Raw genomic sequence first — 115,343 nt, forward strand, 5'->3', positions numbered from 1 at the left:
CGGCGGGAGACAATTGGATTGCCAACGGCGCTCGCACCTCAGATGCGGATTATCGCTACCATCCGGAGGAGTTGCTGGGTCTCACGTTCGCCCTTCAACAGCTCGCCAATGGCAGCTAACAATTCATTCAAGCCGAAGCCGCTTCGCGGCTCGGCTTGACCCAGGCGCTAGGGCTCATGTCAGAAACTTCCACCATTAGAGTTACTGCAGATCGAGATAGCGTCAGCGCCGGCGACGACCTGTCCTCACACGGGGCAGAATTCTTGGTGGCAGAGTCTTGTAGTGTCTTCGAACTGCTGAGTGCCGCCTGGCGCGCATGCCCTTTGGCAGGCATTTCCGGAGGCCACGCGACTTGGCTAATTGACGTTGCCGGCTCAGACGACTGCATTGGTGTAATGGCCCAGCAGTGGCCTCAGCCCAAGCTCATAATCTCTCCTGAGACAAATACAGCTCAGCTCTTAAGCGGCCGAGTTCCTTCTTTGTACTTTCGCTATTGGTGTCAGGTCAATCCGGACTCTGTGGTCGGCGCCCTCAAGTCCAAGGAGCCGCTGCCGGGTCGTTTTGCGCGATGAGCCCTAACAATTCATTCAAGCCGAACCCGCTTCGCGGGGCGGCTTAATTCAGGCGTTAGGCAGCAGATCAATGCACTCGAAGACCGAGCAAGAGCGTCGCAAACCCATAGTCCGCGAGATCGCCGAGCGACAGCGCGCCGAAACTATCGCTTCAATGCCGACCTCGCAGGATCAGCTTTCCCAGTTGTTCGACTATCTAGACAGCGCCCTGGCGGTTGCCTGCGATCACTCGCTCAAGCTCACGCGCCAATTTCTTCAGACATACGGTTTACCCGAGGCTACGGTCATTCCCTGGCTCGGCGAGCACGGTGGCTACTGTGACTGTGAGGTTCTTGCCAATGTAGAGCAGGGGTGGCAGCGGTGAGTCAGCTGCTGCCTAACAATTCATTCAAGCCGACGCCGCTTCGCGGCGCGGCTTAATTCCAGCGTTAGGCGTGTGGTGTCTTCTTTGGCTTGGCGCCCTCGCTTGCACCAGCCATCGCGCCGGCTGACACTTGGCGGGTCACCTCATCGGACGGCCAACGTGGCAAGCCCTGCATCGGACGCAGCACCAGACAATCAGCCTGTTGGCTCTCACGCCAAGCCGGCCACCTGTGTTGGGCTGTCCTGGCCTAACAAGTCAATCAAGCCGAAGCCGCTTCGCGGCTCGTCTTATTTCCAGTGTTAGAGTTGATGAGAACGTTTGTAGCAGTTGTAACGGCCATTCTGGCAGCAGCACTTGCGCCAGCCCTGGCTTTTGTTTCTGCTGCGATGGCTTTGAACGGAAAAGGACTAGGCAGCAGCGAAGACATCATTTCTTTCCTGGCCCTAGTCGGATTCTGCATGCTTTTCGCCATTGCTCATGCAGTTATTCTTGGTTTGCCGGTGTCACTCTGGCTGCTACGTACTAACAAATTCGTGCTTCGCTCAATGCTTTTGGCGGGATCCCTCATCGGATCCGTGCCCATTGCATTGTTAGCTAATAGCCTATTGAGATCCGACTGGATTGACTATCTTCAGCTTGTTTTCAATGCCGGCGCCCTCGGCATAATCGGCAGCACGGCCTTCTATTTCACCTTTCAGGGCATCAACTCTAACAATTCATTCAAGCCGAAACCGCTTCGCGGTTCGGCTTAATTCAGGCGTTAGGCGGCACGGATGGTTCCGGGCAATTCAAATCACAAGACGCGCTTCGGAAAGTGGCAGCAGCTCGCGCCTGCACAAACTCGCTTTCTGTCCTCAATCGTGGAGACCCGTTTGGTTCCATTGCTTGAAATGGAGGGCTTTCTTTGGATTGATCACACGCTCCGTCAACCTGATTGGCCTGTTTCGGGCCGTGAGATCGAGTTGGAGCGCTGGTCCAACTCCTTAGTCGAGTCCGTCTCGTTCAACTTTGACAAGTACGGAGCACCTCGGCTTCAGATTCACTTCTCCCGGCGCATGGCAGAGCCGCCACATGACTTTGTATGGTCAAGCAATCTTGTGGCTAGGCGATCCCAGTACTATCACTTCTGGGGCAAGCCCTGGTGGGTTCCCATTTCGCTATGGTCGCAGCAATCCTCATTGCGCACCCTCGATAGAATTGAGCAATGTTTCCCCCAAGCGTTCGAGTTCCTTGCCACTGGTACGCGTGGCAACAACATCAGCCGGGCGGTTACGTGAGCGCCGCCTAACAATTCATTCAAGCCGACGCCGCTTCGCGGCGCGGCTTAATTCAGGTGTTAGGTGCTGAGTGAAGAGGTATCGCCGTTGAAGAAAGAAAAAGCTACGGGCTACGTTGTTCAGCGTTCTGGCCTAGCCGATTACTTCCCAACTCACGTCCATTCGCCAGCGTTCTGGGAGGCGCTCGGCCGTGCGGTGGGAGCTTTCGGCTTTCTAGAAGAGACCTTGCTAAAAGCAATCTTTGCTGTCACAGCCACTACGCCTTACAAAGACAGCGAGATCGTGGCCGCATACGAGGCTTGGGTTCCAAAGCTTACGCGTTCGCTCTCAGACCCTCTGGGAGGCCTCATCGACACTTACGGAAAGGCGGTTCGGGATCACCCCGGATTAGACATAGAAAATTTCGACAGCCTCCTGGATGACCTTCGTGAGGCTTGTAGAACTCGAAATGCCATATGTCACGGATCGTGGGGCGCGCCAAACTTGGGTGGGCTCAGCGTTCCATTTTTCGTGAATAAGCAAGGCGAAGTATTTGACACGCCCATCGGCGTTGATTTTCTAGCGCAACTCAGAAAGGCCACGGCTGAACTTGCTTGCTCCGTGATTGATACAGTCACTCATATGGGCTGGCAGTTCCCAGGTTCCAATGGCCCTGGCCGCGTCGTTTGGCAAAGCGCAGCTGATACGGGTGCGGTCAGCACCTAACAATTCATTCAAGCCGAAGCCGCTTCGCGGCTCGGCTTAATTCAGGCGTTAGGCGCTATGGCTAGACCTCCACATCCGCCAGATATCGAAGCAGACATTAGCTTCGTCAGCACCGAGGCTGGCGGAAAGAAGAACGCCGTTCGCTCTGGCTACAGGCCGCAACACGATTTCGGCCTTGAGGGCATGTTCAACGACGCGCATCATGAGTACATTGGCGTTGAGTCTGTAGCGCCAGGGACAACTGCGAGGGCACAACTCTGGCTACTCGCTCCGGAGCTCCAGGCCGGGCGCCTTTTCGCTGGCTTTAAATTCTCGGTTCACGAGGGATCACACCTTGTCGCACATGGAGTTGTTGTCAGCGTAAACAATCCGGCGTTGCGGGCAAGCGCCTAACAATTCAATCAAGCCGATGCCGCTTCGCGACACGGCTTATTTCCAGCGTTGGGCCTAAAAGCATGGACTTCCAAACGTCACTGGTGCTGAGCTCAAGTAACGCGGATGGGCCAGCTTCGACCACGCTCTATTCAAATGCGCCTGGCGCGGGGGTCTACTCGGAAGGCTTATTGGTCGTGCTTGGTCAGCAGCTATCGAAACAACTCGCGCAAAGCTGGCAGTGGTTGCTAGGTCACGATGCGACGCCGCTAGCTCATACCGCGTTTGGAGATTTCTTTTTTTGGTCGCAAAAGCACGAGTCTGTCTTTTATTTTGAGACTCAACGTGGAAAATCGACGTTCGTCGACCGAAGTACGGAGTGGTTCTTTGAGCAGTTCATTCCTCAGAGCAGCGTACTTGAGCAAGTGTTGGAATTGACCAAAGTCCGCCAACTAGTAGAGCGCTTAGGTGCCATTGCCTATGGCAGCTGTTTCATCGCTGAGCCTTGGCAATGTATTGGTGGAAGCGGCACTTTGAATGACTATTCCATTGGAAACATTGCGGTCTACAACTCATTGGTGGCTCAGCACGTTCACGGTGTAATGTCTGGGCTGCGTAAGGCCTAACAAATCGTTCAAGGCGGACGGCTTCGCCGCCGCTTAACTCAAGCGTTAGACCGCTCATGCCAACAACACTGCCAGCTGCTGAAAGAACTTGGTTTTCCGTTGCGCCGGACGGCACGGAGCATGAGGTGGTGTTGCGCGTGGGTACACCGACACTAGCGCCTGGCGGCGAGTGGCGAGCCGCTGTTTCACTCGGCGTTTTGGAGTCTCGCGTCCACAGCATTGCTGGTGTTGACGCTTGGCAAGCCGTTATCCTGGCCATGCGCTTTGCGGCTACGCGGGTTTCTCATTTCGCGGAGGACGGCTGGCTGTTCTACTGGGATCGCGGCGGTGACCCAGCATCACCATCGGAGCTTGCGGATGCGCCATGAGCGGTCTAACAATTCATTCAAGCCGACGCCGCTTCGCGGCGCGACTTAATTCAAGCGTTAGGCGGCTTTCCAGCCGCCATCTCTGACTGAGGTTAAGTGTATGAGTATGTTTGAGTGGATAGTCATCGTGCTGCTCGTCCTGATCTGGCTTAAGCCTAGCGGTAAGCCTTTTCGCTTGGAGGGCAATGCCTTGACCTTCATGCAGCAATACGAGATGCGCCTAGCAAGCATGGAGACGCACCTTGCGGAGATTTCCGCATCCAGCCACTCAACTAGCCTTGACATTGGTGCAATGCGCATTTCTCAGCTCCCAGAGTACCCGCCTAGTGGACCGTGAGCCGCCTAACAATTCATTCAAGCCGACGCCGCTTGGCGGCTCGGCTTAACTCCGGCGTTAGCTGCTAGCAAACATGGCCGCGATCTTTGCATTTACCTGCTCATGCTGCGGAGAGCGGCATGAGGGCTCGCCCAGCTTCGGGTACAAGACCCCAATGCCCTTTGACCACTTGTCAGAGCATGACAAGCAATCAATCGCGCAGATCAACGACGACCTTTGCAAGATCGACCACCCGGAAGGCACTGACTACTTTGCTCGGGTTGTTTTGGAGCTTCCCATCAATGGAGCTGAGGAGCCGTTCCTATGGGGGTTTCTGGGTTTCCCTTAGCAAAGAGAGCTTTGACAAGTACACGTCAACCTGGGGCGAGCATGATGAATCAGACAGCTACTTTGGCTGGTTTAGCAATCGCCTTCCGTATTACCCTGACACAATCAACCTAAAGACAAATGTGCGGCCTAGAAATGCAAACGCGAGACCATATCTTGAGTTGCAACCAAGCGACCATCCACTAGCCGTCCACTATTATCATGGCCTGAGCGCCCAGGAAGCTCAGAAGATCGCAGAAGAGGCTATGCATGGACGCAGCTAACAATTCATTCAAGCCGACGCCACTTCGCGGCGCGGCTTAATGACGTTGATCGTGCGGTACTGCTCAAGGTCAAGCGTTGAGACCAGTTGAAGCAGCTTGCTGATTACATGCGCGGATGCTGCGCATGTGGCTTGTGGCTTACCTGACACGCATCGAAGGCCGCGCCATGATGATCGATCGCCCAGCCTGCGGGCGAGCTTGTTGGCCACGCCCGCCGTTGCCTTGTGGTGGGCTTGGCGCTGCTGTAGCTCCAGTGCCCAGGGCTGCAGCGGATCTACAGTGTCGGCAAGACCACGTGCTCGATCAGCGCTCTCACCTGCGCGGCGCGTCGTCGCGCTTGTCCGCGTGGCGGCCGCCGGCCACCGGGAGCTGCCAGCCGCGCCGGATGGCCATCATGCGCAGGGTGAAGCAGCAGGCGGCGCCGACAAACATCGTCGCGGCCGATGTCAGCCCGAGCATGGCGCCGATCACCACCACGCCCGCGCCGAGCAGGGCGGCCACCGCATACAGGTCCGCGCGCAGGACCATGGGCACGTCGGTGAGCAGGACATCGCGCGCCATGCCGCCACCGATGCCGGTGAGCATGCCCAGCAGCGCGGCCATGGGCGGATTGAGGCCGGCGGCGAGCGCCTTCTCCGCGCCGGCCACCGCGAACAGCGCCAGGCCGGCGGCGTCGAACATGCGCACGGGGGTCTGCAGCCGCTCGATCAGCGGTGCCCACCTGAAGGTGATCAGGCCGGCGCACAGCGAGGCCGCCAGGTAACGCCAGTCGCGGATCGCCGCGGGCGGGACCGCGCCAATCAGCAGGTCGCGGGCGATGCCGCCTGCGTTGGCCGCGGCAAAGGACAGCACCAGCACGCCGAACAGGTCCAGGCGGCGGCGCATGGCCGCGGTCGCGCCGCTGATGGCGAACACGAACGTGCCGGCCAGGTCGGCGATCAACAGCAGCAGGTGGGTACTGGGCATGGCGGTCTCTTGCAGGACGCACACTCTAGCGGCCGCGGCCCGCCCGTCCCAGCCACGCTGCCGGGATGTCGCGACTCGCGCGCCGGAGCTGCTCCCGTGGCAAGACAGTGCGCGTGTCTTTTGACGCGCTAACACTCGCAGCGGCGTTCGTCCTCTCCCCGACGGTCGGCGGCCTGACCTGGGTAAGCAGGCCGCTATGCACCCGCTTCCGGGCATGGCCCAGGCTTGGCAGTGCCGGACGCTGGAGGCCGCGCTTGCCGCATTGCGGTTTTTGCTGGCGAGGCACACGCCTGCGCGCAGCTGCAGCAGGCGGTCAGGACGCACGATGACCGTACGGTCATGCGCCTGGGGTTTGCCCGCGTCCCGTGCGGCCGCTACTGTCGCGCCCACGTTCGACTCGCCCTGGCCCATCGCATGACCCGCACCCTGCCCCTGGCCGCCTCGCTGGCGCTGCTGCTGTCCTCCACCGCCCGCGCCGACGAAGGCATGTGGATGCCTTCGCAGCTGCCGGCCCTGTCCGACCCGCTACGCGAGGCCGGCTTCCGCGGCAATCCGCAGGACCTGGCCGATGTCACCCAGGCACCGTTGAGCGCGGTGGTGAAGGTCGGCGGCGGCACCGGGGCGTTCGTCTCGGGCGATGGCCTGCTGCTGACCAACCACCACGTGGCCTACGGGGTGATCCAGTACAACACCAAGGCCGATACCAACCTGATCGACGATGGCTTCGCGGCCAGCGATCGCGCCGGCGAACTGCCGGCCAACCCGGACTTCCGGGTGCTGGTGACCACCGCGTTCGACAAGGTCACCGACCAGGTGCTGGCACAGGCCAAGGGCAAGACCGGCCGCGCCTACTTTGACGCGGTGGACCAGGCCAGCAAGCGCCTGGTCGCCGATTGCGAGGCCAAGGGCCATGTGCGCTGCAGCGTGGCCAGCATGAACTACGGCAGCGATTTCTATCGCATGACCCAGCTGGAATTGCGCGACATCCGCCTGGTGTACGCACCGCCGCGCGCCATCGGCAACTACGGCGATGAGATCGACAACTTCATGTGGCCGCGCCATGCCGGTGACTTCACCTTCCTGCGCGCCTACGTGGGCCGGGACGGCAAGCCGGCCGACTACAGTGCCGACAACGTGCCCTACCAGGCGCCTGCGTTCCTCAAGGTGGCCGTGGACGGACCGAAGGAAGGCGACTTCGCGATGCTGGCCGGATATCCAGGCACCACCTATCGCAACCGCACCGCGGCCGAGTTCAAGGCCCAGGTGGAACATGTGCTGCCGGCGCGGGTGGCGGTATTCGACGCGATGATCGACACCATCGAGCAAGCCGGCAAGGCCAACGCCAACGCGCGCACCCGCTATGCCTCGCTGCTGCAATCGCTCAAGAACAACCGCAAGCGCGCCGCCGGTGAGCTGGAGGGCCTGCTGCGCAGCGATGCGGTACGCCTGCGCGGCGAGGACGAAGCCGGCATGCTGGCCGCCACGCGCGGCGCGCGCGCCCAGCAGATCGCGCAGCTGCAGACGATCCTGGCCGAAGGCGGCGCCCAGGGCGATCGCGACCTGCTGCTGGGCCTGATCGCCACTCAGACCCAGCTGATGCGTTCGGCGCTGACGCTTGAGCGCCTGCGCATCGAATCGGCCAAGCCCGACGCCGAGCGCGACACCGGCTACCAGCAGCGCGACCAGGCGCTGATCGAAGGCATGCTCAAGCAGGTCCAGCGTCGCTACGACCCGGCCACCGAGCAGGCGCTGCTGACCGTCCTGCTCTCTCGTTACCAGCAACTGCCCGAGGCGCAGCGCGTGCCGGCGTTCGACCAGGCGTTTGGCCGCACCAGCCAAAGCCTGGCCCAGGCGCTGGATGCGCTCTACGCCGACACCGCGCTGGGGACCGAAGCCGAGCGCCTGTCGCGCTTTGCCGCCGCGCGCCAGGGCAAGCCGCTGGCCGAGGATCCCCTGATCGCGCTGGCGGCCAAGCTGGTGCCTGCGCAGCTGCAGCTGGACGATGCCCGGAAGGCCCGCGAGGGCGATCAGCTGCGCCTGCGCCCGGCGTACATGCAGGCGCTGACGGCCTGGCGCGCCAAACAGGGCCGCGCCAGCTATCCCGATGCCAATAGCACGCTGCGGGTGAGCTTCGGGCGGGTGACCCCGCTCAACCCGCGTGACGCGGTGACCTATGCCCCGGTGACCACGGTGGCCGGCATCGTGGAGAAGAACACCGGCGTGGCGCCCTTCGATGCGCCTGCGCCGCTGCTGCAGGCCATCGCCAAGGGCGATTTCGGCAGCACCGCCGACCCGGTGCTCAAGACCCAGACCGTGGATTTCCTGACCAACCTGGATACCACCGGCGGCAATTCCGGCTCGCCGGTGCTCAACGCCAAGGGCGAGTTGATGGGGCTGAACTTTGACAGCAACTGGGAAGCGGTCAGCGCCAGCTGGTGGTACGACCCGCGCTACAAGCGGGCCATCCATGTCGACGCGCGCTACATCCGCTGGCTGCTGGCCAAGGTCTATCCGGCGCCTGCCCTGCTGCAGGAAATGCAGCTGCCGGCCGAGTAAGCCACGCGCGCCTGCACGCGCTGCACAGGCGGGGCCGGCCACAATCGCCGGCCCCGATACGTTCGAGGCCACGCGATGGCGCCTGTGTTCCGTCCCCGCTGGCGCCTGTGCGGCGCCGCCCTGCTGCTCGTCCTGCCCTGGGCGGCGGCAGCCGATGACATTCAATTCGATCGCCCGGGGATTCCGTTCTCGCCCAGCACCCTGGGCCGCGGCGGATTCGCCTGGGAACAAGGTTTGCCCGATGTCAGCTGGGAACGCAGCGATGGCGGGATCCAGCGCGAATACGATGCCGGCACCGTGTTGCGCCTGGGACTGAGCGACCGGCTGGAACTGCAGCTCTCCAGCGACACGCAGGTGTGGCACCGCGATACCGGCCCGGACGCGTTGCGCGGCCATGGGGCCGGCAGCACTGCGCTGGCGGCCAAGGTGGTGTTGCCGAGTTCGCGCGAGAGCTTCGCCTGGGCGCTGCTGGCCCAGGCCGATCTGGACAGCGGCAGCCGGACCTACGGCAGCGACGACCACCTGCGCTCGATCGCGCTGACGGGCGAGTGGACGCTGCCGCAGGACCGCGCCCTGGCCCTCTATGCGCAGCTTGCCGACAGTCGTGCCGGACACAGCTGGACCTTCGCGCCCAACTACACGTTTGTCGGTGGCGAGCACTGGCAGGCCTACGTGGAGGCCGGGATCGGCCATGGCCCGGACAGCACACGCGCGGCGGGCGCAGGCATGGCCTGGATGCTGGGCCAGCACGCGCAGCTGGACGTGTCGCTGCTGCGCGGGACGGCCGCGGATGCGCCGGATTGGCAGGGCGGGCTGGGCCTGTCGATCGGCTTCCAGTAGCCGCAAGCGTCAAGCAGGTGGCGAGCGCGCCGGTGAAGACGCGCACGTCCTGGGTCAGGTGACCTTCTTGAAGACCGTCACGCCGAGCACGAGCAGGATCACGGCGATGATGATGAACGCCCAGAACAGGAACTTGGCGATGGCAAACGCGCCGCCGGCAACGCCGCCGAAGCCGAGCACGCCGGCAATGACGCCGATGATGGCGAAGATGAGAGCCCACTTGAGCATGATGTCTCCAGATGTCGAGTCGTTGCCCCGAGGCTAGGCGCGTGCGGGTGACGCGCCTGTCACGTTGATCGGCGACCGCTCACGGCATCGGCAGCTTGAACACCTGGTCGGCCGCGCGCATGGCGGCGATGAAGTGGCGCAGCTTGGCCGGCTGGTAGCGCGCATACGGATAGACCACATGCACCGGCAGCGGCGCCGGGCGCCAGTCCGGGACCAGGTGCAGCAGCCGGCCCTGGGCGATGTCCTCGGCCACCACCCAGGCCGAGACCATCGCCGCGCCCAGTCCAGCCAGCGCCGCCTCGCGCAGAGGATAGAGGCTGTCGGTGCTCAGGCGGGGGCGGATCGGGAAGCGCGCCACGCGCCCGTCCCCACCTTCCTGCAGGACCACCTCGTTGCGATAGAAGGTCTGCATCGCCAGCCATGGCAGGGTGGCGAGCGCCTCGGGCGTGGTCGGCCTGGGGCGGCCTTCCAGTAGGCTGGGCGCTGCCACCACCACGCGCGGGACCTGGCCGATGCGCGAGGCCACTACGCCATCGCCAGGCAGTTCGCCCACGCGGATGGCGCAATCGATGCCCTCGGCGATGAAGTCGGGGTTGCGGTCGTGCAGCAGCCATTCCACCGAGACCTGCGGCCAGCGGCGCAGGTAGTCGGTCAACGGCACCACCAGCTGCGACTGGCCGAAGGCGTGCGGGGCTACCACGCGCAGCAGGCCCTGCGGCTCGTCCTCGCGTCCGCGCAACCCGTCCTCCATCGCCTGCCAGCGCGGCAGCAGCTCGCTGGCCTGCTCGTAGCAGCGGCGGCCGTCCTCGGTCAGGGTCATGGCGTGGGTGGACCGGCGCAGCAGGCGCAGGCCGAGGAACTGCTCCAACATCTTGAGCCGCCGACTGACCGTGGGCTGGGTCGTGCCCAGCTGGGTGGCCGCGGCCGAGAGACTGCCGGCCTCGACGATGCGCACGAAGGTCTGCATCAGGGCCAGGCGATCGACGCTCAGGGCAGGCTCTTTCATACGTGCTGCGTATAAAACTTGTCCGGCCGGCGAGGCTACCACGCTCTCAGAACCAAGATCAGACTGCGCGCCATGCTTTCCACCGTGCTGGAAACCCCCATGTCCGCCATGCATATAACGAATACCCATCCGGACGGCCTGCCGCGCTCCCTGATCCTGCTGCTGGCCATCGGCGCCGGCGTGGCCGTCGCCTCGCTCTATTACAGCCAGCCGATGCTGGAAGTGATCGCGCGCGACCTGCGCGTGCCGGCTTCCGCCGCCGGGCTGCTGCCCATGCTCAACCAGCTCGGCTATGCGCTGGGCATCGCCCTGCTCGCCCCACTGGGCGACCGCTACGACCGGCGCCGGGTGATCCTGGCCAAATCCGCCCTGCTTGCCCTGGCCCTGCTGGCCAGCGCCTGGGCCGGCGGCCTGACCTGGCTGCTGGTCGCCGGGCTGGCCACCGGACTGGTGGCCACGCTGGCCCAGGACATCGTGCCGGCCGCCGCGGTGCTGGCTCCGCCGGCGCACCGCGGCCGCATCGTCGGCACGGTGATGACCGGCCTGTTGCTGGGCATCCTGCTCTCGCGCGTGGCCAGTGGACTGATCGCCGAACACTTGGGCTGGCGCGCGGTCTACCTGGTGGCCACCGCGCTGGTGCTGGGCGTGGGCGTGGCCGCCTGGCGCGCGCTGCCGGCCTTCGCACCGACCACCCACCTGGGCTACGGCGCGCTGTTGCGCTCGCTGGGCACGCTGTGGAAGCGGCACCCGGCGCTGCGCCGGGCGACGCTGGCCCAGGCGCTGCTGTCGGTCGGCTTCAGCGCGTTCTGGTCGACCCTGGCGGTGATGCTGGCCCAGCCGCCGCTGCAACTGGGCAGCACGGTCGCCGGTGCCTTCGGCCTGGCCGGGGCGGTGGGCGCGATCGCCGCGCCGCTGGCCGGTCGCCTGGCCGACCGTCGCGGTCCGGGCTTCGTCACCCGCGCCGGCGCGGGCCTGGCGGTGGCCTCCTTCGCCAGCCTGGCGCTGATGCCGACCCTGTCGGTGCACGGACAGCTGGCCCTGCTGGTCGTGGCGACGATTGGCTTCGACCTGGGCGTGCAGGCCACGTTGGTCTCGCACCAGACCATCTACTACGGGCTGGATCCCGATGCCCGCAGCCGCCTCAATGCGGTGTTCTTCACCGGGGTGTTCATCGGCATGGCCACCGGCGCGGCGCTGGGCGCCTGGGCGCTGGCCCAGGCCGGCTGGATGGGCGTGGTCGGCCTGGCCACCCTGACCTCGCTGGCGGCCCTGGGCGTGCGCCTGTGGCCGCCGATGCGCGGGACCGGCGCACTCAACGGAAGAACTGACTCGGCGTCTGTCCGAAACGGCGCTTGAACATGGTCGCGAACGCGCTGGGGCTGTCATAGCCCAGCGCCAGCGCGACATCTATCACCTTCTCGCCGACGGCCAGGCGTTCCAGCGCGCGCAACAGCCGCGCCTGCTGGCGCCACTGGCCGAAGGTCATGCCGAACTCGCGCGCACACAGGCGCTGGATAGTCTTGACGTCGACCTTCAGGCGCGCGGCCCAGTCCTGCAGGGTGGAGGCATCGTCGGGCCGTTGTTCCAGGCGCCTGCCGATGGTGCGCAGGCGCGCATCGCGCGGTTCGGGCAGGTGCAGCGGCAGCACCGGCAGGGTCTGCAGCTCGTCCAGGATCAGGCGCATCAGCCGGCCGTCACGTGAGTCCGTCGGGTACGGCTGCGGCACCTCCGCCGCGGCGTGGATCAAGGCGGCCAGCAGCGGCGTCACCGACACCGTCGACGGGCCCGCCGGCGGCTGCGAGATCGCGCCGGGCACGATGTACAGGCTGCGCATGCGCACCAGGCCGATGCAGTGCACGACATGACCCATGCCCGCCGGCATCCACAGCGCGCGCGTGCTTGGCACCACCCAGCGTCCGGTGCCCGCGCGCACCACCAACACGCCGCCCTCGGCATAGACCAGCTGGTGGCGGTCCGGGTGGTGGTGCAGGCCGATCACCGTGTCCGGCGCGTAGTCGCGCGCCTTGCAGTACACCGGCACGTCCGGGCCAGCGGGCAGGTGCTTGGCCGCCCCCGCCGAGATGCCAATGTCCTTTTTGCGGGATGTCATGACCAGATCGCGCGGGAAGGGCTTTGTGGGCGACTCTAGCATGCGCACCGACCTCGCCCGAACGCGCCACCCGCCATGTCGTCCACCGCCTCGCCCCTGCCCGCCGCGTCCACCCCGTCACGCCCTCCGGTGGCCGTGGGCGTGCTCGCCGCGATCACCAGCTCGCACCTGGTCAACGACATGATGCAGTCGCTGATCCTGGCGCTGTATCCCATCCTCAAGGGCCAGTTCCAGCTCAGCTTCGCCCAGGTCGGGCTGATCACGCTGACCTACCAGCTGACCGCTTCGCTGTTCCAGCCGCTGATCGGCCTGCGCACCGACCGCAAGCCGGCGCCGTACTCGCTGCCGATGGGCATGGGCTCGACCCTGTGCGGGCTGTTGCTGCTGGCCTACGCGCCCAACTTCGCGATGGTGTTGTGCGCGGCGATGCTGGTCGGCATCGGCTCGGCGGTGTTCCATCCCGAATCATCGCGCATCGCGCGGCTCGCCTCGGGCGGGCGCCACGGGCTGTCGCAGTCGGTGTTCCAGGTCGGCGGCAACACCGGCACCGCGATCGGCCCGCTGATCGCCGCGGCGGTGATCGTGCCCAACGGCCGCAGCAGCGTGGCGTGGTTCGCCGGCGCGGCGCTGATCGGCATCGGGCTGCTCAGCTATGTCAGCCGCTGGTATCGGCAGCATCTGGCCCTGCATGCCGGCTCCCGGAAGACCGTCGCGCACAGCGAGGCCCCCGCGCTGCCGACGCGCACCGTGGCCTGGGTGGTGGCCGTGCTGCTGGTGCTGATCTTCAGCAAGTACTTCTACATCGCGGGCCTGAGCAGTTACTACACCTTCTACCTGATCCAGAAATTCCACGTCTCGGTGCCCAGCGCGCAGCTGCATCTGTTCAGCTTCCTGCTGGCCTCGGCAGCGGGCACGCTGATCGGTGGGCCGGTCGGCGACCGCATCGGCCGCAAGCCGGTGATCTGGACCTCAATCCTGGGCGTGGCGCCGTTCGCGCTGGCGCTGCCCTACGCCAACCTGGGCTGGACCACGGTGCTGACGATGATCATCGGCTTCGTGCTGTCCTCGGCGTTCTCGGCCATCCTGGTCTACGCGCAGGAGCTGATGCCCCACCGCATCGGCACGGTGTCCGGCCTGTTCTTCGGATTCGCCTTCGGCATGGGCGGCCTGGGCGCGGCGGTGCTGGGCGTGCTGGCCGACCACACCAGCATCTTCCGGGTGTACCAAGTCATTTCGTTCCTGCCGCTGCTGGGGATCGTGGCGGCCTTTCTGCCCAATCGGCGCCATCCCTGAGCCGATCAAAACCTGGCGCGCGTGCAAACGCCTACCGCGAGCCCACGACGTTCATCAGCAACACCAGGATCAACGCAAGCGCGACCAGCAGCACGGACAACCACAGTCCGAGGCCCGATCGCCGGGTCCGCGGATCCGCGTGACCCAGCAGGCCTGGCGCTGCAGGCGGTCCAGGCCTGGTGGCGTCTCCCGGGTGAGCGGGCAACGACAAGGTCAGTTGCGCGAGCCGAGCCACGTAGCGGTCGGCGAAGGCGATCTGCTCGGCTTCGGGCAGATGCTGGACGGCGGCCTCCAGCGCGCGACCCGCCTGCCGCAGCATCCGGTCCTGCGGACCAGCGAATTGGCGCGCGTGCTGTTCTGCCAGCTGTTCCGTATCGGGTGTCATGGCGACGTCCTGTCGGTGGTGATGCCCGCGGCGGCCGACGCCCTTGGGCGCTCGATCTTCTAGCAGCGGCCAGGCATGGCGTCAAACCGCCGTCTGCCCTCGCGCAGTGAAAGTCAACGGCTTGGACTGGCGCACGCAGGACGCCACAATCGCCGGCCCTGTAGTCCCGATTGAACCCAACGCATGGCAGAACTCTCCGCGGCGCTTGCGCGCCAGATCGCCCAGACCATCGCCGATGAGATCGGCGCCCAGGCCGCGCAGGCGCTGGCCGCCATCGCCCTGCTGGATGAAGGCGCCACGGTGCCGTTCATCGCGCGCTACCGCAAGGAAGTCACCGGCGGCCTGGACGATACCCAGCTGCGCAACCTGGAAACGCGCCTGGTCTACCTGCGCGAACTGGAAGACCGTCGCGCCGCGATCCTGTCCAGCATCGAGGAGCAGGGCAAGCTCACCGACGAACTGCGCGGCGACATCCTGGCCGCCGACAGCAAGTCGCGCCTGGAAGATCTCTACCTGCCCTACAAGCCCAAGCGCCGCACCCGCGCGCAGATCGCGCGTGAAGCCGGGCTGGAACCGCTGGCCGATGGCCTGCTGGAAGATCCGACCCGCGTGCCGGAGGAATTCGCCACCGGCTTTGTCGATGCCGACAAGGGCGTGGCCGATGCCAAGGCGGCGCTGGAGGGCGCGCGCGCGATCCTGATGGAACGCTGGGGCGAGGACGCCGCGCTGCTGGGTGAGCTGCGCAGCTGGCTGGACGCCAACGGCGTGATCCGCGCCAAGGTGGTGGAAGGCAAGGAAGAAGCCGGCGCCAAGTACCGCGACTACTTCGACCACAGCGAGGCGCTGGCCAAGATTCCCTCGCATCGGCTGCTGGCGCTGTTCCGCGCGCGCCGCGAGGAATTTATCCAGCTCGAACTCGACCCGGGCAGCGACGTCGATGCCGGCAATGCCTACGCAGAAGGGCGCATCGCCCTGGCCGCCGGCATCCGCCCGCAGGGTCGCCCCTCCGACGCCTGGCTGTCGCAGGCCTGCCGCCTGACCTGGCGCGCCAAACTGCACCTGCACCTGATGCTGGACCTGTTCAACCAGGCGCGCGAGAAGGCCGAGGGCGAGGCCATCGAGGTGTTCGGCGACAACCTCAAGGACCTGCTGCTGGCCGCGCCGGCCGGCCCCAAGACCGTGCTCGGCCTGGACCCGGGCATCCGCACCGGCTGCAAGATCGCCGTGGTCGATGCCACCGGCAAGCTGGTGGCCACCGACACCATCTACCCGCACGAACCCAAGCGCCAGTGGGACCAGTCGCTGCACACGCTCAAGCGCCTGTGCGAGCAGCACAACGTGGCGCTGATCGCCATCGGCAACGGCACCGCCAGTCGCGAGACCGACAAGCTGGCCGGTGAGGTCATCAAGGCCTGCAACAATCCGGCCTTGCAGAAGATCGTGGTCAGCGAGGCCGGGGCGTCGGTGTACTCGGCCTCGGAAACGGCGGCCAAGGAATTCCCGAACCTGGACGTCTCCATCCGCGGCGCGGTCTCCATCGCGCGCCGCCTGCAGGATCCGCTGGCCGAACTGGTGAAGATCGAGCCGAAGGCGATCGGCGTGGGCCAGTACCAGCACGACGTGGACCAGTTCCGTCTCGCGCGGGCGCTGGATGCCAAGGTCGAGGACTGCGTGAATGCCGTGGGCGTGGATGTGAATACCGCCTCGGCCGCGCTGCTCACGCGCGTGTCCGGCCTGTCATCGACGGTCGCCGAAAACATCGTGGTCTATCGCGACCAACATGGCCCCTACCCCACGCGCAAGGCGCTGCTGAAGGTGCCGCGCCTGGGCGAGAAGACCTTCGAGCAATGCGCGGGCTTCCTGCGCATCAGCGATGGCGAGGAGCCGCTGGATGCGTCCTCGGTGCATCCGGAGGCCTATCCGGTGGTCGAGCGCATCCTCAAGGAAGCCAACGGCAAGGGCGTCAAGCAGATCATCGGCGATACCGCCTTCCTGCGCGGGCTCAAGGCCGAGCGCCTGACCGACGAAAAATTCGGCGTGCCCACCGTGCGCGACATCCTCAAGGAACTGGAAAAGCCCGGCCGCGACCCGCGTCCTGAGTTCAAGGCCGCCCGCTTCGCCGAGGGCGTGGAGGACATCAAGGACCTGCGCGAAGGGATGATCCTGGAAGGCGTGGTGAGCAACGTGGCCGCCTTCGGTGCGTTCGTCGACATCGGCGTGCACCAAGATGGCCTGGTCCACATCTCCGCGCTGTCGGACACCTACGTCAAGGATCCGCGCGAGGTGGTCAAGGCAGGCGACATCGTCAAGGTGAAGGTCCTGGAGGTCGACGTGGCGCGCAAGCGCATCGCCCTGACCCGCCGCCTGGATGACGTGCCCGGCGCGCCGTCCGCGCGCGACGAGCGCAATGCGGGCGGGCGCGGCAACGGTCCACGCGGCGATCGTGGCAGCCGTCCCGGTGGCGGTGGTGCCCGTCCGCCCAAGCCCAGCGCCCCGCCGGCCGACAACGCGCTCGCCGCCGCCTTCGCCCGCGCGCGCGGCAAGTAAGGACGCTCCCAGGCATTGCGGCGCCCCGCGTTGCGGGCGCGCCGCGACGGCCGCGCGGCGGCGCTACAGGTCCAGCACCAGGCGTGCGCTGCGGGCGCGCGAGCAGCACAGCGTTATCTGGTCGTTGCGCGCGTGCTCGTCCGCCGACAGGAACTGATCGCGGTGGTCCGGCGTTCCCTCCAGGACGGCCGTCACGCAGGTCCCGCAGATGCCCTGCTCGCAGGACACCGGGACGAACACACCCGCCTCGTCCAGCACCTGGGCGATGCTGCGCCCCGGCGGGATGGTATGGACCTCTCCAGAACTGGCGACCTGGACCTCAAAGGATTGCTCCCCGGCGTCCACCGGTGACGGCGCGGCGCTGAAGTATTCGCGGTGCAGACGCGCCGGGTCCCAGCCGGACGCCTCGGCCGCCTGGAACACGTGGTCGATGAAGCCGGCCGGGCCACAGACATACAGATGGGCTCCGTCCGGCGCGGCGGCCAGGGCCTGGGCCACGTCCAGGCGCAGATGCGCGGGACCATCGTCGAAATGCAGGTGGACCCGATCGCCCCAGGGCGCCGCGCGCAGACGTTCCAGGAAGGCGGCCCGGCCGGGCCCGCGCGCACTGTAGTGCAGCTCGAAGGAACGACCGTTGCGTGCAAGGTGCTCGGCCATGGCGATCAGTGGCGTGATGCCGATGCCGCCGGCGAACAACAGGCTGTAGGCAGGCGCTGGGTGCAGGGCAAACAGGTTGCGCGGCGCGCTGATGGTCAGCACGCCGCCCTCGGCCAGGGCATGCATGGCCTCCGAGCCGCCGCGCGATGCGGATTCGCGCAGCACGCAGATCAGGTAGCGATGGGTCTCGTGTGGCGCGTTGCAGAGCGAGTACTGGCGGGTCAGCTTGCCCGGCAGCTGCACGTCGATGTGCGCACCGGCCTCGAAAGTGGGCAATGCGCCACCGTCCGTGCGCCGCAACTCGAAGCTGCGCAGGTGTTCGCCCTCCTCGCGCACGGCGACCACCTGCACCTCGATCATGCCGCGGCCTCGGCGCCGACGGCGCGCTCGGCCGCCAGCAGGCGGTCGATGATGCGGCGCGACTGCACCCCCCCCGCATCGATATTGAGCTTGAGCAGCGCGCGTTCGGGGTGTTCCAGCAAATTCTGCTGCTGGCGTTCCAGCATCTCCAGGTCCTCGGCGAAGATCTTGCCCTGGCCCTCGCGGATGCTGGCGGTGAGTTCGGCGTCGTCGGGCCGGAAGTTGCGGGCCATGCCCCAGAAGTACCAGTGCGAGGTCTCGGTCTCCGGCGTGATGAAGTCCACCACGATGCTGCTGACCTTCTTTTCGGCCGGTGCGTCGTAGCCGCCGTGGCCCGCATGGGCGACGCCCACTTCGATCAGGACGTGGCTGGGCGGGGTGAAGCGGCAGATCTGCCAGCGATCCACCGGCACATCGTCCGCCAGTCCATTGCCACGTAACGCCATCCGCCAGAACGGCGGCGCGGCGATGTTGTCCATGAAGCGGCTGGTCACGACCTGCTCGCCCTCCATGCGCGTCTTGACCGGCGCCTCGTCGATCTCCTTCTGGCCGATGCTGCTGGCGTGGACATAGGTCTCGTGGGTCAGGTCCATGAGGTTGTCCACCATCAGGCGGTAGTCGGACCTGATGTGGTACATGCCGCCGCCATAGGCCCAGTCGGCACGCTCTGCCCATTCCAGGTGATGCAGCTTGGCCGGATCGGCCAGGGCCGCCTCCCCCGGCCACACCCACACGAACCCGTAGCGTTCGATCACCGGATAGGCCTTGTTGCAGGGGAACCCCTGGACGCGCTGGCCCGGCATGGAGACCGGCTTGCCATCCCCGCCCATCACCAGTCCGTGGTAGCCGCAGACCAGGTGGCCGTCCTGTATGAAACCCAGCGACAGCGGCGCGCCACGGTGCGGGCAGAAATCCTCGACCGCCTGCACCGCAGCATCGGCGCCCCGGAAAAAGACGATCTTTTCCCCGCAGATCCGGCGACCGAGTGGCTTGTCGGCCAGTTCGTCGGGCATGCAGGCCACGTACCACGCGTTCTTGGGAAACATCGACGGCGTCCTCTACTGGTTCGATCACTGCGCCGCACTTTATTGGATCCAATATCGCGGGTAATCATCCTTTGGTCTAAGGAATTTGGATATTTTGGATCCAAAACACCCCCAGCGAAGCGCTGTGCTTAAGATGCGACTCCCCTCCAGATCCGCACGAAGCATCCCCGTCACCATGGAATCCAAGCCCGGGCAGCGCGTCCTGATTTCCCTGCGCAACATGATCGCGTCCGGTGCGTTGCCCGCCGGGGTGCGCCTGGCCGAAATCCAGACTGCCCAGTCCCTGGGCGTCTCCCGCACGCCGGTGCGGCTTGCGTTCCGCACGCTCGAACAGGAAGGCCTGCTGGTGCGATGCGGTGCGCGCGGCTACATGGTGCCGAGCGTGGAAGCGCAGGACCTGGCCAATGCCGTGGAGGTGCGCGGCGTGCTGGAGGGGCTGGCCGCGCGCCAGGCGACCGAGCGCGGCTTGCCGGCCGCGTCACTGGCGGTCCTGGAGCAATGCCTGGAACGCGGCGATGCGCTCTTCGCCAAGGGCCACATCGTGGCCGACGACATGCAGGTCTACCACGAGCTCAACATGACCTTTCACCAGGTGATCGTCGAGGCCAGCGGCAACGCGGCCGTCGCCACCGCGCTGTCGCGCAACGACCACCTGCCTTTCGCCTCCAGTAGCGCATTGGCGTTCGACAACAACAACCTCGCCGGGGAGTGGACCCGCTTCAACTTCGCGCACCTGCAGCATCACGCCATCGTCGATGCCATGCGCACCGGCCAGTCGGCACGTGCCGAAGCCCTCATGCGCGAACACGCCAACGCGACCCTGCGCTACGCCGAAATCTTCACCAAGGCACGCGCGGGACAGCGCCCCCTGGAAGTGCTCCACGGCGACGCCGACGCCAGCAAGACCCGCACGGACTGATCGGACTGCTGGCGGGCGCCAGACGCCGGCCTGCCCAGTCTAGCCGCGGGCGGTCGCGCAGACGCGGCGCCACCCGACCAAGCGTGGATCGGCCAGACCTGCGTGAGGGGGAAGACGATCCAGTGCGGTTCGCATCCCCCTTCGCCAGTCACCATCGCGGCCGAACGCGCCATTGCCCCCGATGGCTAAGCGGCGATGCTAGACAAAAGTCTCATGCCAGATGTCCGAATATCGCCCTCCCATTCGATATTCGAACTTGAACCACGTAGGGCGATAAACCTAGCGTGTGAGCCCTGCTGCAGCAGGATCGGCAGGCACCGGTCAGACCGCAAGGACGACACGTACATCACGCCACAAGAAGCGCTCCTGTTTTGCAGGAGGGAGACGTCATGCCCAAGAACATCCAGGCGCTATGCCTGACCGGCCTTTGTGTCGCCGCGCTGTCCTGCCTGGGCCTGCCAGCCCTGGCTGGCGCGCAGCAGGCCGTCACCGACCCGCATCTGCCGGTGAAGCGTGACGGCTCCACCAGGCCGGAGCGGATGACTCGCGATTTCTGGGCGCTCATCGGAATCGAGCCGTCCACGCGCATGAGCGACGCCGGGAGTGTGGATCCGCTGCCGTGGGCGCTCGCCCTGTCCGGCCAGGGCGCGGTGGGCCTGCATCCGGTTCGCGTCGCCTCGGTCCGCGACCGCCAGCGCATTCCGGTCGGCTGACCGCCGCCTCAACCGTCGTAGCGCCCAACGAATCAGGATTCAGCAATGACCGCACCCACCGCCGCTTCCAGCAACCTCGCGCTTGATCGCATGAGCCCATTCCAGTGGGTGGCGATCGGGGTCTGCATCGTCCTCAACATGCTGGATGGCTTTGACGTGATGGTCATGGCCTTCACCGCCCCGCACGTGTCCAGCGATTGGTCGCTGTCCGGCAGCGAGCTGGGCCTGATGCTCAGCGCCGGGCTGGTGGGCATGGCGGCTGGCTCACTGCTGCTGGCACCGTTGGCCGACCGCTTCGGGCGGCGCACCATGATCCTGTGGTGCCTGGTCATCCTGACGCTGGGCATGGCCAGTTCGGCCCTGGCCCACAATGCATGGCAGCTGGGACTGCTGCGCGTGTTCACCGGGCTGGGCATCGGCGGCATGCTGGCCTGCTCGGGCGTGATCACCGCCGAATACGCCAGCGCCCGCTACCGCAGCACGGCCGTGGCGCTGCAGGCCACCGGCTATCCGGTCGGCGCGACCATCGGCGGCCTGATCGCCACGCTGATCCTGCAGCACTTCTCCTGGCATGCGGTGTTCCTGTTCGGCGCGCTGGCCTCGCTGCTGTGCATCCCCCTGGTGTTGTTGCTGCTGCCCGAGTCGTTGGACTTCCTGATGAGCCGTCGTCCGGCCGGCGCGCTGGAGCGACTCAATGGGCTGCTGCAGCGGATGCGCCAGCCGCGGCTGGAAGTTCTCCCGCCCCCGCCCGAAGTAGCGCCACGCACGGGCTACGGAGCGCTGTTCACGCCACAGCTGCGCAGGACCTCGCTGCTGATCGCGGCCAGTTTCTTCCTGCACATGTTCACGTTCTACTTCGTGCTGAGCTGGACGCCCAAGCTGCTGGTGCAGGGCGGCATGTCGGCCGAACAGGGCATCACCGGCGGGGTCCTGCTCAACCTGGGCGGCATGCTGGGCGGCAGCATCTTCGGCTGGCTGGCCTCGCGTTATCTGCTGACCCGATTGACCGCGGGCAGCTTCCTGCTGGCGGGGGTGTCGATGGCGGTCTTCGCCATGGCCGGGACCCACCTGCAGCTGGCCTTTCCGACCGCCTTCGTGATCGGCATGGCGCTGTTCGGCTCCATGGCGGGCCTGTATGGCATGGCGCCGGCGGTCTTCGACCCGACGGTGCGGACCACGGGCCTGGGCTGGGCGATCGGCATCGGCCGGATCGGCGCCATCCTCTCGCCGATGACTGTGGGCGTGATGGTCGATGCCGGCTGGCAGCCGGCCAATCTGTATTACCTGCTGGCCTTGCCGCTGGTGCTGGCGATGGTGGCGGTGCTGTCGATCCGCCTGGCCGCACCCCGCTAGCCCACGCCCTGGCGGCGGCCCCGGCTCCTGAACGCACTGGGTGCGCAGCCGGCGCTGCGGCTGAACCAGCGGCTGAAGTACGCAGCATCGGAAAATCCAAGCATTGCCGCGACCTGCTGCACGTCCAGGGTGGTATAGGTCAGGCTCCGCTGGGCCTCCAGCAGCAAGCGCCGCTGCTGCAGCTGCAGCGCGGTCGCGCTGGCCAGGCGCCGACACAGTGCGTTGAGGTGGCCGCTGCTCACCCCTACCTGCTGCGCATAGCGTTGCAGCGGCCAGTGCTCGCGGAAGTGCGCATCCACCAGTGACAGATAGGCCTGCAGATGCCGCGCGCCCCGTGCGTGCGGCGTCGTGTCCTGCATCGGGGCATCTAACCGGCTCTGGCAGGCGCGTGCCGTCCACACCAGCAGTTGGGCCACCAGGGCCTGCAGCATCTCCGCGCGCGCGGGCCGACGCCCCTGGTATTCGCCGGCCACTGTGTCGAACAGGTGGTCGAGCATGCCGGTGTCCGCGTCGGCGTCCAGGCATGCCGGCTGCGCGAGTCCACGTCCCAGCGCCGGCCACTGATTGCAGAACTCGGCGATCACCTGGGCCGACAGGGTCAGCACATGCCCCTGCACGCGCCGGTGGAAACGGAAGCCATGCACGCTCAATGGCGGCAGCAACACCAAGGTCGGCGCGTCCACCCGCTGCGTCGCATCGTCGATCTCCAGGTGGGCCGGACCGCGCTGCACATACATCAGCTGCAGCAGGTCGCTGTGTCGATGCGGGCGGATATGCCAACCGTGCAGGCGGCTGCGCGCCGGGATGGATTCCCAATGCATCCGATCCAGCACCTGGCTGGACCAGGTCTCGCCGTAGAGGCCGAAGGCAGGCACCGCATTGGCGTGGACTGAATCGGCGGCGTGGTTTGGCATCTGCGAAAAGTCCAAGGACTGGCCAGCATCGTCCCTTGGACACGGGCGTTTGGCAATCGACACTGGCCGCCATCACATCTGAAGTGTCGGGAGGGCGCATGAGGACCACAATCGCCATCGTCGGGGCGGGCCCGGCCGGCCTGCTGCTGGGCCAGTTGCTGCAGCGCGCGGGTATCGACAACGTCATCGTCGAGCGGCGCAGCGCGGACTATGTGCTCTCGCGCATCCGCGCCGGCGTGCTGGAACAAGGCACCGTGGATCTGTTGGACAGCGTCGGTGCCTCGCAACGGCTGCATGCCGAAGGCATCGTCCACCATGGCTTCGAACTCCTGCTGGACGGACGCCGCGAGCACATCGACCTGGATGCCGGCGGCGTGCCGGTGACCATCTATGGCCAGACCGAAGTGACGCGCGACCTGATGGACGCACGCGCCGCGCAGGGCGGGCAAACCCTGTACGAGGTCGATGATGTCGCCATCGGCGGTGTCGACGGAGACCGCCCTTGGCTGGACTTCACCGTGGACGGCGTGGTCACCCGGCTGGATTGCGACTACGTGGTGGGCTGCGACGGGTTCCACGGCGTCAGCCGGCGGACGATTCCCGAAGGCGTGCTGCGGACCTACGAGCGCGTCTATCCGTTCGGATGGCTCGGCATCCTGGTCGACACACCACCGGTCAATGACGAACTGGTCTATGCACGCCACGCGCGCGGCTTTGCCCTGTGCAGCATGCGCTCGGCGAGCCGGTCGCGGTACTACGTGCAGGTACCCACGGAAGAACGCGTGGACGACTGGTCCGACGCGCGCTTCTGGAACGAGCTGCGCGCGCGCCTGTCGCCGGACCTGGCCGAACGCCTGCAGACCGGCCCTTCCCTGGAGAAGAGCATCGCGCCGCTGCGCAGTTTCGTGGTCGAGCCGATGCAGCACGGTCGGCTGTTCCTGGCCGGCGACGCCGCCCATATCGTGCCGCCCACCGGCGCCAAGGGCCTGAACCTGGCGATGGCCGACGTGGGCCTGCTGGCCAGCCTGTTCGACAAGGCCTACGCCGGTGGCGAACCTCAAGCGCTGGCGCGCTATTCGGAGTTGGCCCTGCGCCGGGTCTGGCGCGCGCAGCGGTTCTCCTGGTGGATGACCTCCATGCTGCACACCTTGCCGGGACTGGATGCGTTCACCACCCGCGTGCACGGCGCCGAACTGGACACCCTGCTGGCCAGCCGCGCCGGCCGCGCCACCATCGCCGAAGCGTATGCGGGCTTCCCGGGTCAGACATTGGACTGAGACGCGCCTGCCATCGCGAATGCGGAACCGGCGTGGACAGCACGCGCACCAGGCTGGGCGAGGGTCCGTTCAACGCCTGAGGCGTGGATCGAAGCGCGAATGCGCACTGGTCCCGACTCCCCTCGGTCACCATGCGTGCTTGAAAAGCTGGCAAACCAAGGACAGGACCGTCGCTGGCCGCGCCCACGGTCTGGTTCGCCGTCTCTGGCAGCAAAACAACTCAGCGAGGCATGCTGAGCCGTGGTTGTCGCTTTCAGCCCAGTGCCTTGTGCATGAACACCGCGCTGTCCGGGCACAGGCCGTTGAACTGGCGCGTGGCGGCGATCTGCGGTGGCGCGTGTTCGCGTGCGATGCGCGTGTAGCCCAGCCTGACGAACAAGGCCTCGGCGCTGGTGGTGAGCAGGTAGAGATCGCGCACGCCGGCACGGGCCGCATCCTGCTCGGCATGGGCGACCAGCGCGCTGCCCACGCCGGCCAGGCGCTGCTCCGGGGCCACGGCCAACGAGCGCAGCAGGCCGCAAGCGGCGTGCAGTTCGACCGCGACCACGCCCAGCAACTGTTCGCCGTCCCACAGCGCGTGCATCGCGCGCGGCACGGGATCGTGCAGGTCATCGGTGGGCAGGCCGACGCGTTCCAGCAGCGCCAGGGCCTGCGGGCCGGGTTCGATCAGGGTGATCCGCTGCGCCATCGTGCCTCCAGGGCCGGTCGGCTGCGGGGAGTATTCCCAAACCACGCGCCGACCGCCACCGGCGCCTAAATGGCGTCCTGCGCCACGCGCGTGGACAGGCGCTCGGCCGCCTCGTGGCGCTCGCTGTAGCGATCCACCAGGTAGTCGGCGACGTCACGGGTGAGCAGGGTGAATTTCATCAGCTCCTCCATGACATCCACGATGCGCGCGTAGTAGGGCGAGGGCTTCATCCGCCCGGCCTCGTCGAACTCCTGCCAGGCCTTGGCCACCGAGGACTGGTTGGGGATGGTCAGCATCCGCATCCAGCGTCCCAGCACGCGCATCTGGTTGACCGCGTTGAACGACTGCGAGCCACCGGAGACCTGCATCACCGCCAGGGTCTTGCCCTGGGTCGGGCGCACCGCGCCCAACGACAGGGGAATCCAGTCGATCTGGGTCTTCATCACCCCGGTCATGGCACCGTGGCGCTCGGGCGAACTCCACACCATGCCCTCGGCCCAGGTGGCCAGCGCGCGCAGTTCCTGCACCTTGGGGTGGTCCTCGTTGGCTTCGTCGACCAGCGGCAGGCCGGTGGGGTCGAACAGGCGCGTCTCCCCGCCCAGCGCGCGCAGCAGGCGTGCCGATTCCTCTGCGGCGAAGCGGCTGAACGAGCGCGCGCGCAGCGAACCGTAGAGCAGCAGAAAGCGTGGCGGGTGGGCCGCGCGTTCGACCGAGAACAGGCGCGACGGATCGGGCCGGGCAAACGACGCCGCATCCAGGTTGGGCAACGCCTCCAGCGACTCAGACACGCTCGCCTCCCTCATCCACCACCGGCGCGCCGTCTTCCTTGTTGAACGCGCCGCGCTGCGGCTGTGGCAGCAGATCGAGGACTTGCTCGGAAGGCCGGCACAGGCGCGTGCCCAACGGGGTGACCACGATAGGCCGGTTGATCAGGATCGGGTGGGCCAGCATCGCGTCGATGAGTATGTCATCGCCGAGTGCCGGATCGTCCAGGCCAAGCGCGGCGTAGGGCGTGCCGTTCTCGCGCAGCAGCGCGCGCACGGGGACGTCCATGGCGGCGATCAGCGCGGTCAAGGTGGCACGGTCCGGCGGGGTCTTGAGGTACTCAATGATGGTCGGTTCCACGCCGCTGTTGCGGATCAGGCCGAGCACGTTGCGCGAGGTGCCGCAGTCGGGGTTGTGATAGATCGTGATGGGACTCATGGGCGCCTCAGCGGGGGAAACAGCGAAGGGAAAGGGGGCTTGGGTGTTCGGCGTGGCCGCACATCCGCGCGACCACGCGTGCGGCGATCGCCGGGCTTCGTGTCAGGGCGGAGGATGTCGACAAGCCGCGGTTCGCAAGCGGGTGCGGCATTGGGCTCATCCCTCGCACACCTGGTGAGCGGCTGCGGCGGATGCCTCGCAGGTTCCGCCCTGGCAGCAGTGCTCGGTCAGGTAGTCGAGCAGGCCGGTCATGCGGTCATAGCGGGCGCGGTAAATCAGGTTGCGGCCCTGCGGCTCGATGTCGACCAGCCCTGCATGGGCTAGTTCCTTGAGATGGAAGGACAGCGTGTTCCGAGCCACCTCCAGCCGCGAAGCCAGCACGCTGGGGACCAGTCCATCCGGTCCGGCCACCACCAGGGCCCGGAACACGCGCAGGCGCTGGGCATGGGCCAGGGCGGATAAGGCGGCGACAGCTCGATCTTCGTCCATGCTGCGACAATACACGAACTATCGAACTGTAGGGAACCACGCCGCGCGCTGGCGCGGCCCATATCGGCGGAAGACGCGTGATTCTTTGGCTTTGCGCCGACGGCAATCGGCGCCCGGCGGCCTGCGCGCGACCTTCGACGGCGCCAGGTATTGGACCAAGGTCGTAGCCATTACGTTCGAATATCGCCCATATAAGCGATATTCGAACTTGCTGACTGACAGCTTCGCCACCTAGCGTGTACGCCCATGTTCAGGCCGCCTCCGGACGGCCGTCATCGGCGCCGCACTGTGCGTGCGCCGCGGCGTGTCGGACCCAAGCGCGGGCCTGGCGCCTTTCCTGTCTGTTGGAGTGCTGTATGCGTCGATCCGTTTCATTCGCCGGTCTGTTGCCGGTGGCCCTGCTGGCCTGGCTGCCCGTGGCGGCCGCCCACCAGGCCGAGCCGACACCGGCGCCGCGCCAGGTGCTCACGGTGGACCGCTACGCGGACGACGACGCACCCGGCTCGCTGCGCTGGGCCATCACCACCGCCAACCAGGCCCCGGGCACCTACCGGATCGAGATCGCCGCGGTCGGCACCGCGCCATACGTGATCAAGCCGGCCAAACCGCTGCCGGCGATCAACGGCCCGGTCGCCATCGTCGGGCTGCCCTGGCAGCAGGCCGGGCAGTACGTGGCCATCGATGGCGCGGCCTACGTCACCGGCGAAGGCACCAAGGCCTGCCCGGGCGCGGTCGAAGGCCAGTACGGCACCAACGTGCGCACCACCACCCTGCCCGGCCTAATCCTGCGCGATACGCAAGGGGTGGAACTGGCCGGACTGGAGATTCGCAACTTCTGCATCGGCGTGCTGGTCAACCGCGCCTCGGGCAGCGAGATCCACGACAACCGCATCGTCGCCAACAAGGGCGGCGCGGGCGTGATGCTGACCGGCGACGACGGCAGCGGACAGTCGACCGCCACCACCACGATCCACAACCGCATCGTGCGCAACGAGTTCCTGGACAACGGCGACGGCCTGGAGCTGACCCGGGGCGCGGCCTGGAACCTGGTGGCCGACAACGTGTTCCGCTCCACCGATGCCAATCCCGAACCCTCGCAGGGCATCGAGATCCTATGGGGCAACGACAACACCGTCATCCGCAACCGCTTCGAGAACTACTCCGACGGCCTGCAGATCAACTGGGGCAACCGCAACACCATCGCGGCCAACACCTTCACCGGCAACTCCATCGGAGTGAGCCTGACCGGGCGCGACAACGTGGTCGATGACAACACCATCACCGGCAACGGCATCGGCGTGGCCGTGCGCCCGCAACCCACCTCGCTGCCCAACCGCATCAGCGCCAACAGCATCACCGGCAACGGGCTGAAGATCATGCGTTGCCAGGCCGGTGGCGCCTGTGTCCCGGGCCAGCGGCGTGGCGCGATCGTGTTCGGCGTGCCGGGCCTGGAGCATGCCAGTTTCGTCGGCTCGCGCGGCGGCGGCGTCCACAGCGATCCCGACAAGCTGGCCAGGATCTGCAGTGATCGCGTCAACGAGAACTGCCAGCCCGCGCCCAACGGGGGTATCGTCGCGCCCGTCATCGACAGCGCACGACGCGATGGACAGGACCTGAGCGTAACGGGTCATTTCCTGGGCGCGTCCAACACCGTGCATCGCATCGAGGTCTTCGGCAATGCCAAGGCCACCGACGACGAAGCCGCGCACTACCTGGGCAGCGCGTCGGTCGCCACCGACGCCCAGGGGCAAGGCCATTTCCGCCTCACCCTTTCCGACGCGGCCGGCTTGAACGGCGTGACGGCCACCGTGACCTCGCTGGAAGGGGCCACCTCGCCGTTGTCCGCGCCGCGCGCCGTGGGTCGCTGACATCGCAGGGCTGGCATCGGATCGAAGCCTGCCCGCGTCCCACCTCCCTCACATCAAGGTTCCTGTTTCCATGTCGTACCGCCCCACCGTGTCTGCACGTCCTTCCCTGGCCCTGGCGCCACTCGCCGTCGCGCTGCTGTGCGCGCTGCCCCACCCGGCCGCCGCCGCCGATGCCTACGACACCGACAACCTCTTCGGCGGCTGGAACGGCGAGCGCGCCGCGCTGGTGGACAAGGGCGTCACCCTGCGCGGGGACTACACCGGCGAAGCCATGGGCGTGGTCGACGGCGGCCTGGACACCGGCGCGCGCTATGCGCAGCAGGTGCGCGTGGGCGTGGACCTGGACATGGGCAAGCTGGCCGGCTGGAACGGCGGCACCCTGCGCTTCACCCTCAACGACCGCCGTGGCAACAGCACTTCTGCCGACCTGGTGGGCAACCGCTTCCCGATCCAGGAAGCCTACGGCGGCCAGTACACACGCCTGAGTGAATTCAGCTACGACCAGAAGTTCAACGACGGCCGGTCCTATTTCAAGCTGGGCTTCTACGCGATGGGCAACCAGTTCGGCGGCCTCAGCGCGGGCACCAGCTTCGTCAACGCCGCGTTCTGCGCGCACCCGCTGTCCATGAGCGGCAACAGCGGCTGGTACAACTACCCCACCGCACGCTGGGGCGGCGAGTTCGCCGAGCAGCTCACCCGTTCGGTCAACGTGCGCGCGGGCTGGTTCCAGGTCAATCCCAACCTGTCCGGCGACAATGTGCACAACGCCTTCCGCCCTGGCGTGTCCGGGACCACCGGCTCGCTGTTCCCCGTGGAAGTGACCTGGAAGCCCTTCGCCGGCACGCGCCTGCCGGGCGTCTACAAGTTCGGCGGCTACTACGACTCCTCGCGCGTTTCCAGGAAGGGCCTGGACACCGGCGCGGTCACCGGCCGTGATGGCGCCTACGTGCTGGCCGAACAGAAGGCCTATACCCCGGGCGCCAATCCCGAGATCGGCCTGACCGCCTTCGCCGAGTACATGGCCTCGGACAAGGACACCGCGCAGATCAGCCGGTGGTACGCGATCGGTGGCGTGTGGCAGGGCATCGGGCACCGCGAGAAGGACCGCATCGCGCTGGGCTATGTCGGAGCGGACATCAACCACCGCCTGATCGATGCCCGGCGCGCCACGCTGGCCAACGCCGGCGTGCCTGCCGACTCGCCCCTGTATGGGCTGACCGGCGCCGAAGAGCTGGTGGAGCTGTCCTACAGCTTCCAGGTCAACCCCTGGCTGATGCTGCGCCCGGATGTGCAGTACATCACCAACCCCGGCACCTTCGCCTATACCCAGACCGATAACGCCCTGGCGGTCGGCCTGCAGGCCAAGATCACGTTCTAACGCTTTCGCGCGCCTGGTCGCGCCACGAAATCCACCTGGGAGGGACTCATATGTTGCTTGCCCGTACTACCCTAGCCGCCCGCGTGCTGCTGGCCATCTCGATGACGGCCGGCGTCAGCACCGCCGCCGCCGCTACCGACATGACCGACGCCTCCGCCGCTGCCGTTCCCGTCCGTACCATCGCCGTCAAGGGCGTGGTGATTGGACAGGGCGCGCCCAAGACCATCGTGCCGATCACGGCCAAGACCGCGGCCGAGGCGATCGCCCAGGCCGAGCGGATCGGCGCCAACGCCGACACCGACGTGGTCGAGTGGCGCATCGACTACCTGGACATCGCCACCGACGCCAAGGCGCTGGTCAAGCTGGCCCCGCAGGTCGCCAGCGCGGCGGAGGGCAAGCCGGTGATCCTGACCTTCCGCACCAAGGCCGAGGGCGGCGCCACCGCGATCAGTGATGCCGACTACGGCAAGCTCTACGCAGCACTCATCAAGGCCCATGCCGCCGACCTGTATGACGTGGAGATGTTCCGCGACCAGGCGGTGGTCAAGTCGATCGTGGCTGCCGCGCACCAGGCCGGCGCCTACATCGTCATGTCCAACCACGATTTTCACGCCACGCCGGACACCGCCGAGATCGTCGCCCGTCTGCGCAAGCAGCAGGCGCTGGGCGCCGATGTGCTGAAGATCGCAGTGATGCCGCAGAACCCGGGCGATGTGCTCAAGCTGCTCGATGCCACCTGGCAGATGCGCCAGAGCAGCGACCGCCCGCTGCTGACCATGTCGATGGGTCCGACCGGCGTGGTCTCCCGCCTGGCCGGTGAAACCTTTGGCCAGGCGATGACCTTCGGCATGCTCGGCACCGCGTCGGCGCCCGGACAGGTCGAGGTCGGCACGCTGCGCGGCATCCTGACCACGCTGGACAAGGCCACCAAGAAGACGCCGTAACCGCGTGCATGGCCGTGCCCGCGCGGCGCGGCCATGCCCCATCCGCGCTGTGTGACGCGCCGCCATCCGGGCGCTCGAGCGACCACAGGAACTGCCCGTCGTTTCCCGGGGAGGCGCCAGGGCCAAGGCCGCTACGCCCCACTGTCACCCTGCACCGCGCAAGTCGCCTCTCCTCCTCGCATCGCCGATGCATCGCCACCAGCTTCGTGCCGTGCGGGGTCAATGGCTTTTGCGGATTTGTGTTCGATAACCTCGATGCGTGTCCGCGCCCTCGGCCGCATGATCCGTCCTGCTCGCGTGCTTCAGGCTAAGTCGGACATGCTGCGGGTCAAGGCCGTCGTGCGCACGACGGTGGCCGATGCCAACCTGCGTTGCATCGCCTGTGCGGCACCGTGCGCGCGACCGGCGACCGGCGCGCATCGCACTGGAAGCCTAGTCTCGGATTGATCCGCCGAATGGCCGGCGACGCCACGGGCGTGCAACAGCCCGAACGCGCCGCTGCGCTCGCGCCCGGACCGATCTACAGGCAGCTGGATCGAGACCGGACGCCGGGCACCCTGCCCCGCAACTCTTCCGCGCAAGACCGTCGGACTGGATGGCGGGATGCAGAGTCACGGGCTCATCGCCCGCCACGGTGATGGCCGCGCCCCTGATCCATGTCGCCAGGCCCAAGCAACACGCGCCGCGGCACCGACCTCGGCCGCCCCGCATACCTGGCGCGTGCGTACCGCACCTCCGTGACGGCGCCGCCTGTCGAGGCGTGACTCAGCATGCTGCACTGCAGCTTGCCCATAATAGTTATTAGTCATAACTTTTATTTCGTTGAGCGATTGGCCGCATGGGCGACGCGAGTTGACGCACGCGGGATGACCGCTGCGGCCCTGGTCCAACGCTCCAATCGGCCCCAACACCACGATGCGCAAGCGGAACGATCCAATGCCTGGAATCAACAGCAATCGCGTGTGCGCCACATCCCGCTCCCTGGGCGGAGCCTGCGGGCGAAAGGGTTATGCTGTGTCATCCACCCTTTCCCACGCTTGGTCGTGCGCACTTGAGCAGCCCGCCCCCCGCCGATCCCAGCGAGTCGCTCGATCCGCTCGACCTGAGCAGGCTGACCTGCCTGCTCGGCTTCAGGATGACCCGGGCCGAGTTGCGTATTCGGCGGATCTTCGTCGAGTGCGTGCAGTCGTTCGACCTCAAGCCGGTGGATTTTTCCGTACTGGTGCTGGTCGACGCCAATCCCGGCACCAACCAGCGGCTGCTGTGCGAGGCGCTGGATGTCTCACCGCCCAACCTGGCCATCGTGATCGCACGGCTGGTCAAGCGTCGGCTGCTGCGCCAGGTGCGCGGGCGTCAGGACCGTCGCATGCAACACCTGCATCTGACCGCCACGGGCAAGACGCTGCTGGAACAGGCAGAAGGCCGCGTCCAGCGGATGGAAGCCGCATTGACCAACGCACTGAGCAAGTCCCAGTCCGGATCGCTGCTGCGCGCTCTGGATCTGCTGTCGCGCGTCGAGATCGACCCGAGCTAATCCGCCTTCCCCCGGCCCATGGCGATGCCATGGCGTCCCGGCCCTACACCCTCACGCCATCTTCGCCCTGCGCGGTGGCCGTCGGCGTGCGCGCCTCGATTCCTCCCCACGCCCCACCCTCCCCTGTCACTCAGGAGATCTCATCGTGAACGACGTTTGCGCTCCCATCGCTGTGCGGCGCCTTGGGCTCGCCGTGCTGAGCTGCCTATTGGCAACACCCGCAGCAGCGCAGCAAGTGCCCCAGACCGTACAGCTGCCCAATGGGCTGAACACAGGCGGCACCAGCTTCCTCGATGGATTCACCCGGACCACACCGGGCTGGGCGGTGGTTCCCTACCTGACCATCAGCCACCTGGATGAGATCAAGGACGCCAACGGTGACGACGTCCCTGCCTTCCGGCGCCCGCGTATCGACTCGACCCTATTGCTCACCCAGGTGGCCTACGCCACCAGCTACCGTCCGCTGGGCGGGGTGCTGGGCTTCACCGCTCTGGTGCCATTGGTGAACCTGGACGCGTCGTTTGCGGCAAACAGCCCGGTGCGGCTGCGCGACAACGGCTTCGGCATGGGCGATGTCACCTTTGGCCCTTACCTGCAGATGTTGCCGGTGATGCGCGAGGGGAGGCCGGTGTTCATTCAACGCTTTGAATTGGATGCGGTCGCGCCGGTCGGAAAGTTCGACCGCGACCTGGATCTGAATCAGAGTTCGGGCTATTGGTCGGTGATCCCCAACTGGGCCTTCACCTTCCTGCCGACCCCCGAGTGGGAGATCAGCGGGCGCCTGAACTACGTCTACAACTTCCGCGCCGACAAGGCCTCCAATCCACCGCCCATCCCCGGCTTTGTGTTTCGCAACGGCAAGGCCGGCGATGCGGCATGGCTCAATTTCGCAACCTCTTATCAGGTCGCACCCACGTTGCGCCTGGGGATCAACGGCTATTACCTGCAGCAGCTGCGTGACAACCGGACCAACGGCGTGCGCGTGGCCGACAGCAAGCAACGCAAGTTCTACCTGGGGCCAGGAACGTCCTGGCAGATCGACCAACGCAACATCCTCAATACCAACCTGTACCTGCCGGTCGACGTGGAAAACGCCGCGGCCGGCAACAGTCTCAACCTCCAATACATCCATGTGTTCTGAACCGAGGTCACGCCCATGAATCTGCACAACAAAACGCTCATCGTCACCGGGGTGTCTTCGGGCATCGGCGGTGAGGTGGCCAGGCTGGCTCGCTTCCGGGGCGCGCGCGTGATCGGCGTGGATCGCAATCCAGCCAGCATGACCCTGGACGGCTTTCACCAGGCAGATCTGGGAGACCCGACGGCGATTGACGCGCTGGTCGCGCAACTGCCCGAGCGCATCGATGCGCTGGCCAATATCGCAGGCGTGCCTGGTACCGCACCGGTGGACCTGGTGGCCAGGATCAACTACCTGGGGCTGCGTCACCTGACCCAGGCGCTGCTGCCGCGCATCGTGCCCGGTGGCAGCGTGGTCAACGTCGCCTCGATCCTGGGCGCGGAGTGGCCGCAGCGTCTGCAACTGCATCGCGAACTGGCGCAGACCGCGGACTATGCCGCCGGTGCGCAGTGGCTGGCCCAGCATCCGGTGGAGCAGGCCACCTGCTACCAGTACTTCAAGGAGGCGCTGATCGTGTGGAGCGCGCTGCGCTCGCAGGACTGGTTCGCCCAACACGACGTGCGGGTCAACAGCGTCGCGCCCGGCCCGGTGTTCACCCCGATCCTGGGCGACTTCGTGACCATGCTGGGCCCGGACCGGGTCGCCGCCGACGGCGCCAAGATGAAACGCCCCGCCTACGCCGACGAGGTGGCCGAGGCCATCGTGTTCCTGGCGTCGGACGCGGCGCGCTGGATCAACGGCGTCAACCTGCCGGTCGATGGCGGCCTGGCCGCCACCGCGATTTGAAGCCCTCCTTTCCCATCCTTCAGAGCACATCAATGGACATCACCACCACCTCCCTGGCTCGCGTCGAGGCCTGGCGCGGCAAGATCTTCAATGGCGATTGGGTCGATGCGCAGGGCGGCACCCTGGACGTGATCGAACCAGGCAACGGCGAGTCGCTCTACCGCGTCGGCCAGGCCAATGCCCAGGACGTAGCCAGCGCCGTCGCACGCGCACGCGCGGCCCAACGCGCCTGGGCGGCAACGCCACCGCGCGAGCGCGCGGCCGTGTTTCATCGTGCCGCAGCGATCCTGCAGGAGCACGCGGCGGCGGCCTCGGCACTGGTGGCGCGCGAGACCGGCGGCATCCTGCCCAAGGGCGAGCACGAAGTCCGCGAAGCCATCGTCCTGCTGCAGCGCGCGGCGGCCATGCCGCTGCAGGCCAACGGGCAGGTGTTGCCGAGCGTGCCAGGCCGTTTGAGCATTGCGCGTCAGCTGCCGTTGGGCGTGGTCGGGGTGATCTCGCCGTTCAATTTCCCGCTGGTGTTGTCGCTGCGCTCGGTGGCGCCGGCATTGGCCGTGGGCAATGCGGTCGTGCTCAAGCCCGACCCGCGCACGCCTTACGCGGGTGGCTTTGTGATCGCCGAAGTGCTGGCCGCTGCAGGCCTGCCCGAGGGCCTATTGCACGTCGTCCCGGGCGGGGCCGAGGCCGAGGCCGGGCAGGCTCTGGTCGAGGCGCCGGGCGTGCCGATGATCGCCTTCACCGGCTCGACCGGCGCCGGGCGCCGGATCGGCGAGCTGGCCGGCAGGCACCTGAAGAAGGTTTCACTGGAGCTGGGCGGCAAGAATTCGCTGATCGTGCTGGAGGATGCCGACCTGGACCTGGCGGTCTCGGCCATCGCCTTCGGTGCCTACTTCCACCAGGGCCAGATCTGCATGGCCACCGGCCGGGTGCTGGTCCAGCGCAGCATCGCGGCCGAACTGACCCGGCGCCTGGCCGAAAAGGCACGCCATCTGCCGGTAGGCGACCCGGCCACCGGCCAGGTCGCGCTGGGCCCGATCATCGACCAGCGCCAGCTGCAGCACGTCAAGGACATCGTCGATGCCTCGGTCGCCGCCGGCGCGGTGGTCGAGGCAGGCGGCACCCATGAAGGCCTGTTCTATGCGGCCACGGTGTTGTCCAACGTCACCCCGGGCATGCGCGCCTTCGACGAAGAAGTGTTTGGCCCGGTCGCCAACATCATCAGCTTCGACAGCGACGATCAGGCGGTGGAGCTGGCCAACGCCACCGAGTACGGCCTGTCGGCCGGGGTGATCTCCGCCTCGGTCGGCCGCGCCATGGCCATCGGCGAGCGCCTGCACACCGGCCTGCTGCACATCAACGACCAGACCGTGGCCGACGAGGTGATCAACCCGTTCGGCGGCACTGGCGCCTCGGGCAATGGAACGAGCGTGGGCGGGCCGGCCGATTGGGAGCAGTACACCCACTGGCAGTGGGTCACGATCAAGGACGCCGTGCCGCAGTACCCGTTTTGATTCTTGGGGCAAGGGTCCGGCGCGAAAGCGCATCGCGGATTCAAGCGCGCGAGACGTCGCCCGGACCCTCATCCGCCCCTCCAGGGCACCTTCTCCCAGAGGGAGGAGGAAGTTCCCATTCTCCCCCCCACTGAAGGTGATCCACATGAGCAGCAACCCCGAACACGACACCGTCGCCTACGCCGTCGAGGACGGCGTGGCCTGGGTGAAATTCAACCGCCCGCAGAAGCGCAACGCGATGAGCCCGGCGCTCAATCGCCGCATGATGGCGGTGCTGGACGAACTGGAATTCCGCGACGATGTCGCCGTGCTGGTGCTGACCGGTGAGGGCAGCGCCTGGACCGCCGGCATGGACCTGCAGGAGTACTTCCGCGACACCGAGGCCGACGGCCTGGCCGGCACGCGCAAGGCCCAGCGCGAGAGCTACGGCTGGTGGCGTCGCCTGCGCTGGTACCAGAAGCCCACCATCGCCATGGTCAACGGCTGGTGCTTCGGCGGCGGCTACGGCCCGCTGTTCGCCTGCGACCTGGCCTTCGCCGCCGAGGAGGCCAAATTCGGCCTGTCGGAAATCAACTGGGGCATCCTGCCGGGCGGCGGCGCCTCCAAGGTCGCCGCTGAGTTGCTCTCCTTCCGCCGCGCGATGTATCACGCGATGCTGGGCGAGCCGATCGACGGCCGCACCGCCGCCGACTGGGGCCTGGTCAACGAAGCCCTGCCCGCCGCGGCGCTGCGGACACGCGTGAACGAGGTGGCCCAGGCGCTGCGCAAGAAGAACCCGGTCGCGCTGAAGGCCACCAAGGATGCGGTCCGCCGCGTGCGCGAGATGACCTACGACAATGCCGAGGATTTCCTGGTGCGCGCGCAGGAGGCGGCCAACAGCTACGACGAGGGCCGCAAGGAAGGCCTCAAGCAGTTCCTGGACGAGAAGAGCTACAAGCCTGGACTGGGCGCCTACGACCTGACCAAGCAGCGCGCCTGAAGGCCGACCGGGAGGACTCGATGGACATGCAGACGACCCGGCCGCCGTCCCTGGGCGCGCGGCACTCCTCGGTGGAGCGGCTGTTGATGCCGCGTTCAATCGCCATCGTCGGGGCCTCGCCGACGCCAGGCGCGCTGGGCGCCTCGGTGCTGGCCAACCTGGAGCGCAATGGCTATGCCGGCGACATCCATCTGATCAATCCCAAGCGCGACCGGATTGGCCATCGCCCCTGCCTGGACGCGATCCAGGCTCTGCCCGAGGGCGTGGACGTGGCGGTGCTGGCCATCCCGCAACCGGCGGTGCTGGACGCGGTGCGGGCCCTGGCCGAGCGCAGGGTGGGGGCCGTGGTGATCTTCTCCGCCGGCTTTGGCGAGGCCGGTGAGACCGGCCTGAGCCAGCAGCGCGAGATCGCCAGGATTGCCGCGCAGGCCGGCATGCTGGTGGAAGGCCCCAACTGCCTGGGCAGCATCAATTACCGGCAGCGCATCCCGCTGACCTTCATCGAGGTGGACATCGCGCTCGAACAGGCCAGTGCCGCCCGCGACCGGTCCGCCATCGGCATCCTCTCCCAGAGCGGGGCGATGATGGCCGTGCTCAACACCACCCTGGCCAGCCGCGACCTGCCGCTGTCCTATGCGGTGTCCACCGGCAACGAGGCCGCCAGCCACCTGGAGGACTACGTCGAGTTTCTGCTCGATGACCCTGGTACCCAGGTGATCACCATGATCGCCGAGCAGTTCCGCCAACCGCAGCGCCTGCTGGCCCTGGCCCGGCGTGCCGGTGAGCTGGGCAAGCGCATGGTCCTGCTGCATCCGGGCAAGAGTGGCGCGGCGCGCGCGGCGGCCGCGACCCACACCGGGGCGATGGCCGGCGATTACGCGGTCATGCGCACCCTGGTCGAACACGCCGGCGTGGTCATGGCCGAAACCCTGGAGGAGCTGGGCGACATTTCCGAAATCGTGTTGCGTTGCCCGACCCCGCCCACGCCCGGCACGGCCATCGTCGGCGAGTCCGGCGCGTTCAAGGCGCTGTGCCTGGACCTGGCCGAGGACCTGGGGCTGGACCTCCCCACGGTGGACGACACCAATGCCCCGGCGCTGCGCGCGGCGTTGCCGCCGTTCGTGCCGGTGAGCAATCCGCTGGATCTGACCGCCCAGGGCCTGGTCGATCCGGATCTGTATACCCGCACCCTGGCGGCCCTGTTCGAGGATGGGCGCTTCGGTTCGATCGTGGTGGGACTGATCCAGACCGACCCGGTCACCTGTGCGATCAAGCTGCCGCCGGTGCTGCGCGCCGCGCGCGAGCTGCACCCGGACAAGCCGGTGATCTGTGCAGGCCTGGACGAAGGGGCCGTGCTTCCGGCCGAGTACTTGGCCGAGCTGCGGATGCTGGGAATGCCGTACTTCCCCACCAGCGAACGCGCCTTGCGCGCGCTCAGGCGGTTGACCGCCCAGGCGGCGCGCCAGGCCACACATCGCCAGGCCGAGCCGGCGCTGACGACCCTGGCCTTGCCCGCTGGCGCAGGCGTGATCCCGGAATACCGGGCCAAGCAGCTGTTGGGCCCGGCGGGCATCGCCTTCGCCCGCGGCGAGCTGGTCACCACGCTGGAACAGGCGCAGGCCGCTGCAGCGCGGCTGGGTGGGCCGGTCGCATTGAAGGTGCAATCCGAACAGCTGAGCCACAAGAGCGATGTCGGCGGCGTGGTGCTGGGGCTGGAAGGTGCCGATGCCCTGGCCCAGGGTTGGCAACGCCTGCAGGCCAATCTGGCCGAGCACGCCGCACAGGTCCCGATCGAGGGCGTGCTGGTGGAGGCCATGGGCGCGCGCGGCATGGAGATGATCGTCGGCGCACGCAACGATCCCCAGTGGGGGCCGGTGATCCTGGTCGGCTTTGGCGGGGTCACCGCCGAGGTCCTGCACGACGTGCGTCTGCTACCACCAGACCTGTCGGTGGAGGCGGTGATGGCCGAGCTGGACCAGCTCAAGGCCGCACCGCTGTTGCACGGCTATCGGGGAGCACCCGCCCTGGACGTGACCGCCCTGGCCACGCTGGTGGTGCGCCTGGGCGCATTGCTGTGCGGCACGCCCCGGATCCGCGAAATCGACCTCAACCCGGTGGTGCTCTACCCGCAAGGACATGGCGTGGTGGCGCTGGATGCGCTGATGCTCATCGATTGATCCCGGCGCGACGGCGCGCTGCACTTTGGAGATTTCATGCAAGCAGACCCTTTCGACCCGGCCCGATTGACCCCGGACGTGCTGGCGGTGCTGACCGGCATGGCGGCCTCCGGCGCGCCGACGCTGGAGTCACTGCCCATCGCCGAGATGCGCCAGGCCTATCTTCAAGTCGGCGCCCTGCTGGGCGGGGAACCCATGCCGGTGGGCCAGATCCTGGAACTGCAGGCCGCCGGTCCGGCCGGCCCGATTCCCTTGCGGCTCTATTTACCCCGGACCGGCACCGCGCCCTACGCCACCACGGTCTACCTGCACGGCGGCGGCTGGTCGCTGGGCGACTTGGACAGCCACGACAAGGTCTGCCGCCGGCTGGTCCACACGGCCGGGTGCGCGGTGGTCGCGGTGGACTATCGACGCGCGCCCGAGCACCCGGCGCCCGCCGGGCCTGACGACGTCGTGGCCGCGGTGCGCTGGATCGCGGCGCAAGCCACGGAGCTGGGGTTGGATGCCAGCCGACTCGCTGTTGCCGGCGACAGTGCCGGCGGCAGCCTGGCGGCGGTGGCCTGCCAGCAGTTGCTTGGCAGCGAGGTGGCGCTGAGCGCCCAGGTGCTGTTCTACCCGGCGACCGACCTGAGCCCGACCGGGGACGCGTTCGACTCGCGGCGCAGGAACGGCGCGGTGCCTCCCCTGACCCTGGAAGCGATGCAGGCCATGTCGGGCCCGTTCCTGTGCAACGGGTTCGATACCCGCGATCCGCGCGTGTCCCCACGGTTCGCAGCGGACCTGCGCGGCCTGCCGCCGGCGCTGATCATCACCGCGCAATGCGATGCCCTCCTGGACGACGGCCGACTGTACCGGGACGCACTGAATGAGGCCGGCGTGCCGGTGGAGTACATCGAATACCCGGGCATGATCCACGGCTTCATCGAAATGGCCGGCGTGCTGCCCGCGGCGCGGACCGCGATGGAGCAGGCCGCGGCCTTCCTCGGCGTGCATCTGGATCTGGCCGCGATCCGGGCGTAGTGCCTGGCGTTCGCCGTTTGTTGACCTGCCCGGCGCGTGACAGGGAAGGTCCTGTTCACGGGACACCAGCACGAACATGCCAGCCTGATCGCGCATCTTGGCGCAGCTGGTGACGGCCAACGCCTGGGTCGGAACGGGAATCCCTGCAGATGCTCGCGCGGCGGCGCGGCGGCGTGGGTTGGAGGGGCAGGCGGCGCCGGCCCGAACACAGCAGTCAACGAAGGCCCTTCAACAAGTCGCCTGACCGGCCGATAGTGCTGCGAGGAGTCCGCGCGTGCGGCACGCGCTCCCGTTCAGGAAGCGATTCGGCATGTTGAAAACGATCAGATCCGAGCAACTGCGTCCCGGCATGTACCTCCACCGGTTTTCCGGTTCGTGGGTGGACCATCCATTCTGGCGTCGCGCGTTCCTGGTCGAGCAGTCGGAGGTCGACCGCATTCGCGCCAGCCGGGTCGCCGAGGTGGTGATCGACACCAGCCGCGGCCTGGATCTCGAGGACGCCGCGCCCTGCGACCTGGCCGCGCCGGAGCCCGCCAACCCGTACGCCAGCGACGAGGCCTCGCAAGCGGACGACGCGACCGAGCCCGAGGTCGCCCATGTCAGCCTGGCCGCCGAAATGGTCCGCGCCCGCAAGATCCTGGAGCAGGGACGGGAAACGGTCGAAGCCATGTTCAGGCAGATCCGGCTAGGCCGCAGCGTGGACACCGAGGCGGCCATGCCGCTGGCCCAGGCGATCAACGATTCGGTGCTGCGCAATCCGCAGGCGCTGATCAGCGTGGCCAGGCTCAAGACCGCCGACGACTACACCTACCTGCACTCCATGGCCGTGGCGGCGATGATGAGCGCGCTGGCGCGCCAGTTGGGGCTGCCCGAGGAGCAGGTGCTGGAAGCGGCCATGGGCGGCCTGCTGCACGACATGGGCAAGGCCTCCACGCCGATGGAGATCCTCAACAAGCCGGGCAAGCTCAGCGACGAAGAATTCTCGGTGATCCGCCTGCACCCGCAGGCCGGCCACACCCTGCTGGCCCAAGGCGGGGTGGAGAACGCGGTGGTGCTGGACATCGCCCTGCACCACCACGAAAAGGTCGACGGCAGCGGCTATCCCCATCGCCTGGCCGGGGACGGCATCAGCCTGATGGCGCGCATGGGCGCGGTGTGCGACGTCTACGACGCCATCAGCTCCGATCGTCCCTACAAGCGCGGCTGGTGTCCGGCCGACTCGATCAAGCAGATGGCTACCTGGACGGGGCACTTCGATCCGACGGTCTTCAAGGCCTTCGTGCGCTGCCTGGGCATCTATCCGGTGGGCTCCCTGGTCCTGTTGGAATCGCAGCGGCTGGCCGTGGTGGTCGAGCAGAACGCCGGGCAGCTGCTCAAGCCGCGGGTGCGGGTGTTTCACTCGGCCAAGCGCCGCAGCCACCTACTGGTGCAGGACATCGACCTGTCGCGCGATGATTGCCAGGACCGCATCGTCCAGCTCGAATCCCCTTGCAAATGGGGCTTCCGCGATCTGAACAAGCTCTGGATGAACTGAACGACCGCGCGGCCTGCGCGTCATCATTGCCTGACCCTGGGCCGGTACATGAAAGCCGTCTGGCGGGCCCACGCCCTCCGAGGCGGCCGCAGAAGCAGTCGCCAATGCGGGCGTCCGGCATGATGCGCGCCAGTGCATCTGTTCGGGAATGAGCTCGCCTGAACGCACCGGCGAGGTCCGCATACCATGGCCAGGACGCGTCAGCCCTGGGCTCGCCTCCACCACGAGAATAGGGGTCGCGGACTGCGCGACGGGCCAACAACTTAGACCTTAGTTCAATTTGTTCGAATATCGCCCATTAATCCGATATTCGAATTGACCTTGCGCCGCGTGGCGCGCCACCTTGCGCATCTTCCACGCGCGCGGTGCGCGTGAGCCCACGTAGAAGACCGCTTCCCATGGCCCATTTCTTCCATGCCACGCGATGCACCAACGCCGGGGCCGGATGCTGACATGATCGACAAGACTTTCCCCTCCTGCGCCGCGGCGGTCGCCGACATCCGCGATGGCGCCACGGTGATGATCGGCGGCTTCGGTACGGCCGGCATGCCAGACCAGCTGATCGATGCGCTGATCGAACACGGCGCGCGTGAACTGACCATCGTCAACAACAATGCCGGCAACGGCGAGACCGGCCTGGCCGCGCTGATCAAGCACAAGCGCGTGCGCAGGATCGTGTGCTCGTTCCCGCGCCAAAGCGATTCGCAGCATTTCGATGCGGCTTACCGCGCCGGTGAGATCGAGCTGGAACTGGTGCCGCAGGGCAACCTGGCCGCGCGCATCCATGCCGCCGGCAACGGCCTGGGCGCCATCTTCACCCCCACCGGCTACGGCACCCAGCTGGCGCAAGGCAAGGAGACCCGCGAGATCGACGGCAGGCACTACGTGCTCGAGTACCCGATCCACGCCGACGTCGCGCTGATCAAGGCCCATCGCGGCGACCGCTGGGGCAACCTGGTGTACCGCAAGACCGCGCGCAACTTCGGCCCGCTGATGGCCATGGCGGCCAAGTGCGCCATCGCCCAGGTCCATGAGGTGGTCGAACTCGGTGCGCTGGACCCGGAAACCGTGGTCACGCCCGGGATCTTCGTCCAGCGCGTGATCGCGGTCGGGCACAAGGAGGCACGCGCATGAGCGGTTACCAGCGACTGACTCGCGAACAGATGGCCGCGCGCGTGGCGCGCGACATCCCCGAAGGCGCCTACGTCAACCTGGGCATCGGCCTGCCCACCCAGGTCGCCAACTACCTGCCGGCGGACAAGGAGATCTTCCTGCAGAGCGAGAACGGCCTGCTCGGCATGGGCCCGGCGCCCGCAAAGGGCGAAGAGGATCCGGACCTGATCAACGCCGGCAAGCAGCCGGTGACCTTGCTCACCGGCGGTTGCTATTTCCACCACGCCGACTCGTTCGCGATGATGCGCGGCGGCCATCTGGATATCTGCGTGCTCGGCGCCTTCCAGGTCTCCCAGCATGGCGACCTGGCCAACTGGAGTACCGGCGCGCCCGACGCGATTCCCGCCGTGGGCGGGGCGATGGACCTGGCCATCGGCGCCAAGCAGACCTACGTGATGATGGACCTGCTGACCAAGACCGGCGAAAGCAAGCTGGTCGCAGAATGCAGCTATCCGCTGACCGGCCTGCGCTGCGTCAGCCGCGTCTACAGCGACCTGGGCGTCTTCGACCTCGGTCCCGACGGCGCACGCGTGGTCGAACGGGTGGACGGACTTTCCATTGACGAGCTGCAGCGCCTGACCGGCCTGACGCTGGCGCACTGAACGGAGTGATGCAATGAACGAGGTCTTCATCATCGATGGCATCCGCACGCCGGTGGGCCGCTACGGCGGCGCCCTGTCCGGCGTGCGCGCCGACGACCTGGGCGCGGTGCCGCTCAAGGCACTGCTGGCCCGCCATCCCGATCTCGATCCGGCGCTGATCGAGGACGTGTATCTGGGCTGCGCCAACCAGGCCGGCGAGGACAACCGCAACGTGGCGCGCATGAGCCTGCTGCTGGCCGGCCTGCCCTTCAGCGTGCCGGGCAGCACGATCAACCGCCTGTGCGGTTCGGGGCTGGATGCCATCGGCACCGTCGCGCGCGGCATCCGTGCCGGCGAGCTGAGGCTGGCCATCGCCGGCGGCGTGGAATCGATGTCGCGCGCGCCGTGGGTGATGGGCAAGGCCGAGGGTGCCTTCGCCCGCAACCAGAAGATCGAAGACACCACCATGGGCTGGCGCTTCATCAACCCGAAGATGAAGGATCAGTACGGCGTCGACCTGATGGGCGAGACCGCCGAGAACGTGGCCGCGCGCTACGGCATCTCGCGCGAGGACCAGGACGCCTTCGCCCTGCGCAGCCAGCAGCGCACCGCTGCCGCGCAGGCGGCCGGCTTCTTCGATAGCGAGATCACCGCGGTGACCACGCCGGGAAAGAAGCGCGAGGAGACCATCGAGGTGAACGTCGACGAGCATCCGCGCGCCGACACCACGCTCGAAGGGCTGGCCAAGCTGAAGGCGATCTTCCGCCAGCCGGGCACGGTCACCGCCGGTAATGCCTCGGGCATCAACGACGGCGCCGCCGCGCTGCTGCTGGCCTCGGCCGAACAAGTCAAAGCGCTGGGCCTGACCCCGCGCGCCCGCGTGCTGGGCTTCGCCAGTGCGGGCGTGGAGCCGGCCTACATGGGCATGGGCCCGGTGCCGGCCACGCGCAAGCTGATGGCCCGCCTGGGCCTGAAGATCGAAGACTTCGACGCGATCGAGCTCAACGAGGCCTTCGCCGCACAGGGTCTGGCCTGCCTGCGCGAACTGGGCGTCGCCGACGACGCTGCGCACGTCAACGCCAATGGCGGCGCGATCGCCATCGGCCATCCGCTGGGCATGAGCGGTGCACGCATCACCCTGACCCTGCTGCGCCAGCTGGAGGCCAGCGGAGGTCGACGTGGCCTTGCGACCATGTGCATCGGCGTCGGCCAGGGCGTAGCCCTGGCGATCGAGCGGGTTTGAGTGGCCGAGGATCGTTCTGCCTCGTAGAGCGGAGCTTGCTCCGCTGAGGCTTTCCCAACGCGCTGAACACCTGCGCGTCTTTCGCGTGAAGCAAAATCAACAACAGCAACAACAGCAGCGGAGCAAGCTCCGCTCTACATGAAGCAACAGCGGCGCCTCGGTGTCGCCCAGCCAACGGAGCCCGCGATGAGCGAATCCAAGCCTCTTACCGGTTACCGCAAGCCGTATCCCGGCTCGCAGCCTCCTTTCATCCACGCGCCCTACGCATCCACCGTGTTGCGCGGCGTCGGCAGCGAGCCGATCGCGATCCCGGTGACGCTCTCGGAAGTCACCGGGCCCACGCTCGACCGCCTGACCCTGGGCGAGCACGCCGCGGACATGACCGCTGGCTTCCCCGGCCAGCCGCTGGGGGAGCGCATCATCGTCTCTGGTCGTGTGCTGGACGAGAACGGCAAGCCGGTACGTAACACCGTGGTCGAGGTCTGGCAGTGCAACGCCGCCGGCCGCTACCTGCACAAGGGTGACCAGCACGACGCGCCGCTGGATCCCAACTTCAAGGGCACCGGCCAGGTGCTGACCGACGCGCACGGCCGCTACCGCTTCAAGACCATCAAGCCCGGCGCGTATCCGTGGCGCAACCACTACAACGCCTGGCGCCCGGCGCACATCCACTTCTCGTTGCACGGCGGCGGCATCGGACAGCGCCTGGTCACGCAGATGTATTTCCCGGGCGATCCGCTGCTGGCCTTCGACCCCATCTACAACTGCGTGCCCGACGAGAAGGCCAAGGCCCGCATGGTGTCCTCCTTCGACTGGGAGACCACCGAGAACGAATACGCGCTGGGCTACCGCTTCGACATCGTGCTGCGCGGCCGCAAGCAGACCGTCTGGGAGTAAACCATGAGCTTTCAATCGACCCCGTGGCAGACGGTCGGTCCGTACTACCGGATCGGCCTGGAACCGCTGTACCACACGCAGATCGCCCCGGCCGATGCCAAGGGCGAGCGCATCACCATCACCGGCACGGTGTACGACGGTCTGGGCCATCCGATCAGCGATGCGGTGCTGGAACTGTGGCAGGCCGATGCCGACGGCATCTACGACCACGCCGAGGATCCGCGCCGCGACGCGCACGACCCGGCGCTGCACGGCTGGGGACGCGTGCCGACCGACGAGGCAGGCCGCTTTTCCTTCACCACGATCAAGCCGGGCCGGGTGCCGGGGCTGAAGGGTGTGGCGCAGGCGCCGCACATCGTGGCGCTGGTGTTCATGCGCGGGCTGCTCAAGGCGGCGCCGACGCGCATCTACTTCTCCGATGAGGGCAGCAACAGCGAGGACGGCATCCTGGCGCTGGTGCCTGAGGCGCGCCGGGGCACGCTGATCGCGGCGCAGACTGCGCCGGGGCAGTACGCCTGGAACGTGAAGATGCAGGGCGAAGGGGAGACGGTGTTTTTCAGCTACTGAGCCTTCTTGTTTCGCTCTTTTGCATTAGCAGTTGCGTTTGATTTGGCGGTTGCCTTGCTGTTGCCTTTGCTGTTGCTTTGCTTCATCTGTCTGAGCCGTAAAGCGAGCCGAGCATCGCAGGAAGACGGGGCCGAAGAGGCGCCCTGTTTGAGCGAAGCGAGTTTGGGCGCCGTGCCCCGCCTTCCGAGAAGCACAGGGAACCGCCGCGTAGCGGCGGCTCGCGTCCCGGCGAGTGGCGGTTTTGGCTACTTTTGACAAGACAAAAGTAGCTCGCGCGGCGAAGCCGTGCGAAAGCTTTGCTTCTAAGAAAGGCTTGCATGCCCGTAAAGTTTTGCTTTCATATTGGACGCAAGTTTTGATACGAACTGGCTTCAGGACTGGTAGGGCCAAAGCAACGCGCCCGCGGCGCGCCACAGGCAAAGGCTTTCGCGCCTATGGGCGCGACTTCCTTTTGTCTTGGCAAAAGGAAGCAAAACCGCTTCTCGCCGGACGCACGCCGATGCTGAGCATCGGTCCCCTGCGCTCCTCGCGAAGCAGGGCACGGCGCCCAAACTCGCTTCGCTCAAACAGGGCGCCTCTTCGGCCCTGCCTCGCTGCGGTGCTCGGCGTGCTTTACGGCTCAGACAAACCGCCAAGAGCAAGTGCAACAGCAACAGCAACAGCAACAGCAACAGCAACAGCAACTCGCAGTTTGACGTCACCCTTCCTGCCACCACCCCACCATAATCTCATCAAGCCCCGCACCGAAGGCACGCATCGATGACTTCCCGCCTGCTCGCCCCTCTGTTCGGCGATCCCGACATCGACGCCCTGTTCGATGACCGCGCACGGCTGCAGGGCATGCTCGACTTCGAAGCCGCCCTGGCCCGCGCCGAGGCACGTTGTGGGGTCATTCCGGACAGTGCCGTCAGCGCGATCACCGACGCCTGCGTGGCGGACGCCTTCGATCTGGACGCGCTTGGCGCCGCTACGGCGCTCTCCGGAAATCCGGCCATCCCGCTGGTCAAGGCGCTGACCGCCAGGGTCAAGGCCACCGATGACGACGCCTCGCGCTGGGTGCATTGGGGCGCGACCAGCCAGGACGTGATCGACACCGGCACCGTGCTGCAACTGCGCGCCGCACTGGACGCGATCACGCCCAAGCTCGACGCGCTCTGCGCCACGCTGCGCACGCTGGCCCAGGCCGAACGCCAGACCGGACTGCCCGGTCGCACGCTGCTGCAGCAGGCCGTGCCGGTCACCTTTGGCCTGAAGGCCGCCGGCTGGCTCGACGCCCTGCAGCGCGCGCGCAAGCGCCTATACGCCCTGCGCGAGGACGCGCTGGCGCTGCAGTTCGGCGGCGCCGCCGGCACCCTGGCCTCGCTCCAGGAGCGCGGGCTCGATGTCGCGCAAGCCCTCGCCCACGAACTGAAGCTGCCGCTGCCCGCCCTGCCCTGGCACACCGCGCGCGACCGCATCGTCGAAGTCGGCACCGCATTCGCCCTGTTGGCCGGCGTGCTGGGCAAGATCGGCACCGATATCGTCCTGTTGATGCAGTCAGAGGTGGGCGAGGCCTTCGAGCCCAGTGGCGCCGGCAAGGGCGGTTCCTCGGCGATGCCGCACAAACGCAACCCGGTGGGATGCGTGGCGGCCATCGCCGCGGCCACGCGCGTGCCCGGACTGGTATCCACGCTGTTCGCGGCGATGAACCAGCCGCACGAGCGCGCGCCCGGCCAGTGGCACGCCGAATGGGAAACCCTGCCGGAGATCATCCGCCTGACCGCCGGCAGCCTGGCGCAGATGCGCATCGTGCTCGATGGCATGGAGCTGGATCGCGCGCGCATGGCCGCGCACCTGGACAGCTTCGGCGGCCTGCTCTACGCCGAGGCCGTTTCGGTCACCCTGGCCGGCACGCTGGGCAAGGCCAGCGCGCACGCCCTGGTCGAATCGGCCGCCAAGCGCGCGGTGACCGAGGGCCGCCACCTGCGCCAGGTGCTGGCCGAGGATGCACAGGTCAATGCCGTCCTCGACGCCGACGCCCTCGACGCCTTGTTCGCCGCCGACAGCTGGCGCGGCATGGCCAACACCTGGATCGACCGCGTGCTCGCGGCCGACTGATCTTTCCTCCCGACGGAGCCCGCGCAATGGCATTTCTCGACCTGCCCACCCACCGACTGCACTACCAGATCGACGGCGCGGAAGGCGCCCCCTGGCTCACCTTCTGCAACTCGCTGGGCACCGACCTGACGATGTGGGACGGCCAGGTGGTCGAACTGGTCAACGACTTCCGCATCCTGCGCTACGACCGACGCGGACACGGTCAGTCGACCGCCGCCGAGGGGGTGTACACCATCGACCAGCTCGGCGGCGACGTACTTGCGCTGTGGGATGCATTGAAGATTCAGCGCACGCATTTCTGCGGGCTGTCCATCGGCGGCCTCACCGGACAGTGGCTGGGCCTGAACGCGGCCAACCGGCTGGACCGGCTGGTGGTCTGCGCCACGGCCGCCAAGATCGGCACCGGCGAGAGCTGGGAGACGCGCATCGCGCAGGTGCGCGAGCAGGGTCTCAAGCCCCTGGCCGAGGGCACGGTGATGCGCTGGTTCACCGAGCACTACACCGACACGCACGAAGAACAGGTGCGTGCGGTGCTGGACATCTTCCTGGCGACCTCGCCCGAGGGCTATGCCGGCTGTTGCCATGCGGTGGGCCAGGCCGACTTTCGCAGCGACCTGGCCGGCATCGACGTGCCGCTGCTGGCCATCGCCGGTGACGACGACCCGGTGTGCCCGCCGGCCGATTTGCAGTTCATCGCCAAGCACGTGGCCAACGGCCAATGCGCGCAGGTTGGCGGCCGGCATATCTGCAACATTGAGTCGGCCGCCGACTTCAACGCCACGCTGCGCGATTTCCTGCGCGCCTGATCCCCACATCACACCGAGACCCCCAATGGACGAACAAGCCCGTTACGACGCCGGCCTGGCCGTGCGCAAGGCCGTGCTGGGCGAGGCCCACGTGCAGCGCTCGCTGGAAGCCCGCACCGATTTCACCACCGAGTTCCAGCACTTCATCACCCGCGCCGCCTGGGGCGAGGTGTGGACGCGCGAGGGTCTGCCGCGGCACACGCGCTCGCTGCTGACCATCGCGATGATGGTGGCGCTGGGGCACGATGAGGAATTCAAGCTGCACATCCGCGCGGCGCGCAACAACGGGGTGAGCGCCGATGAGATCAAGGAGGTGCTGCTGCAGGCCGCGATCTATTGCGGGGTGCCGGCCGCCAACCATGCCTTTGCCTTGGCCAAGCCTATTCTGGAGGAGCAAGCCGCCGAATCTGGCCCTTGAGGTCGCTGTAGACGTTGCTGTTGCTGTTGCTGTTGCTGTTGCTGTGGATTTTGCTGTTGCTCTTGATCTTTCGAGCCATAAAGCCCGCCGAGCACCGCAGCAAGGTGGGGCCGTAGAGGTGCCCTTGTCTGAGCGAAGCGAGTTTGGGCACCGCGCCCCACTTTGCGAGGAGCGCAGGGGACCGGGCCGCAGGCCCGGCGGGCGTCCGGCGAAGACGGTTTTGCTTCCTTTTGCCAAGACAAAAGGAAGTCGCGCCAAAGGCGCGAAAGCCTTTGATCTTGCTCTACGTCCCATGGCTGCAGTGCTCTACTAAGGCCAGAGCGAAGGCCAAAGCAAGTGCGGGAGCAAAGCTTTCGCGCTTGCAGCGCGAGTGACTTTTGTCTTGGCAAACGTCACCAAAACCGCTTTCGCCGGACGCCCGCCGAGCCTGCGGCCCGGTCCCCTGCGCTCCTCGCAGCATCGGGGACGGCGCTTAACTCGCTTCGCTCAAACAGGCGCGCCTCTTCGCCCCGATGCTGCTGCGGTGCTCGGCGGGCTTTATGGCTCGGAGATTCAAAAGCAAAAGCAAAATCACAAGCCGCGGCAACAGCCGCAGCAACGGCAACAGCAACAGCGGGAGCGGATTTCTTCCATCCAGACGCTCTGCGCACCGACACCTTTCGGGGGAAAGTCGTTACCAAGCCGTGACGTTGCAAACCCCATCGCCCCGCCTCGTCACCCGAACACGCGCACCCGCGCTGGGCACCTCTCAGCTCAACACCGCGCCCAACCGCAACGCCGCCTGCCGCAGCGGCGGCAGCAACTGCGCATGCATCGTCTGCAGGCTCACCCGGCCAGCCTGGGTGCCAATGTTGAGCGCGGCGATGACCGTGCCGGCGCGATCGCGTACCGGCACGGCGATCGAACGCAGGCCGATTTCCAGCTCCTGGTCGGTCAGCGACACTTCCTCGCGCCGGACCTTGGCCAGTATCTCCAGCAACTCGTCCGTGCGGGTCACGGTGCGTTCGGTGCGTGGCCGCAGCGGGTTGCGCTCCAGATACGCATCCAGCGTGTCCTCAGGCAGCGCCGAGAGCAGGATGCGCCCCATCGAGGTGCAGTAAGCCGGCAGGCGGCTGCCCGAGCGCAGGCCAATGGACATGATGCGCACGGTTTCGGCGCGCGCCACGTACAGCACGTCGTCGCCGTCCAGCACCGCCAGGGAGCAGGATTCATGCACCGCATCGCGCAGCGCGTCCAGCACGGGCTGGGCGGCGACGGACAGCGAGGCCGAGGCCACATATGCACCGCCGATGCCCAGCACGCGCGGCAGCAGCACATACCCGCGGCCGTGCTCACCCACATAGCCCAGCTTGGCCAGCGTATAGAGCGCCCGGCGCACGGCCGCCCTGGGGATCCCGGTATCGGCGCTGATCTGCGACATGCTCACTTCACGACCGCCGTGCTGGGCAAAAACACTGAGCACCGCCATGCCGCGCGCCAGGGAGGTCATGAAATCGGGATCCCCCTGGGCGTATTCGATCTGGCGCATGATCTCGCGCGCCAGGCCACGCTCGGCAGGCGTAGGCGAAGGGGCGGTGGCGTGACGTCGGGCGCGCGGGCCCCGGGGTGGTTCGGTCATGGGCGCGTGTTCCGGGCATAGGTCCGATGAAACACGTCATGGTAAGCCGATGCACCCGACCCGGGCGCATCCCCATGCGCAGAGGGCGGGTCGCATGGCGACCCGCCCCCGGTCCGAGCTTGCGCTCGCGCAGCCGGTCAGGACTGCGGCAGCGCGTAGGCGATCACATCGTCGCCGCGGTCCGGCGACTGCCGCGCACCACCGGCAGTGATGACGATGTACTGCCGGCCGTTGACCGAATACGTCATCGGGCCGCCCTGGCTGCCGACGGGCAGGCGCTGCTTCCACAGCACCTTGCCGGTGGCCGAGTCGAACGCGCGCAGGTAGTAGTCCTGGGTGCCGGCGATGAACACCAGGCCGCCCTGCGTGGACAGCGTTCCGCCCAGGGTCGGCATGCCGATCGGCATGGCCATGTGCATCTTGATGCCCAGCGGACCGGTGTCTTCCACGGTGCCCACCGGGACCTGCCAGGCGATCTTGCGGGTTTTCAGGTTGATCGCGGTCAGCGTGCCGAACGGCGGCGCCTGGCAGGGAATGCCCAGCTTGGACAGGAAGCGGTTCTTGTTGACCGCGTAAGGGGTGCCCTTGAGCGGGACCGCGCCCATGCCGGTGTTGACCGCCTCGCCACCGCCTGCGGCCGCGTCCCGGTTGGCCGAGGGAATCATCTGGCTCCACAGGCCCAGGCGCATGTCATTGGCGAAGATGTAGCCATGCACCGGGTCGGTCGACAATCCGCCCCAATTCAGGCCGCCCAACGAGCCGGGGAAGCTCAGCGACAGGTCGGTACCAGGCGCGGTGTACAGACCGTCATAACGCATCGACTTGAAGGCGATGCGACACAGCATCTGGTCGATCGGCGTGGCCCCCCACATATCCGACTCGGTCAGGGTCTGCGCGCCGATCTGCGGCATGCCCACCGACCGGGGCTGGGTCGGCGAATAGGGTTCGCCCGGGATGTTGGAGGCCTTGACCGGCACTTCCTTCACCTCGGTCAGCGGCCTGCCGGTGGCGCGGTCCAGCACGTAGATCTGCCCGGCCTTGGTGCCGATGACCACCGCGGGGGTGGTGCTGCCATCGGCGTTGGGGAAGTCCACCAGGCTCGGCTGCATCGGCAGGTCGAAGTCCCACAGGTCGTTGTGCACGGTCTGGTAGACCCACTTCTGCGCGCCGGTGCTGGCATCCAGCGCCAGGACCGAGGCTCCGTAGGTGTGGTCCAGCTTGGTGCGCTCCACGCCGTAGATGTCGGTCGAGGAGCTGCCCATCGGCAGGAACACGGTGTTCATCGACGCGTCGTAGGACATCGGCGCCCACGAATTGGGCGTGCTGCGCGCATAGGTCTTGCCGTCGGCGGGCGCCTGCCTGTCCTGCGGATTGCCCGGATCGAACGCCCAGCGCATTTGCCCGGTCACCACGTCGAAACCGCGGATCACCCCGCCGGGCATGTCGGCCTGCACGTTGTCGGCCACGCGTCCGCCGACCACCACGGTGGTGCCGGCGACGATCGGCGGCGAGGTCAGCTGATAGAACGGATCGGGCGCAGCGCCCAGGCCCGCCTTCAGGTCGACCTGGCCGTTGTCGCCGAAGCCCTGGCAGAACGCACCGGTATCGGCGTCCACGGCGATCAGGCGTGCGTCGATGGTGTTGGTGAGGATGCGACGGGTGCAGTTGGCGCCCTCGGCCAGGGCCACGGGCGGCACCGGGCTGGCGCCTGCGGCGGTGGGCTGCACCAGTGGCTTGCTGGCATCGAAGTAGGCCAGCCCGCGGCAGCGCTGCCACACCGAGGACGTCGCGTTGATGTCGTGCTTCCACAGCTGCTTGCCGGTGGCTGCATCCAGGGCGATCAGGTTGTTGTGCGGCGTGCACAGGAAGACCTTGTCGCCGACCTGCAGCGGCGTCATCTGGTCCTCGGCGCCGTTGCCGTTGCTCTGGGCCACGTCACCGGTGTGGTAGATCCAGGCGACCTGCAGCTTGTCCACGTTGCCGCGGTTGATCTGGTCCAGCGCCGCGAAGCGACTGCCGCCCTTGGTGTTGCCGTAGGCGGACCAGTCGGTCTGTGCGTGCGCCGGATCAACCTTGGTCAGGCCCGGGCCATCGCCGGTGGCCGGCACGGTCGGGTGCGGGACGAACATCCCGGCGAAGCCGGCGATGAAGCCCACGCCGATCAGCCCCGCCAGCGCGTAGCCGGCGCGACCGGGCTTGCCGGCCAAGCGGTTGAGCGTCGGCCAGGCCAGCGCCACCAGCACGGCGAAGCCGGCCGGCATCATCAAGCGCGAGACCAATGGCCAGAACTGCAGGCCGGCATCGGCCAGCGCCCACACGATGGTCGCGGCGAACGCGATCAGGTACAGCCACGCCCCCGCGCGCCTGCGCAGGGCGACCAGCACGCCCGCCACCAGCGTGGCCAGTCCCATCACTGCGAAATACAGGCTGCCACCCACGGTCAGCAGCTTCACGCCACCAGCCAGCAACACCACGCCCAGCAGGGCCAGCACCACGCCCAGCAGCGTCAGTGCGCCCCGGCCCAGCGCCGAAACACCAGTTTGAGTCTTCACGACATCGTCCTTCATGATTCAGATGGAAGCGCAAGGCCAGCGGCCGCGCCGTCTTCCCACGTGCGCGCAGCGCCACGAGGCGGGGGCGTCGTACAGGTCCGGTCGATCCGAAGACGCGCGTGTGCGGCGGGGTTCCGCCGAGCGTTGCCAGCGAGGCGCCGCCGCGCTTGCCGCGCATGTGCACGGCCAATGCGCAGGACACCGCGGTCCGGATGACGTGCGGATTATCGGCGCCTGCGCCGTGTCAGGGAGCGCACGTGGCGTGAAGGCTCCGCGGGGCTGAATCAGTCGCGCGGATCACGTCAACGAACTGACGCAATCCCCTCAATTGAGCACGCGGTCCCGCAGCTGCGTTCGCGACGAAACGCCCGATGGCGTGGCGGATGCGTCGACGCTCAGCCGATGACGGCGCGGAAGAACGCATCCAGCCGCGCCGCTTCGCCGGTGCCAGCGCCAAGTTGCGGTGGATGCGCGCCCATGCGCGCCAGCGTGTGGTCCAGAAAGTCGCTGATCACCGGATCACGCGGGCCGTCGCCGACCTCCGCACTGGCGCGCTTGACCGTCAGCTGGCGGTCGACGGCCTCGCGGAGCGGCCCCTCTGGCAACAGGCGCGTCAGCAGGTCCTCGAACGCCATCGGCGGCAGGGTGCCGACCTGCTCGATCCACAGGCAGGCCAGCACCGGGCGCAGCACGTAGAGATACTTCTTGGTCCGCACTCGTGCGCCATGCAGGTAGCCACGATCGTTGCTGCGCGCCATGTTGAAGTAATGCCACCAGGTCGCCAGCGGCGAATGGAATTCGGCCAGCAGCGGCAGCAGGCCAGCCATGAAGACCGGATCCTGCCGGTAGACCACCGGCGAGCGGCACCACTCGGACAGGGTCGGGTTGGACTTGGACAGCAGGCGCAGCGCCTTGCGCAAGTCCCAGCCACTGACGTCCAGCTCGTCGCTGATCGGCCGCTCGATCACATCGCGCTGCGCGCTCACCTGGCCCGGTGCGCTCGTTGACCGTCAGATACCAGTCGCGCGGATGGACGTAGATGAAGCGTCCGCCGTCGTCACTGTCCGGCGAGGAGAACCCCCAGCCACGGCTGCCGGATTCGCAGGCATACAGCACGCGCACATCGTGGCTGCGCTCGATCTGCGCCAGGGTGTCGAGGATGGCCTCGCGCTTGTCCGGCGCGATAGGGTGGATGTCGTCCATGGCGATGCAGGGCCCTGTCAGCGGATCGGCTTCCTACGCGACGGCCGTGCGTCGCGCCCGCTCCAGGTGCACCAGCAGCAGCGAGATCGCCGCCGGGGTCATGCCCGGGATCCGCTGGGCCTGGCCCACGGTCTGCGGGCGCACGCGTTCGAGCTTGCCCTGCACCTCGGCCGACAGGCCGCGCACGCTGGCGTAGTCGAACCCCTCAGGAATCGGGGTGCCTTCATTGCGCTGCTGGCGCTCGATCTCCACGCGCTGGCGGTCCAGGTAGCCGGCGTACTTCACGCCGATCTCGACCTGCTCGGCCACCTGCGCATCGTCCACGCCCGGGCCGATGCCCTCCACGTGCATCAACTTGCCGTAGTCCAGTTCCGGACGCTTGATCAGGTCCAGCGCGTTGGTCTCGCGGCTGACCGCCACGCCCAGCGCGGACTCCAGCTGGCGACCGAGCGCATTGGCCGGCGTCGCCCACAGCGCGCGCAGGCGCTGGGTTTCCTGCGCCACGGCCTCGCGCTTGGCCTCGAAGCGCGCCCAGCGCGCGTCATCGACCAGGCCCAGTTCGCGTCCGACCGGCGTCAGCCGCGCATCGGCGTTGTCCTCGCGCAGCTGCAGACGATACTCGGCGCGGCTGGTGAACATGCGGTACGGCTCGGTGGTGCCGTGGGTGATCAGGTCATCGACCAGCACACCCAGATAAGCCTCGTCGCGCCGCGGCGACCAGGCTTCGAGATCCTGAGTGAAGCGCGCGGCGTTGAGGCCGGCCAGCAAGCCCTGCGCGCCAGCCTCTTCATACCCGGTGGTGCCGTTGATCTGGCCGGCGAAGAACAGCCCGGACACCAGTTTGGTCTCCAGCGAGGTCTTCAGCCCACGCGGGTCGAAGAAGTCGTATTCGATCGCATAGCCAGGGCGGGTGATATGCGCGTGCTCGAAGCCGCGGATCGAACGCACCAGCTCCAGCTGCACGTCGAATGGCAACGAGGTGGAGATGCCGTTCGGGTAGATCTCCACCACGTCCAAGCCTTCGGGTTCGACGAAGATCTGGTGGCTGGCCTTGTCGGCGAAGCGCACCACCTTGTCCTCAATCGAGGGGCAATAGCGCGGACCGATCCCCTCGATCTGACCGGAGTACAGCGGCGAGCGATGCAGCGCGGCGCGGATGATCTCGTGGGTGCGCTCGGTGGTGTGGGTGATCCAGCAGCTGACCTGGCGCGGGTGGTCGGCGACCTGGCCCAGGAAGGACATCACCGGCATGGGCGTGTCGCCCGGCTGCTCGTCCATCACCGCGGTGTCCAGCGTGCGGCCGTCGATGCGCGGCGGCGTGCCGGTCTTGAGCCGGTCGATACCGAACGGGCGCTCGCGCAGGCGCGCGGCCAGGGTGGTGGCCGGCGGATCGCCCATGCGGCCGGCGGCGTACTGGGTCTGCCCGACGTGGATCTTGCCGGCCAGGAAGGTCCCGGCGGTCAGGACCACCGCCTGCGCCTCGAAGCGCAGGCCGGTCTGCGTCACAACCCCACGCACCGCGTCACCTTCGTGCGCGTCGTTTTGAATCAGCAGGTCATCCACCGCCGCCTGAAACACCGTCAGTCCCGGCTGGGCCTCGACCATGCGGCGGATGGCCATGCGGTAGAGGTTGCGGTCGGCCTGGCAGCGGGTGGCGCGCACGGCCGGACCCTTGGACGCATTGAGCGTGCGCCACTGGATGCCGGCCTGGTCGGCCGCGCGGGCCATGGCGCCGCCCAGCGCATCGATTTCCTTGACCAGATGGCCCTTGCCGATGCCGCCGATGGCCGGATTGCAGCTCATCGCGCCCACCGTCTCGATGTTGTGGGTCAGCAGCAGCGTGCGCGCACCGGCACGGGCGGCGGCCAGCGCGGCCTCGGTGCCGGCGTGGCCGCCGCCGATCACGATGACGTCGTAGGCGTGGAAGGAGGCGTTCATGGGCGGGATTTTCTCATGCGCGGAGCCGGCCTGCGCCGGCGTCCGGAAAAGTTGGCACGGCTTCTGCTTGAGACATCCTGCACCCATCGTGGCAAGCGACTTCGGGCGCCTAGGCTGGATTTGGAACAGGGGCCAGCCGCTAGCGCACGTTGGGGATGCCGGGGCCGGTAGTCGGGGGACTACCGGCCCCACTTTTTTATCCGGCTCCCGATCCGGGGGATCGGCTGCGGGACACCAGTGCAGAAAGAACAACGCCCGGCACTGCCGGGCGTTGTTCGTATGGGAGCCGACGGCCGGCAAGGGCCGGAACAGGGGGGATCCAGATTTCCCCACCGGACGTCGGCATGGAAGCCTTAGCCCGTGTTACGTCAGAAAACGACGTAACCGGTCAACGTTCGCTAGCTTGCGGTGCGCCCCCGTTCCGCGCAAGCGCTCATCGCTCCTTCCGGTGGAGTCGTATTCCGTTTTGAGACGCCCTTGGCAAAGACGGCGAAGACGCGCGCGGACGGGGCGCGGTCACGTTCGGGCTCACCGCACGCGGCGGCTGGGCCACTGCAGGTCGGGGCGGGCCGCCGGAGACGCGAGCCGGCCCATCTCGTCGTCCCATGGGGCGCGGCACGTCACGATCGAAATGCGGGGGCCGCGGTCGACCCCCCGGACGGATGGGGTGATCCGGCCGGCCGCCGCCGACCATGGGCGGCGGGGGGCGATGGCCATCCGGACGATCAGGCCGGTGATCTCCGTCATGATCGTGGTGTCCGCCGTGGTGGTGGTCGTGGTCGTGGTCGCCATGATGGTCCGGACGCTTGCGGATCACGTAGTAGGTCGGTCCGGGATAGCCGTAGCCGGGGTAGCCATAGCCGTAGCCGCCGTACGACCCATACGCCCCACCGTAGTACCCGCGGTAATACCCGTCCGGATAGGTGTACTCGTAGGTCTGACGCCCCTGGTAATAGCCGCCGGGCCCACTCCCACTCGCGTAATCGTAGGTGGCACATCCGCTCAGGCCGGCCACGGCCAGGGCGGAAATCAAGAGACGGTTCATGGCGGACCCCCTGGTCTGCACCTTTTCGTATGGATCCCAGCTTGGGCGTGACGCATTGAACCCGTCATAAATTCTTGCCAGCGCTGACACATCGCAGCCATTGGCGCCTGCATCCAGGGCCATCGGGTAATCTTGCCCCATGCCGCACGCCCTCCCCTGTTTCGACGACGTCCTCGACGCCGCCGCCCGGATCGCGCCGCATGCGCGCGTGACGCCCACCCTCACCAGCCGCACGCTCGACGGACTTTCCGGGGCCCGACTGTTCCTCAAGGCCGAGCACCTGCAGCGCAGTGGCGCCTTCAAGTTCCGCGGGGCCTGCAATGCGGTGTGGTCGCTGACACCTGAACAGGCGGCCTGCGGCGTGGTCACCCACTCCTCGGGCAACCACGGCGGCGCCCTCGCCCTGGCGGCCCAGACCCGCGGGATCGCCTGCCATGTGGTGGTGCCCGAAGGCGCCGTGGAGGCCAAGCTGGCCTCGATCCGGCGTTACGGCGCCACCGTGCACCCGTGCGCACCAACCATCCATGCGCGCGAAAGCGTCGCTGCCCAGGTGCAGGCGGCCACCGGCGCGCAGCTGATCCACCCCTATACCCATCCGGCGGTGATCGCCGGACAGGGCACCGCGGCGCTGGAACTGCTGGAACAGGCCGGTCCGCTGGACATGATCGTCGCCCCCCTCGGTGGCGGGGGCCTGGCCTCGGGCACGGCCCTGTCGCTGCATGCGCGCAATCCCCAGGCCATGCTGTGGCTGGCCGAGCCGGAAGGCGCGGCCGATGGCGCCCGTTCGTTCGCCGCCGGCACCCTGCAGCTGGATTTCGTCCCCGACACGATCTGCGATGGCCTGCGCGGCACCCTGGGCGCACCCAACTTCGAACTGCTGGGCCAGCATGGCGCGCAGGTGTTGACCGTCAGCGACACCGACACGCGGGCGGCCATGCGCCTGCTGTGGCAGGTCACCAAGCAGACAGTCGAGCCATCGTCGGCCATCACCCTGGCTGCGGTGCTGGCGCACCCGGCGCGGTTCGCGGGCAAGCGTGTCGGCCTGATCCTGTCCGGCGGCAATATCGACCTGGACGCACTGCCCTGGGCCGGCGCATGAGGCGACGACGACGCGGGCTGTGGGGCTGGCTGTGGCGCCTGGGCGCCCTGGGCGTGCTGTGGCTGGCCGGCGTGTCGGCCTACATCATCTGGGTTGGCGACCGCGACCAGGCGGCGCCGGCCGACGTAGTGATCGTGCTGGGCGCGGCGGCCTACGACGCGCGCCCTTCTCCGGTATTCGAAGAACGCCTGCGCCACGGGATCGACCTGTACAAGCGCGGCCTGGCCGGCCGGCTGATCTTCACCGGCGGGTTCGGCGGGGCCGGGGCGCGCTTTTCCGAATCCCAGGTCGGACGTCGCTATGCGCTCAAGGAAGGCGTGCCGGCCGACGCGATCCTGATCGAGACGGTCTCGCGCACCACCCGCCAGAACCTGCACCAGGCCGCCCGCCTGATGCGGGAGAACGACCTGCACCGGGCGATCATCGTCAGCGATCCGCTGCACATGGCGCGCGCCATGCGCCTGGCACGGCAGGAGGGCATCGATGCGCTGGCCTCCTCCACCCCGACCACGCGCTTCCGCAGCTTCAACACCAGCTGGCGCTTCCTGCTCAAGGAGCTGTACTACTTCCACCGCGACCTGGTCCTGGAGGCGGTCTAGGGCCTGCGCCCACAGGCGCTATGATGCTCGGGACTCCCATTGCGAAGATGCAGCAGATGAAGATCGACGGATCCCGCCGGCAGGATCGCGCCACGGAACTGGTGCTGGCCTACTACGCCGCCTTCAACCGTGGCGATCGCCAGAGCATGCTGGCCCTGCTGACCGACGACGTCGCCCACGACCTCAACCAGGGCGCGCGCGAAACCGGCCTGGAGGCCTTCGTCGCCTTCATGCAACGCATGGACGCCTGCTACAGCGAGCAGTTGCGCGACATCGTGGTGATGGTCTCGCCCAATGGCGAGCGCGCCGCGGCCGAATACGTGGTGCACGGCACCTATCACCACAGCGACGAGGGCCTGCCGCCGGCCAAGGGCCAGACCTACGTGCTGCCCGGCGGAGCGTTCTTCGAAGTGCGCGGGGATCGCATCGCGCGGGTGAGCAACTACTACAACCTGCAGGACTGGATCGCCCAGGTCTCGGCGGACTGAGTCCGCCTCCACGCCTGCTGCACTGCACCGGTCGCTCCCGCCGTTGCGTGCCATGCTCGTGGACCCCGCGCCGCTTCCACCCTTCATTACTGGAGTGAACCCGATGATCAAGGTCAGCGTCATGTATCCGTTCCAGGCCGGCGCGCGGTTCGACCACGACTACTACGCCAATCGGCACATGCCGATGGTCGCCCAGAAGATGGGCGATGCCTGCCTGTACTACACCGTGGACAAGGGCATCGCCGGCGGCCTGCCGGGCAGCGACCCGGCCTTCGTGGGCATGTGCCACATCTTCTGCGCGTCAGTGGACAGCTTCAGCGCCAGTTTCGGCCCGCACGCGCAGGAAATCCTGGGGGACATCCCCAACTACACCGACCTGGAGCCGGTCATGCAGATCAGCGAGGTCGTGGTCGGGCATCCTCCGGGCTGACGCGCAGGGCGCATGCGCCTCACCCGCCGCTCGGGCCAGCCGGGCTGGGGCATCAGCTCCGGCGGCGGATCGGGATGCGTGAGAGCGGCACGGCTGCCACGTCATGACCGCCCTCGCGGATCGGGGTCCCAGCCTCGGGTGCCCAGGCATGGGCATAGATCACTTCCCAGGTGCTGGGCAGGCGTCCGTCGGCGTCGCGTGCGCGGGCATAGGCGGCCCTGGCGGCGTCGAAGCGGCCTTTCCCGGTCAAGCTGGTGCGACGCGCGGACAGCGCGTTGGTCGCACCCAGCGCCCGCAGCTCGCGCATCAGCGCCGACAGGTCCGGATAGGTCAGGGTGAACAGGTCGCGGTCCAGCACCGGGTCGCGGAAGCCGGCCATCATCAGCGCATCCCCGAACTGGGCGATCTGGGCGAAGGGATGCACATGCGGCGCGGTGTCGCCCGCGAAGGCCTCGCGCAGTTCGACCAGGGTCTCCGGCCCGTAGGTGGAGCACAGCAGCAAGCCGCCCGGACGCAGCACGCGGCGGAAGCCGGCAAAGACCGCGGGCAGGTCTTCCAGGTCGTGCAGGCACAGGTTGCAGAACAGCACATCGACGCTGTGCTCAGCCACCGGCAGCGCGCGCGCATCGGCGCAGACACGGGCGAACGGTTTCCACCAGCCGGCCTGCTTCCTGGCTTCGCGCAGCATCGGCAGGGCAACGTCCATGGCGATGACCCGCGCCTTGGGCCAGCGCTTATGCATGGCCGCGGCGGCGTGGGCCGGGCCACTGCCGACATCCAGGACGACCTGCGGCACGCGCGCATCCAGGTACTCCAGCGAGTCGAGCAGGCGGCTTTCGACCTCGCGCTGGAGCGCGGCGGCATCGGTGTAGTGCGGGGCAGCGCGCGCGGCGGCGCGGCGAGACTGGCGGACATCGAAGATCGGCATGGCGCCTATTGTCCGTCAGCCGCCGCAGGCGCGTCAGTCCGGCGCGCCGGAACACTGCGGCCGCGATCCGGGCTCACCGGCGCGCAGGTGGATCCGGACGGTCCATCGCCTGCTGCAGAAATGGCACCAGCGTCGCTTCCACCGCATCGAGCTGGGCCAGGAACGGCGCGTGCCCGCCCCCGGCGATCTGGGCGAAGGTGCCATCCGGCGTCAGCGCCGCCGCGGCCTGCATGCCGCGCGGCTGGACCAGTCGATCGCGCGCGCCTGCGATCCACAACGACGCCATGCCCAGCCCGGGCAGCACGTGGCGCAGGTCGCTGGCTTCCAGCAGCGCCAGTCCGGCGTGCAGCGCTTCAGGTGCCGGCTCGCCACGGGCGAAGAGCATCGCGCGCAGGGTGCGCAACGTGTCCTGCCCGTGTGGGCTGCCCAGCGTATCCAACGCGATGAAGCGCTCCAGTGTTCCCCGGTAATCCCGAGCCAGGTCGCGCTCGAACTGGGCGAACACCGCCGGGGGCACCGCATGCGGCCAGTCCGGCGCCGCCGTGAACCGGGGCACCGAGGACACCATCGCCAGGGCCCGCACCTGCCCGGAAGCTGCGGCTGCCTCGAGCGCGACCAGGCCACCCAGCGACCAGCCCAGCCAGGCCGCTGGCGGGGTCACCGCGCAGATCGCCTCGGCGCAGGCCTGCAGGGTCAGGGGCACGCCGCAGTCTCGACTGTGGCCGTGCCCGGGCAGGTCGACCACATGCAGCGCGAACCGATCCCGCAGGCGCGCCACCAGCGGCGCGAACACCCCGCCATGCAGCGCCCAGCCGTGCAGCAGCACCAGCGGGGACCCGGCGCCGACGACCTCGACGTGCAGGCTCATCGGCAACGCCAGCGCTGCTGGCCGCAGGATCTCCAGCGCATCGATTCAGGCGTCAGGCGACGGTCTCGGCCTGCGGGGCCGGCACACGGGTGGCGGCCAGCGCGTCGACCAGGCCATCGACCTGCTCGGGCGTGTGCAGCGCCGAGAGCGTCACCCGCAGGCGGGCGGTGCCTTCGGGCACGGTCGGCGGGCGGATCGCAGGCACCCAGTAGCCCGCCCGCTCCAGCGCCGCCGACCAGGCCAGCGCCTGGGCATCGGGACCGCACAAGAGGGGTTGGATGGGGGTCTCCGACAGCCCCAGGTCCAGCCCTGCGGCTGCGGCGCGGGTGCGGAAACGGTCCACCAGCCCGGTGAGCTTCTCCCGGCGCCATTCGTCGCGTCGCGCCTGGCGCAGGGCCTCGCTGCTGGCCGCGGCCAGGGCCGGCGGCAGGGCGGTGCTGTGCAGGTAGGGACGCGCGGTCTCGGCCAGGTGCTGGATCAGCGCGGCATCGCCGACCACCGCCGCGCCGTAGCCGCCCAGCGCCTTGCCCAGCGCCACCAGTTGCAGCGGGGCGTCCTCCACGCCCAGGCGGGCTTCGGCCACGCTGCCGCGGCCTTGCGGTCCGCGCACGCCGATGCCATGCGCATCGTCCACGTACAGCATGGCCTTCTGCACGCGCGCCACCAGGGCCAGGCCACGCAGCGGGGCCACGTCGCCCTCCATCCCGAACACCCCGTCGGTGGCCAGCATCGCCGCACCCTCGGGCACGTTGCGCAGCTGGCGGATGGCGCCTTCGGCGTCGGCGTGTGGATAGCGCCGCAGTCGGCATCCGGCCAGCCGCGAGGCATCGAGCAGGCTGGCGTGGTTGAGCCGGTCCTGCACGCAAACATCGCCCTCCTCGCCCAGCAGGGCCTGCTGCACGGCCAGGTTGGCCAGGAAGCCGTTGGCGAACAGCAGCGCGGCCGGGCGCTCCAGCCACTCGGCCAGCTCCCGCTCCAGCGCCACGTGCGCGGCGTGATGGCCGCTGACCAGATGCGAAGCGCCGCTGCCCACCCCGTCTCGCCCGGCGGCGTCCTGCAGGGCGGTGGTCACCTGGAACTGCTGAGACAGGCCCAGGTAGTCGTTGCTGCTGAAGGCCACCAGCCAGCGCCCTTCGGTTTCCACCCGCACGCCATCGCGCCGGCTCACGATGCGGCGCACGCGCACCCGATCCTGCGCCACGCGCAACTTGCGCAGCGCCGCGATGCGGTCATGCAGATCCGGGCGGGCCATGGTCCATCCTGTGCGTCGGCGAAGCTGGCTAGCGTAAAGCAGCGACCCCGCGTCGTGGCGACCGGCCAGGCCCGGTTTCGTGCCGCACGTCGCGCTGTGCGGTTCTGCGTCCGCGGCACGGTAGAGTCTGCTGCGACCCGACAGGCTGACACGGACCGTCATCGGCATGGATCACAAGGGAATCGCGCACTGGCTGCGCCAGGCCGGCCGCGTTGCATGGGCACCGAAGTGCCTGGTGTGCGGCGAGGCGGGCGCTGGCGGACTGGACCTTTGCACCGGCTGCCGGGCGGCCCTGCCCTGGAACCACAATGCCTGCCCGCGCTGCGCCCTGCCCACGCCCCACGGCGAGCTGTGTGGCGCCTGCCTGCGCCGGCCACCGCCCCTGGACGCCACGACGGCCTGCTTCACCTATGGATTTCCGCTGGATCGCCTCGTCCCGCGCTTCAAGTTCCATCAGGATCTGGCGGCCGGACGCCTGCTCGCCGAACTGGCCACGCCGCACCTGCGCCAGGCCGCGCGCCCCCAGGCGCTGGTGCCCGTCCCGCTGCATCGCGCGCGCCTGCGTGCGCGCGGCTACGACCAGGCCCTGGAACTGGCGCGCCCGCTGGCGCGCGCCCTGTCACTGCCCCTGTCCGCAGACGCGCTCCTGCGGCCCCGCGCCACCGCCCCGCAGTCCGAGCTGGACGCCACGGCCCGACGCCGCAACCTGCGCCAGGCCTTTGCGGTCGACCCGGCCGCGAAACTGCCCGGGCACGTCGCGCTGGTGGACGATGTCATGACCACCGGCGCGACCCTGGCCGCCTGCGCCCGCGCCCTGCGCCGCGCCGGGGTCCAGCGCGTCGACGCCTGGGTCATCGCCCGGGCCCCTTGAACCGGCGTTGCCGTCTTGATGTTCAGCCCGCGGGCGTCGGCATCACCGGCGGCACGTAGTCCAGGGTCATGCCCAGCAGCCACAGCAAGCCGATCACCAGCGGCACATGCACCAACAGCTGGATGAAGGTGAAGCCGACGATGTCGCGCGCCTTCAGCCCCAGCACGCCCAGCAGCGGCAACATCCAGAACGGATTGATCAGGTTGGGCAGCGCCTCGGCCGCGTTGTAGACCTGCACCGCCCAGCCCAGGTGGGCGTGGAGTTCGTTGGCGGCCTGCATCACGTACGGCGCCTCGACCAGCCACTTGCCGCCGCCGGAGGGCACGAAGAACCCCAGCACCGCCGAGTACACGCCCATCACCGCCGGGAAGGTGTCCTGCGTGGCCACGTGCACGAAGGCCTGCGACAGGTGGTGGGCCAGGGTGTCGCCATCGGCGCCCTTGGCCCCGGTGAGGATCATGGCGATGCCGCCGTAGAGCGGAAACTGGATCAGCACGCCGGTGGTGCTGGGCACCGCCTTGGCCACCGCGTTGAGGAAGCTGCGCGGCCGCCAGTGCAGCAACAGGCCAAACGACAGGAACAGGAAGTTGTAGGTGTTGAGGTTGGCAATGGCGCTGACCAGCGGCTTGGACGCGAACTCGGAAAACAGCCAGCCGAAGGCCAGCAGCGAGAGCAGCACGGTCAACAGCGGGCTGTATTCCAGCCATTCACCGGGGCGGGTGCGCGGCGGCAGCACGGCCTGCGGCTCGCCCGCGGCGGCCTCTTCGAACTCGGCCTGGGTGCGGGCGGCCTGGCCGGTGGGCGCGGTGAGCCAGCAGATCACCAGCGACACGCCAATCAGCACTGCGGTCAGCACGATGGACTGCCACAGGAAGATCGTCTCGGTGAACGGCAGCACGCCGGTGATCTGCAGCAGGCCTGGCGGCATCGAGGCCGGGTTGGCCTGCAGCTGCGCGGCCGAGGAACTCAGGCCCATCGCCCACACCGCGCCCAGGCCCAGGTAGGCGGCCGCACCGGCGGCGCGATAGTCCATCTTCAAGTCGACGCGCCGGGCCAGCGCGCGCACCAGCAGGCCGCCGAACACCAGCGAGAACCCCCAGCTCAGCAGCGAGGCCAGCATGCTGACCAGGCCCACGTACACGATCGCCCCGCGGCCGCTGCGCGGCACCTTGGCCAGCTGGTCGATGAAGCGCGCCACGATCGGCGCGGTCGCCACCGCATAGCCGCCGATGACCACGAAGGCCATCTGCATGGTGAAGGGGATCAGGCTCCAGAACCCGCCGCCGAAGGCCTCTGCCGTCGCCTTCGGGCTGGCCCCGGCCAGCAGCGCGGCAATGGCCACGATGACCACGCCCAGCACCGCGAACACATAGGCATCAGGGAACCACTTTTCCGCCCACGCCGCGCTGCGCAGCGCCGCGCGCGCCATCAGCCCCTGCCGGGGCGTTCCTTCCACTTGTGCCATGTGCCGCTCCCGATCCGCCAGTCAGCGGCATTGTGTGGAAGCGGTTGCGTCGCGGTCTGCTGGACCTTGGTCTAGCGCTGCGCGCCGGGCGGTCAGTGCCCGAGCATCAGGTCGGCCACGATGCCGGCGAACACCGCCGCCCCGACCCAGTTGTTGTGCAGGAAGGCCTTGAAGCACGGCCCGCGCGCGCGGTGTCGCGTCAGGAAGAATTCGTACACGACCAGAAGCACGCCCACCCCCAGGCCGCATCCGTAATACAGCCCCAGCCCGGCCTGCCTGCCGACCAGGGCCAGGGTGGCGAAGGTCAGCGCGTACAGCACGCCCTGGATCACCAAGTCCAGGTCGCCAAACAGGATCGCGGTGGACTTGGACCCCGCACGCAGGTCGTCCTCGCGGTCGACCATGGCATACCAGGTGTCATAGGCCGTGGCCCACAGGATGTTGGCGGCGTACAGCAGCCAGCCCAGGGCCGGCACCGTGCCCTGGATGGCGGCGAAGGCCATCGGGATGCCGAACCCGAACGCCAGCCCCAGGTAGACCTGCGGCAAGTAGGTGTATCGCTTCAGATAGGGGTAGCTCGCCGCCAGGAATGCAGCCACCACGCTCAGCACGATGGTCAGCCGGTTCATCGTCAGCACCAGGCCGAAGGCCACCAGCATCAGCACCGCGAACACCCACAGCGCCTCGCGCCCGCTGACCTGGCCCGATGCCAACGGCCGGTCGCGGGTGCGCTCGACCTGCGGGTCCAGCCAGCGGTCGGCGTAGTCGTTGATCACGCACCCGGCCGAGCGCGTCAGCCACACGCCGGCGGTGAACACCAGCAGTGTCCACCACGGCGGCATCCCGCCAGCGGCCAGCCACAGCGCCCACCAGGTCGGCCACAGCAGCAGCAGCACCCCGATCGGCCTGTCGCCGCGGACCAGCTTCCAGTAGAGCGCCAGGCGCCCAGGCGGCGTCACCACCGGCGTATCGAAACGTTCGTAACCCATGTGCAAAGCGTAGCAGCCCGGCAGGCGGCGGCAGGCCGGGCCGCCGGCCGACGCTGCGCCGTCACGGGTCGTCCGCGCCGGCTCGCGACCGGTCTGGTGGCCCACCGACGCGATCCTTGGCATCCGGTTCGCTTCGCGGCGCGCTTTCAGGGATAATGCCCCGCTCCGCCGGCCCTGCCGCGCGGGATGCAGCATCCATGCGCCTGTAGCTCAGCCGGATAGAGTAGTGGCTTCCGAAGCCATTGGTCGGGGGTTCGAATCCCTCCAGGCGCACCATCTGCTCCTCCGCAGTCGTCCGGAGACGTCCAAAGCCCTCGAGAAGTCGGGGGTTTTTTGTTGCCTGAGGTTTTTGGGATCAGGCCTTGAACTATGGGGAGAAGAGGCAGGCTCACCGAAGCGTCCGCCAGCGTGCCTGCCTGACCGGGGCGCGGTGAGAACGCCGCATGACGCCGCGGGGGCCGACGCCGAAGGCAAGACCGGTGTCGGCTGGCCGCCGCGCGAAACCTTGGGGCTTGGCTACCTGCCACACGAGGTCCTGGATCAGCCGGCAGGCGGTGAGCGCACGTCCTGTTCCTGGCCGCGCGCGATTTCGTACCCGCCCGCACGCCAGGCGCTCAGGCCGCCGGCCAGGGGGAAGACCTGGCGGAACCCCATGGCGCGGAGCTTGCGATAGGCGATGACCGCCGAAACCTCGGACGGGCAGTCGCAATACACCACCACCGGCGCATCGCGCTGGGCGCGCATCGCCGGGCCCGTCCAGTCCACGCTCTCGAAAGTGGACGCCCCATGGATCCGCTCCTGCTCCCAGAGCTTCCTCTGGCGGACATCGACCAGCAGCACCCCATCGCGCCCCTGCAGCATGGCGTTGAGTTCCTGCACGGACAGACGCGCGACCGACACATCGCGGCTGGAGAACCGGTCCCAGGCCTTGCGCGCCAGGTACAGCGCCAGCAGCGCGGCGACGAGCACCAGCCCCCAGCGCCCGAGGCTGACCAGCGTGTCGAGCAGGCGCTCGACCGCATCGGAGAAGACCCAGCCCAGCGCCAGGCCCGAGGACGCCCACACCAGCGCGCCCACCGCGTCGTAGACGATGAAGGTCCGGCGCGGCACCTGGGTCGCACCGGCCATGGCGGTGGCCACGGTCGCGAAGCCGGGGATGAACTTGGCCACGATCAGCGAGCGCGCGCCCCAGCGGTCGAACACCGATTCGGTCTGCGCAACGCAGCCGTCGGGCGTCAGTGACAGGCGGCACATGCCGCGCAGCACACGCGCGCCATAGCGGGACCCGGCGGCGTACCAGCCGAAGTCGGCGATCACGCAGGCCGACACCGCGGCCAGCGCCGTCAGACCCAGGGACTGTTCCCCGGTCGCCGCCAGGGAGCCAGCGACCACCAGGAGCGGAAATGCGGGGATCGGCAAGCCCGCCTGCTCGACGAGCACCCACCCGAACACCAGCAGGACACCGTACTGGGTGATGAGTTCGATCAGGGCGTACATGCGGGATCCATCGGCGCGTGATGAGTCTTTACTGGGGAACGATGCCAGACAGATCTACTTCTCGGGTGTCTGCCAAGTGGGGAAGCTTACGCCCGCACCAGGCACCCAACCGCTACAACCGTCGCCAATTCGGAAACATCTCCCGAGCATCCGCGATCTTGAAAGCCGCCGCCCGGGAGCAAGAGCCGTGGTTGATCGTGGCCTCGCCACAACTCAAGACTCCAAGCGCACCGTAGCTGGTCAGCCTTTATGCCGGGCGCATGCAGACCGAGCTTAGCTTTCGCGATCTCAAGTCGCATCGTTACAGGCAAGGCTTGGAGGACAGCCTCACACACCAAGGCGCACGGCTACAGGTCCTGCCGCTGGTGAGTACGTTTGCCAGCTTCGTAAGCTGGCTTGCCGGTCTTGGTTCCGGAGCCACCGGGATCGACCATTAGCTGCACCCCATCGCACCACGCGCAAGCGCTACTCAGCCATACGGCTGGGCCGCGAAGCCCTGGTCAAACGGTGGCCGCTGGAGCCAGCCAGCGTCGCGATGACTTGACCGGATGCGGTCGCTGCCGCCAATGCTCTTGGGCCAGATGACCCTGGCGGCGTGAAAGCGTAGAAAGGCCCTAGGTGCCGGATCCGTCGTTATGAATCTGCAATCAGCTGCCGTCGGTCTTTCAAACTTTTCACGTGTTCATGGCTGGCAGACATCAGCCGCTGGAAAGTCCCGGCAAAACCGACTCTCCAACCTTAACTTAACGCTTCGCTTTGGCGGCTGGACGGAGGAAGAACATGCAGGCCATTTATCTCCAACACAGAAGTCATATTTATCTCTTCTGTGGTACTTATAGCCAGATCCAATCAAACATAAATCCGCCAAAATAATTTCATTCGCCCCTAGAATGGCGCGATTGCGTGAATTATCGCTTTCAAGTAACGCATTATAAGGATTTGGATAGCCGCATTCCATGACAGCCTTCTTGACGTCAATGAAGGATTCTCCTGGCTTTACCCATCGCTCGTAAGTATCAGGCGGAGGCTGAAAAGGCTTTCGGCCAGAACAGCCCACCACAAGAGAAAATAAAAAAATGGCTACAAGTCTCACGATTCAACCTCATGGCGGGAAAACGTGATCGAAATATTTCCTAGCGAATTTATCGAAAATTACTGCATGGCGCGCTACCGGACAAGCAGTAGAAATTGTGGGAGGTGTCATCCCCATGAAGCGCCAGCAGAGCTTCTTTAACTCGAGCCCCCGCAGTGACTGCGAGGATTGCCGCCGATAGAGCGGCCTCGGCACTCACCAGCGTCCCGCCGTTGCTGACTAGACTGGCGGCCTGATAGGCATTGGCCGCCACCGCCATGCCTGCATCGCCTGCAGCCGGCCATCGGACTGGCGGGCCGCCTCCACGTTGTTGACCAGATCGATGAACGGCGACTTGACCCGGGCGAAGGCACCGATTTTCAGGGCCTTGTCCTGCTGCGAGGCCGCGCCGAGGTCGTCGGCCGTCAGCACATCGATGGAGGCCGCCGTGATGTCCACATCACCGGCAGCGACGACGTTGCTGGCCACCTGGGTGTACCTGCCGCCCGCGCTCAGGTTGACGTTGCCGCCCAGGCTGCCCACCGAGCTGGCGACCTGGGTGACCTGGCTGCTGTCGTCCTGGTGTTGTTCGCGATGCCAGCCACTGAAGCGCTCGGTGTCGGAGATCACCACCGTACCGATGGCCTTGCTGTCGGACTGGTTGGCATTGCTGACGCTGTCCTGGCCGCTGGCGATGGTCAGGTCACGGGCCGCGTGGAGATTCACATCACCGGTGGCGGCGATGTTGCTGCCGGTCAAGGCAATGTCGCCTGTCGTGGTGGACAGGCTGGCATTGCCGCCCGACAGCTGGGTGTCGGTGATCGTGTCGCTGCTGCCAAGGCCGTCGCCCTGCTGATTGTTGGTGCCCACCGGTGGGCCGGAGGCATAGCTCCAGCCCTTGCCGTTGTCGGTAACTCAATCCGACCCCGTTAGCTCGGACCCCGTTAGCTCGTTCGACTTGGCTGGGAGGCAATGACCCGAAGATGGCTGGGAAAACGCGGCTCCGCGACGCTTGATGCCTTGCATCTTTTGTCGCCGGAAGCTCTTCAGAACATGGAGCCCGCAGCATGAGAAAGGTGGGGGAACCTCAGCCTCCGCCCCCTTCGTTTCTTTGTCCCCTTTGTTCCGTGTTATCTACAACCACGCAGCATAATCATGAAACATTTGCCATATCCGCTCTTGACCTCCAGGCTTGGACATCAGGGATCTTATCGTATTTTTTTCTCTCCAAAACATCCACCACTTCCGATCTTGGTTTAGCGCCCTTATGGGAGAGTCAATAGTTCTCACAGAATTACTCCCGTACAATATCCATATCATCTCCGCCATGTATGGATCACCCAACGCTTCACTTACTTCATTATTTTCCGCCACCCATCCTGGTCTAGGTCTACCCTCCCTAAGCGATTCAAGAACTCTTTGATTAACCTCACGCAAGGAAACGCAATTTATTTTATTTTCCCGGATAGGTGAATTTGACATCCGCGACCTTTGTAGAATCAAATGTAATTAAATTTACTCCACTCTCACTTTGCGCTGAAGGGGCGAGAATTGCGTTATAGCCCTGATCACGCGCCCAGCGCGCAATTCGTTGGTAGTATTATATGCGCCATCCACACCATGCGAAGACTTTATTATTTGATCCTGAATAAAGGAGACGAAGGCAATTAATCCGCCCGCGGCACCATCCTTGGCCGGCCACGCGCCCGGCACGCAGCCGGACGCCCCAGAGCGCACTCCACGATAGCCTGGAGGCGCGGATTTGCTAGAGCGCGCTCCTGTATGAGGTGCCGTCGCACTGCGTCCTCGCCTCCCTGGGTCTGGCCTTCGCGCAGCCAGCCGCTATAGGCCTGAGCACGTGCAGCGACATTCGCGCCAAGGTTTAAATAGACTGCATGCGGCGTGACCAGCGGGTCCAAGGCCCGACCGAGATGGGTGTGGACACTTGACCACCGATAGTCTTCCGGATGCGCCACCATCCGAGCACGCGTGGGATTGCGCTCGATATAGCGCAGCACGGTGAGTGCGTAGTGGTCAGTCTGTACCAGACAGGACTTGAAGCGCCCCTGCCACAAGGTCCCGCTACGGCGATGGCGCGCATTGAATGCCTGCACGTAAGACTGCCCGCTCAGCCGCATGGCAGCCGAGACCGCGCCAACTTGGTTGGCCGACACAAACAGGTGTACGTGATTATCCATCAACACGAAGGCATGGATGCGCATGCCAAAGCGCCCACACGCCTGGCGAAGTAGGCGGCGATAGTGATGCCGATCTTCGTCATCCAGGAAGATCGCGCACCGGTTAACGCCGCGCTGGACCACATGCATTGGGATACCTGGAATCTCCAGGCGCGGCTGACGCGGCATGGCAGGTCACGTGACGAGAAGGAAGCTCCAAGCCTGCTCACCACAGGCTTGGCCTGCCATCAGAAATCCCTACAGCGAGCTGTAGGATAACGCAGCTTGATTACTCCGCCCCCTTCTTTGCTCTGTAAAACGCGAGGACACCTAAGAACCCGACCCCATTAACTGGACCCTTTTAACTGGCTGAAAACGTTGGCATACCTCATGATCTCCCCGCTAGTCGTCAGAAATAAACTTCATCCAACCTAAAAGAGCCCCCTCAAAGTCATCAATATTCATATCCAAAGAACAATTCTCGTCGTATAACGAATATATTTTCGCCACCCTATCCTTCAGACGCCCCCCCCAACTATCGCGACTCCAGTCGCAACCGTTAACAACTCCAGACCTTACCGAGCGGACTCTAGATAGCCCTTCCTCCAGCCAAGCCATGGTTTCTTCATATCTTTGGCCACCATGATCCGTAAGTAGGCATGCCAGGAAATCTATTCCATCACGACCTAACACATCAGACCGGCAGTTAGGCTCGCGCGCGCCGCCATCGCCATCCCAGAAGAATATTATGTTCATATAAACCTAGTGCCTATAGCTTCGGAGAGACCGTTGTCTTAGGGTTGAGGTAATCCTCAACTTTCATTCCACTTGGAGTCGTGCCTATCCACTTATTCCCTATTACCGTTCTGTTTTTGAAAGCAATATCAACCTCCACCTTTATCCTGTCAGAAGACCACGATTTCGGAAACATCGTAGAGCCCCCCATTATTAGTTTTTTCCAAAAACTCCCAGGATTACTTGCAAAAAAAGGACGGAGGTAATTATTTCCTGTCTCTGAATCAGCCTTTCCCTACCCAAAGCATCCCCGTGCACCGAAGGTCAGCAGCCTTTTCCAAAGCCACTCTGTCCGGCATACAGGACAAGTATGGCTGACACAGTGCCACGGCAGACAAGACTCGAAATTCCCGGCGTACCGCGGCATGTCGTCCAACGCGGCGTCAATCGCTGCGCGATCTTCCTCGATGACGGCGATCTACAACATTACCTGCAGCTGCTCGCCGAGGCAGCCACACAAGGCATGGCTCTCCACGCGTGCGTGTTGATGACCAACCATGTGCATCCACTCGTCAGCTGCCCGTTCGCCGGCGCCATCTCGCGCGCCATGCGCCAGATCGGACAGAGCTACACTCCCGCATCAACCGGAAGCATCCTCCGCTGCGGACTATCCGTGGTAGAGCGCCAGCGCTAACCTCGGCCTCCTGGTCAGCCCGATGTTGACACCCCACCCGGCCCACGTCGCCTTGTCAGCGGATCCTTGCGAAAGAACGACGTCCTACGCAGCATGGCTGCACGCAGGCATCAGCTGCGAGCACCTTGCCTCGATACGGCGACACATCCAGCAGGAGCGCGCCATGGGTAGCCCGCGCTTCGTCGAGATGGCGGACAAAGCCTTGGCTGCCCAGCGAATGTCCAGCCCCGTGGCAGGCCTGTCAAAGCTCCTGCTTAATTACCTCCGCCCCCCTTTTTTTCAGGGGTGTGGTTGATAAAAAATCAGGTCCTTATTTAGCCGCCGATAACTGAATCCAACTGACTTAACTCCAGCCCAATGGACATTCCTTGCTCTCGCAGATCAATCTATCTCTTCTCTGTGCGAAGATCCAGATTTTGCCGTCGCCTACTGCCCTTCCACCGCTCAAAATATTCCGCCCTTCCCGCATCACCCTTCAACACAAATCGATAATCCCTCTTCAAGAAAACAATAGTTCCGTCACTTGATTCACGCTTCTGGAATCCAGATTTATCCAGGATCAGGAGCACCTCGCCAAACGTATAGCTGGCTGAAAAAATTTTTGCAAGGCATAAATAAATACCAAGGCCTATCGAAAAGAAAAAAGGAATATACACCCCCCCTGATAGAGTCCTATCTATAAAAAACTGATATTCGACTCCAATTGACATGGCGCGAAGAAAAAAGACTAATATTAATATCCATCCGGCAACAAAGCCCGCGAGGCACCCATAAAAAAATAGATGCCTCAACCTAAACTGACTTAATTGCCACGAAAGGGGAGTTGATATAATCCCGCCAACCGCACCAAATAGAACGTCAATGATCATGGCTTGGAGTCACCCGAACTTTTATTCCCTTTAGATTCTTCAAGTGTCGTCAAAGCTCTTTGGACAGACGCCTTTGCTGCCATCTGATTGAGACGAACTATAGCACCCCCCAAGCTCCCCCAGCTTGCGAAGAAAGTCTCGGGTAGAGAGCCTGCGCGAAGCATGCCTTGACCCCATATACTCCAAAAAGCGATCCTGAACCCGCCGCAATCGCGACCGCTCCTGGACTAACCCTGTCTGAGACCTGGCTCCAAAATCCCTCTCTACAAATAAAGGCGACGGAGGCAATTAATCCGCCTGCGGCACCATCCTTGGCCGGCCACGCGCCCGGCACGCAGCCGGACGCCCCAGAGCGCACTCCACCATAGCCTGGAGGCGCGGATCTCCTAGAGCGCGCTCCTGCATGAGGTGTCGTCGCACTGCGTCCTCGCCTTCCTGGGCATGGCCTTCGCGCAGCCAGCCGCTATAGGCCTGAGCACGTGCAGCAGCATTCGTGCCAAGGTTTAAATAGACTGCATGCGGCGTGACCAGCGGGTCCAAGGCCCGACCGAGATGGGTGTGGAAACTTGACCACCGATAGTCTTCCGGATGCGCCACCATCCGAGCACGCGTGGGATTGCGCTCGATATAGCGCAGCACGGTGAGTGCGTAGTGGTCAGTCTGTACCAGACAGGACTTGAAGCGCCCCTGCCACAAGGTCCCGCTGAGGCGATGGCGCGCATTGAATGCCTGCACGTAAGACTGCCCGCTCAGCCGCATGGCAGCCGAGACCGCGCCAACCTGGTTGGCCGACACAAACAGGTGTACGTGATTATCCATCAACACGAAGGCATGGATGTGCATGCCAAAGCGCCCACACGCCTGGCGAAGTAGGCGGCGATAGTGATGCCGATCTTCGTCATCCAGGAAGATCGCGCACCGGTTAACGCCGCGCTGGACCACATGCATTGGGATACCTGCGCGGCATGGCAGGTCACGTGACGAGAAGGAAGCTCCAAGCCTGCTCACCACAGGCTTGGCCTGCCATCAGAAATTCCTGCAGCGAGCTGTAGGACAACGCAGCTTAATTACCTCCGCCCCCTTTGTTTGCTACGGCCGGTGCCATCGCCCTGCAGGTTGTTGGTGCCCACCGGCGGGCCGGAGGTGTTGTTGGCTTAGCTCTAGACCTTGCCTCGGTCGGCCACTCAACCCGACCGCGTTCACTTTGAGTCCAGCCAGTTGCGATAGCCTACAAAGCGCAGGGCGGCTTCTACCGGCTAGCTGTTGCTGGACGGGCCGCCCTATTTAATTACCTCCGCCCCTCTGTTTCCCTTTTTTATCAGCCGAAAAAATTTCTGTAGGCCGCCTCAACCTTCACAGCAATGTCATCCGGCTTGAAAATCAGATTGTCCACTGCGGCAGTTTCAACAGATAACAAGGGGCTCGTAACGGCGGGGGACATCAGCCCGATCTGTTGGCGAACCTTAAAAATCGCGACAACCTCCAAAGGCAGCAAATCAAAAGGTGGGTCCTTAAACTCAGGATCCCAGGCCCCACCCTTATCTTCGGAGTTGGCCAAGTGATATTGGCACAGCTCCTCCAATACACCCACAATCTTTTGCTCATCTGCCCAGCTTTCTACCACCTTCTGGTAAATGCCGAGATTCATAGAATCGATCGGGATAGGCGCAGTGCCTCCTGAATAGATAGAATAGAGCCACAGCATGAAAGGCTCGAATCGACGCTTTTTTAGATAACCGGAATCAACAACTCCGTCAACAGTTAACATTCCAACAAGAACATCGGCAACCGACTCCGCTAGATCATGCCGATCTGCAGCAATGAAGCCAGCCAGTAAGCAACCTGAGTTGCTCAACTGATTAGTCAGGTTCGAAACCTTTTTAATGCCGTGAAGAAATCTTGTTTTGGAAAAAGCCTTTGCTCTGAGCATCAGCGCCCAATAGCGGTAAGTCAGTGCACGAGATACCTCCTCCCAGCCAGAGATATCACCGGCACAGATAGCCACCTCCCCCTGAATGCCGTGAAAAACCGCCAGCATCCCTAATGAGTCAGACACATTGTTCAAACCCTCCAATGAGTCGCAAGCAAGATCTTCTTCAAGATACTCAAGCTCTTGAGCGATCATCCCACCCGACTGAGAAAGCCAATGCCGATGCCGCTCAAGGATTTCTTCTATTCTTTTCATTCTCGTACGCCCCTTGAACCAATACTATCAATTACGCGCCCAAGGCGAGACCCGTAATACTTCACTCTGTAGGTCAACACCAATCAAATTACCACTTACCCTTTCAGGGTCTCGCCTGAACTCCCTGAGCATTTGCCGAGCCTGCTGTTGCTCTGCCAAGCTAATGTTCTTGTAACGACCTTGTCTACTAAAAAAAGTAAAAAAGATAAAAAGGGGACGGAGGTAATTATTTCCTGTCTCTGAATCAGCGTTTCCCTATTCCCGGCGTACCGCGGCATGTCGTCCAACGCGGCGTCAATCGCTGCGCGACCTTCCTCGATGACGACGATCGGCAACATTACCTGCAAGCCCGCACACAAGGCATGGCCCTCCACGCGTACGTGTTGATGACCAACATGTGCATCTACTCGCCAGCTGCCCGGCCGGCGCCATCTCGCGCGCCATGCGCCAGATCGGACAGAGCTACGTTCCCGCATTCAACCGGAAGCATCGCCGGACCGGAACGCCCTGGAAAGGACGATTCAAGTCATGCCTGGTCGATAGCGAAGCCTATGTCCTGACCGTCTATCGCTACATCGAACTCAGCTCAGTCCGTGCCGCGATGACTACCTCCGCTGCGGACTATCCGTGGTCGAGCGCCAGCGCCAACCTCGGCCTCGCGGCCAGCCCGATGTTGATACCCCACCCGGCCTACGTCGCCTTGTCAGCGGATCCTTGCGAAAGAACGACGTTCTACGCTGCATGGCTGCACGCAGGCATCAACTGCGAGCACCTTGCCTCGATACGGCGACACATCCAGCAGGAGCGCGCCATGGGTAGCCTGCGCTTCGTCGAGATGGGGAGAAAGCCTTGGCCGCCCAGCGAATGTCCAGCCCCGTGGCAGGCCTGTCAAAGCTCCTGCTTAATTACCTCCGCCCCCTTTTTTTCGATGACGGCACATGAGGCGGTCAGCGCCGCCAGGCCTAGCCACGAGATTTTTCTAGCAACCACAGATTGATCCTTCTTTGGAAACTCATTGCCAAATCAATGGGCCAGGCACGACTCTCGGATTTAAAGCTGATATGCGCCATCACAAAATTGCGCCCCTCTTTTTTTGTACCGCTGGTGCAAGCGGGCCCAAAATCCGAATATCACCGACACCTTACAGGAAAATCCGCATAGCCACATGCCTGCCGTAGCAGGCGGCGATAGTGATGCCGATCTTCGTCATCCAGGAAGATCGCGCACCGGTTAACGCCGCACTGGACGACGTGCATTGGGATACCTGGAATCTCCAGGCGCGACTGACGCGGCGTGGCAGGTCACGTGACGAGAAGGAAGCTCCAAGCCTGCTCGCCACAGGCTTGGCCTACCATCAGAAATTCCTGCAGCGAGCTGTAGGACAACACAGCTTAATTACCTCCGTCCCCTTTGTTGCGCTAAGCCACTCAAAGACAGAGCTTATTCCTTGGATATTTTTTGCAATAAGGACTACTCAATCTCTTCTGCCGACTTGGCGGCGGCGCCACAATATCGGAACGGCAATTAGGATATGAATTTCTCCCATTACGGCACACATCATAATCACTATTTATGCCGTCATCATATTTAAATCCAATAGCCATCATGCACTTGTGCATGAGAATTGCGTCACCCACCTCAACATCAGTTTTTATAAAAAAATTTCCATATTCCCCGAACGGGCTTGGATAGCCACATTCGAGCATACTTTTCTTCACGTCAAATTCAGATACTTTATCTTTCTTCCACTGCATATATACAGGTGGAGGAGGTTGAAATGGCTTGCCCTCGCTACATGAAATAACAATCAGAGAGTAAAAGATAATTAATATATTTCTACTAAACATAGTCAACATCCTTTACTGAAACTCGATTGCCACATTTTAACTCACTTATTTCCAGGCCTAAACTCAGCCTGCTCCCCGGGAGAAGTCCCCCACAATTGATGGCAGAGTTCTGCACCTGTGGATCCATAGCAACTATGGACCGTATTGGTACCACCAAGCATTCTCCGGACTTCTTTCAGCCAACTACTCCCATCCGGAATTGTTCCGCCAGTCGCCGGATTTCCACCAACGTACCTACCCACAAAATCAGCAAAGTGCGTCTGATAATTCAAAACCATGGAATTCATGAGCTCCGGATCAACTACTGAACTTCGATCCTGTAAATTAGACAGCAAGGCATCAGCCTTGGCCGCATTGTAGGCCGAACCGAAAAAACTGATCGTGGTACCACTCAAGACTCCTTGCGACCCTTGCATTCCCGTTACCGACTCCAGTGCATTGCCTATAGTCATACCTCCACGGCTGTGCCCATCCAGATGCAAGCCATCCTGCCCGTACATGAGCATCACATCCTTAACCTCGGTCGTGGCATTGGCCAATCCCCAAAAGTCGTTCTCGAGAAACTTCTGGTATCCCGCAACCAAGAGCTCGGAGAGCGCATTATCCGCCTCAGGATAATGGACAAGATATAGCGGCCCATCCCCTTTGTTGTGCTGCGCCGCGTAACTTGCAGCAGCCTCAGGCTTACTGTATTCGCCATTAAAAATTCCATTGGTAGCCAGATTAACCTTGCCGTCCGGACCGGCTCGCAAACTCAGCTTTTCTTCATCCGAAAGCGGCCTTGACTTCACCTCACCACTCTCTGGGTCAACTGTTACCTCATAAATCTCTGCCTTTTCGACGAAACTGACCTTGTAGGCTTCGTCCGTGAACTTGACGGCCTGATCGTATACGAGATGCTTGGCGATCTGATCGGCGATGGCATCGTCCTGTAAATGTTGCACATCAACTTTTTTCAAGGCCGTCTGCGGCGTGGTCGCGGAGCGTGCCAGACCATCGAGCGCCTGGGCGTCGCCATTGCGGATTTCGACAAGACCCGCTGCGATATCGCTGGTGGTGGTGTTTGACCGGCTTTCGCGTTCGCTACCCATGCTCATCAAGTTCTCACCGATGCCCCTGGCGGCTGCGTACTTGCTGCCGCTGAGCATGTCGCTGCTCACCGCGAGACTCATCACGTTGGCGCTGCCGGAAGCCTGATTCTGCAGGTCCGACACTGTTAGGCTATTGGTCGAGAGGAAGTTCTTACTGGCTTCGGCACTGCTGGCTATCACCGCACCCGTCAATTCGGTATTGCCACCCACATTGACGTTGAATCCGCCGTCTCCTGCGAACAGCCCAGCCTGCTCAGTCACACCCAGATAGTTCCCGTTTGCACCCGAGAGGCCGGCACTGCCGCCGCCGCTCAAGTCCCATGCCGTGCCGAGAGCCACTTGCACACGGATACCAAACCCGCGGTCCTTGGACTGGCTCTGCACCTGATCCTGCAGCGACTCGATGGTCAGGTCGCCGCCAGTGTTCACGTTGATGGTGTTCGCCTGCGCCGCCGCCCCGCGCAGGGTGGTGTCACCCTGCGAACTCAGGTTGATGGTCTGCCCGGCCAGGTTGGTGTTCTGGTAGGTCGTGCTGTCGCTGTCCGAACGGTGACTGCTGGCGCTGGCCTGTACGTAGGCATACACGCCGGTCTGTGCGCCCACCGCCACGCCCACGCCCACTTCAAAGCCCTTGCTGCTGCCGCTGTCCTTGACGGAGCTGTGTGACTGCCCAGCTTCCAGCAAGAGATCGGCCGCCGAGTCCAGGCTTAGTGCGTCCCCAGCACGCAGGTTGCCCTGGACCACGTGGATATCGCCCTGGGTACTGGTCAAGCTAACGTTGCCGCCACCGCTGATGGTGGAGCCCTGCGCGATCTGGCTCTGGCCCTGGTATTGACTCTTGTTGCTTGAAAAGCCGACACCGGCCTCGGCACTGATCAGGGTCCCGCCGTTGCTGACCGCACTGGCGGCCTGATAGGCATTGGCCGCCACCGCCATGCCCTGCATCGCCTGCAGCCGGCCATCGGATTGGCGGGCCGCCTCCACGTTGTTGACCAGATCGATGAACGGCGAATTGACCCGGGCGAAGGCACCGATTTTCAGGGCCTTGTCCTGCTGCGAGGCCGCGCCGAGGTCGTCGGCCGTCAGCACATCGATGGAAGCCGCCGTGATGTCCACATCGCCGGCAGCGACCACGTTGCTGGCGACCTGGGTGTATTTGCCGCCCGCGCTCATGTTGACGTTGCCGCCCAGGCTGCCCACCGAACTGGCCACCTGGGTGACCTGGCTGCTGTCGTCCTGGTGTTGTTCGCGATGCCAGCCACTGAAGCGCTCGGTGTCGGAGATCACCACCGTACCGATGGCCTTGCTGTCGGACTGGTTGGTATTGCTGACCGTATCCTGGCCGCTGGCGATGGTCAGGTCACGGGCCGCGTGGAGATTCACATCACCGGTGGCGACGATGTTGCTGCCCGTCAGGGCAATGTCGCCGTGGCTGGTGGACAGGCTGGCATTGCCACCCACCGACAGCTGGGTGCCGGTGATCGTGTCGCTACGGCCAAGGCCATCGCCCTGCAAGTTGTTGGTCCCCACTGGCGGGCCGGAGGTGTTGTTGGCAAAGCTCCAGCCCTTGCCCTTGCTGGTGCTGCTGCTGGACTCGGTGTTGTGCGCTACATCGAACACGATGTTTTGGCTGGCCAGCAGCAGCGCATCGCCTTCGGCTGACATCTGCGCGCCTTGGCTGGTGATTGAGCCGTCGCTGGCCAGCAGAGTCAGATTGCCGCCAGCGGCCAGCTGGCTGACTCGCGCGTCACTGGCGCTGTGGTCCTGGGCGCCGCTGGCGCGCTGGCTGCCAGCCTGCACCACCACGGCCGTGGTGGCTGCCGCGGTGCCCGCCATGGCGCCGTCGATCCTGCGACTGTCCCGGCTCATCGTCGAGCCGCTGTCGGTGGTGCCCTGCGTTGAGCTGTCCCGCGCACTGCGATAGGCCGCCGCGGGGTCCAAGGTCAACCCCACCGAGAAGTTGCTGGATTTGCTGGACTGGGCATCGTGGCTCTCCACGGTGTCCTGGCGCGCCTGCAGCTGGATGTCCTTGGCCGCCAGGGTCAGGTTCTGCCCGGCGGCCAGGTCGGAAGCTGCGATGGTCAGCTGGTTGCCCGCGCTGACCGTGAGATTGCCGTCCAGGGAGGCCACCGTGGAGGCCACTTGCGTGGTGCTATCCAGCGTACTGTCGCCACTGCTGCGTGCCTGGCCGTAGCCCACGCTGACCACCCCGCCGGAAAACCCGCCGGTCAAGCCGGACTTCTTGACGCTGGCGCTGTGCGCTTCGCTGCTGGTGTCTTGCGCTGACTCGATGGTGACGTCGTTCCCCGCTGCCAAGCGCACATCGCCATCGGCCAGCACAGTCGAGCCGACCAAGGCGAGGTCGTTCCCCGCAGCGATCGACACCGTCTCCCCACTGAGTGAGCTCCCGATCGCCAGGCTGTCGTGCCACTCGTCATGCGTGGTCGTGGTCTTGCTCTTGAGGAAGCCCTTCTTGGTCCTTTTGGAATCGGCCACCGCGTCGTGCTGCTCCTGGGTGGCGAGCAGGCTGACGTCGCGGCCCGCCGCCAGGGCGATATCCCCGGACTCACTGGCCGCCGAGGTCGTGGCCAGGGTCAGGTCGCGACCAGCCTGGAGGGTGATGTCGCCGCCCGCGCCAAGCTGGGTCCCCCGCACGGTCTCATCGTAGAGCGAACTTGCGCTGGAGTTGCGCTTGCTCCCGCTGCTGCGATCCTGGGCACTGTGATCGACGACGGCCTGGCTGTTGATGTCGCGAACGGCTTGCACCGCCAGCGCGCCACCAGCGCCAACCTGCGCCGCTGTCAGGTTCACGTCGTTGCCCGCCGCCATCAGCACGTTGCCGGCGCCCTGCACGCTGGTCCCAAGATGGGTGACCTCATCGCTGCGGATGAAGTTACGCGCGTTGCCGGTGATGTCGGTGCTGCGAGACAGGGTTTGGGTGGTGAGATTGAGATCGCCAGCGGCGACCAGCTGGGTCAGGCCTTCGGTCCCGGCGTTGCGGATCTGCGCCGCCTGCAGGGTGACATCCCCCCCCCCCACCACCGACAGTAGGCCCGGGCCCGCCGTGCCGGTGACGTAGAGACCCGCGACACGATCGATCTTGGTGAGCTCGCCCCCCTGGGCTGCCAGGCGTTCGGTGGTCGAGGCGACGGTCACGTTGCGGCCCGCCTGCAGCGACAGCGCGTCGCTTGCCGTCACCGTGCTGCCGATGATGTCGATGTCCTGCTTGGCCTGCAGTCCGACCTGCCGGCCGCTGATCTGGCCTCCGTCCAGGTTGCGGATGTTGTCGGCATTGATGGTGACCAGCTGCCGGCCCGCGATGGCGCCGCTGTTGACCAGATTGCCGCTCAGCTTCATGTCCACGTTGGCACCGGCCAGCAAGGCGCCATCGTTGTCCAGGTCACCGGGCATCACCCGCAGGTAGACCTGCGGCACCAGGGCCTTGGTCTTGGTGCCGTCAGCCAGGGTCACCTCCTGCTCCACCAGCCAGACGATGTCGCTGGTCAGCTGCGCCATCTGCGCCTCGGTCAAGGCGACGCCGGGCCGCAGATTCCACTGCTTGGCGACCGTGGCACCGGCCTCCATCAGGGCCTGGTACTGGGCCTCATCATCGGAATAGCCGTCGAGGAAGCGACGTCCGGTGAGCTCTCCGATCTGCTCGCGCACCAGCTTCTGCTCGTAGAAGCCGTCGCCCAGGCGCTTCTGCAACGCATCGGCCGAGTAGCCCATCTGGTTCAGCAGGTAGTCCGAGCCCAACCAGTTGCGGTAGTTGGCGAACTGCGGATCGGTCTCGACCAGGTAGCTGCCTCGGTTCACATCCACATTGAACAGGCTGGCTGTCGGTGCGCTGGCATCCGGTGAGGTGGTGACGACAAGATGCGGGTCGTTCCCGGAAGCCGCCACCGCGCTCCGCTGGTCCACCGCGCTGGCGCCTACCGCGCCTGACTGAGGGCCCGCCTGCACCGCGGTGTGATCCAACGCGCTCGCACGCGACGCCAGGCTTGCGGTGATCTTGCGGGTGGTCGCTGCGCCCTCGCCGGCCGCACCGATCTGCGCCGGCCCCTGTGCGCTGGCCGAGCCGGCCTGCTGCCCACCGACCTGGTTGGGGCCCTGCACCGCACCTGCACCCGGCCCCACGCCACCGACCGCTGAGCCGCGTGTGTCGAGATTGGCCAGATTGGCCCCGTCCTGGACATTTGGCGCGTCGCGGCCCGTGTTGTCGTTGCGCACGCTACCGACATCGATGCTGAGATTGCCGTTGGCGGTGATGCCGGCGCCTACGGTTCCGATTTTCTCGGAGATGGAGGGGTTGCTCCAACTCCGCGTGGTGCCGTTGTAGGCATGCGACACGTTGCTGAAGCTATAGGTTCGGTAAAGCGTCAGGGCGAGATTGGTCACAGAGGCATCGCGGGTCAGCCCGCTGATGGCCAGGTTGCCGCCCGCGGCGATGCTGGCGTATTCGTTGCGGAGTGCGTCGGTACCCAGGCGCATGCTCCCGCCCGAATGGATCACGGCCTCCGGGCCGGCACCAGGCTGAAGTACATCCTCCACGACGGTCTGGGTGGCGATGCGGTACTGCTCGTTGTCCTTGAGACCGCCGCCTCCCGTGCCCTGCGGATTGGTGAGGATGTGGTCGGGATCGGTGTAGGCATACTGGGCCCAAAGCTGGACGCAGTTGGTGGTGCAAGTGCCATAGGCACTTGAGTAGGTCAGGCTGTCATCGACATATTTGAATTGGGGCGAACCGGGTAGGATCTGGGACACTTCCGCAAACGGATCATCCGCGCCGCTGGCAACCTGATCCGGATTTGCCTGGCCGTCCTGTCGCCCGAAGTAGTAGACCGTCACCGTCCCTGACTGGGCATCCAGTCGCGACCGCTCGCCGCTGGCCATGTACATCCCGCCGCGCGCAAAGAAGTACGCACTGGTCTCCGGCGTCAGGCGAATGACAGCGCGATGGACCGTATAGCCGTCAGGAGTTATGTAGGGCGTGTCTTCGAGGATGTCATCCGGAGCGAGGTAGTAAACGACGCTCGCACTGTAGTTACTGGTCTTACGGATATTGGACGTGTCATTGGAGCCGTTGTTGCGCCACGTCGGTTGATCCAGACGGACAGGTGCTTTTTTGGTTGTGCTTTGAGTGACGACCACGTTCTGACGGATATTGTTGATGGCCGTCGCCTGCACATCCAGATCGCCACTGATCTCGATGGTTGAACCAAGATTGTCCAGCCGACCCGCAACACCGGACGCAAGCAGGTTGCCACCCAGCGTCCCACCGATCGCGGCATTGCCATCACTGAAGATCAGGCCCTTGCCGCTGTTGACCAGGGTGCCCACTCCGAGATCCAGGCGTTGCCGCGCTGCGATGGTTCCGGCATGCACGGCGCCATTCGCGTTCTCGGCAACATTGTTGAGCGTCCCTGCCTGGATGGCGACATGGTCACCGTAGATGCGCCCGGTGCCGATGTTGTTCAGGGAGCCGGCGCTGATGTGGGTGACACCACCGTCCAGCAAGCCTCGGTTAGTCAGCTCCCCGCTCGCAAGCAGGTGGGTCAGGCCCACGCTGCTGATCTCCGCACCCGCCTCGTTACGGATGTTGTTGGCGCTGATGTCCACGCCGCCGCCTTGCAGGGCACCCTGGTTATCCAGGTCGCCCTGAATATCCAGGGTCAAGGTGCCGTTGGCCGCGATCTGACCGACGTTGGTGTAGCTCTGCCCAAGATCAAGGGTCATGTCACCCTGGGAACGCAGCGAGCCCGTGCCCGTGATCTGCCGGGTCCCGATGATCAGGTTGCTGCCTGCGGCGAGCGAACCCCCGCCGTTGCCGATGGTGTCGGCATGCAGTTCGGCCACTTCCATTGCGGAAATCTGGCCCGCGGTGTTGTTGAGACTGCCGCTGACCTGCAAGCGCATGCGGTCTGCCAGCACCTGCCCGCCGCTGTTGTCCAGCGCGCCTGTCGTCAACTGCAGGTAGCGCCCCTGGAGCCCGAGTGCCGGGCCATTCGAAGCACTGAGCGTGCCCTTGTTGTTGACGCTAGCGGCCTGCAGCTGAAGCGTGCCGTCGGCGGCCACCAGCCCGCCATGGTTGTCCAATGCGCCAGACAGGGTGATCTGCGCATCACCGCCAACGGTGACCGCCCCGCCGCCGTTTCTCAGCTGCTGAGCATGCAGGATCAGACTGCCCGCACCAGTCAGTGCGCCACCATTGGTATTGTCCAGCGTCGTGGCGGTGATGCTGGCCGTCCCCTGACTGAAGACCGCGCCGTCGCGGTTGTCCAGTGCGCCGCTGTGGATCTCCAACATGCCGGCACTGTTGATGCCGACACCGTCGGTGGACGTGTTGAGCAGCGACTGGCCAGCAGTGTCGATGCGCAGACCGCCGACCGACTGCACCAGCCCGCCAGTGTTGTCCAGCAGGCCGGTCCGTAGATCGGCGCCCCCAACCAGACTGGCCAGGGTTCCTGCGCGATTGTTCAGCGCCTGCCCTTGGGAATCGACGTCGACCGTGCCTGCGATGATCCGTCCTGTCTGGTTATCCACCCCATGGCTGGCCAGATGCAGATCGGCGCCGGCCTGGACCAGGCCGCCAGCGTTGCGCAGCTGCGAGGCGGTCTCCAGCTGCAGATTCGTCCCGGCCGCGAGGGTTCCCGACGCGTTATCCAGAGACTGCGCAGTGACCACACCATCGCCGCCGGCAGAGACCATGCCGTGCGCGCTGTTGTTCAGCAGGCCATCGATGGTGACGTGCAAGGTCGAGTCGTCATCGCTGTAGAGCGTGCCGCCACGATTGTCGAGGCTGCCGGCGCCGAGGGTGAGGTTTCCCGTGGTCAGCAGCTGCCCGCCCTGGTTATCCAGCGCGCCATCCACGCTCACCTGGTTGTCGCCGCTGCCCGCCGCTTGCACGGTGCCATGACCGTTGAGCAGCTGCGCGGCGCGCAGGTCCAGGGTGCCGTTGCTGGCCAGGCTGCCATCGGCATTGTCCAGCGTGTCCCGGACCTGGAGCGACAAGACACCGGTGCCGGCCGCCGTCACGGCTCCGCCCGCGGTGATCAGATTGCCGGTGTGCACGGCGATGCTTTGGGCGGTCGTGGTGCCGCCGCGCAAATCGGTCTTTTCGCCGGTCAGCTGCAGCGCCCCATTACTCAGCAGGGAGCCGCCCTGGCCCTCGAGCGTGTCCGCGTCGACGGAGAGCAGGCCGGTGCCGGACTGTTGCACGGTGCCGCCCGCATTGCCGAAGACGGCTGCGTTGATCGTCAGCGCGCCGTTGCTCGCCAGCGTGCCGTCATTGCCATTGTCCAGGCGCTGCTGGGCCAGCAGCGTGCTTGCCTCGGTGCCTGTCGCCACCAGGCTGCCGCCTCGGTTGTCGAGATTGCTGACGCCGATGTCCAGCCGCTCGGCACTGAGGGTGGCCCCACGGTGATCGACCGTGTCCGCACGCAGTGTCAGTGCGCCCGCCGTCGCAATCACGCCCTGCTGGCCCTGCAGGTCGCCGGTCCGCAGGTCGAGGCCACCCAGCCCTGCGTGATTGATCTTGCCCGCGACATTCAACAGGCTGCCGGAACGGATCTGCAGCGCGTCCGCGTTGCTGGCGAGCGTGCCCTGGCTGTTGTCGAACGCGCCGGCGACCTCGATGCGCGTGTCGGCGCTTCCCGCAGAACTCAAGGTGCCGCCGACGTTCGATAGGGAGCCGGCATCGATCTGCTGCGCGCCGTTGGATGCGAGGGTGCCGCCGTCATTGATCAGCGCCTCACGCACCGTCAACGACATGGCCTGCTCGCCCGTGGCGCTGACGGCGCCGCCGCTGTTGTCCACGCTGTCGGCGGTGATCTCGATGCTGTCGGCCTGGACCTGGCCATCGCGCAGGTCCAGCGTCCCACCAGAAAACGCCAAGGCATCATGGGCGGTGATGCTGCCCGCCTGGCCCAGCAAGCTCCCGGCTTCGATACGCAGATCGCCGTTGCCGGAGATGGCACCATCACGATTGTCCAGCCGATCGGCGCGGATCAGCGAAGCGGCTTCACCGGCCGCGATCAGGATCCCGTTGTCGTTGATCAGATGCGCGGACTGGATATCGAGTGCGCCGTTGGTGCCCAACGTGCCCCCGGTATTGTCGAGCAGGCTGTGCGCCTGCAGGTGCAGCGCGTCACCGCCCAGTGCGCTGAGCTGACCGCCCGCAGTGACGACATGGTCGCCCACCACGTTGATCCGCTGGGCGGTGGTGGTGCCATCGCGCAGATCAAGCTCTTCAACCTGCAGGTCGATCGCGCCATTGCTGAGCAGCGTGCCACCCGCCCCGCGCATGGCCTGTGCCGTGATCGCAAGATTGCCTGCCCCGGCCTGCTGCACCGTGCCTCCGGCATTGCCGAAAGTCTGTGCTTGGATCTCCAGACTGCCGTTGCTGGCCAGGACGCCGGCGTCGCCATTGTCCAGAACGCCTTGGACGTCCATGCGATTGGCGCCGTCGCCCGTGGCGGTGATATGACCGCCGCGATTGTTCAATGCATCGACATCCACGATGAACTGGGCCGCCTCCAGGGAGGCCCCCTGGTGATCCACCGCCCCGGCATCGAGCTGCAGCGCCCCAGCCGTGCTGATCGCGCCATTCGCGCCATCGATTTGCCCTGTGCTGATGCTCAGGCCTGCGGTGCCTGCGTGACGGATGACACCAGCGGCGTTGACCAGGTTGCCGGACTCGATCCGGAGCGCATCGGCGTTGCTGGCGATAGCGCCCTCGGTGTTGTCGAGCGCGCCAGCCACCCGCAGGGCGGTGCCGCCCGTTCCCGCCGAGTTCAAAGCGCCGCTGCGATTGGACAGGGCCCCAGCCTGGATCTGCTGAGCCCCGTTGGCGGTGATGTTGCCCGCTTCGTTGCGCAGCAGGCCCTCTACCTGCACCTGCATGACACCATCCCCCAGCGATACCAGGCGACCGCCGCTGGTATCCAGGCTGTCGGCGGAAATCGCCACGTCGCGGGCGCGTGTATCACCGCGCTCAAGGTCGATGTGCTGGCCCTTGAGTTCGAGCCGGCCATTGCTGGCGATGCTGCCTTCGACACCTTGCAACGACGCCGTCTCGATGTGCAGCAGGCCATCGCCTGCCTGGTCGATGCTGCCACCTTCATTGACCAAACTGGTGCTGTCGACCTCCAGGTCACCGTTGCTCGAAAGCACGCCATCCTGGTTCCGGAACGTGCCGCTGACGTGGACCCGGCTGGCGCCAGCGCCGACCGCCATCAAGCTGCCGCCATCGTTGATCAGCGTGGCGCTGGTGATCTCCAGCGTCCCATTGCTGCCCAGTGTGCCGCCCGCGTTGTCCAGGGTGCGCGCCACCTGGAGGTGCAGAGGATCGCCACCGGACGCGGTGATTGATCCGCCAGCGGTGGTGAGATCCCCGGCCAGCACGTCGATCTGCCGCGCAGAGGTGGTGCCATCCTGGAGGTTGGCACGGTCGGCGGTCAGTGACAGCGCGCCGTTGCTCAGCAGCGTGCCGCCCTGCCCTTGCAGATCAGTGGCGGTAATGGACAGCGCGCCGGAACCTGCCTGCTGGACCGAGCCGCCTGCATTGCCGAAAGTCGTTGCGTCGATCCTGAAATCGCCATTGCTGGCCAACAGGCCCGCGTCGCCGTTGTCCAGGCCATGCGAGACACTGATCGTGCTGGCCCGATCGCCGGTCGAGACCACACGTCCACCGCGATTGTCGAAGTCTTCGGCGACAAGGTGGATCTGGCTGGCGACCAGTTGGGCGCCGCGATGATCGGCGCGGCCCAGATGCAGGTCGGCGGTGCCGCCCGTGGTGATGAGACCCTGGGTGCCTTCGAACAGATCTGCCCGCAGGATCAGACCATCGCCGCCGGCCTGGCTGATGCTGCCTGCCGTGTTGTCCAGCGTGCCCAGCAACAGTTCCAACTGGCCGGCATTGCTGGAAATGCTGCCAGTGCGGTTATCGAGCTGGCCGATCTTCCAGGAGGATGCGGCGGTACCGCCGTGATAGAAGCTGCCCCCTTCATTGAGGAAGGACTGGGCCTGCAACCCAAGGGTGGTCGCGAAGGTCATGCTGCCATCGCGATTGTCGAGCTGCTGAACCTGCGCGTTGGCCGGTCCCTCGACCTGCAAGGTTCCACCGACATTGCGCAGCGCCGCGCCGCTGACCTGGAGTCCGGCCACCCCCAGGATGCCTGCACTGTTGTCCAGGCTGTTGCTGGCGTTGAGCTGGAGATCGCCCGTGCCCTGGATCAGGCCACCGGTATTGTCCAGTTCGCCTGCAATGTTCAACACGCCGGCGGGCAGTGGTGAGGACGGTGTGCCCGGCGTTCCGCCTGCGCTGCCGTCGGTATCCACCGCGCCCGTGGCCGGCTGGTCCGGCTGGTCCGGGCCGGGAGCGGCGGTGCCGCCGGTCCCGCCGCCGGTCCCTGGACCCGTCGCGCCGGTGAGCACCGTTCCGATCCGGCCCTGATGATTGCTGATGTTGGAGGCCTGCAGTTGCAGGGCCTGCGTGCCCACCTGTTCGATGCTGCCGCCGGCATTGCGCAGGGCATCGGCCTGGATCTGCAGGCGCCGCGCGTTGAGCGTGCCTGCGCTATTGTCCAGATCAGCGGGCGTGGAGATCGCCAGTTCGCCCGCGGCGCTGAGCGTTCCCGCATTGGCGACGCCGCCGGCAGCGGAAACGCGGACATTGTCCTGAGACTGCAGCGCGCCGGTATTCTCGAGGCGACCCTCGGTCGTGACCACCAGCTCCCCTGCCTGGGCTCCGATCTCACCGGCGTTGCGGACGCCCACCCCATGCTCGTTGCCGATCAGCCAGATCTTGTTGGCGAACATGCCTCCCAATGCGCCGACGTCCAACGCCAAGGTTGGGGCGGTGCCCTCCGTGGTGATCGCCTGGACGTGCGCCTGATTGGCGCTGACCTGGTTCGCGCCCAGGGTGGCCTGCAGCTGATTGGCCCAGATTCCCGCATTGACCTGCAGCGAGCGCGTGATCAGGTCGGTGTAGTCCGCTCGACTGGTATCCAGCCCGGCGCCCGACACCTGGATCGCGCCGCCGTTGACGCGGTAGCCCTCCAGTGCGCCACCTGAGAGCACCGGCGTTCCCGTGGTCAGGGTGACGCGGCTGGCGTTGAGAAAGCCGCCACCATCGATCTGGATGCCTGCCGGGTTGGCAATGACCACTTCCGCGCGCTGCCCAGCGACCTCGACATAGCCATTGAGCTGGCTGGCCGGCCCGTTGACCTCGTTGAGGATGATCTTGGCTGAGCCCGTGGCCAGCCAGGGATTGCCCTGCACCCAGCCACCGAGCTGGGTCTGGGTTTGGTCACGGGCGTTGTTGAGGATCGCGCCCTCATGACCGACGTCGAACTGCGAATAGCGATTGCGCGAGACACCCGCCGATGACGGCGTTGCGATGTTGACCACCGGGACGTCATTGGGCGCGGTCAGCACCTGCGGCCGCTCATGGCCCGGGGCTGCCGGATCTCCGATGATGCGACCGGTCGTCTGCGCGTGGCTTGTTCCAATGACGCTGACCCATCCCAGCGCACAGAACATGGCAAACCGCAGGCGGGAGAGCGAGGCGCAAGGACGGCCCGCATCAGCGACGCGGACGCTTGCGCCCCGTGCGGTCACCAGCTCGGAGGCGACCTGCCAGACCCGCAGGGCGCGGTTGAAGACCAGACGATAGATCCGATTCATTTCACGATTCCTTGTGCAATCAGTAGCGCCACGACAGGCTGAAGCCGGCGGTCGTATAGGCCGTCGAGAAGTTGTTGGGCTTGTTCAGAGGTGCGCCGGCGAACACGTCCATCGAGACGTGCTGCCAACCGCCGCGCAAGCCGATGGCCATGCCAGCCAGCGCATCACCGGCCTGGTATTGCGCAGATGGGCCGCCGATGTGACCGTAGTCCGCGCCGAGATACGCCTCGAAACCCCCACCTAGCGCCACGCTGAGGTCGTTGCGCAGCAGCCAACCCCGATCGCCGCTCAATGAGAGCTCACCGTCGAAGCCACGGACCGTGTAGCGCCCACCGATCGCGAAACGGTCCTGGGGAGTCAGAGGGGTGCGATTCCATTGCGCGCGCCAGCCCGCGGTGTAGCGCAGACGCTGTTGCCCCAGCTGGAACGGGACGGTCACCTGTGCGTCGGCGGTGATCAGCTTCAGGCGCGAGGTGCCTTGCAAAGGAATCTGCGGGTCGAAGTCATGCGCGAGTTCCTCGGGCGAGTGCAGCGCCTGGAAAGCGCCAGTGCCGCGCCGGTACGTTAGTCCCGCGTCCAGCGTGGTCGAGCCCAGGAACTGCCGATGGGTGAGCCCCAGCTCCCAGCCCGCGGTCCGGCGACGCTGTACCTCGATCTCGGTGTCGTCGATGAAGTTCTTGGACTGCTTCCACCATCCGCGTGCATAGACGCCAAACTTGATGGTGGCATTGCGAAACAGCAGACGATCGATGCGCACTTCGGCATTTCGGCTGCGACCACTGTATTCATAGCTCTCGATCGCACCGGCGACGGCCTGGTGGTAGTCGTAAGCACTCCCGGTCAGGCCGAACAACCAGTAGCCGTAAGGCACATCGTAGTGAGCCGTCCAGCTGTCGGTCTCCTTGCCCGCAGCATTGAAGACACCCTTGCCAAGGCTGATGTAGAACAGGTCGCTGACGCCGAGCGGGTTGTCCAGGGACGCAGTGCCATTGGCCTGCAGCTTGCCGGTCGCCTTGCTCCCGGCATCGTCCAAGCTGAGGCTTGCGCGCAGGCGCGAACGCTGCTGCCAGGCGATGGCCAGATCGCTCTGCCCCGGGCCTGTCTCTGCGCCTTCGGCAGGTTCGATCTTGATATCGGCGCTGACCGTCGGCACGCGCTGCAGGTTTTCCAGGCCCTGCTCGATGTCGCGCAGGTTCAACAGCTCTCCTGGACGGACCGGCAGCGTGTTGGCGAGCGTCGTATGTGCCGCCGCAAGGTCGACGAAGCGGGTCGCATGGACGCGCCCCGGCACCAACGTGAGCGTCAAGGTCCCCTGCTTGAGGTCCTGCGGAGCGGCCAGCACGCGACTGGTGACATAGCCCCGCTCGATCAGCGCGTTCTGCACGCGCTTCATGACCAGATTGATGCCGGCAGTCCCCAGGCAGCGCCCGGTGGCCGGATCGGCCTTCGGATCGGCCGCCTTCAGCGACCAGCGAAAGTCATCGGCTTGCGCGCCGCTCAGCGCGATGCGCGCGATCGGGAAGCACGGCGTCTCGTCAGCAGGCAGCCGTTCGACGCCATCGTCCGCTGGGCGCTCAAGGCGCACGTCCGGACGTGACTCCTGCTGCTCACGAAGCTGTCGCTCGCGCTCCTGCTGCCGAAGGATCTCCTGCGCAGCTGGATCATTCGCCTGCTGTGCCAGTGCTTGCCCAGTCGAAACCGCAAGCAGCGCCGCACACCACACGGCACGCAAGCGCGCCGGTCCTACATCCCCTGTATCCACCACAACGTACCGCCTAGCTCGTCTTGAACTACTTCAACCGGTGCTCCGCACCAGTCCCCTAACATCATCTTAACGGAGATGCCCCGGGCAAAATGTAGGAAAAAGCCTCGAAACGGCACTTAGATTGTCCGAGACGACCCTTGCATATTCCAAAGAGCGGGTTGCGTCACAAATCCTGCCGCATGGCGTTGAACAGCTGCCGTAGCGAGTGAGTCGAGGTAACGCAGCGCTTCATTGAACCACTGGTCGAAGAGCCAGCACTTGGTTCGGAAGGAATGCAAAGCACCTCCCGAAGCCGCATTGCACCTCCGGACGACACCAACCACGCCCCTAGGAAGCCAGCTCGATCTTGTCCGCCGCCCCGGGGGGCCAAGCGCATGGCCCCTTCGCGGAAGTCGCATTCGCCGCCGCCCCTGTTCAGCCCTGCCGTCACGCATCGGGCACGCCGCCGGCGGGATGCTGGCCGTCCACCGGCTGCTGGATGCGCGCCATGATGCGTTTGATGAGCTCCACGCTGTTTTTCGGCCTGGGTCTCGGAATCGGGACCCTGCTCAGCGATGCTGGCGGAACCGCTGGCACGGCGGGTGTCTCGGATATCCAGGACGCGCGCCTCACCGCCGGGGACGCCGCACCCCTGGACCGCGCGACCGAACGCGTCCTGCCCATGCCGGCCAAGGGCCCGGATGGTCCCCTGCAGCGCCTGGACGCATGCCCTGGCAACTGCGTGAGCGCCGAAGCGCACCGTCCGGCACAAAGCTGAGCGCCCGGCAGGCGCTTGCGCGCCGGCGAATTTATCCACATAATGCGCGGCTCGCTGCGTCCGGCTCCCGCCGGATCAGGGTCAGGAAGCGCGATTTCCGGCCCGCCCGGCAGCGGATCATTCCCGTATCGCATGGCCTTTGACGCGTTCCGCGGCATTGGCCGGGGCCGCCATCTCCCAGGCTATGGGCGATTCAATTTCATCGAGGTGCACAGATGTCCCGCGTATGCCAAGTGTCCGGCAAGCGAGTGATGACCGGTAACAACGTCTCGCACGCCAACAACAAGACCCGCCGCCGTTTCCTGCCCAACCTGCACGAGCGTCGCTTCTGGGTCGCCAGCGAGAACCGCTGGGTCAAGCTGAAGGTTTCCGCGCACTCCCTGCGCACCATCGACAAGAACGGGATCGACTCCGTTCTGGCTGAGCTGCGTGCGCGCGGCGAGAAGATCTAAGGAGAATCATCATGGCAGGCAAGCGCGACAAGATCCGCCTGATTTCTTCGGCAGGCACCGGTCACTTCTACACGACCGACAAGAACAAGAAGAACACCCCGGGCAAGATGGAAATGAGCAAGTACGACCCGGTCGTGCGCAAGCACGTGATCTACAAGGAAGGCAAGATCAAGTGACGCAACGGCGCGGGTGCTGGCACCCGCCCTTGCCATGGCGTCATTCTCGCGAAAGCGGGGATCCAGCGCCTCAAGAAAAGGCCCGCCGCAAGGCGGGCTTTTTCGTGGCGATTCCAAGGCCTTCCGGCCTGATCCGCATGACCGCCGCGTCAAGTAAGCGCATGACGGCAAGGCTCCGCTATCCGATCGACGAAAGCCTTGTCACAATCCGGACCTTGACCCGATCACCGAGACTTCGATGACCGAGCCGTCCTCCATCGGCAGCTGGCTGCTGATCCTGGACTGGGTGATCCGCCTGGCTGCGCTGGCGTGGATTCCCTCCCGGACCACGCCGGCGGCAGCGCGCAGCTGGCTGCTGCTGGTGTTCTTCGTCCCCCTGGCCGGGTTGCCGCTCTACCTGCTGTTCGGCCACCCGTGGCTGTCGCGCGAACGCATCCGGCGCCAGGCCGAGGCCTCGCAGCTGATCCGTGAGGAACAAAAGCCCCTGGGCGAGCTGCGCTGGCACCCGGCCGGCGACGGCGCCGATACCGAGATGGTCCCGTTGGTCGAGCGCCTGGGCGATTTCATGCCCACCCACGGCAACGCGGTGACCCTGCTGGACGATTACGAGGCCTCCCTGCGCGCCCTGCTGGAGGACATCGCCACCGCGCAGGACCGCGTGCACCTGCTGTATTACCTGATGTTCGACGACCGGGTCGGGGATATGGTCTGCCATGCCCTGCTGCAGGCGTCCGCGCGCGGCGTGGAATGCCGGCTGATGCTCGACGCGGTGGGCGCCAAGCGTGGCATGCGCGCCTACGCCACGCGCCTGCGCGCCGGCGGGGTGCGGGTGCAGGAACTGCTGCCCGGCGGCCTGCGCTGGCGGCGCAGCGGGCGCATCGACCTGCGCAACCACCGCAAGGTGGCGGTGATCGACAACCGCGCCGGCTACATCGGCTCGCAGAACCTGGCCGATCCGGGCGCCTTCGTGCGCGGCCACCCCAACCGCGAACTGGTCGCGCGCGTGGAGGGCCCGGCGGTCTCGCACCTGGAGGCCATCTTCGCCAGCGACTGGTACCTGGAGACCGGCGAGCGCCTGGACGTGATCGTGACCACGCCGGTGCGCGAGTCCAACGTGGCCGCGCAACTGCTGCCCAGCGGGCCGGCCTATCCGTTCTCCAATGCGCGCGACGTGGTGTGCGCATTGATCCACCTGGCCCAGCGCAAACTGGTGCTGACCACGCCGTACTTCGTGCCCGACGACGGCACCCTGAGCGCGCTGCGCATCGCCGCGCTCTCCGGCGTGGACGTGCAGCTGATCCTGTCAGCCAGCAACAACCAGCGCCTGACCGCCTGGGCGCAGGAGTCCTACTACGGCGAGCTGCTCGAATCGGGCGTCAAGATCGCCCACTACCGCCCGCACTTCCTGCACGCCAAGCACCTGAGCGTGGATGAGGACATGGCGCTGGTCGGCTCGATGAACCTGGACATCCGCTCCTTCGCCCTCAACGCCGAGGTGGGCATGCTCTGCTACGACGCTGGCGTGGTGGCCAGCATGCGCAGGATCGAAGCCGAGTACCTGGCCGAAGCGGAGGTGCTGACGCTGGAACGTTGGAACCAGCGACCGGCCTGGAAGCGCAGCCGCGAAGGCATCGCACGGCTGGCCGATTCGTTTATCTAAGCCGACGTGCTGGCAGTCGCCAGGCGCACCGCACCCCACGCCAGCAAGCCCAGCCGCGTCATGCGACCCACGCGCGTGCGGGAGGTCGCATGGCGGTCGCATGCAGCGCCCGGATCACTGCAGCGTGCTCAGGCCGCCGCCCAGTCCGGCTGGGCATCGTCGAAGCGGTAGATGTCCATCGCCAGAAAGCCCATATCGATACCCGCATCGATGCGCGTGGCGCGAAACGTGTCGCCCGCCGCGCCCATCGCCACATAGATCGGCTGCCAGTGCTCGTCGGTGGGATGGGCCTGCTCGGCCCCCGGCGCACGCCGCCGATAGTCCAACAGTGCATCGACATCGCCGGCTGCCAGCGTGCGCTCGACCCAATCGATGTACGGCCGCACGTAAGGCGCCTGTCGGCCTTCGCCGTAATTGCGCAGATCATGCAGGTTGTGGGTGATGCTCCCCGAGCCGATCACCAGCACGCCCTCCTCGCGCAGCGGTGCCAGTGCGCGGCCCACGGCCAGCTGGTGTGCCGGGCCAGCCAGGGGCTGGATCGACAGCGGCACCACCGGCACGTCGGCGTCCGGGTAGAGCAGGCGCAGTGGCACCCACATGCCGTGGTCCAGGCCGCGCCGCGGATCGATGTGCGGCTGCAGCCCGGCCGCGTCCAGCAGTTGGGCCACGCGCAGCGCCACCTCCGGTGCGCCCGGCGCCGGATACTGGATGTCGAACAGCGCCTGCGGGAACCCGCCAAAGTCATGAATGGTCTCCGGCGTGGCCGCGCTGCCCACCAGCGGCGCGCGGGCCAGCCAGTGCGCCGAGGCGATCACCACCGCCTTGGGCCGGGGCAGGTCGCGGGCCAGTTCGGCCAGGCGCTGGCCCACCTGCCCGGGGTCGAGCGCGGTCATCGGCGAGCCGTGCGAGATATACAGCGAGGGCAGGCGGGCGGATGCGTTCATGGCAGGGTCTGTTCCAGCACGAAGAAAGTGCTGCAGCGTATTCCCGCCAACCCAAGGGATAAACTGCGCGCGAAGCCAGAATTTGTTGCGGAGGCAGAAACAATGGACACGCTTGAGGCCATGCGGGTCTTCGCCACGGTGGTCGAGCGCAGCGGGTTTTCCGCCGCGGCCGACGCCCTGGACATGTCCACCCCCAGCGTCACCCGCCACGTCGCCTGGCTGGAGCAGCGCCTGGGCACGCGCCTGCTCAACCGCACCACCCGCCATGTCAGCCTGACCAGCGCCGGGGCCACCTACCACGAGCGCTGCCTCAAGCTGCTGGCCGAGTTCGAAGCCACCGAGGCGGCGCTCACCGCCCAGACCCTGGAACCCTCGGGCACGCTGCGGGTCAACGCCCCGGTGAGTTTCGGCATCGCCCGCCTGGGTGACCTGGTCACCCGGTTCTCGCGCCTGCATCCGCAGGTGGTCGTGGATGTGGATCTGTCCGACCGCCTGGTGGACCTGGTCGAGGAAGGCTACGACGTGGCGATCCGCATCACCCGCGAGCCCGCGCCCTCGCTGATTGCCCGGCCGCTGGCCGAGGCGCAGATCATGCTGTGCGCCGCGCCGGCGTACCTGCGCCAGGCCGGGACGCCGCAACGCCTGTCTGAGCTGGCCAGCCACCAGGTGCTGGGCTACCGCTACTGGACCGGCGGCGACGAATGGCGCCTACATGGACCCGACGGCGAGGAGAGCGTCCGCGTGCGCGAGTCCATGCGCGCCAACAATGGCGACCTGCTGCGCGAAGCGGCGATCGCGGGAATGGGCATCACCCTGCAGCCGGACTTCATCGTCGGCGAGGCGGTGGCCGATGGCCGCTTGGTGCGCCTGCTGCCGCAGTACCAGGTGCCCGCCGTGCGCATCTACGCGGTCTACGCCAGCCGCAGTCACCTGGCACCCAAGGTGCGCAGCTTCATCGACTTCCTGGTCGAGACCTTTGAGAACACCTGTCCGCGCCCTGCCTCCGGCCTCACCCAGGCCGCCTAGGACCTCCCATGCCTTCCCTGCCCCCACAGGACATTGCCATCATCGGTGGTGGCGCTGCCGGCACGCTGACCGCGCTCCACGTGCTGCGCCAGGCCAACGGTCCGCTGCGCATCGCCATCCTCGAACCCCGCCCTGGCCTGGGGCGCGGTGGCGCACACGCTACCGAGCACGCCGAGCATGTGCTCAATGTCCGCGCCGGCGGCATGAGCGCCTTCAACGCGGTGCCGGGCGACTTCGTGGACTGGCTGCAGCACGACATGGCCGAAACCCCGCGCGAGGCGCTGGCGGCCAGCTTCCAGCCGCGTCGGCGCTTCGCCGCGTATCTGGCCGCGCGTCTGGCCCAGGCGCAGCAAGCGAGCCAGGCCACGCTGATCCACCTGCGCGTGCGTGCGCTCGGGCTGGAGCAGGCCGACGACGGCTTTGTGCTCGCTTTGGCCGACGGCACCACACTGCAGGCTGCGGCCGTGGTGCTGGCGACCGGCAATGCGCCGCGTCCGCTGCCGGCGCGCGGCGCGTCATCGCTACCGGCCGGGCGGCGGGTCGAAGCTTGGGACATCCCCGCAATCGAACGCATCGCGCCCGAAGCGCGGGTGTGCATCGTTGGTTCCGGCCTGAGCATGGTCGATGCCGCCATGGCCCTGCTCAGCGCTGGTCACGCCGGGCCGTTGCACGTGGTCTCGCGCCATGGGCTGATGCCGCTGCCGCACGTGGACGGACAGCCCGCCCATGCACTGGACATCGACGTCTTCGCCGCGCTGCCACTGCGGGCGCGCATGCGCGCGCTCCGGCAGGAGGTCGCCGATGCCCAGGCTCGCAGCGTACCGTGGCAGTCGGTGATCGATGCCCTGCGCCCACACGTGCAGCGTCTGTGGACCACGCTGTCGGCCGACGACCAGCGCCGCTTCCTGCGCCATGTCGTGCGCCTGTGGGACGTGCATCGTCATCGTATCGCCCCGGCCATCCACCAGCAGCTGATGGCCGCGATGGCACGCGGCCAACTGCAGGGCCATCGCGCGCGCCTGGCAACGGCCATCGCCGGCGAGCGCTGCGTGCAGCTGCGGGGACAGGGCCGCGTCGGACAGGTACTCGCGCTGGACGTAGAACACGTCATCAACGCCACCGGTGTGGAGCTGCGCATCCAGGCCATGAGCAACCCATTGTTGACCGAACTGATCGGCCGCGGCCTCGCCCGCCCCGGCCCCCACGGTATCGGCCTGGACACCGCCCCCGACGGCCGTCTGCGCGACGCCAACGGCCACGCACAGCGCGGGCTGTTCGCCCTGGGCAGCCTGCGCATCGGCACTCTATGGGAATCGCTGGCGATCCCGGAGCTGCGGGGGCAGGCGGAGGGGATTGCGGCGTTAGTGTTGGCGCAGTGATGTTGCTAGAGCTAAGGCTCTGCACAACCGCCGAGAATGGCTCAAACAGCATGATATCCAACGCTATCTAGGCCACCTTTGCAGCGCGGGATTGACCCGCCCCCCCAGGCAAACCTTTGCGTTCCTAGCATCCTTCGAAAATTCAGGATCCTGGGCGCTCATCGCGAATCGCCTCCAGCCCTATAAAGTGGCATTAAGAGCAAGCGACGAAGAGTTGGCTAGATGCGCCCGCTTCGCACACAAGCAGAAACATGTATTTTCTATCAACTGCCGCACATTCGGACTAGATCGAACTCTCACACGTGCTGCCAGGTCATCGCTTTCACTCATTCCACTTCCGAATGGCATTTGTGAGGACAATCATCTGATTGCCCCAATCCAAACGATTTTCCATCACCTCTTTGGTCATATGAGGGCGCGCTGCGATAGCCAGCTCAACTTTATCTACCGCCTGAAGCCCAAGCTCACTTTCCAGATATGACTTTCCCTTAGCCGCCTTCTTGGTACTGGGGAAGAACAGGGCATATTGATCAGGATCGGCAGCGCTAGGCTTACCGAGTGCAGCTGAAAGAACGGCTCCAGGCAAATAGCTTTCGATCTCCTTGCCCGCCGTGATCCAAATCGCAGCGTTAGGTATATTCTTAACTGCGTGCTGGGCCTTTCTCACACGGGGTTTGAGGCGCGCAGCACTAGATGACCGATCGCTATCGCAGATCAATGCGACGTTCCGATTGAGTGGAATTAGGTTGATCAAGCCATCTTCTTCAGCCCCGGGGGCCGCGAGTGTCGTCCTGGCGAGCAATGAGCCGCCATAGAACGCGCAGGCGTAATCGCGGCCTTCAAGCAGCTCTCCGCCAGAAAAAATCTCGATCCAGTGGTTTATATAGATCGCATCTGATGGACCCTCCACCCAGATAATGCCATTGGCCTGAAGGATGTCAGAGGCCTTCGCGCCAAGCTCTCCTAGCACGTGAGCTCGATCGAAGAACTTGTCGATGGTTTGAGTGCTTGCGCTCTCCCCATCATGGGAGATCCGGACGAACTGGGCGTGCTCGGCGCGGCTAAATAGGTCTAACGTGGCGCTAGAGTGGGTTGTGAAGAACACGAAGCATTGATGCTCTTGCGTGAAAGCATCGATAAACTTGAGGAGTCGTCTAAGAAGTGAGGGATGGAGATTGTTCTCTAGTTCCTCGAAGGCAAAGACGTAATCCGACGGCGAACGGTTCTCGATCTTTGGAATCAACAAGAGATTCAGGAGCACCAGGATCACGGTCTTCAGCCCGCTGCCTGAGTTGGTGAGCGGGATCAATCCTTTGCGCTGCTCCTCTAAAAATACTTCCCACTGCCCAGCCGAAGCAGCTCCCGAGTCTTGGTCGTGCTGCTGGATGAAGATCTGCAAGAACTCCCCATCAGGTCCGAAGATCTGGCTCAGGGCTTTGCGAAGCTCATTTTGAATGATCGGGCGGCTAACCGAGATCTTCCCGGCGTTGATCAAGTGGTCGCGAATGATATTGGTCGCCCCGCGACCGTCAGGCCAGAGCTTAAGGCTGGATTCCGCAATCTCCGGGCGAATGTCGCGATCTGCCATCAGATGAAGAAATCTTTTGCTGTCGAATGGGGTGGCGATCCGCGAAAGTGCCTGCTTAAGCCCGTGCAATGCGCCCTGACCTGGGTGATAGCTCACACGGTTACCATAAACATTTGTGCTACGTGGCTGTGTCTCTAGAATCTCAACCTCTGAGTCCTTCGACCATTTAACAGGTGTGTCGACAAAAAATAGTCCGTTGTCACTCCAGTGATCACCATTCATAGCTCCGCCACTGTGGTGGCGCGGGAAGAATGGGCGCAAATCGTCTTCGGTGATGATTCCCTCAAGCAAGAAGGAACCCTCGCGGGCCTGGCGAGAGTGGCTGCCCTCGCACATGTTCCTTACCAGATTTAGCAGCTGAGACTTGCCGGTATTGTTCCTTCCGATGATCACCGTTATCGGAACGAACTTGTCGAACCCGCACCAGTCTCCTGTGAAACAGCTGTATCCCTTCACCTTAGCGCTTGTAATTGGCATCCCTGTTCCCCTGTTGTCCCGTGCGCCAACTCAGCGCTGTGTCGCTTAAGTCTATGGGATGCGGGGCGTTTATCTAATGTGGATATCTGCGAAGGACTTGCCAACCAATCTAGTTGACTTCACAAGAAGAGGAGCGGCTTAAGGCATAGCTTCCCTGTTACGACGTGTCGACAAGCAGCGCCCTCACCCCATCACCCGCCCCCACATCTCCCGAATCGCGAGCCCGCCGCCGCCGATCAGCACGCCGAAGTACACGATGCTGGCCAGGTTCATCAGGTGGCCGAGCAGCACCGCCACGCCGTCGCGCTGCATCAGGCCGATGGCAAGCAGCAGCAGCGCGATGGCGGGCAGGGTGTTGCTGAAGGGCACGAAGCCGAACGGGGCCATCAACAGCACGGCGCCCAGGACCAGTCCGGCATCGTTGAGCATCTGCGCCGGGCGTGGATCGACCAGCCCGGGCAGGCGATGCGGGCGGCTGATCTTCTGCAGGCGGCCGACCCAGGTCAGGCCGCGCGTCAGTGCAGCCCGTAGCCGGTCTGCCGGCAGCTGACGCTGGCGCAGGCGGGCCGGCAGCCACGGTGGGCGGCGCAAGAGCCGCGAGACGCCCACCAGCAGGATGCCCGCGCCGAACACCGTGCTCACCCCGGGGATGGACACCGGGATCAGGAACACCAGGGTCAGCAGCGCGGTCAGCATCAACAGGCCTTGTGGGCCGAACTGCTCCAGCAGCGCATCCAGGCTGAGCTGGTCCGGCGGGAGGCGATCGATGGCGTGCTGCAGCTGGTCGCCCAGCGTCTGCTCCGAGGCGGTCGAGGACATGCGCGAGGAACGTGTGGTGAGGGAGGCGCCTGAGCCTAGCCCGAAGGCCGATGTCGGCGCTGTCAGGCACCGATCGGATGGGGGCTTGCGTTCAATCAGGCGTGCCGACGCTCGCTGTGGGCGGCCAGGAACGAGCGCAGCGAGGCCGGCTTGACCGGCTTGGTCAGCAGCCGGTAGCCGCGCTCGCGCGCCTCGACCTTGAGCTCATCGCGGCCATCGGCGGTGAGCAAGGCCCCGGCAATGGGCTTCGGACTGGCGGCGCGCAGCGCATCGAGCGTATCCAGGCCTTCCAAGCGATCGTGCAGGTGGTAGTCGACCAGCATCACCGCCGGCGCGTCGGCGACCACGCGCTCGAGCGCGGCGTCCACCGTGCTGGCACTGACCACCTCCACGCCCCAGCGGCCCAGCAGCACGCGCATGCCGTCCAGGATCTCCTGGTCGTTGTCCACGCACAGCACCTTCAGGCCAGTGAGTGAATCGCTGGCCGGTGGGCGCCGCTGGCGCACGGCCGGGGCGCTGACGGCGGCCGCGCGCGGCACGGTGATGGAGAACATGCTGCCCATGCCGACGTTGCTACGCGCATCCAGCGGCGCATCGAGCACGCGGGAGATGCGCTGGCAGATCGACAGGCCCAGCCCCAGGCCCTGCTCGCCCCAGTCGAAGGGCTGCTGGTAGCGCTGGAACTCATCGAAGATCTGACGCATGTGCTGGGGCGGGATGCCCGGGCCGGTGTCCCACACCTGCAGTTCCAGCAGCGCGCCGCGGCCGCGCATGCCCAGCACGATGCGTCCCGAGCGCGTGTAGCGCAGCGCATTGGCGATGAAGTTCTGCAACACGCGGCGCAACAGGCGGCGGTCGCTGCGCACCGGCGCGCTGGCGCGGGTATGCACGCGCAGCTGCAGGCCGCGGTTGCCGGCGACAGGCGCGTACTGGGCGGCCAGTTCGCGCAGCAACTCGGCCGCGTCGAAGTCGGTCAGTTCGGTGCGCAGGCGATTGGCGTCCATGCGCGAGACATCCAGCAAGCCGTCCAGCAGTTCCTCGGCCGCGCGCAGCGAGGCGTCCACGCGCTCGGCCAGGCGTACCTGCTCGGCGGGATCCCCGCCACTCTCGCGCAGGGCCGAGGTGAACAACCGCGCGGCGTTGAGGGGCTGCAGCACGTCGTGGCTGATGGCCGCCAGGAAGCGGGTCTTGGACTGCTGCGCGGCCTCTGCCTCCTGGCTACGCTCGGCCACGCGCTGCTCCAGGGTTTCGTTGACGCGCAACAGCGCCTGTTCGACGCGCTTGAATTCGGTGACGTCGTTGTAGCTGGTCACGTAGCCGCCGCCGGGCAACGGTTGCCCGCGCATCTCGATCACCTGGCCATCGCTGCGCACGCGCTCGAACACATGCGGGCTGCCCGCGCGCATGTAGCCGATGCGCTTGCTGACCTGCTCCTCCACATCGCCGTCGCCCAGCTCGCCCTTTTCCGCGTTGTAGCGGATCAAATCGGCCACGGGGCGGCCGACGTAGAGCATGCCCTCGGGGTAGCCGAACATGGTCTGGTAGCGACGGTTCCAGGCCACCAGGCGCATCTCGTGGTCGACCACGCTGACCCCGGAGCTGATGTTCTCCAGCGTGGAGGAGAGGATCTCGCGGTTGAAGCGCAGCTCCTGCCCGGCCTCGTCCAACACCGCGACCACCTCGCCCAGTTCCATGCCCGAGCCGCGCAGCACGCTGGTCAGCACCAGCCGCGCCGAGGCCGCGCCGATGGCCGAGGCCAGCAGCCGCTCGGTGAACTGCACCCAGGCACGGTCGGCGTTGGCATCGAGCTTGAGCTCGCGGCCCAGCTCCTCGGCCTGCTCGGTGAAGGCGCGGCTGGCATGGCGTTCGCCAACCACGCGCTGGGCCAGGGACATCAGGTCGGCCACCCGCACGTTGCCCGGCCACTCGCTGGCGATCAGCGCGCGCCGCTGCGCATACGGATCCAGGAACGGCACGATGCGCAGGCGCTCGTCCAGGCTGGGTCGCCAACGCGCCGAGACGATCATCATCGTGGCCGCATTGAGCAGCAGGGACCAGAACGTGCCGTGGGTCAGCGGATCCCAGCCGGACAGGTGGAACAGCTGCTGCGGGCGCAGCCAGCTGATGTCGAACGGCCCGGTGCGCAACCATTCCGGCCCCAGCCAGCCCGAGGCCGACAGGGTCGGCAGCAGCAGCGTGTAACCCCACACCGCAAAGCCCACCGCCATGCCCAACTCCACGCCGTGGCGGCTGGCGCCCCGCCAGTACAGGCCGCCGATCAGCGCAGGCGCGAACTGCGCCACCGCCGCGAAGGCGATCAGGCCGTAGCTGGCCAGCGTGCTGTCGCCATTGCTGCCGCGGTGGTAGGCGTAGGCGCCCAGGGCCAGCAGCACGATGACGGCGCGGCGGATCCACAGCACGCGGGTGGCCATGTCGGCGGCGTCGTGGCGCTCGCCCCAGCCGCGGCGCAGCAGGATCGGCATGACCAGGTCGTTGCTGATCATCGTGGCCAGGGCGATGCTGGCCACGATCACCATGCCGGTTGCCGCAGAGAAGCCGCCGATGTACGCGGCCATCGCCAGCTTGTCGTGGCCCATGGCCATTGGCAGGGCCAGCACGTAGGTATCCCCGGCCTGCGCGCCGCGACCGCCAAACAGCTCCACGCCGGCGGTGGCAATGGGCACCACCATCAGCGAGATGATCACCAGGTAGCCGGCGAACATCCAGCGCGCGCGGCGCACGTCGCCCACGTCGCAGCACTCGACCACCGCCACCTGGAACTGGCGCGGCAGACACAGGATGGCCAGAAAGCCCAGCAGGGTCTGGGTGAAGAAGCCCACCGGCGGCTGATTTTCGAATAGCGTGCGCGCGGCCTCCCCCAGCGGATGCTCGCGCGCGCCCAGCCAACGCCAGGACACGAAGCCCACCGCGACCAGGGCCACCAGCTTGACCACCGACTCGAAGGCCAGCGCGGCCATCATGCCGTGATGGTGCTCGGTGGCATCGACCTGGCGGGTCCCGAACAGCGCGGCGAACAGCGCCATCAGCAGGGCCACGTACAGGGCCGGATCGTGGAAGAAGCCGGTGGCCTCCGGGTTGTACCCGGTCAGCACGCCCAGGCTCATGGCCACCGCCTTGTACTGCAGCGCCAGGTAGGGAATGACGCCGAACAGCGCGATCAGGGTGACTAGCGCGGCCAGCCGGCGCGAGCGGCCGTAGCGCGAGGAGATGAAGTCGGCGATGGAGACGATGTTGTGGCTACGCGCCACCAGCGCCAGGCGCTCGATGATGCGCCAGCCGAACAGCATCAGCAGCAACGGGCCCAGGTAGATCGGCAGGTAGCTCAAGCCATGGCGCTCGGCCGTGCCCACCGCGCCGTAGAAGGTCCACGACGAGCAGTACACCGCCAGCGCGGCCGAGTAGATGATCGGACGCAGCCAGCTGCGGTTGGGATAGAGCGGGTAGCGATCACCCAGCCAGGCCACGCCGAACAACACTGCGGCATAGCCGACGGAGATCCCCAGCAGGACCCAGCCTGAAATCATGGTCTCTCTTCCTGATGGCCGCCGGGCCGCCGTGGCACCTCCCGGCAAGGCGGGCCAGTGTACGTTGCCGCTGTCAGCGCACGCACGCGACACTCGGGCCGCCATGCCCGCATCGCGATGCATCGACGTGGACTGAAGAACGCCTGCGCCGTCCGGCTCGCCTGGCGAACGGGTCGGGCAGGCGCGGTCGCGCCTGCGTGTCGGCGGTTACCGACGCCAAGGCCCGTGCGCGCCGCTTTCTGAGGGTTTGCTGTATGGCCTGGAGCGTCGGGCGCGGCAAGGCGCGGAGCGGAGCACCGTCATCCTGCAAGGCGCGATCACGCTGGCCGGACCGGACAGGGCAACGCCATCAACCGCCGCGCAGCGGCAACGCATGCGGCGACACCCGCATCGCAGGCGGTATTCAGCCCACCTGCGCCGGAGCGAAGCTCAACCGCGCCACGGTGCCACGCCCCGGATCGGACTCGATCTGCATGCGCCAGCCCAGGTGCTCGCTCAGCCGGGCGATCAGGTCCAGGCCGATGCCGCCCCCGTCTCGCCCGCCCCCGCCACGCGCCAGCCGGCCATAGACCGCGCTGATCTCTTCCGGCGACATACCGTGCCCGGGGTCGCGAATGACGACGGTGGCCTCGGGCTCCAGGCCCACCTCGATCCGGCCGCGGTCGCTGTTTTCCACGGCGTTGCGCAGCAGGTTGCCGACCGCGGCCTGGACGATGGCCAGCGGCGCGCGGATCGCGCAGGGCTGCAGGGGCGCGACGACCAGCTCCAGGTCACGCCCCTCGGTCAGGTGCTGATGGTCGGCCACGACCTCAGGCAGCAGGTCCTCCAGCGCGACCACGTCGGCGCTGCGGTTCAGGCGCGAGGGATCCTTGGCCAGGACCAGCAGCAGGGAGATCAACTGCTCGACATTGCGTGCGGTGCGGCGCACCCGCAACAGCGGCTGGCGGGCGGCGGGCGGCAGGTCCGGCTGCTCCAGGGCCAACTCGTTGGCACCGGCGATCACCGCCACCGGCGTGCGCAGTTCATGGCTGGCGCTGTCGATGAAAGCGCGCTCGCGCTCGACGAAGCGGGCGTTGCGCTCCAGGTAGTCGTTGAAGGCATCGCCGATCACACGAAGTTCCTCGCTGGCGTCGTCGGCCACGGCGATGCGCGCGGTCCCCTCATCCGGCCGCAGCCGAACGATCTCGCCGGCCAGCGCGCTCAATGGTCGGACCGCGCGGCCCAGGCCCCAGGCCATGACCAGGCCGAAGACGGTGATGGCCGCCGCCGCGGTACCGATGGTGACCGCGGTTACCGAGCCTTCCACCCCCTCGAAGCGGGTCAGATCCAGGGCCAGGGCCAAGCGCCCCAGGGAGGTGTCCTGAACCAGCACCACGTGTTCGACCCCGCCGATCTCGAAGTCGTCGTGCAGGCCTGGACTGAGCCTGGCCAGATCGGTCGGCACGTCGGGATCGGTCTGCAGGAAGTACATGCGCTCGGCCGGGTCGTCGATCCAGTTGTAGCGCGGGTCGGCGGTCCTGCGGTCCACGAAGTGCTGCATGTCCGAACGCATCAGCGAGCGCCAGACCTGACGCTCGGCGTGTTCGTTAACCACCTCCCCGCCCATGACCACCGCCGCGGTCACCACCACCAGGTAGAGCAGGGCCCAGCGCAGCAGGCGCGCGCGCAGCGAGCTTCTACGCGCCATCGGCCGGCGCCGTTCCCGCATCGATGCGATAGCCCACCCGCGGCAGGGTCTGGATCAGCTTGGTGTCGAACGGACCATCCACGCTGCGCCGCAGCTCGTAGATATGCGAGCGCAGCATGTCCCCGTCCGGCGGCTCCTCGCCCCACAGCGCATATTCCAGGCGCTGCCGGGTCACCGCTGCCGGACTGGCCTGCATCAACACTTCCAGGACCTTGCGGCAGGCCGGATACAGATGCAGCGCGCGGCCGGCGCGATGGGCTTCCAGGGTGGCCAGATCCAGGGTCAGGTCACCGACCTGCAGGACCCGGCGCCGGTTGCGCCCCTTGGCCCGGGCCAGCAGCGCCTCCAGGCGCACCTCCAGCTCCTGCATGGCGAACGGCTTGGTCAGGTAGTCATCGGCCCCGGTGCGGAACCCGTCGATCTTGTCGGGCAGCTCGTCGCGCGCGGTCAGCATGATCACCGGCACGTCACTGGCGTGCTCGGCGCGCAAACGATGCAGCACCTCGCGGCCATCCATGCGCGGCAGCATCCAGTCCAGGACCACCGCATCGAAGGTCTGCGTGGTGGCCAGATGCAGGCCGGTCACCCCATCCGGGGCGGCATCCAGGGCATGCCCACGCGGTTCGAAATAGTCGAACAGGTTGGCGACGAGATTGCGATTGTCTTCGATGACCAGCAGCCGCATGGCCGCATCCTCCTGCACAGGTGGCGGCGCGGGCAGCCCACGCGAGGCGGATTTTGCACGCGCGGGCTGTCGGAATCCCGTGGGAACCGGCGCCGGCGCCCATGTTCCCATAGCCACACGTGACTTGATTGGTTAAGCGCGGCCAACGTCGCTCCGACGGTGCTCCGACAGCGGAATGTCCAGCATGGTGGCGTTTCCGGTGAGCCGTCTGCCTTGCCATGTCCAATACCGTTCTGGTCCGGGCGCGTGCGTCCAGCGTTCCACGTCTCCATCCCGATCTCCTGCTGTGGGGCCCGCTGTGTGCGGCAGCCGTGGCCATTGCGCTGTTGCAGAGCGCTGGCGGGGATCTGTGGCTGGCTGATCACCTCTACGCCTGGGAGGGCGGGCGGTGGGCGCTGGAGCACGCCTGGGCGACCGAAACGCTGGTCCACCAGTGGGGCAAGCGGCTGGACGTGGTGGCCTGGCTGGCGCTGGCGGCGGTCCGGATCTATCTGGTCCGCAAGCCTGCCGCCCGGACCTGGGGCAAACCGCTGAACTACCTGCTGGTCGCCACGGTAGCCGGGCCCTTGCTGGTGTCCTGGATGAAGGGCTGGACGCTGGTGGACTGCCCCTGGGACCTGGCCCGCTACGGCGGCGCCCACCCCTACATCGAGCTGTTGCAGGCGCGTCCGGCCGCCTATGGACCCGGCCGTTGCTTCCCGGCCGGCCATGCGAGCGCCGGCTACGGCTGGCTGGCGCTGTTCTTCGGCCTGGGCGCGGTCCGGCCTCGGCTGGGCTGGTTCGGGCTGGCCATCGGCGCGATGATCGGCCTGGCCTTCGGGATCGGCCAGCAGCTGCGCGGCGCGCATTTCCTCTCCCATGACATCGCCGCGGCCACCACCTGCTGGTGTATGGCACGGCTCGTGCAGCGCTTCATGCTGCCCTCCTGGAACACGCGTACATGAGCTCCCGCTCCACCGCCACCCATCCGCCCGCCGCCGCTGTGAAAGGCACCCGCTTCTGGCAGGACGGTTGGCCCGCGGTGTCCAGCGAGACGCTGGTACTGGTGACCAGCCTGTACTTCGCGGTGTTCAGCAACGCTCGCTTCTGGTCGGCGGCGATCAGCTCGCTGGATCGGCAGTGGGGGATGGCCCTGGCCCTGTTGGTGCTGCTGGTCGCCCTGCATGCCCTGCTGCTGGGCCTGGTGGTCAACCGCTGGACGGCCAAGCCGCTGCTGACGGTGGTGCTGCTGGTCACTGCATTTGCCTCGCACTTCATGGTCAAGTTCGGCCTGTACCTGGATCCGGACATGATCCGCAACGTGCTGGCCACCGACCGGCGCGAGTCTTCCGAACTGATCACCTGGTCGCTGCTGATCCCGCTGCTCCTGGGCGGCATCCCGGTGGCGCTGCTGTGGTGGGTGCGCCTGAAGCGGCGCCCGTGGCCGCGCGCGCTCGCAGCGCGCAGTGCGCTGCTGGCCGGCGCGCTGATCGCCACCGGCGCGGCGGCCATGGCCGGCTATCAGCCGCTGTCGGCGCTGATGCGCAACCAGCACGACCTGCGGTATCTGGCCACGCCGGGCAACTGGATCATTTCGTTGATCAATGTCAGCGTGGCCGGCCCGCCGGGGGAGAAGCAGCCCAAGCTGCCCATCGGCACCGACGCGGTCCAGGTGGCGGCCCGGCCGGCCGGCGCCCGGCCGCGCCTGCTGGTGATCGTGGTGGGCGAAACCGCGCGCGCCAAGAACTGGGGCCTGGACGGCTATGCGCGCGACACCACGCCAGCGCTTCGCAAGGCCGACGTGATCAACTTCCCCGATGCCCACTCCTGCGGGACCGCCACCGAAGTCTCGGTGCCGTGCATGTTCTCGCCGTGGGGCCGCCACGACTATGACGAGAAGCGGATCCGCCAACACCAGTCGCTGCTCAACGTGCTCGACCACGCCGGCATCGGCGTGGTGTGGCGCGACAACCAGGCCGGCTGCAAGGGCGTGTGCGATGGCCTACCGACCCAGTCGGTGACCAACGCGAAGGATCCGGACCTGTGCAACACCGAGCGCTGCTGGGACGGCATCCTGCTCAAAGATCTGGACGGCGCGCTCGCCATGGCCAAGGGCAGCAGCGCCGACCGGGTCCTGGTGCTGCACATGCTAGGCAATCACGGCCCCAGCTACTACGACCGTTATCCGCCTCAGTTCGCGCGTTTCACCCCGGCCTGCCAAAACGCCGACCTGGGTCGCTGCTCCCAGCAGGACATCGTCAACGCCTACGACAACGCGCTGAGCTACACCGACCACGTCCTGGCCAGCCTGATCGACCAGCTCAAGGCCCGCACCGATGTGGACACCGCGCTGGTGTACATGTCCGACCACGGCGAATCGCTGGGCGAGAAGGGGCTGTTCCTGCACGGCGTGCCCTACGCCATCGCCCCGCAAGAGCAGACCCACATCCCGATGATCATGTGGTTCGGCGAGGGTTTCGCCCATGACGAGGGACTGGACACGCAGTGCCTGCGCCAGCGCGCGGGCGAGCGGGTCGGCCACGACAACCTGTTTCCCTCGGTGCTGGGCCTGCTGGACGTGAAGACCTCGCTCTACGATCCATCCCGGGACCTGTTTGCGCCGTGCCGAGGCAAGGTGGTAGCAAGCCGGTAGCTCAATCCTGTTGCTGTTGCTGTTGCTGTTGCTGTTGCTGTTGCTGTTGCCGTTGCCGTTGCCGTTGCCGTTGCCGTTGCTCGACAGCTTCTGCTTTTGCGCTTTGCTTCCCCTGTCTGAGCCGTAAAGCGGGCCGAGCACCGCAGCGAAGCAGGGCCGAAGAGGCGCCCTTGTCTGAGCGCAGCGAGTTTGGGCGCCGTGCCCTGCTTTGCGAGGAGCGCAGGGCACCGATGCGCAGCATCGGCGCGCGTCCGGCGAGTCGCGGTTTTGGTGACTTTTGCCGCGACAAAAGTCACTCGCGCCTGCAGGGCGCGAAAGCCTTGCACTTGTCGCGCCGCAGGTGCGATGCCTTTTTCTCCACTCATCAAGCGCACCCGAGCAATGGGTTTGCTCAAAAGTGAAAAGCTTTAAGCAGGATCAAGAGCTTTCACGCCCTTCAGGCGCGACTTCCTTTTGTCTTGGCAAAAGGAAGCAAAACCGTTACTCGCCGGACACTCGCCGCCGCTACGCGGCGGTCCCCTTTGCTTCTCGGAAGCCAGGGCACGTCGCCCAAACTCGCTGCGCTCAAACAGGGCGCCTCTTCGGCCCCGTCTTCCTGCGATGCTCGGCTCGCTTTACGGCTCAGACAGGGAAAGCGAAGAGCACATGCAACAACCAAAGCGACAACAACGGCTCAGAGGCACAGGCACAGGCACAGGCACAGGCAAGCCTGCGCCGTATCAGCTCCGATGCGGCGTCCCCAAATACTCGGCGCTCTGCATCTCGATCAGGCGCGAAGCCGTGCGCTCGAACGCCCCGGCCAGACGCGTGCCCGAATACAGCGCCACGGGCGAGGCGTTCGCGCTGCAGACCAGCTTGACGTGGCGGTCGTAGACCTCGTCGATCAGGTTGACGAAGCGGCGCGCGGCGTCTTCGTTGAGCCGGTCGAAGGTCGGGATGCCGCCGATCACCAGGGTCTGGAACTCCCGCGCCAGCTCGATGTAGTCGGTGGTCGAACGCGGGCCTTCGCACAGCTCGGCGAAGTCGAACCACGCCAGGTCCTGGGTCCGCCCGCGCAGGGCGATCGCGCGCCCGTCGACCTGGATCTCCCCGCCTTGCGCCGGCGCGCCGGCCAGCTCCTCCCAGCGCTGGGCCAGCCACGCCTCGGCCCCGGCATCCAGCGGCGCGCGGTATACCGGCGAGCGGGTCAGGGCACGCAGGCGATAGTCCTGCTCGCCTTCGGCGTAGAGCACCTTGCAGTGCTTGACCAGGGTGTCGATGGCCGGCAGGAAACGCTCGCGCTGCAGGCCGTCCTTGTAGAGATTCTCCGGTGCGGTATTGGAGGTGGTCACCAGGGTCACGCCCTGGGCGAACAGGCGCTCCAGCAGGCGCCCGAGCAGCATCGCATCGCCGATGTCGGTGACGAAGAACTCGTCCAGCACCAGCACCCGCAGCGAGTCCTTCCACTCCTGGGCGATGCGCGCCAGCGGATCGCTCTGCCCAGCGTGCTCACGCAGGCGCTCGTGGATGTCGCGCATGAAGCGGTGGAAGTGGGTGCGATGCTTCTGGCGCACCGGCAGGCCGTCGTAGAACAGGTCGACCAGGAAGGTCTTGCCGCGGCCCACGCCACCCCAGAAGTACAAGCCCTTGACCGGGGCGGGCTTCTTCCAGAGCGCCGACAGGCGGTCCAGAAAGCCGTCCTGCTCCTCCTCGCACAGGGCCGCGTGGATGCGGTCCAGCTCGGCCAGCGCCGCATGCTGGGCACGGTCATCGCTCCATTGGCCGGCCTTGGCGCCCTGCGCATACCGTTGCGAGGGCAGCAGGTCCACCTGCGGCGCGCTCACGCGCCCGCCGCCGGCAGCCAGCCCTTGACCGCGTGCTCAATGGCGCCGCGCAGGTCGATCAGCTTGCGATGGAAGAAGTGACTGGTGTCGGGCATGCGCACCAGCGTATGCGGGGCCTGGTCGCCGATCTCCTCCAGCCAGTCGTAGACGGCCTGCGGATCGACTACCTCGTCGGCGTCGCCCTGCACCACCAGCCAGCGCGACGGCGGCTGGATCCCGGAAAAATCCCAGCGTCCCGCCGGCGGCGCGATGGAGACCAGCACCTGCGGCTGCAGTGCGGCGCTGGCCTTGAGCGAAACGTACGCGCCAAAACTGAATCCGGCCAGCCACAGCACCTTGTCCGGCTGCTGATCGCGGACCCAGGCGACCACCGCGGCCAGGTCCTCCTGTTCGCCGACACCGTCGTCGAACTGGCCCTGGGACTGGCCGACGCTGCGGAAATTGAAGCGCACGGTCGTGATGCCCAGCTCGCGCAGCGCGCGCGCGGCCATCGTCACGACCTTGTTGTGCAGGGTGCCGCCGTCGGTGGACAGGGGGTGGCAGACCACGGCAATGGCGCGGACGGCCGGGACGTCGGCCTCGGGTAGGTCCACGGCCACCTCCAGGGCGCCGGCGGGCCCGTCCAGCAGCAAGGTGCCGGACGCGTTGGGGAATGCGGGGGTTGCCATGGGCGCCATGATAACGCCGACGCCTGCGCAGGCCCGATCAAGCGCTCCGCGGCGACGGGCCAACTGCGGCGCGCTGCGTGGTCCAGGCACGCAGCGCCCGGTGCATCAGGGCAGTCCCGCAACCGAGACGCACCTGGGTGCCCGGCAGCCCATAGCACGCGTGTGGGCCCGGACACAGCGACGCCGGCCCTCGCGGACCGGCATCGGTGTGGGCCGGCGTGCTCCGCCCCGGCCCGTGGCGCCCCTCCCAGGGAGTTGTCTACTTGGTGATATCCACGTGTTTGGTTTCACGCAGGAAGATCATGCCCAGCACCAGGGTCATGACCGAGATGCCGATCGGATACCACAGGCCGTAGTACATGTTGCCGGTGGCGGCCACCAAACCGAAGGAGATCGTCGGCAGGAACCCACCGAACCAGCCGTTGCCGATGTGGTACGGCAGCGACATGGAGGTGTAGCGGATGCGGGTGGGGAACAGCTCCACCAGCCATGCGGCGATGGGGCCATAGACCATGGTCACCAGCAGAGCCAGGACGAACAGCACCGCCACCAGCATCGGCTTGTTCATCCGCGCCGGATCGGCTTTCTCCGGATAGCCCGCCGAGGTCAGGGCGCCTTTGAGCTGGCTGACGAACGCATCGGATCTGGCCTTGCTTTCTTCCTTGGACAGCCCACCGCCTTCGTAGGCGTTGATCTGGTTGCTGCCCACGTTGACGGCGGCCACCGTGCCCGGCGGCGCGGCCTTGACCGAGTACGGCACGCCGGCCTTGGTCAGGGCGGTGGCGACGATGTCGCAGGAGCTGGTGAAGGACTTCTTGCCCACCGGATCGAACTGGAAGCTGCAGGTCTCCGGATCGGCCTGGATGACCACCGGGGCGCTGGTCCGGGCTTCCTCGATGGCGGGGTTGGCGTAATGGGTCAAGGCCTTGAACAGCGGCATGTACAGCACCGCGGCTAGCAGGCAGCCACCCAGCACGATGACCTTGCGGCCGATGCGGTCGGACAGCCAGCCGAAGAACAGGAAGAACGGCGTGGCGATCAGCAGCGCGCCGGCCAGCAGCAGCGCACCGGTGGTGGCATCCACCTTCAGCGCCTGGGTCAGGAAGAACAGCGCATAGAACTGCCCGCCATACCAGATCACCGCCTGGCCGGCGGTGGCGCCCAGCAGCACCACCAGCATCAGCTTGAGGTTGCCGCCCTTGAGGCTGTCGCGGAACGGCATCTTGGAGCCCTTGCCTTCGGACTTCATCTGCTGAAACAGCGGCGACTCGCTGAGCTGCATGCGGATCCAGACCGACACCCCGAGCAGGATGATCGACACCAGGAACGGGATGCGCCAGCCCCAGGCCTCGAAGGTTTCGTTGCCCAGCAGGGTCCGGCAGGCCAGGATGATGGTCAGCGACAGGAACAGACCGACCGTGGCGGTGCACTGGATGAAGCTGGTGTAGAACCCGCGCTTGTTGGCGGGCGCATGCTCGGCCACATAGGTGGCCGCGCCGCCGTACTCGCCGCCCATGGCCAGACCCTGGGCCAGGCGCAAGATAATCAGGATCACCGGCGCGGCAAAGCCGATGCTGGCGTAGGACGGCAACACGCCCACCAGGAAGGTGGACAGGCCCATGATCAGGATCGTCACCAGGAAGGTGTACTTGCGGCCGATACGGTCGCCCAGGCTGCCGAAGAAGGCCGCGCCGAACGGCCGCACGAAGAAACCCGCGGCGAAGGCCAGCAACGCGAAGATGAAGGACGTGGTCTCGTTGACGCCGCTAAAGAATTGCTTGGCGATGATCGCCGCCAGCGAGCCATAGAGGAAGAAGTCGTACCACTCGAACACGGTACCCAGGCTGGACGCCAGGATCACGCGCTTGTGGCCGGAGGTCAGCGTGCCCCCTGAGGAATGCGAAGAAGCAGTGGTGGCCATGGAGGTCTCCGGGTTTTAGAAGCTGTACTTCACGGATGTCTGGATGCGCTTGAGGTCGCCGGACCGGTCGTCTTCGAGATCGCGGCGGCCCCAGGTAAGTTCTGCACCCAGGTCGAGCTTGGGGAACGGGGAATAGATCAGGTTGGCGTGCCAGGACTGCGACCGCTCGGTCACGCCGTAGCCGGTGTACTGCGGGTCGTTGTCCAGCAGCGCGGCCGAATACATCAGATTGCCGCGCAGCTGCGGCGAGAACAGGTGGCGCCAGGCGACGTAGCCGCCATAGGCGTTTTCGACATGCAGATCGGCGTCTGCATCGAGCACGGTGTCCGGCGCCAGGCCCAGGGCCATGTAACGGCCGACGCCCTTGCCGCCATTGACCTGGAAGCGCAGGTCGTCGCTCTTGCCCATGTTGAGCTTGCCCGACACGCTCAGCGCGCCGCCGCTCTTGTCCTGGTCCAGGTACTTGAACTGCCGCAACAGGCCCGCCACGCTGAAACTGCCCCAGTCGCCCTTGGTCGCCCACTTGGCAGTCAGGTCCGGCAGCGCGTTGTCGCCGGAGTTGGAGCGCGCACCGGTCAAATAGGCGCTCATGGTGGTCTGCGGATTCTCCAGGGACATGGAGAAGCCCCCGTTGGTATAGCGCAGCTGTGCCTGGCGCACGAAGATCACGCCATCGGTGGGCCCAAGGAAGTCCACCGCGTCCGGCAGCGCCTCGGGGGCCATGAAGTTG

90 protein-coding genes, 1 tRNA gene and 3 pseudogenes (2 of these 94 cut by a window edge) are annotated in these 115,343 nt (G+C 66.1%); 53 read left to right on the top strand and 41 right to left on the bottom strand.

The window, feature by feature from the left end:
- From PJ250_RS06095 to PJ250_RS06115, 5 genes are all read left to right on the top strand, one after another.
- Nucleotides 1-119: the end of a hypothetical protein gene (locus PJ250_RS06095; protein ID WP_271647676.1), read on the top strand. Its footprint begins 376 nt before the window's first position; 119 of the gene's 495 nt are visible here — the last part of the coding sequence; its start codon lies beyond the left edge, outside the window; its stop codon occupies nucleotides 117-119.
- A 523-nt stretch (nucleotides 120-642) separates the two neighbouring features.
- Nucleotides 643-936, top strand: coding sequence for a DUF2695 domain-containing protein (locus PJ250_RS06100; RefSeq protein WP_271647677.1), 294 nt, complete (start codon nucleotides 643-645; stop codon nucleotides 934-936).
- 308 nt (nucleotides 937-1,244) lie between these two features.
- Nucleotides 1,245-1,688: a hypothetical protein gene (locus tag PJ250_RS06105; protein WP_271647670.1), complete on the top strand. Its 444-nt coding sequence runs from the start codon at nucleotides 1,245-1,247 to the stop codon at nucleotides 1,686-1,688.
- Nucleotides 1,689-2,276: 588 nt separating this feature from the next.
- Complete coding sequence (locus PJ250_RS06110; protein ID WP_271647678.1) at nucleotides 2,277-2,918, top strand: hypothetical protein; 642 nt, start codon at nucleotides 2,277-2,279, stop codon at nucleotides 2,916-2,918.
- 455 nt (nucleotides 2,919-3,373) lie between these two features.
- Complete coding sequence (locus PJ250_RS06115) at nucleotides 3,374-3,916, top strand: T6SS immunity protein Tdi1 domain-containing protein (RefSeq protein WP_271647679.1); 543 nt, start codon at nucleotides 3,374-3,376, stop codon at nucleotides 3,914-3,916.
- 1,607 nt (nucleotides 3,917-5,523) lie between these two features.
- Here the strand turns inward: PJ250_RS06115 and PJ250_RS06120 are convergent.
- Nucleotides 5,524-6,177 carry a trimeric intracellular cation channel family protein gene (locus PJ250_RS06120; protein WP_271647680.1) on the bottom strand — a complete coding sequence of 218 codons (654 nt, stop codon included), beginning with the start codon at nucleotides 6,175-6,177 and terminating at the stop codon, nucleotides 5,524-5,526.
- Between the two features lie 414 nt (nucleotides 6,178-6,591).
- Here PJ250_RS06120 and PJ250_RS06125 point away from each other — a divergent pair, with 414 nt between their 5' ends.
- Together PJ250_RS06125 and PJ250_RS06130 are read left to right on the top strand one after the other, a co-directional pair.
- Entirely contained in the window at nucleotides 6,592-8,733 is a 2,142-nt protein-coding gene (locus tag PJ250_RS06125; RefSeq protein WP_271647682.1) for a S46 family peptidase, read from the top strand.
- Nucleotides 8,734-8,817: 84 nt separating this feature from the next.
- On the top strand, nucleotides 8,818-9,573 hold the full coding sequence (locus PJ250_RS06130; protein ID WP_271647684.1) for a transporter: 756 nt from the start codon (nucleotides 8,818-8,820) through the stop codon (nucleotides 9,571-9,573).
- Between the two features lie 54 nt (nucleotides 9,574-9,627).
- Here PJ250_RS06130 and PJ250_RS06135 read toward each other — a convergent pair whose 3' ends face one another.
- Complete coding sequence (locus PJ250_RS06135) at nucleotides 9,628-9,801, bottom strand: DUF1328 domain-containing protein (protein WP_271647685.1); 174 nt, start codon at nucleotides 9,799-9,801, stop codon at nucleotides 9,628-9,630.
- A gap of 79 nt (nucleotides 9,802-9,880) precedes the next feature.
- Nucleotides 9,881-10,807: a LysR family transcriptional regulator gene (locus PJ250_RS06140; RefSeq protein WP_271647686.1), complete on the bottom strand. Its 927-nt coding sequence runs from the start codon at nucleotides 10,805-10,807 to the stop codon at nucleotides 9,881-9,883.
- Between the two features lie 72 nt (nucleotides 10,808-10,879).
- Between PJ250_RS06140 and PJ250_RS06145 the strand changes: the two genes are divergently transcribed.
- Nucleotides 10,880-12,163, top strand: coding sequence for an MFS transporter (locus tag PJ250_RS06145; protein ID WP_271647687.1), 1,284 nt, complete (start codon nucleotides 10,880-10,882; stop codon nucleotides 12,161-12,163).
- Here the strand turns inward: PJ250_RS06145 and PJ250_RS06150 are convergent.
- Nucleotides 12,120-12,917: an AraC family transcriptional regulator gene (locus PJ250_RS06150; protein WP_271647689.1), complete on the bottom strand. Its 798-nt coding sequence runs from the start codon at nucleotides 12,915-12,917 to the stop codon at nucleotides 12,120-12,122. The two genes, PJ250_RS06145 and PJ250_RS06150, sit on opposite strands and share 44 nt — an antisense overlap.
- Before the next feature lie 75 nt (nucleotides 12,918-12,992).
- On the opposite strand from PJ250_RS06150, the gene PJ250_RS06155 reads away from it, so the two are divergent.
- The 3 genes from PJ250_RS06155 (at nucleotide 12,993) to PJ250_RS06165 (ending at nucleotide 17,142) form a co-directional block, all read left to right on the top strand.
- A complete protein-coding gene (locus PJ250_RS06155; protein WP_271647690.1) occupies nucleotides 12,993-14,210 on the top strand; it encodes an MFS transporter in 1,218 nt (405 codons plus the stop codon).
- Between the two features lie 217 nt (nucleotides 14,211-14,427).
- The gene (locus tag PJ250_RS06160) at nucleotides 14,428-14,658 is read left to right on the top strand and encodes a hypothetical protein (protein ID WP_271647692.1); all 231 of its coding nucleotides are present in this window, start codon (nucleotides 14,428-14,430) and stop codon (nucleotides 14,656-14,658) included.
- 120 nt (nucleotides 14,659-14,778) lie between these two features.
- Complete coding sequence (locus tag PJ250_RS06165; RefSeq protein ID WP_271647693.1) at nucleotides 14,779-17,142, top strand: Tex family protein; 2,364 nt, start codon at nucleotides 14,779-14,781, stop codon at nucleotides 17,140-17,142.
- A gap of 63 nt (nucleotides 17,143-17,205) precedes the next feature.
- Here PJ250_RS06165 and PJ250_RS06170 read toward each other — a convergent pair whose 3' ends face one another.
- Complete coding sequence (locus PJ250_RS06170) at nucleotides 17,206-18,159, bottom strand: PDR/VanB family oxidoreductase (protein WP_271647694.1); 954 nt, start codon at nucleotides 18,157-18,159, stop codon at nucleotides 17,206-17,208.
- Nucleotides 18,156-19,205 (bottom strand): Rieske 2Fe-2S domain-containing protein, encoded by a 1,050-nt coding sequence (locus tag PJ250_RS06175; protein ID WP_271647695.1) that lies wholly within the window; start codon nucleotides 19,203-19,205, stop codon nucleotides 18,156-18,158. Before PJ250_RS06175 ends, PJ250_RS06170 begins: the two co-directional genes overlap by 4 nt.
- A 175-nt stretch (nucleotides 19,206-19,380) precedes the next feature.
- Here PJ250_RS06175 and PJ250_RS06180 point away from each other — a divergent pair, with 175 nt between their 5' ends.
- The 3 genes from PJ250_RS06180 to PJ250_RS06190 all read left to right on the top strand — a co-directional run bounded on the left by PJ250_RS06180 (nucleotide 19,381) and on the right by PJ250_RS06190 (nucleotide 22,190).
- Nucleotides 19,381-20,124, top strand: coding sequence for a GntR family transcriptional regulator (locus PJ250_RS06180; protein WP_271647697.1), 744 nt, complete (start codon nucleotides 19,381-19,383; stop codon nucleotides 20,122-20,124).
- Between the two features lie 389 nt (nucleotides 20,125-20,513).
- The gene (locus PJ250_RS06185) at nucleotides 20,514-20,837 is read left to right on the top strand and encodes a hypothetical protein (protein WP_271647700.1); all 324 of its coding nucleotides are present in this window, start codon (nucleotides 20,514-20,516) and stop codon (nucleotides 20,835-20,837) included.
- 45 nt (nucleotides 20,838-20,882) lie between these two features.
- A complete protein-coding gene (locus PJ250_RS06190) occupies nucleotides 20,883-22,190 on the top strand; it encodes an MFS transporter (protein ID WP_271647702.1) in 1,308 nt (435 codons plus the stop codon).
- On the opposite strand, the gene PJ250_RS06195 is transcribed toward PJ250_RS06190, so the two are convergent.
- Nucleotides 22,187-23,104, bottom strand: coding sequence for a helix-turn-helix domain-containing protein (locus PJ250_RS06195; RefSeq protein ID WP_271647704.1), 918 nt, complete (start codon nucleotides 23,102-23,104; stop codon nucleotides 22,187-22,189). The two genes, PJ250_RS06190 and PJ250_RS06195, sit on opposite strands and share 4 nt — an antisense overlap.
- Before the next feature lie 98 nt (nucleotides 23,105-23,202).
- On the opposite strand from PJ250_RS06195, the gene pobA reads away from it, so the two are divergent.
- Nucleotides 23,203-24,381 (top strand): 4-hydroxybenzoate 3-monooxygenase, encoded by a 1,179-nt coding sequence (gene pobA, locus PJ250_RS06200; protein ID WP_271647705.1) that lies wholly within the window; start codon nucleotides 23,203-23,205, stop codon nucleotides 24,379-24,381.
- A gap of 253 nt (nucleotides 24,382-24,634) precedes the next feature.
- Here the strand turns inward: pobA and arsN2 are convergent, their stop codons facing one another.
- The 4 genes from arsN2 to PJ250_RS06220 form a co-directional block, all read right to left on the bottom strand.
- Nucleotides 24,635-25,069: an arsenic resistance N-acetyltransferase ArsN2 gene (gene arsN2 / locus PJ250_RS06205; RefSeq protein ID WP_271647706.1), complete on the bottom strand. Its 435-nt coding sequence runs from the start codon at nucleotides 25,067-25,069 to the stop codon at nucleotides 24,635-24,637.
- Between the two features lie 65 nt (nucleotides 25,070-25,134).
- Complete coding sequence (gene arsH / locus PJ250_RS06210) at nucleotides 25,135-25,857, bottom strand: arsenical resistance protein ArsH (protein WP_271647707.1); 723 nt, start codon at nucleotides 25,855-25,857, stop codon at nucleotides 25,135-25,137.
- A complete protein-coding gene (arsC, locus tag PJ250_RS06215) occupies nucleotides 25,850-26,272 on the bottom strand; it encodes an arsenate reductase (glutaredoxin) (RefSeq protein ID WP_271647708.1) in 423 nt (140 codons plus the stop codon). The genes arsH and arsC overlap by 8 nt, the downstream gene beginning before the upstream one ends.
- 156 nt (nucleotides 26,273-26,428) lie before the next feature.
- Complete coding sequence (locus PJ250_RS06220; protein ID WP_271647709.1) at nucleotides 26,429-26,761, bottom strand: ArsR/SmtB family transcription factor; 333 nt, start codon at nucleotides 26,759-26,761, stop codon at nucleotides 26,429-26,431.
- A 356-nt stretch (nucleotides 26,762-27,117) separates the two neighbouring features.
- Between PJ250_RS06220 and PJ250_RS06225 the strand changes: the two genes are divergently transcribed.
- From PJ250_RS06225 to pcaC, 19 genes are all read left to right on the top strand, one after another.
- Nucleotides 27,118-28,629 carry a right-handed parallel beta-helix repeat-containing protein gene (locus tag PJ250_RS06225; RefSeq protein ID WP_271647710.1) on the top strand — a complete coding sequence of 504 codons (1,512 nt, stop codon included), beginning with the start codon at nucleotides 27,118-27,120 and terminating at the stop codon, nucleotides 28,627-28,629.
- Between the two features lie 70 nt (nucleotides 28,630-28,699).
- On the top strand, nucleotides 28,700-30,007 hold the full coding sequence (locus PJ250_RS06230) for a carbohydrate porin (RefSeq protein ID WP_271647712.1): 1,308 nt from the start codon (nucleotides 28,700-28,702) through the stop codon (nucleotides 30,005-30,007).
- Nucleotides 30,008-30,057: 50 nt separating this feature from the next.
- Nucleotides 30,058-30,951 (top strand): type I 3-dehydroquinate dehydratase, encoded by an 894-nt coding sequence (gene aroD / locus PJ250_RS06235; RefSeq protein ID WP_271647713.1) that lies wholly within the window; start codon nucleotides 30,058-30,060, stop codon nucleotides 30,949-30,951.
- Between the two features lie 1,135 nt (nucleotides 30,952-32,086).
- Nucleotides 32,087-32,485, top strand: a complete 399-nt coding sequence (locus PJ250_RS06240) for a MarR family winged helix-turn-helix transcriptional regulator (RefSeq protein WP_271648551.1) — start codon at nucleotides 32,087-32,089, stop codon at nucleotides 32,483-32,485.
- A gap of 166 nt (nucleotides 32,486-32,651) precedes the next feature.
- On the top strand, nucleotides 32,652-33,626 hold the full coding sequence (locus PJ250_RS06245) for a SphA family protein (protein WP_271648552.1): 975 nt from the start codon (nucleotides 32,652-32,654) through the stop codon (nucleotides 33,624-33,626).
- A 15-nt stretch (nucleotides 33,627-33,641) separates the two neighbouring features.
- A complete protein-coding gene (locus PJ250_RS06250; protein ID WP_271647715.1) occupies nucleotides 33,642-34,409 on the top strand; it encodes a coniferyl-alcohol dehydrogenase in 768 nt (255 codons plus the stop codon).
- 32 nt (nucleotides 34,410-34,441) lie between these two features.
- A complete protein-coding gene (locus tag PJ250_RS06255; RefSeq protein WP_271647716.1) occupies nucleotides 34,442-35,920 on the top strand; it encodes a benzaldehyde dehydrogenase in 1,479 nt (492 codons plus the stop codon).
- A gap of 145 nt (nucleotides 35,921-36,065) precedes the next feature.
- Nucleotides 36,066-36,899, top strand: coding sequence for a p-hydroxycinnamoyl CoA hydratase/lyase (locus tag PJ250_RS06260; RefSeq protein WP_271647717.1), 834 nt, complete (start codon nucleotides 36,066-36,068; stop codon nucleotides 36,897-36,899).
- Nucleotides 36,900-36,919: 20 nt separating this feature from the next.
- Nucleotides 36,920-39,076, top strand: coding sequence for an acetate--CoA ligase family protein (locus PJ250_RS06265; RefSeq protein ID WP_271647719.1), 2,157 nt, complete (start codon nucleotides 36,920-36,922; stop codon nucleotides 39,074-39,076).
- Nucleotides 39,077-39,112: 36 nt separating this feature from the next.
- Entirely contained in the window at nucleotides 39,113-40,096 is a 984-nt protein-coding gene (locus PJ250_RS06270) for an alpha/beta hydrolase (protein ID WP_271647720.1), read from the top strand.
- 310 nt (nucleotides 40,097-40,406) lie between these two features.
- Nucleotides 40,407-41,630 carry an HD-GYP domain-containing protein gene (locus PJ250_RS06275; protein WP_271647721.1) on the top strand — a complete coding sequence of 408 codons (1,224 nt, stop codon included), beginning with the start codon at nucleotides 40,407-40,409 and terminating at the stop codon, nucleotides 41,628-41,630.
- Between the two features lie 453 nt (nucleotides 41,631-42,083).
- On the top strand, nucleotides 42,084-42,764 hold the full coding sequence (locus PJ250_RS06280) for a 3-oxoacid CoA-transferase subunit A (protein ID WP_271647722.1): 681 nt from the start codon (nucleotides 42,084-42,086) through the stop codon (nucleotides 42,762-42,764).
- Complete coding sequence (locus tag PJ250_RS06285; RefSeq protein ID WP_271647723.1) at nucleotides 42,761-43,405, top strand: 3-oxoacid CoA-transferase subunit B; 645 nt, start codon at nucleotides 42,761-42,763, stop codon at nucleotides 43,403-43,405. Before PJ250_RS06280 ends, PJ250_RS06285 begins: the two co-directional genes overlap by 4 nt.
- A gap of 13 nt (nucleotides 43,406-43,418) precedes the next feature.
- Nucleotides 43,419-44,627 (top strand): 3-oxoadipyl-CoA thiolase, encoded by a 1,209-nt coding sequence (pcaF, locus tag PJ250_RS06290; protein ID WP_271647724.1) that lies wholly within the window; start codon nucleotides 43,419-43,421, stop codon nucleotides 44,625-44,627.
- A gap of 186 nt (nucleotides 44,628-44,813) precedes the next feature.
- Nucleotides 44,814-45,524 carry a protocatechuate 3,4-dioxygenase subunit beta gene (gene pcaH, locus PJ250_RS06295; protein ID WP_271647725.1) on the top strand — a complete coding sequence of 237 codons (711 nt, stop codon included), beginning with the start codon at nucleotides 44,814-44,816 and terminating at the stop codon, nucleotides 45,522-45,524.
- 3 nt (nucleotides 45,525-45,527) lie between these two features.
- Nucleotides 45,528-46,091 (top strand): protocatechuate 3,4-dioxygenase subunit alpha, encoded by a 564-nt coding sequence (gene pcaG, locus PJ250_RS06300; RefSeq protein WP_271647726.1) that lies wholly within the window; start codon nucleotides 45,528-45,530, stop codon nucleotides 46,089-46,091.
- Between the two features lie 759 nt (nucleotides 46,092-46,850).
- A complete protein-coding gene (locus tag PJ250_RS06305; RefSeq protein ID WP_271647727.1) occupies nucleotides 46,851-48,188 on the top strand; it encodes a 3-carboxy-cis,cis-muconate cycloisomerase in 1,338 nt (445 codons plus the stop codon).
- A 26-nt stretch (nucleotides 48,189-48,214) separates the two neighbouring features.
- Nucleotides 48,215-48,994 (top strand): 3-oxoadipate enol-lactonase, encoded by a 780-nt coding sequence (gene pcaD, locus PJ250_RS06310; protein ID WP_271647728.1) that lies wholly within the window; start codon nucleotides 48,215-48,217, stop codon nucleotides 48,992-48,994.
- 25 nt (nucleotides 48,995-49,019) lie between these two features.
- Nucleotides 49,020-49,412 carry a 4-carboxymuconolactone decarboxylase gene (pcaC, locus tag PJ250_RS06315; protein ID WP_271647730.1) on the top strand — a complete coding sequence of 131 codons (393 nt, stop codon included), beginning with the start codon at nucleotides 49,020-49,022 and terminating at the stop codon, nucleotides 49,410-49,412.
- Nucleotides 49,413-50,160: 748 nt separating this feature from the next.
- On the opposite strand, the gene PJ250_RS06320 is transcribed toward pcaC, so the two are convergent.
- The 5 genes and pseudogenes from PJ250_RS06320 to PJ250_RS06340 form a co-directional block, all read right to left on the bottom strand.
- A complete protein-coding gene (locus PJ250_RS06320) occupies nucleotides 50,161-50,940 on the bottom strand; it encodes an IclR family transcriptional regulator domain-containing protein (RefSeq protein WP_333909520.1) in 780 nt (259 codons plus the stop codon).
- A gap of 227 nt (nucleotides 50,941-51,167) precedes the next feature.
- Nucleotides 51,168-53,582 (bottom strand): glucose/quinate/shikimate family membrane-bound PQQ-dependent dehydrogenase, encoded by a 2,415-nt coding sequence (locus tag PJ250_RS06325; protein ID WP_271647732.1) that lies wholly within the window; start codon nucleotides 53,580-53,582, stop codon nucleotides 51,168-51,170.
- 395 nt (nucleotides 53,583-53,977) lie between these two features.
- Nucleotides 53,978-54,785: pseudogene (locus PJ250_RS06330) on the bottom strand (nucleotidyltransferase domain-containing protein).
- Nucleotides 54,786-54,818: 33 nt separating this feature from the next.
- Complete coding sequence (gene mnmG / locus PJ250_RS06335; protein WP_271647733.1) at nucleotides 54,819-56,723, bottom strand: tRNA uridine-5-carboxymethylaminomethyl(34) synthesis enzyme MnmG; 1,905 nt, start codon at nucleotides 56,721-56,723, stop codon at nucleotides 54,819-54,821.
- Between the two features lie 528 nt (nucleotides 56,724-57,251).
- Nucleotides 57,252-57,515, bottom strand: coding sequence for a hypothetical protein (locus tag PJ250_RS06340; protein ID WP_271647734.1), 264 nt, complete (start codon nucleotides 57,513-57,515; stop codon nucleotides 57,252-57,254).
- Nucleotides 57,516-57,907: 392 nt separating this feature from the next.
- Here PJ250_RS06340 and PJ250_RS06345 point away from each other — a divergent pair, with 392 nt between their 5' ends.
- The 4 genes from PJ250_RS06345 (at nucleotide 57,908) to PJ250_RS06360 (ending at nucleotide 60,384) form a co-directional block, all read left to right on the top strand.
- A complete protein-coding gene (locus PJ250_RS06345) occupies nucleotides 57,908-58,867 on the top strand; it encodes a threonine ammonia-lyase (RefSeq protein ID WP_271647735.1) in 960 nt (319 codons plus the stop codon).
- Complete coding sequence (locus tag PJ250_RS06350; protein ID WP_271648553.1) at nucleotides 58,852-59,466, top strand: YdcF family protein; 615 nt, start codon at nucleotides 58,852-58,854, stop codon at nucleotides 59,464-59,466. Before PJ250_RS06345 ends, PJ250_RS06350 begins: the two co-directional genes overlap by 16 nt.
- A 56-nt stretch (nucleotides 59,467-59,522) precedes the next feature.
- Nucleotides 59,523-59,954 carry a ketosteroid isomerase-related protein gene (locus PJ250_RS06355; protein WP_271647736.1) on the top strand — a complete coding sequence of 144 codons (432 nt, stop codon included), beginning with the start codon at nucleotides 59,523-59,525 and terminating at the stop codon, nucleotides 59,952-59,954.
- 103 nt (nucleotides 59,955-60,057) lie between these two features.
- The gene (locus PJ250_RS06360; protein ID WP_271647737.1) at nucleotides 60,058-60,384 is read left to right on the top strand and encodes an EthD family reductase; all 327 of its coding nucleotides are present in this window, start codon (nucleotides 60,058-60,060) and stop codon (nucleotides 60,382-60,384) included.
- Nucleotides 60,385-60,436: 52 nt separating this feature from the next.
- Here PJ250_RS06360 and bioC read toward each other — a convergent pair whose 3' ends face one another.
- The 3 genes from bioC to bioF all read right to left on the bottom strand — a co-directional run bounded on the left by bioC (nucleotide 60,437) and on the right by bioF (nucleotide 63,432).
- Nucleotides 60,437-61,312 (bottom strand): malonyl-ACP O-methyltransferase BioC, encoded by an 876-nt coding sequence (gene bioC / locus PJ250_RS06365; RefSeq protein WP_271647739.1) that lies wholly within the window; start codon nucleotides 61,310-61,312, stop codon nucleotides 60,437-60,439.
- Between the two features lie 73 nt (nucleotides 61,313-61,385).
- Nucleotides 61,386-62,174, bottom strand: a complete 789-nt coding sequence (gene bioH / locus PJ250_RS06370) for a pimeloyl-ACP methyl ester esterase BioH (protein WP_271648554.1) — start codon at nucleotides 62,172-62,174, stop codon at nucleotides 61,386-61,388.
- 58 nt (nucleotides 62,175-62,232) lie between these two features.
- Entirely contained in the window at nucleotides 62,233-63,432 is a 1,200-nt protein-coding gene (bioF, locus tag PJ250_RS06375; protein ID WP_271647741.1) for an 8-amino-7-oxononanoate synthase, read from the bottom strand.
- A gap of 166 nt (nucleotides 63,433-63,598) precedes the next feature.
- Here bioF and PJ250_RS06380 point away from each other — a divergent pair, with 166 nt between their 5' ends.
- Entirely contained in the window at nucleotides 63,599-64,303 is a 705-nt protein-coding gene (locus PJ250_RS06380; RefSeq protein ID WP_271647743.1) for a ComF family protein, read from the top strand.
- A gap of 22 nt (nucleotides 64,304-64,325) precedes the next feature.
- Here the strand turns inward: PJ250_RS06380 and PJ250_RS06385 are convergent, their stop codons facing one another.
- Both PJ250_RS06385 and ubiA read right to left on the bottom strand, forming a co-directional pair.
- The gene (locus PJ250_RS06385) at nucleotides 64,326-65,732 is read right to left on the bottom strand and encodes a short-chain fatty acid transporter (RefSeq protein ID WP_271648555.1); all 1,407 of its coding nucleotides are present in this window, start codon (nucleotides 65,730-65,732) and stop codon (nucleotides 64,326-64,328) included.
- Nucleotides 65,733-65,860: 128 nt separating this feature from the next.
- Nucleotides 65,861-66,757: a 4-hydroxybenzoate octaprenyltransferase gene (ubiA, locus tag PJ250_RS06390; RefSeq protein WP_271648556.1), complete on the bottom strand. Its 897-nt coding sequence runs from the start codon at nucleotides 66,755-66,757 to the stop codon at nucleotides 65,861-65,863.
- A 199-nt stretch (nucleotides 66,758-66,956) separates the two neighbouring features.
- Here ubiA and PJ250_RS06395 point away from each other — a divergent pair.
- Nucleotides 66,957-67,033: transfer RNA gene (locus PJ250_RS06395), tRNA-Arg, on the top strand.
- A 264-nt stretch (nucleotides 67,034-67,297) separates the two neighbouring features.
- Here the strand turns inward: PJ250_RS06395 and PJ250_RS06400 are convergent.
- A complete protein-coding gene (locus PJ250_RS06400; protein WP_271647745.1) occupies nucleotides 67,298-68,254 on the bottom strand; it encodes a rhodanese-like domain-containing protein in 957 nt (318 codons plus the stop codon).
- Nucleotides 68,255-68,391: 137 nt separating this feature from the next.
- Here PJ250_RS06400 and PJ250_RS06405 point away from each other — a divergent pair.
- Nucleotides 68,392-68,793: pseudogene (locus tag PJ250_RS06405) on the top strand (IS4 family transposase); the annotation flags it as partial.
- A 143-nt stretch (nucleotides 68,794-68,936) separates the two neighbouring features.
- Here PJ250_RS06405 and PJ250_RS06410 read toward each other — a convergent pair.
- The 3 genes from PJ250_RS06410 to PJ250_RS06420 all read right to left on the bottom strand — a co-directional run bounded on the left by PJ250_RS06410 (nucleotide 68,937) and on the right by PJ250_RS06420 (nucleotide 71,692).
- Complete coding sequence (locus PJ250_RS06410) at nucleotides 68,937-69,347, bottom strand: hypothetical protein (protein ID WP_271647746.1); 411 nt, start codon at nucleotides 69,345-69,347, stop codon at nucleotides 68,937-68,939.
- Nucleotides 69,348-69,566: 219 nt separating this feature from the next.
- Entirely contained in the window at nucleotides 69,567-70,196 is a 630-nt protein-coding gene (locus PJ250_RS06415) for a hemagglutinin repeat-containing protein (RefSeq protein WP_271647748.1), read from the bottom strand.
- Nucleotides 70,197-70,993: 797 nt separating this feature from the next.
- The gene (locus PJ250_RS06420) at nucleotides 70,994-71,692 is read right to left on the bottom strand and encodes a transposase (protein WP_271647749.1); all 699 of its coding nucleotides are present in this window, start codon (nucleotides 71,690-71,692) and stop codon (nucleotides 70,994-70,996) included.
- Nucleotides 71,693-72,608: 916 nt separating this feature from the next.
- On the opposite strand from PJ250_RS06420, the gene PJ250_RS06425 reads away from it, so the two are divergent.
- Nucleotides 72,609-72,932, top strand: a complete 324-nt coding sequence (locus tag PJ250_RS06425) for a transposase (RefSeq protein WP_271647751.1) — start codon at nucleotides 72,609-72,611, stop codon at nucleotides 72,930-72,932.
- Between the two features lie 386 nt (nucleotides 72,933-73,318).
- Here PJ250_RS06425 and PJ250_RS06430 read toward each other — a convergent pair whose 3' ends face one another.
- From PJ250_RS06430 to PJ250_RS06440, 3 genes are all read right to left on the bottom strand, one after another.
- A complete protein-coding gene (locus tag PJ250_RS06430) occupies nucleotides 73,319-73,801 on the bottom strand; it encodes a hypothetical protein (RefSeq protein WP_271647752.1) in 483 nt (160 codons plus the stop codon).
- A gap of 288 nt (nucleotides 73,802-74,089) precedes the next feature.
- Nucleotides 74,090-74,749 (bottom strand): transposase, encoded by a 660-nt coding sequence (locus PJ250_RS06435; RefSeq protein ID WP_271647754.1) that lies wholly within the window; start codon nucleotides 74,747-74,749, stop codon nucleotides 74,090-74,092.
- Between the two features lie 370 nt (nucleotides 74,750-75,119).
- Nucleotides 75,120-75,986, bottom strand: a complete 867-nt coding sequence (locus PJ250_RS06440; RefSeq protein WP_271647756.1) for a hypothetical protein — start codon at nucleotides 75,984-75,986, stop codon at nucleotides 75,120-75,122.
- A gap of 397 nt (nucleotides 75,987-76,383) precedes the next feature.
- Between PJ250_RS06440 and PJ250_RS06445 the strand changes: the two genes are divergently transcribed.
- The gene (locus PJ250_RS06445) at nucleotides 76,384-76,983 is read left to right on the top strand and encodes a transposase (protein WP_333909505.1); all 600 of its coding nucleotides are present in this window, start codon (nucleotides 76,384-76,386) and stop codon (nucleotides 76,981-76,983) included.
- Nucleotides 76,984-77,149: 166 nt separating this feature from the next.
- Here PJ250_RS06445 and PJ250_RS06450 read toward each other — a convergent pair.
- Nucleotides 77,150-77,242: pseudogene (locus PJ250_RS06450) on the bottom strand (transposase); the annotation flags it as partial.
- A gap of 632 nt (nucleotides 77,243-77,874) precedes the next feature.
- Complete coding sequence (locus tag PJ250_RS06455) at nucleotides 77,875-88,158, bottom strand: hemagglutinin repeat-containing protein (RefSeq protein ID WP_271648557.1); 10,284 nt, start codon at nucleotides 88,156-88,158, stop codon at nucleotides 77,875-77,877.
- A 264-nt stretch (nucleotides 88,159-88,422) separates the two neighbouring features.
- Between PJ250_RS06455 and PJ250_RS06460 the strand changes: the two genes are divergently transcribed.
- Together PJ250_RS06460 and PJ250_RS06465 are read left to right on the top strand one after the other, a co-directional pair.
- Nucleotides 88,423-89,217, top strand: a complete 795-nt coding sequence (locus PJ250_RS06460; RefSeq protein WP_271647757.1) for a hypothetical protein — start codon at nucleotides 88,423-88,425, stop codon at nucleotides 89,215-89,217.
- A gap of 159 nt (nucleotides 89,218-89,376) precedes the next feature.
- Nucleotides 89,377-89,997, top strand: a complete 621-nt coding sequence (locus tag PJ250_RS06465; protein ID WP_271647758.1) for a hypothetical protein — start codon at nucleotides 89,377-89,379, stop codon at nucleotides 89,995-89,997.
- 631 nt (nucleotides 89,998-90,628) lie between these two features.
- On the opposite strand, the gene PJ250_RS06470 is transcribed toward PJ250_RS06465, so the two are convergent.
- Nucleotides 90,629-92,317 carry a ShlB/FhaC/HecB family hemolysin secretion/activation protein gene (locus PJ250_RS06470; RefSeq protein ID WP_271648558.1) on the bottom strand — a complete coding sequence of 563 codons (1,689 nt, stop codon included), beginning with the start codon at nucleotides 92,315-92,317 and terminating at the stop codon, nucleotides 90,629-90,631.
- A 544-nt stretch (nucleotides 92,318-92,861) separates the two neighbouring features.
- Between PJ250_RS06470 and PJ250_RS06475 the strand changes: the two genes are divergently transcribed.
- The 4 genes from PJ250_RS06475 to cls all read left to right on the top strand — a co-directional run bounded on the left by PJ250_RS06475 (nucleotide 92,862) and on the right by cls (nucleotide 95,419).
- The gene (locus PJ250_RS06475; protein WP_271647759.1) at nucleotides 92,862-93,131 is read left to right on the top strand and encodes a hypothetical protein; all 270 of its coding nucleotides are present in this window, start codon (nucleotides 92,862-92,864) and stop codon (nucleotides 93,129-93,131) included.
- Between the two features lie 215 nt (nucleotides 93,132-93,346).
- Nucleotides 93,347-93,583, top strand: a complete 237-nt coding sequence (gene rpmB, locus PJ250_RS06480) for a 50S ribosomal protein L28 (RefSeq protein WP_014159265.1) — start codon at nucleotides 93,347-93,349, stop codon at nucleotides 93,581-93,583.
- A gap of 8 nt (nucleotides 93,584-93,591) precedes the next feature.
- Nucleotides 93,592-93,759, top strand: coding sequence for a 50S ribosomal protein L33 (rpmG, locus tag PJ250_RS06485; RefSeq protein WP_205956734.1), 168 nt, complete (start codon nucleotides 93,592-93,594; stop codon nucleotides 93,757-93,759).
- A gap of 238 nt (nucleotides 93,760-93,997) precedes the next feature.
- Nucleotides 93,998-95,419, top strand: a complete 1,422-nt coding sequence (gene cls, locus PJ250_RS06490) for a cardiolipin synthase (RefSeq protein ID WP_271647763.1) — start codon at nucleotides 93,998-94,000, stop codon at nucleotides 95,417-95,419.
- Between the two features lie 128 nt (nucleotides 95,420-95,547).
- On the opposite strand, the gene PJ250_RS06495 is transcribed toward cls, so the two are convergent.
- Nucleotides 95,548-96,363, bottom strand: a complete 816-nt coding sequence (locus PJ250_RS06495) for a dioxygenase family protein (protein ID WP_271647765.1) — start codon at nucleotides 96,361-96,363, stop codon at nucleotides 95,548-95,550.
- Between the two features lie 102 nt (nucleotides 96,364-96,465).
- On the opposite strand from PJ250_RS06495, the gene PJ250_RS06500 reads away from it, so the two are divergent.
- Both PJ250_RS06500 and PJ250_RS06505 read left to right on the top strand, forming a co-directional pair.
- Nucleotides 96,466-97,389 carry a LysR family transcriptional regulator gene (locus PJ250_RS06500; protein ID WP_271647767.1) on the top strand — a complete coding sequence of 308 codons (924 nt, stop codon included), beginning with the start codon at nucleotides 96,466-96,468 and terminating at the stop codon, nucleotides 97,387-97,389.
- 8 nt (nucleotides 97,390-97,397) lie between these two features.
- Nucleotides 97,398-98,768 carry an FAD/NAD(P)-binding protein gene (locus PJ250_RS06505; protein ID WP_271647769.1) on the top strand — a complete coding sequence of 457 codons (1,371 nt, stop codon included), beginning with the start codon at nucleotides 97,398-97,400 and terminating at the stop codon, nucleotides 98,766-98,768.
- A gap of 322 nt (nucleotides 98,769-99,090) precedes the next feature.
- Here the strand turns inward: PJ250_RS06505 and PJ250_RS06510 are convergent, their stop codons facing one another.
- From PJ250_RS06510 to PJ250_RS06530, 5 genes are all read right to left on the bottom strand, one after another.
- Entirely contained in the window at nucleotides 99,091-100,812 is a 1,722-nt protein-coding gene (locus tag PJ250_RS06510; RefSeq protein WP_271647770.1) for an ATP-dependent nuclease, read from the bottom strand.
- A 204-nt stretch (nucleotides 100,813-101,016) separates the two neighbouring features.
- Complete coding sequence (locus tag PJ250_RS06515) at nucleotides 101,017-101,652, bottom strand: exopolysaccharide biosynthesis protein (protein ID WP_271647772.1); 636 nt, start codon at nucleotides 101,650-101,652, stop codon at nucleotides 101,017-101,019.
- A 95-nt stretch (nucleotides 101,653-101,747) separates the two neighbouring features.
- On the bottom strand, nucleotides 101,748-105,197 hold the full coding sequence (locus PJ250_RS06520; protein ID WP_271647774.1) for a hybrid sensor histidine kinase/response regulator: 3,450 nt from the start codon (nucleotides 105,195-105,197) through the stop codon (nucleotides 101,748-101,750).
- Nucleotides 105,198-105,600: 403 nt separating this feature from the next.
- Nucleotides 105,601-106,884 (bottom strand): sensor histidine kinase, encoded by a 1,284-nt coding sequence (locus tag PJ250_RS06525; RefSeq protein WP_271647775.1) that lies wholly within the window; start codon nucleotides 106,882-106,884, stop codon nucleotides 105,601-105,603.
- Complete coding sequence (locus PJ250_RS06530; protein WP_271647777.1) at nucleotides 106,874-107,569, bottom strand: response regulator transcription factor; 696 nt, start codon at nucleotides 107,567-107,569, stop codon at nucleotides 106,874-106,876. Before PJ250_RS06530 ends, PJ250_RS06525 begins: the two co-directional genes overlap by 11 nt.
- Nucleotides 107,570-107,787: 218 nt before the next feature.
- Between PJ250_RS06530 and PJ250_RS06535 the strand changes: the two genes are divergently transcribed.
- Complete coding sequence (locus tag PJ250_RS06535; protein WP_271647778.1) at nucleotides 107,788-108,513, top strand: phosphatase PAP2 family protein; 726 nt, start codon at nucleotides 107,788-107,790, stop codon at nucleotides 108,511-108,513.
- Nucleotides 108,510-110,201, top strand: coding sequence for a phosphoethanolamine transferase (locus PJ250_RS06540; RefSeq protein ID WP_271647779.1), 1,692 nt, complete (start codon nucleotides 108,510-108,512; stop codon nucleotides 110,199-110,201). The genes PJ250_RS06535 and PJ250_RS06540 overlap by 4 nt, the downstream gene beginning before the upstream one ends.
- Nucleotides 110,202-110,920: 719 nt before the next feature.
- On the opposite strand, the gene zapE is transcribed toward PJ250_RS06540, so the two are convergent.
- The 4 genes from zapE to PJ250_RS06560 form a co-directional block, all read right to left on the bottom strand.
- On the bottom strand, nucleotides 110,921-112,009 hold the full coding sequence (gene zapE, locus PJ250_RS06545) for a cell division protein ZapE (RefSeq protein ID WP_333909521.1): 1,089 nt from the start codon (nucleotides 112,007-112,009) through the stop codon (nucleotides 110,921-110,923).
- Nucleotides 112,010-112,020: 11 nt separating this feature from the next.
- Nucleotides 112,021-112,692 carry an alpha/beta hydrolase gene (locus PJ250_RS06550; protein WP_271647780.1) on the bottom strand — a complete coding sequence of 224 codons (672 nt, stop codon included), beginning with the start codon at nucleotides 112,690-112,692 and terminating at the stop codon, nucleotides 112,021-112,023.
- 259 nt (nucleotides 112,693-112,951) lie between these two features.
- Nucleotides 112,952-114,613 carry an MFS transporter gene (locus PJ250_RS06555; RefSeq protein WP_271647781.1) on the bottom strand — a complete coding sequence of 554 codons (1,662 nt, stop codon included), beginning with the start codon at nucleotides 114,611-114,613 and terminating at the stop codon, nucleotides 112,952-112,954.
- A 15-nt stretch (nucleotides 114,614-114,628) separates the two neighbouring features.
- On the bottom strand, nucleotides 114,629-115,343 hold the 3' portion of the coding sequence (locus tag PJ250_RS06560) for a DcaP family trimeric outer membrane transporter (protein WP_271647782.1). 680 nt of this gene lie beyond the right edge of the window; 715 of the gene's 1,395 nt are visible here — the last part of the coding sequence; the start codon falls outside the window, past its right edge; the stop codon is at nucleotides 114,629-114,631.

The sequence above is a fragment of the Pseudoxanthomonas sp. JBR18 genome, from assembly GCF_028198165.1.
Taxonomy (GTDB): domain Bacteria; phylum Pseudomonadota; class Gammaproteobacteria; order Xanthomonadales; family Xanthomonadaceae; genus Pseudoxanthomonas_A.

Bases quoted from the DNA above. Each gene is read 5' to 3' on its own strand.
- PJ250_RS06100 (WP_271647677.1), top strand. From the start codon at position 643: ATGCACTCGAAGACCGAGCAAGAGCGTCGCAAACCCATAGTCCGCGAG.
- PJ250_RS06105 (WP_271647670.1), top strand. From the start codon at position 1,245: ATGAGAACGTTTGTAGCAGTTGTAACGGCCATTCTGGCAGCAGCACTT.
- PJ250_RS06115 (WP_271647679.1), top strand. From the start codon at position 3,374: ATGGACTTCCAAACGTCACTGGTGCTGAGCTCAAGTAACGCGGATGGG.
- PJ250_RS06120 (WP_271647680.1), bottom strand. From the start codon at position 6,177: ATGCCCAGTACCCACCTGCTGCTGTTGATCGCCGACCTGGCCGGCACG.
- PJ250_RS06125 (WP_271647682.1), top strand. From the start codon at position 6,592: ATGACCCGCACCCTGCCCCTGGCCGCCTCGCTGGCGCTGCTGCTGTCC.
- PJ250_RS06135 (WP_271647685.1), bottom strand. From the start codon at position 9,801: ATGCTCAAGTGGGCTCTCATCTTCGCCATCATCGGCGTCATTGCCGGC.
- PJ250_RS06140 (WP_271647686.1), bottom strand. From the start codon at position 10,807: ATGAAAGAGCCTGCCCTGAGCGTCGATCGCCTGGCCCTGATGCAGACC.
- PJ250_RS06145 (WP_271647687.1), top strand. From the start codon at position 10,880: ATGCTTTCCACCGTGCTGGAAACCCCCATGTCCGCCATGCATATAACG.
- PJ250_RS06150 (WP_271647689.1), bottom strand. From the start codon at position 12,917: ATGACATCCCGCAAAAAGGACATTGGCATCTCGGCGGGGGCGGCCAAG.
- PJ250_RS06155 (WP_271647690.1), top strand. From the start codon at position 12,993: ATGTCGTCCACCGCCTCGCCCCTGCCCGCCGCGTCCACCCCGTCACGC.
- PJ250_RS06165 (WP_271647693.1), top strand. From the start codon at position 14,779: ATGGCAGAACTCTCCGCGGCGCTTGCGCGCCAGATCGCCCAGACCATC.
- PJ250_RS06170 (WP_271647694.1), bottom strand. From the start codon at position 18,159: ATGATCGAGGTGCAGGTGGTCGCCGTGCGCGAGGAGGGCGAACACCTG.
- PJ250_RS06175 (WP_271647695.1), bottom strand. From the start codon at position 19,205: ATGTTTCCCAAGAACGCGTGGTACGTGGCCTGCATGCCCGACGAACTG.
- PJ250_RS06180 (WP_271647697.1), top strand. From the start codon at position 19,381: ATGGAATCCAAGCCCGGGCAGCGCGTCCTGATTTCCCTGCGCAACATG.
- PJ250_RS06185 (WP_271647700.1), top strand. From the start codon at position 20,514: ATGCCCAAGAACATCCAGGCGCTATGCCTGACCGGCCTTTGTGTCGCC.
- PJ250_RS06190 (WP_271647702.1), top strand. From the start codon at position 20,883: ATGACCGCACCCACCGCCGCTTCCAGCAACCTCGCGCTTGATCGCATG.
- PJ250_RS06195 (WP_271647704.1), bottom strand. From the start codon at position 23,104: ATGCCAAACCACGCCGCCGATTCAGTCCACGCCAATGCGGTGCCTGCC.
- pobA (WP_271647705.1), top strand. From the start codon at position 23,203: ATGAGGACCACAATCGCCATCGTCGGGGCGGGCCCGGCCGGCCTGCTG.
- arsN2 (WP_271647706.1), bottom strand. From the start codon at position 25,069: ATGGCGCAGCGGATCACCCTGATCGAACCCGGCCCGCAGGCCCTGGCG.
- arsC (WP_271647708.1), bottom strand. From the start codon at position 26,272: ATGAGTCCCATCACGATCTATCACAACCCCGACTGCGGCACCTCGCGC.
- PJ250_RS06220 (WP_271647709.1), bottom strand. From the start codon at position 26,761: ATGGACGAAGATCGAGCTGTCGCCGCCTTATCCGCCCTGGCCCATGCC.
- PJ250_RS06225 (WP_271647710.1), top strand. From the start codon at position 27,118: ATGCGTCGATCCGTTTCATTCGCCGGTCTGTTGCCGGTGGCCCTGCTG.
- PJ250_RS06230 (WP_271647712.1), top strand. From the start codon at position 28,700: ATGTCGTACCGCCCCACCGTGTCTGCACGTCCTTCCCTGGCCCTGGCG.
- aroD (WP_271647713.1), top strand. From the start codon at position 30,058: ATGTTGCTTGCCCGTACTACCCTAGCCGCCCGCGTGCTGCTGGCCATC.
- PJ250_RS06240 (WP_271648551.1), top strand. From the start codon at position 32,087: ATGACCCGGGCCGAGTTGCGTATTCGGCGGATCTTCGTCGAGTGCGTG.
- PJ250_RS06250 (WP_271647715.1), top strand. From the start codon at position 33,642: ATGAATCTGCACAACAAAACGCTCATCGTCACCGGGGTGTCTTCGGGC.
- PJ250_RS06255 (WP_271647716.1), top strand. From the start codon at position 34,442: ATGGACATCACCACCACCTCCCTGGCTCGCGTCGAGGCCTGGCGCGGC.
- PJ250_RS06260 (WP_271647717.1), top strand. From the start codon at position 36,066: ATGAGCAGCAACCCCGAACACGACACCGTCGCCTACGCCGTCGAGGAC.
- PJ250_RS06265 (WP_271647719.1), top strand. From the start codon at position 36,920: ATGGACATGCAGACGACCCGGCCGCCGTCCCTGGGCGCGCGGCACTCC.
- PJ250_RS06270 (WP_271647720.1), top strand. From the start codon at position 39,113: ATGCAAGCAGACCCTTTCGACCCGGCCCGATTGACCCCGGACGTGCTG.
- PJ250_RS06275 (WP_271647721.1), top strand. From the start codon at position 40,407: ATGTTGAAAACGATCAGATCCGAGCAACTGCGTCCCGGCATGTACCTC.
- PJ250_RS06280 (WP_271647722.1), top strand. From the start codon at position 42,084: ATGATCGACAAGACTTTCCCCTCCTGCGCCGCGGCGGTCGCCGACATC.
- PJ250_RS06285 (WP_271647723.1), top strand. From the start codon at position 42,761: ATGAGCGGTTACCAGCGACTGACTCGCGAACAGATGGCCGCGCGCGTG.
- pcaF (WP_271647724.1), top strand. From the start codon at position 43,419: ATGAACGAGGTCTTCATCATCGATGGCATCCGCACGCCGGTGGGCCGC.
- pcaH (WP_271647725.1), top strand. From the start codon at position 44,814: ATGAGCGAATCCAAGCCTCTTACCGGTTACCGCAAGCCGTATCCCGGC.
- pcaG (WP_271647726.1), top strand. From the start codon at position 45,528: ATGAGCTTTCAATCGACCCCGTGGCAGACGGTCGGTCCGTACTACCGG.
- PJ250_RS06305 (WP_271647727.1), top strand. From the start codon at position 46,851: ATGACTTCCCGCCTGCTCGCCCCTCTGTTCGGCGATCCCGACATCGAC.
- pcaD (WP_271647728.1), top strand. From the start codon at position 48,215: ATGGCATTTCTCGACCTGCCCACCCACCGACTGCACTACCAGATCGAC.
- pcaC (WP_271647730.1), top strand. From the start codon at position 49,020: ATGGACGAACAAGCCCGTTACGACGCCGGCCTGGCCGTGCGCAAGGCC.
- PJ250_RS06320 (WP_333909520.1), bottom strand. From the start codon at position 50,940: ATGCGCCAGATCGAATACGCCCAGGGGGATCCCGATTTCATGACCTCC.
- mnmG (WP_271647733.1), bottom strand. From the start codon at position 56,723: ATGAACGCCTCCTTCCACGCCTACGACGTCATCGTGATCGGCGGCGGC.
- PJ250_RS06340 (WP_271647734.1), bottom strand. From the start codon at position 57,515: ATGGCGACCACGACCACGACCACCACCACGGCGGACACCACGATCATG.
- PJ250_RS06345 (WP_271647735.1), top strand. From the start codon at position 57,908: ATGCCGCACGCCCTCCCCTGTTTCGACGACGTCCTCGACGCCGCCGCC.
- PJ250_RS06355 (WP_271647736.1), top strand. From the start codon at position 59,523: ATGAAGATCGACGGATCCCGCCGGCAGGATCGCGCCACGGAACTGGTG.
- PJ250_RS06360 (WP_271647737.1), top strand. From the start codon at position 60,058: ATGATCAAGGTCAGCGTCATGTATCCGTTCCAGGCCGGCGCGCGGTTC.
- bioC (WP_271647739.1), bottom strand. From the start codon at position 61,312: ATGCCGATCTTCGATGTCCGCCAGTCTCGCCGCGCCGCCGCGCGCGCT.
- bioF (WP_271647741.1), bottom strand. From the start codon at position 63,432: ATGGCCCGCCCGGATCTGCATGACCGCATCGCGGCGCTGCGCAAGTTG.
- PJ250_RS06380 (WP_271647743.1), top strand. From the start codon at position 63,599: ATGGATCACAAGGGAATCGCGCACTGGCTGCGCCAGGCCGGCCGCGTT.
- PJ250_RS06385 (WP_271648555.1), bottom strand. From the start codon at position 65,732: ATGGCGCGCGCGGCGCTGCGCAGCGCGGCGTGGGCGGAAAAGTGGTTC.
- ubiA (WP_271648556.1), bottom strand. From the start codon at position 66,757: ATGGGTTACGAACGTTTCGATACGCCGGTGGTGACGCCGCCTGGGCGC.
- PJ250_RS06400 (WP_271647745.1), bottom strand. From the start codon at position 68,254: ATGTACGCCCTGATCGAACTCATCACCCAGTACGGTGTCCTGCTGGTG.
- PJ250_RS06420 (WP_271647749.1), bottom strand. From the start codon at position 71,692: ATGCCGCGTCAGCCGCGCCTGGAGATTCCAGGTATCCCAATGCATGTG.
- PJ250_RS06425 (WP_271647751.1), top strand. From the start codon at position 72,609: ATGGCTGACACAGTGCCACGGCAGACAAGACTCGAAATTCCCGGCGTA.
- PJ250_RS06430 (WP_271647752.1), bottom strand. From the start codon at position 73,801: ATGATCATTGACGTTCTATTTGGTGCGGTTGGCGGGATTATATCAACT.
- PJ250_RS06435 (WP_271647754.1), bottom strand. From the start codon at position 74,749: ATGCATGTGGTCCAGCGCGGCGTTAACCGGTGCGCGATCTTCCTGGAT.
- PJ250_RS06440 (WP_271647756.1), bottom strand. From the start codon at position 75,986: ATGAAAAGAATAGAAGAAATCCTTGAGCGGCATCGGCATTGGCTTTCT.
- PJ250_RS06455 (WP_271648557.1), bottom strand. From the start codon at position 88,158: ATGGCGGTCGGCGCTGGCGCCAGCCGGGTCCACGTCAGCGGCACGTTC.
- PJ250_RS06465 (WP_271647758.1), top strand. From the start codon at position 89,377: ATGATTGCTGATGTTGGAGGCCTGCAGTTGCAGGGCCTGCGTGCCCAC.
- PJ250_RS06475 (WP_271647759.1), top strand. From the start codon at position 92,862: ATGATGCGTTTGATGAGCTCCACGCTGTTTTTCGGCCTGGGTCTCGGA.
- rpmB (WP_014159265.1), top strand. From the start codon at position 93,347: ATGTCCCGCGTATGCCAAGTGTCCGGCAAGCGAGTGATGACCGGTAAC.
- cls (WP_271647763.1), top strand. From the start codon at position 93,998: ATGACCGAGCCGTCCTCCATCGGCAGCTGGCTGCTGATCCTGGACTGG.
- PJ250_RS06495 (WP_271647765.1), bottom strand. From the start codon at position 96,363: ATGAACGCATCCGCCCGCCTGCCCTCGCTGTATATCTCGCACGGCTCG.
- PJ250_RS06500 (WP_271647767.1), top strand. From the start codon at position 96,466: ATGGACACGCTTGAGGCCATGCGGGTCTTCGCCACGGTGGTCGAGCGC.
- PJ250_RS06505 (WP_271647769.1), top strand. From the start codon at position 97,398: ATGCCTTCCCTGCCCCCACAGGACATTGCCATCATCGGTGGTGGCGCT.
- PJ250_RS06515 (WP_271647772.1), bottom strand. From the start codon at position 101,652: ATGTCCTCGACCGCCTCGGAGCAGACGCTGGGCGACCAGCTGCAGCAC.
- PJ250_RS06520 (WP_271647774.1), bottom strand. From the start codon at position 105,197: ATGATTTCAGGCTGGGTCCTGCTGGGGATCTCCGTCGGCTATGCCGCA.
- PJ250_RS06525 (WP_271647775.1), bottom strand. From the start codon at position 106,884: ATGGCGCGTAGAAGCTCGCTGCGCGCGCGCCTGCTGCGCTGGGCCCTG.
- PJ250_RS06530 (WP_271647777.1), bottom strand. From the start codon at position 107,569: ATGCGGCTGCTGGTCATCGAAGACAATCGCAATCTCGTCGCCAACCTG.
- PJ250_RS06535 (WP_271647778.1), top strand. From the start codon at position 107,788: ATGTCCAATACCGTTCTGGTCCGGGCGCGTGCGTCCAGCGTTCCACGT.
- PJ250_RS06540 (WP_271647779.1), top strand. From the start codon at position 108,510: ATGAGCTCCCGCTCCACCGCCACCCATCCGCCCGCCGCCGCTGTGAAA.
- PJ250_RS06550 (WP_271647780.1), bottom strand. From the start codon at position 112,692: ATGGCAACCCCCGCATTCCCCAACGCGTCCGGCACCTTGCTGCTGGAC.
- PJ250_RS06555 (WP_271647781.1), bottom strand. From the start codon at position 114,613: ATGGCCACCACTGCTTCTTCGCATTCCTCAGGGGGCACGCTGACCTCC.